Origin of the sequence: Streptomyces sp. NPDC048211 (assembly GCF_043202315.1) — a bacterium.
GTDB lineage: Bacteria > Actinomycetota > Actinomycetes > Streptomycetales > Streptomycetaceae > Streptomyces.
On sequence record NZ_JBIDAD010000013.1, the window covers coordinates 124028 to 233041 of the forward strand.

Consider the following 109014-nt stretch of genomic DNA (forward strand, 5'->3'; position numbering starts at 1 on the left):
GGTGTACAAATCCCCCCAAACGGTCCAAACCGGGGGGGGGGCCCCCCAAACTTGGGGGGGCCCCACCCCGCGTTATGGCACGGTCAGTTCTCATGTCACCAGCGGTACCAGCGGCCTCGCTTGCCGCCGGAGGCTGTCGGACGGATAACGAATCCGAGCAGCCACACCACCAGCACGATGACGGCTATCCACCAGAGAGCCTTCAGGGCGAATCCGGCACCGAAGAGAAGCAGAGCGAGCAGAAGAACAAGAATGATGGGAACCATGGTTATCGACCTCCGAGGCCTCATGTGCCCCGGTATTCGTTCCCTACTCTCCACCGGTCGACCAACGCTGTCCCCAAGCCCTTTCCGCGCCCGGCGGTTCGCGGTATCGGCGTGGCCGGACGTGACGTGCCTCACTCGTCGTCGTACTCTGTGGCGCATGCGGGGAGAGCGGGGAGAACAACCATGAGTGAGCCCCTGAAGACCTTTGTCGGTGGCGCCGAGGTCGAGGTGCCCAACAGCATCCCGACCATTCGCGACGCCCTGCCGGAGGCGAGACGTGAGGAGTTCGACCGCGCCATCAACGGGGCCGGGGTGCACGAGATCCAGGCCGTGATGCGGCACTGGATGCTGGAGGCCGTACCCGATCCGGAGGCCGAGCGGATCCTGGACCGGCTGGCACGGGACGAGGCCGAGAGGCGGAGCGTCGCTTGAGCTTCCGCATCTCCTACGCGCCCCCCGCCGACGACACCCTGGCCAAGATGCGGGACGGCGACACCTTCCGGGACGAGATGGCACGCACGCTGGGGCGTGAGCCCTACGGGCACGGCTCGTCCGCCGTCAAGGACGAGCACGATCGCCGCGAGGCGACGGTCGCCGGGGCGATCGTGCTCTATTACGTCTCCGGATCGGTCCTGACCGTCACCGTGGTGCGGCTCGTCCCCCTTCCCTGACCGGCACTCAGGCCAGCTTGGCGGACTGCGCGTCGATCACGGCGGTCGGCAGCTCGAAGTCGCCGCCCGCGCCGGACGCGCCCAGGTTGAGCGAGGTCAGCGAGGCGAGCGTGGTGCCCTTGCGGATCTGGATGAGCTTCATCGCGCTCTGCTCGCCGTCCGCCTCGACCGTCACCGTCCAGGCGACCGCTTCCTCGCCGCCCTTGACCGGCACCTCCGCGATCTTGGCGATCTTCTGCTTCGAGCCGGCCGCGGTGAGGGTGAAGCCCGATGCGCACTCGGTCGCGGCGGTCCGCAGACCGGCCAGCGCCTCCTCGGCACCCTTGCCGTCGTACGAGGCGAGCGTGGTGAGCGTCGTCGTGATGTCGAAGGCCGCCTTGAACGCCTCCGCCGGGTCGTCGCTCTCCTTGTCGCCGCCCTTCTGCGGCTCGCTGATGACCTTGCGCTGCGTGGACGCGGCGGGCTTGCCGCCCTTGGCGCCCATCAGGGCGTCGCCGAAGACGTCGCAGGCGGCCTTGTCGGCGGTGACGTCCTCGGCGGCGATGTTGTCCGCCGGACCGGCCTTGGTGATCTTGTGGCCCTTGACGTCACCCTGTGCCAGCGAGGCCTTCTCCAGCTCGGCTGCGGTCAGCGCCTTGGCGGCGGAGGTGTCCGCGCCCTTGTCCGCGGGCTTCGCGGAAGCGGAGCTGCCCGCCTTGTCGTTGTCCTTGTCCGCGTCCGAACCGCAGGCCGCGGTGAGCAGGGCCAGGGACATCACGGTGGCGGCAACGGCGGTACGGCGTATGGCAGTGGGTCGCATGGCCCGTCCTTCTGTCTCAAGGTGTTTCGCCCGCACGAGAGCGGCCGGCACCGGGTTCGGCGCGGCGGTGAGAAATCGTGGGGGTTTGCCAACTCTATGAGCAGGCTGTGGTTTGGCAATCCGTCAAAGCGGGCATCGCCCGTGATCGTGACGACGTCGTGATCACCCTGCGAAAGCTCTGAACTGGGCATTTGGCACAGACAGCAGCAACACGGCCCGGGTGACCGCGCGAAGGGAGCTCTCTGATGCCGATGGATTCCGCCCTGTCCGCCCTGCTCGGTTCCGTGGGCGTGACGCCGGAGCTGGTCGCCTCGTGCGAGCCGCTGTCCGGGGGCACGTACAACGCCGTCACCCGCGTCGCTCTCACCGACGGGCGCCGGTGGGTGGTGAAGACCCCACCGCCGGTGGCCACGAGTTGTCTCGCCTACGAGCGCGATCTGCTGGTCAACGAGGTCGCGTTCTACACCGCGGCGGCCCCCCTCGCCGAGGAGACCGCCGTCCCCGCCCTCATACACAGCGGACTCGACCCGGCCGCCCCCACAGGCGCGTACGTGATCATGACGGAGCGCCCCGGGCAGCCCTGGCACGAGGTCGCCGGCGCCCTGGCCGACGGTGAGGCGCAGCGGCTGCGCACGGAACTCGGGCGGATCGTCGGCCGGCTGCACACCGTGCCGGGGCCTGGCGGCTTCGGCTACCCGTCCGCGGCGCTCGGCCCGTTGGCGCCCACGTGGCGGGGCGCGTTCACGGCGATGACCGGTGCGGTGCTGGACGACGCGGAGACGTACGGGGCGCGGCTGCCGCGCACGGTCGCGGACATCCGCCGCCGCCTGGACGCCGCTTCGTCCGTGCTGGACGACGTGAGGCGCCCCGCCCTGGTCCACTTCGACCTCTGGCAGGGCAACGTCCTGGTCGCCGGGGCGCCGGGGGTGCGGCGGATCGGGGGGATCATCGACGGTGAGCGGATGTTCTGGGGCGACCCGGCCGCCGACTTCGTGTCGCTCGCCCTGTTCGGGGACATGGAGGAGGACAAGGAATTCCTCGCCGGTTACGGGGAGTCGGCGCCGGGCGGGCCGGTGGAGTTCGACGGCTCGTTGCGACTGCGGCTCGCGCTGTACCGCGCGTACCTCTACCTGATCATGCTGGTGGAGACGGTGCCCCGGAAGGCGGACTCCCAGCAGCTCGCGTGGACGTGGCGCGAGGTGGCTCCGCGGCTCGAAGCGGCTCTCGACGACGTGGAGTCGGCGCCGCGGTCCTGAAGTCGACCGCGGCGCCGGCTCCCGTGTCCTTCAGCGCCCCAGCGTCCGCTGGGCGTCGTGCAGGTTGGCCGGGCGGACGGCCTCCGGGGTTCCGTACGCCTCCAGGCGGGTGTGCAGGTCGCCGGTGAAGTCGGGGACGTCGATCTGGTCGAACTCCGTCACCTCGCTCACGCCGACGGTCGCGCTGTACGGGGCGAGGCCGTCGATCCGCATGAGCCCGGCCCGGCCGTTGGTGACGCGGATGTTCCAGTGGGTGAAGCGGGCACCGAACAGCGGTCCGGCGCTCGCGTCGCCGCCGTGGCGCCCGTTGTTGTTCACGGTGATGTCGGTGCGAACGTTGGCGAACGGCATTCCGCGGTGCGAGTCGAAGGTGCCCATCTCCATCACGCCCCGCGACCAGACGTTGTGGCTGGACAGGCCCTCGACGTTGATGCCGTGCAGCTGGGTCCCGGCGGGTGCCGGGACGGTGCGCTGCTCGATGGTGAAGTCCTCGATCAGGTTGTCGTGGCTGCCCTCGCGGCAGTAGTACGGGTGGTGCGAGCCGCGCCCGGCGACCTTCGTGCGGCGCAGGGTGCAGGCGGAGGCGCCGATGAGGCCGAAGCCGTTGTCGACGTGGCGGACGGTGATGTCGTCGGCCCAGCAGTCGTACGCGCACTGGAACGCGACGCCGTTGTACCCCTTGTCCAGCAGGTGCGGCGACTGCGGGGTCTCGACCGCTTCGAGGGTGAGGCCTTCGACGCCGGAGCCGGTGAGCGGGGTGGCGAGGGTGGTCAGGCGCGGGTCCCACTCGGGGCGGACGTCGAGCGGGAGGGGGCGCTCCAGGGTGACCTCGCGGCCGTGCACGGCGGTGATGCGGACCGGCCACTCATAGGGGACGTACGAGGTGAGCTTCGTCTTGTCGTCCCAGTAGTACGCCTCGGGGCCGGCGCCGCCGCCCGCCATGTGCTCCAGGAGGGTGTGGGCGGAGTCGTCGGCGAGGCGGAGCAGGACGAGTGCGCCGCGCTTCAGTGTGCGGGCGTCGGCGACGGTGATCGTGCGGTCGCCGAGGCGGGCGGGGGCGACGGTGGTCAGGGTCTGCCACGCGTCGCGCTTGTTGCCGGTCCATCCCTCGAAGGGCCAGTCCTTCGCCTTGATGGCGTCGGTGAGTGAGGTCCAACGGGCTTCGGGGCAGAGCCAGATGAGGCCGCCGGCCCAGGACCAGCTGGACTTGTCGCCGCCGTAGCGGCTGCCGTACGCGCCGATGAGCTCGGTGAGGTTCTTCGTCGCGTGCAGCACGGTGCGGCCGCTGCCCGCGCCGCGCAGCACGACGTCGCTGTGGCCGATGCGGATGATGTCGTCGATGCGGTACGTGCCCTCGGGGACGATCACCGTGCCGCCGCCGCGCTCCCCGGCGGCGGCGAGGGCGCGGTTGATCGCGGGGGCGGCGTCGGCGGAGCCGTCCGGCTCGGCGCCGTGGTCCAGGACGTTGACGGTGAAGCCGTGGCCGGTGCGGTGGCGGGGCAGGTCCGAGCCGCCTCGGTAGCCGGCCCGACCGATGAACGGGATCTGCGGGTGCGTGAAGGGCGCCGCGGCGAACTCCCGCCAGAGCGGGGTGGGCTGCGGCCGGCTGCCGCTGGCGGCGCTTCTGCCCGCGGCGCGAGCCGTCCCGCCGCCCAGTGTTCCCGTCGCCGCGGCCGCGGCGACGGCCACCGCGCTGCCGAGCAGTCCACGCCTGCTGAGGTTCCTCTGCGTCGCCTTGGTCGCCATGAGCTCGATCCGCCTTCCATGATTTTCACGGATGTGAACGATGTTCATATGTGAGTCGGCGGTGAGCATGCCACGAGCCCCGGGCACGACGAAAGAGTCGCGCACCGGGGAATCTCACCAGCAGTGTTCGAACGGGGAACCGTCGGGACCGGAAACGTTCAGGCAGGAAACCGTCGGACGGCAGCGGTCAGTTGGCGGGTCGCTGGGTCAGGTGCGTGAACGCTTCCAGATTGCGCGTGGACTCACCCCGCGACACCCGCCACGCGTACTCCTTGCGGATCGCGCTCGCGAATCCGAGTTCGAGCAGGGGGTTGAAGGCGCCGTCGGCGGCCTCCAGGACCGCGCCGAGCAGCCGGTCCAGCTCCCCGGGGGTCACCACGGAGAGCGGCAGCTTGCCGACGAGGTAGATGTCCCCGAGCGAGTCGATCGCGTAACTCACGCCGAAGAGACGGAGGTTGTGCTCCAGCAGCCAGCGGTGCACCGCCGCGTCGTTCTCGTCGGGGTGCCGGATGACGAAGGCGTTGAGGGACAGCGCGTGCGCGCCGACGATGAGCGAGCAGGTGGTGGCCAGCTTGCGGGTGCCGGGCAGCTGGACGACGTAACTGCCGGGCGCGGGGCTCTCCCAGTCGAGTCCGGCATCCTTCAGCGTCGCCTCGATGACGCGCGCGACCTGTGTGACCTGCGGCGTCGCCGCTTCCTCGGGTACGTCAGCCATGAAGCGAGCGTACGCCCGCCGGATGGCGGCACACGTACCGCACTACGCCCGTCCGGCAGCGTCACGGGTACGGCGGCGCGCCCGTCGGACAGCGTCAGAGGTGTCGCAGCGCGCCCGTCGGGTGGCGGCGCCCGTCGGTGGCAGCCTGCCCGCGTGCTGGCCCCACCCGTGGTGCGGCGGCGCGCTGGCCCCACCCGTGGTGCGGCCCGCGTGCTGCGGCCTCACCCGTGGTGTGCGCGCACCCGGCGTCGGTGGTCCTGCATCGCCTCGGTGTACACGTCCGCGGTCGCCGCCGCCGCCGTGTCCCAGCCGAAGCGCTGCGCGTGCGCGGCCGCCGCGCCGCCCATCCGCTCGACGAGATCCGGCGCGAGGGCGAAGCGGTGGAGCGCGCGGGCGTACGCCTCCGGGTCGTGGCCGGGGATCAGGAAGCCGCTGACCTCGTCCCGGACCGCCACCGGCAGACCGCCCACGGCCGCCGCGACGACCGGGGTGCCGGCCGCCTGGGCCTCTATGGCGACCAGACCGAAGGACTCGCTGTACGAGGGCATGACCAGCACGGACGCGGCCCGGAACCAGTCGGCGAGCTGGTCCTGCCCGACCGGCGGGTGGAACCGTACGACGTCCGCGATACCGAGCCGGGCGGCCAGCTTCTGGAGCCCCTCCGGCTTGGCCAGCCCGCTGCCGCTGGGGCCACCGACGATCGGCACGACGATCCGGGAGCGCAGCGACGGGTCCCGGTCCAGCAGGGCGGCGACGGCGCGCAGCAGCACGTCAGGGGCCTTCAGCGGCTGGATGCGGCCCGCGAAGAGCGGGATCAGGGCGTCCTGCGGCAGTCCGAGGCGCGCGCGGGCCGCGGCGCGTCCGTCGGCGGGGCGGAAGCGGTCGAGGTTGACGCCGGGGTGGACGACGGCGACGCCGCCCGGATCGGCGTCGTAGAAGCGGACGAGCTCGTCCGCCTCCTCGGCGGTGTTGGCGATCAGCCGGTCGGAGGCGCGCACGATCTGGGTCTCACCGATGACGCGGGCGGCGGGCTCGGGGGTGTCGCCCTCGGCGAGCGCCGCGTTCTTGACCTTCGCCATGGTGTGCATGGCGTGGACGAGCGGGACGCCCCAGCGCTGCGCGGCGAGCCAGCCGACCTGGCCGGAGAGCCAGTAGTGGGAGTGGACCAGGTCGTAGTAGCCGGGGCGCTGGCCGGCCCACGCCTGCATCACGCCGTGCGTGAAGGCGCAGAGCTGGGCGGGCAGCTCCTCCTTGGCCAGGCCCTCGTACGGCCCCGCGTCGACGTGCCGGACCAGGACGCCGGGCGACATCTCGACCACCGGCGGCAGCGCCCCGGTGGTGGCGCGGGTGAAGATCTCGACTTCGATGTTGATCGCGGCCAGGCGCTTGGCGAGCTCCACGATGTACACGTTCATACCGCCCGCGTCGCCCGTCCCGGGCTGGTGCAGCGGAGAGGTGTGCACGGAGAGCATCGCGATCCGGCGCGGCTTGCGATGCCCGCCGGGGAAGGAGCCGGTGAAGCCTGCGGGGAACCTGAGACGCGGTGCGACACGGCTGCTGCCGAGCCGGGAGACGTACTGGCTCACGTCGTCCGGTCCTCCTCACTCAGGGCACTGGTACCGACTCGCTCACGGGCATGGCACCGAAGGGGCACAGGGCCCCTTCGAAGGTCTGGAACAGTGGAACCCCCTCCTTTCATTTCCGCTTTGCCAAATCATTACGCTACGGCTCCGGCGCGTCGCCGGGGCCGCGCGCACACGGGTGGGGTCGTTACGCTCTGTGTCATGCGCCCGATCGGCACCGCGACCCGCGGGACCACCAATCCGAACCGGCTGCGCCGCATGGACCGCTGGATCGCCGCCACGCACGGCCCCGCCCTGCGCCGCGCCGACGCCCCCGTGGCGGTCGACCTCGGGTACGGCGCCGCGCCCTGGACCGCCGTCGAGCTGCTGGAGCGTCTGCGCACCGCCGAGCCGCGCACCCGCGTGGTCGGCATCGAGATCTCCCCGGAGCGCGTCGAGGCGGCGCGGCCGTACGAGCGCGAGGGCCTCACCTTCCGGCACGGCGGCTTCGAGATCCCGCTGCCGGAGCGGCCCGCGCTGATCCGGGCGGCGAACGTGCTGCGCCAGTACGACGAGGGCGAGGTGGCCGCCGTCTGGCAGCGGCTGTGCGGCCGGCTCGCCCCGGGCGGCCTACTGGTGGAGGGCACCTGCGACGAGATCGGGCGCCGCCATGTGTGGGTGGCGCTGGGTCCGGAGGGGCCTCGCACGGTGACCTTCGCGACCCGGCTCGGCTCCCTGGACCGGCCGTCCGACCTCGCGGAGCGGCTGCCCAAGGCGCTGATCCACCGCAATGTGCCGGGTGAACCCGTCCACGCGTTCCTGCGCGACTTCGACCGGGCCTGGGCCGCCGCCGCGCCGTACGCCTCGCTGGGCGCCCGGCAACGCTGGATCACGGCCGTGCGCGCACTGTCGGGCACATGGCCGCTGACGGACGGCGTACGGCGCTGGCGCCAGGGCGAAGTGACGGTGAAATGGTCGGCACTCCGGCCCGAGCGGTAGCCCAACACGCGGCAAACGAGGTGAATTACCCCGGCGCCGGGAACGTCGGCACGGCATCGTTCGTCCCAGAAGAGGGGGCAGGACCAGGGAAGCCGGTCCTGGAGTGACGCGGGGGTCCCACGATCCTGCACAGATGTGTCTGCCTCTGTTGCTTTTCGGTAGGGCATGGCACGATCTCGTCGGCATCATAAGTTACTGACGGTAAATCAGATCCGTGGGGATCCACTCGGAGGGGGAGCTTCGTGTACCGACGCCACTGTGCCGCTGCCGCGATCACTCTGGTCTGCGCGATGGCCGTACTGGCCTCGCCGGTCCAGGCCTTCGCGGCACCCGCTCCCCCCTCGCCCGCCCCGGCCCCTTCGGGGAAGAAGAGCCTCGAAGAGGTGCGCCAGGAGATCGACGGCCTCTACCGGGCCGCCGGGTCGGCCACGGACGCGTACAACCTCGCCGAGGAGAAGGCCGAGAAGCAGTCGGGCGAGATCGTCAAGCTGGCCCAGGCCATAGTCGAGGGCCAGGCGAAGATCGCCGAGCTCAAGGACAGGGCGGGCGCCCAGGCCCGCGACGAGTACCGCAACGCCGGACTGCCGCCGGGCGCCCGCCTCATGCTCAGCGGCGACCCGCAGCTCTTCCTGGACGGGGTCAGCCGGACCCGCCAGGGCCAGAAGGCCACCAAGGGCCTCCTCGGGGAACTGAACAGGACCCAGGAGGACTTGGAGACGTACACGCAGGACGCGAGCACCAACTGGACGAAGCTCGAAGCCAATCGCGTCAAGCAGGCCAAGGCCAAGAAGAAGATCAACGCGCAGATCGCGGCGGCGAAGAAGCTGGAGTCCCAGCTGGAGAAGGAGGAGCGCGCCCGGCTCCTCCAGCTGGAGGAGGAGGCGGAGTACAAGTCGCAGACCGCCTGGCTGAGCTCCGGCGCGCTGAAGGAGATCAACCGCGAGGCGAGCGCCGGCGGCAAGAAGGCCGTGGCCTTCGCGACCGCCAAGATCGGCCTGCCGTACGTGTGGGGGGCCGAGGGCCCCAAGTCGTACGACTGCTCCGGGCTGACCTCCCAGGCCTGGGCGGCCGCCGGACGGCCGATCCCGCGCACCTCGCAGGAGCAGTGGCGGCAGCTGCCGCACATCGCGATCAAGGACATGCGCCCCGGCGACCTGATCATCTACCACGCTGACGCCAGCCATGTCGGGATGTACATCGGCGACGGCGCGATCGTGCACGCCCCGCGCCCCGGCCGCAACGTCACACTCGCCGGGGCGGGCTCGATGGAGATCCTCGGAGTGGTCCGCCCGGACAAGTAGCCAGGGGCCTCTCCCCCGCCCCGCGCACCCCCGCCACGCACCCCGGACACGCCTCGCGGGAAGCTGCGTGAGCGGCGCCACTTCACCCGGGGAGGCGGGCGTGACCTTTGTCATGCCGCCCCGGGCGCCCCGGGGCGGGCACATCGCGCCTGATCCGTGACCTGACGCGGCTTATGGCGGTGCATATGCCGGAGGCCGAGTGCCGTGCACCATTCCGTTCCCGCATCCCGTACCGCTATCGTCCCCGTCTGGCGGGTCGTCGATCGTCGTCCCGCCGCGCCCTCGGGGGGAGGGAAGGAAACCCGAACCGATGCCCGTACCCGTACCGCAGCAGCGTGCCGTTCCCGCTGCGGAGGCCAGCAGTGGCACCGACCTCACCCTTCTGGTGATCGAGGACGACCCGGCGGGCACCTTCAGCGTCCCGGAACTCTCCGCCGCGACCGGCGCCCGGGTCCGGATCCGCTCCGCCCGCAATCTGACCGAGGCGGGCCGGCTCCTCACCGACGACGTGGACTGCATCCTGCTGGACCTGGCCCTGCCGTCCGGCACCGAGACGCGCGGCGACCGGGACGCGGAGGCCGACGGGCTCGCCACGCTCAAGCACGTCCTGCAGATCGCGCCCCGGCACGCCGTGCTCGCCCTCACGGCGGAGGACGACGCCGAGCTGGCCGCCGAAGCGGTACGGGTGGGGGCGCAGGACTACCTCTTCCGCGGCGAGCTGGACGGGCGGCTGCTCAGCCGCGCCATCCGCTACGCGGTCGAACGCAAACGCGCCGACGTCACCCAGCACAAGCTCACCGAGTCTCGGCTGCGCGCCCAGGAGAACGCCCGCCTGGAGCGCGGCCTGCTGCCCACCCCGCTGCTCGACGGCTCCGATCTGCACTTCGCGGCCCGCTACCGCCCCGGCCGCAGCCGCGCGCTGCTCGGCGGCGACTTCTACGACACGGTCCGCACGCCCGACGGCACGGTGCACGTGATGATCGGCGACGTCTGCGGCCACGGCCCGGACGAGGCGGCCCTCGGCGTCGAACTGCGCATCGCGTGGCGGGCGTTGACACTGGCCGGACTCTGCGGCGACGAACTGCTCTCCACCCTCCAGCAGGTCCTGGAGCACGAACGGGAGAGCGAGGAGATCTTCGCGACGCTCTGCACCGTCGACATCGCCCCCGACGGCCGCCGCGCGGGCCTGTGCCTGGCCGGCCACCCCGCGCCCCTGATCGCCCGCCAGGGCCGGGCCGCGCACCTGCTTCCGTACGAGGACGGCGGACCGGCGCTCGGTCTGCTGCCGCGCGCACGCTGGCCGCGCCGGCAGGTGGAACTGGGCGGCTCCTGGAGCCTGATGATGTACACGGACGGACTCATCGAGGGCCGCGTCGGCAACGGCACGCAGCGCCTCGGCCAGGACGGCATGGTCGCGATGATCAACCGCCAGCTGTCCGAGGGCCTGACCGGCGAGGACCTCCTGGAGGCGGCGGTCGCGCACGTCCGGGAACTGAACGGCGGCGAACTCACCGACGACGTCGCGGTCCTGCTGCTCGACCGCGACCAGGACACCGCGCGCGACGCCCCCCGCCCCCGGGCCCTGAACGGCGACCGGGGCCGGAGCATCCCACGCCCCCGCCCCGGACAGATCTCACCCGCAGGCGCTCAACGCCCGCCGTTGTAGGGCCCGTACGGCCCGTCGCTGCTGGAGCCGCCGCCACGGCGGCCACCGCCCGAGACCGCCTTGAGCGCGGGCCGTACGTCCACGAAGAACACGATGGACGCGACCAGCCCGGCGAGCTGCACGAACAGCATGGGAACCCAGAGGTTCACCACCACCGCGATGCCGAGGATGATCAGCCAGAAGGACTTCTTCTGCTTGTCCGCGGCACGGTAGGCGTCCTCGCGGGCGATCGCGGCCATGATCAGCGCGACCACGGCGAGGACGAGCATGGCCGTGTAGATCAGCCCGAGGAATGAGTTGAAGCCTTCGAGCAACATGATGTGCACCGCCTAATGAGTGAGTGAGCGCCTCGCGGCCAAGGTACCGGGACAACGAACGGGGATCATCGAATGGTGCCCGCCCGCCGCCCCGGCACACCTGCCGGGCATCGCACAGCTACTTGGCGGAGGGCGGCGTGGTCTTCTTCGCGGCGGGCTTGCGCGCGGGCGCCTTCTTGGCGGGCGCGGGCGACGGCTTGGCCTCGGCCTTGACGGTCCTGGGCGCGGGCTTGGCCGGCGCCGGCTTGGCGGCGGACTTCGGCTCGGCCTTGACCGTCTGAGGCTTCGACTCCTTGCGCGGCTCGACGACGACGGCGATCTCGACGATCTCCTCGGCGGTCTCGCCCCGCCACGTCCGCACGGTCTGCTCGCCGCGCTCGGCGACCTTCTCGTACGTCTCCCGGGCCCGGACGGCGTACTCCGCGGCCACGCCGACGCTGCGCAGCGCCAGGTCCTGCGCACTCTCGCCGAGCTTCTTCAGGTCGGTGTCGAACGCCCCGATCACCTCGGTGACCTTGGCGGAGAGGGTGGCCTGCGCCTCCTTGGCCTGCCCGGCCACCTTCTCCTGCACGGCCTTGGGGTCGGTGTTGCGCACGGCCTCGATACGCTCCGGCGCCTCGGCACGCAGCTGCTCGATCAGGGCCGGAACCTTCCGGGCCTGCTGCACGGCGAGATCGGCCGTGCCGGCGGCGAAGTAGAGGGGGGTCGGGTCGGTGAGGGTCTTACGCAGGTCATCGGTGATGGCCATGACTGTGGTCCTCCCGGATCATCAGACTCAGTGTGAGGGTTTTGAAGGCTTTGAACCTGTATCGGCAGCACTGCCGTCGGCACTGAAGGGCGCATCCGCACCGGACGCACGCCCCTCGTCGTCCGAGGAGTCGCCCACGGGCTCGTCCTCGAACCCGTTCTCCTTGCGGAAGGAGGCGTAGATCTGCAGCAGTACGCTCTTCTGCCGCTCGTTGATCGACGGATCGGCCAGGATCACCGCCCGCGTCTCCAGCTCCTCCCGCTCCCGCTCATCCAGGATCCCGGCCCGTACGTACAGGGTCTCGGCGGAGATCCGCAGCGCCTTGGCCACCTGCTGGAGGACCTCGGCGCTGGGCTTGCGCAGCCCGCGCTCGATCTGGCTGAGATAGGGATTGGACACCCCGGCGGCATCGGCGAGCTGCCGCAGCGACAGCTGCGCCGTACGGCGCTGCTCGCGCAGGTACTCGCCGAGATTGCCGACGTTGAGTGAGGCCATGTCCCGATAGTGGACCCGCCTTGCTAACTTTTGCAAGCAGGCGCTTGCAAAAGTGTTCCGTACCACTCGGACGGGGCACGGTGGCTCACGGGGCGCGGCGCAGACGTGCGGGAGCGGCCGGGTGCGGAGCGGGCCTCAGGGACGTGTCGCCGTCCGGACGAGGTCGGCGACGGCGCGGGACCGGCAGTGCGGAGCCCAGGCGATCACCGTGGTGACGGTCGGCGCGTCCAGCACCGGCACGGCCGCGAGGTCGTCGTGCAGTTGGGCTCGGCACGACTCCGGTGAGACCGCGCAGGCACGGCCGAGCGCGACGAGTTGCAGCAACTGCGCGTGGTCGCGGACCTGTGGGCCGGGGCCGGGCGGATAGGTGCCGTCGGGGCCGGGCCAGCGCGGCAGGGGCAGGCCCGGCAGCTCGGCGATATCGGCCATGCGCACATGGTCCCGGGCGGTGAGCGGATGCCCGGACGGCAGGACCACGACCTGGCCCTCCGTGCCGAGCTCTTCCACGTCGAACCCCGCCGTCGAGTCGAACGGCCGGTGCAGCAGCGCCACGTCGGCCCGGCCCTCGCGCAGGATTCGCTGCTGCTCGGCCGGGCCGCACAGGATCACGTCGACGGGGACCGCGCCCGGTTCGGCGGCGTACGCGTCGAGCAGTCCCGCCAGCAGCTCCCGGGACGCGCTGGCCTTCGTCACCAGGGTCAGGCCGGGGCCGCCGGTCGCGGAGAGGGCGGCGCGGCGGGTCCGGCGCTCGGCGGCGTCGACCGCGTCGAGGGCCGCCCGGCCCTCGGCCAGCAGCACCGCGCCGGCCTCGGTCAGCGTGACCGTGCGACTGGTGCGGTCCAGCAGCACGGTCCCGAGCCTGCGTTCGAGCTGCTGGATCGCCCGCGACAACGGCGGCTGCGCCATCCTGAGCCGCTGCGCGGCGCGCCCGAAGTGCAGCTCCTCTGCGACAGCGACGAAGTAGCGCAGTTCCCGGGTCTCCATACCGCCACGGTAACCCGGATCAATACCCTGGAGGTATCGGTGCCCACCCGGTCGGTCTTGGACCCCCGGCGGACCCCGGGGGCAGCATGGTTCCCATGAGCGAACAGACGATCGCGCTGGTCACGGGCGCGAACAAGGGAATCGGCTACGAGATCGCCGCGGGCCTGGGCGCCCTCGGCTGGAGCGTCGGCGTCGGCGCCCGGGACGCCCGGCGCCGTGAGGCGGCGGTCGAGAAACTGCGTGCGGGCGGCGCCGACGCGTTCGGCGTACCGCTGGACGTGACCGACGAGGCGAGCGTGACCGCCGCCGCGCGGCTGATCGAGGAGCGGGCGGGACGCCTCGACGTACTCGTCAACAACGCCGCCATCACCGGCGGGATGCCGCAGGAGCCCACCCGGGTCGATCCCGCCACCATCCGGACGGTCGTGGAGACCAACGTGATCGGCGTCATCCGTGTCACCAACGCGGTGCTGCCGCTTCTGCGCCGCTCCGCCTCACCACGGATCGTGAACATGTCCAGCAGTGTCGGCTCCCTGACCCGGCAGTCGGGAACCGCCGCCGAGCAGACGACGGGTCCGGTGGCCGTGGCCTACGCCCCGTCGAAGACGTTCCTGAACGCCGTCACCCTGCAGTACGCCCGGGAGTTCAGCGGCACGAACATCCTGATCAACGCCGCCTGCCCCGGCTACGTCGCGACCGATCTCAACGGCTTCCGCGGCGTGCGCACCCCCGAACAGGGCGCGGCGATCGCCATCGAGCTGGCGACCCTGCCCGACGACGGCCCGACCGGCGGGTTCTTCGAGGAAGCCGGCGCACTGCCCTGGTGAAGTGCTCCGCCCCCGGTGGACTGCCCCGCGGCCGTCAGCCGCCGGACCCGGCCGGACGCCCGGCCCGCCCGTCAGACGGCCGCCCCGGGGGCCCGTCCGACCGGGCCCGGCTGCGTGCATGTGCATGACGTACGGGCAGTAGGCTTCCGGCCTCTTCCCGTATCGCCGTCCACCATGGAGCACACCGTGGCCATAGCCCGTTCGTCCGCAGCAATCCGGAGCCTCACGGCCGTAGCGGCCGGGGTGCTGCTGGCCGGCTGTTCGGGCTCCGTCAGCATCGGGAACTCCGAGCCGAAGCTCTCCAAGGAGAAGCTGGGCACCACCGTCGCCAAGAAGCTCGCCGCCATGACGGGCCAGCCGACTCCGGACGTCACCTGCCCCGAGGATCTCGTCGGGAAGGTCGGCACCAAGACCCGGTGCACGCTCACGGCCGCCGACGGCAGCACCCTGGGTGTGTCGGTGACCGTCACCTCCGTCGTCGACAAGCAGATCAACTTCGACATCAAGGCCGACGAGACCGTGACCCCCGCCGCCAAGTGACGGGTCAGCCGTCCATCGCCACCTGGTAGAAGGCCGCGAGCGCACCATCGACGGGGTGCGGCTGCGGCCGGCCGGCGGAGTCGAGCCTGTTCCACCTCTGCGCGTTCACCGCGACGGCCATCTGCCGCCGGCCGTCGGCGCGGGTCATGGCCAGCGCGCCGCCGCCCCAGACCGTGCCGCCGTGCCCCCAGAAGGTTCCCTGCCCGGAGGCGTCCTGCCCCGGGCCCTCCATCGGGTGCAGGCCGAGGCCGTACTCGATCACCCTCCCCTCCTGGGAGACGACCGGGACGGTGCGCCGCATCTCCTCCAGCGACGACGGACCGACGATCTTTCCGGCCAGCAGGGCGTCGTAGAACCGGTTGAGGTCCGCGACGGTCGATATCAGCGAGGCCGCCGGGCCCACCCATGACATGTCGTAGACGCTGTAGTCGCGCGGCGGGTCGATCATGCCGAACCACGACTCGTAGAGCTGCGAGTGCGGCCCGTCGATGTGCGTTCCGGCGGGGAGGGCGGTGTCCCGCAGCCCCGCACGCTCGATGACGTCGCGGGTGATGCAGCGCTCGGCCGTGGTGCCGGTCACCTGTTCCAGGAGCTGGACGAGGAGCAGGTAGTTGGTGTTCGAGTACAGACCGGGCGTGGAGCCCGGGGCTCCGGCGGCGGGGGCGGACACCCCCATCCCGATCAGGTCGACGGGGTCGAACCGCGTGAACCGGTGGTCATCCAGGCTCTGCGGTCCGGTTTCCGCGAGGACGGGAAACGCCTTGAGGGACGGATAGGCGTACGGGAGGTACTCGGCGAGTCCGCTGGTGTGATTGAGCAGCATCCGCACCGTGATCGCGTCACCGCGCTCTCCGGGAACCAGTTCGGGGAGGTACCGGCCGATCGCCGCGTCGAGACCGATCCGGCCGCGCTCGACCTGTTGCAGCACCGCGGCAGCGGTGAAGGTCTTGGTGATGCTGCCGACGCGGTGCCGCATGCCCGCGGTGACGGGACGGCCGGTGGAGACGTCGGCGACCCCGGCCGCGCCGCGCCAGACCTGGTCGCCGTCGCGCACCTCCGCGAACAGGCCCGGCAGCCCGGCGCGGTGGACGTCTTCGATGGCCGCGTCCAGCGCGGCGGAATCCAGTGTGCTCTTCACGTCATGCGTCCTTCCGTCTTCCCCGGGTGAGCGCCGCTTCGGGCACCCGGCCCGGGACAACAGGGCACGAGCGGCATGCCGGACCACCTCTCACCGGCGTCCGGCACGTCCATGTCCTCATTATGCACGCGGTGCGTGCAACACCAAGTGCATGCGTTAGGCTGAGAGCCGGAAAGAGGAACGGGAGGAGCGGAATGGCAGGCCGAAGGCGTTGGTCGACCGAAGAGATCCTGGACGCGGCGGCGGAGCTGCTGCGCACGAGCGACGCGGACTCGTTCAGCGTGCGCAAGCTGGCCTCGGCTCTCGGGACCGATTCCTCCAGCCTCTACCGGCACTTCCGCAGCAAGACCGAACTGCTGCGCGCGGTCGCCGACCGGATCCTCCTGGCCGCGATGGACGGCTACCGCGCCGAGGGCGACTGGAAGCAGCGCATCACGGCACTCGCCCTGCGCCTGCGGGACGCCTTCGGCCGGCAGCCGCAACTCGCCGCGGTCTGGGGACGTTACGCGTCGAGCGGCACCGGCTCCCGGATGGTCATGGAGGAGGTGCTGCAGGCGCTGCGCGCGTCGGGACTGCCCGACGAGGAGATCCCCGTGCGCTATCACCGGATCGCGGTCCTCATCGCGGCGCTGATCGCCTCCGAGGCGGGGGGCAGCACGGTCGGCCCGGAGGAGCACGAGCAGGGCATGGAGCTGTTCCGCGTGGCGGTGCTGGGCGCCGACCCCGAACGCTTCCCGGCCCTGGCCCACTTCGCCCGCGACGTCCGCCCCCTCGGCATGGACCGCCGCGCCGCGTTCGAGGAACTCCTCGGCGCCCAGCTCGACCAGATCGAGGGCGTCGTCCGCGCGGACGGCGCCGCCCGGACGTCGGCCTCCTGAGGGCTGTCCCGAGGGCTGTCCCGCCCGGAACCGCACGCCGCCCGCGCGCACCGCACAGCTCAGACGCCGGTTCGACCGGCGCCCGGACCGGTCAGGCGGGCCGCGCGCTGCGGAAAGCGCGCCGGTAGCTGTCCGGCGGGACGCCGACGATCTTCTTGAACTGGCGGCGGAGCGTCGTGGCGGTCCCCATGCCGACGGCCCGGGCCACCGCCTCGACGCTCTCGTCGGTGGCCTCCAGCAACTCCTGGGCACGGCGCACCCGCTGGATCAGGAGCCACTGGATCGGTGACTGCCCGATCACCGCCCGGAACTGCCGCCCGAGGTGCCGCGGGCTCGTGTTCGCCTCCCGCGCCATGTCGGTCACGGACAACGGCTGGTCCAGCCGCTGCTGGACCCAGGCGAGCAACTGGGCGAGCGCGTGGTCGCCCGAGACCTGCACCGGAGTGGACACGAACTGGGCCTGGCCGCCCGGCCGGTGGGGTTGCATGACGAGGCGGCGCGCGACCGAGTTGGCGACGGCCGCCCCGTGGTCGAGGTGGATCAGGTGCAGGCAGAGGTCCACGGCGGCGGCCTTGCCCGCGGACGTGAGCACGCTGCCGTTGTCGGTGTACAGGACGTCCGGGTCGACCTCGGCCCGCGGATGGCGGGCGCTCAGCTCGGCGGCGTGGGCCCAGTGGGTGGTGGCCCGCCGGCCGTCCAGCAGGCCCGCGGCGCCGAGCACGAACGCCCCGGTGCACAGCGAGGCGACCCGCGCACCCGCCTCGTGCGCCGCGCGCACCGCCTCGACCAGCTCCACCGGCGGTGGTACGTCGACGTCGACGCACGCCGGAACGATCACGGTGTCGGCGGCCACCACCCGGTCCAGCCCGTGCTCGGGCTCGACCTTGAACGGACCGACCCGCACGGGACCCGGCCCGCAGAGCTGTACGTCGTACCAGCCGTCCGTCGCCTCGCGCGGCGGGTTGCCGAAGATCTCGTACGCCACCGCCAGTTCGAAGTGCAGCAGCTCACCGGCGGTCACCAGCGCGACAGTTGGCATGTCCGAAAGTGTACGCATGATGTCGGTCCGGACCCTCACGGCCGGGCACCGCCCGCCCAGAGACTGAACACCTCGGCACAACGGGCCGAGTCACCGGGTCAAGGGGCGGGAAACATGAGTACAGGGGCTGCGGTAGTGGTCTACGGGGCGACCGGGCACACCGGCCGTTTCATCGTCGCCGAGCTGCGCCGGCGCGGCTTCACCCCGGTCGTCTCCGGCCGGAACGCGGCCCGCCTGGAGGCGCTGGCGGCCGAGTGGGGGGACGTGGAGGTGCGACCGGCCGACGTGGACGACGCGGACGCGCTGGACCGGGCCCTCGCCGGGGCGGCTGCCGTCATCAACTGCGCCGGGCCCTTCGCGGTGACCGGCGGCCCGGTCGTCGAGGCGGCCCTGCGGGCGGGGATCCCGTACGTCGACGTCGCGGCGGAGATCGAGGCGAACGTCGCGATGTTCGCCGAGCACACGGAGGCGGCCCTGAGGTCGGGCACCCCGGTGGTGCCGGCGATGGCCTTCTACGGCGGCCTCGGCGACCTGTTGGTCACCGCGGCGATGGGCGGGTGGACGGCCGCCGACTCGGTGGACGTGGCCTATGGACTGAGCAGTTGGCGTCCGACGGCGGGCACCCGGGAGGCCGGGCAGGTCTCCCACGAGCGCCGCGCCGGGCGCCGGGTGCGGTTCACGGACGGCGCGCTGCGCTACCACGACGACACGGTGTCGCGGGAGGAGTGGCTCTTCCCCGAACCCCTGGGGCGGCGCGCGGTGATCGCGGAGTTCACCATGGCCGACGTCGTCACCGTCCCCAGCCATGTGAAGGTGCCCGAGGTCCGCACCCACATGTCCGTGGAGGCGGCGGGCGACCTGGCCGCGAAGGACACCCCGGCGCCGGAGGCGGTCGACGCGCTGGGGCGCTCGGACCAGACGTTCGTCGTCGACGTCCTGGTCCGCGCGGATGGCGTGGAGCGCCGCGCCACGGCGCGCGGCCAGGACATCTACGCGGTCACCGCGCCCCTAGCGGTGGAGGCCGTCGCACGCATCCTGTCCGGCCGCACCCGGAGTACGGGGGTGGCCTCGGCCGGGGCGATGTTCGACGCGGCGGACTTCCTCCGCTCGCTGGCCCCGTACGTGACGGTCGACCTCCCGGCCTGACCCCGCCCCGCGTCGCCCCGCCCCGCCCCGCAGCGGACCCGCGTGGCCCGGCTGGCAGGATCGCCTCCCATGACTGCCGCTGCCTGGAGCACGCACGCCCTCGACCTCGGATCCCGCACGGTGACCAAGAGGTTCCGGCCCGGCTCCCACGAACAGGGCGAGCGCGAATGGCGGGCGCTCACGCTCCTCGACGCCCATGCGCCCGGACTCGCCCCCGCCCCCCGGCACGCCGATCTCGCGGCCGACGGGCCGACCGTGGTGATGTCCCGGCTGCCCGGCGGACCGCTGCGGGGGCAGCGGCTCGGTGACCGGCAGCTCGACGCCCTGGCGGCGGCGGTGAGCCAGGTGTACGGGGCGGTACCCGCGCACGTACTGGACGAGGTGCCCGTCAGGCCGGGACACCGGCAGTACCTGGCCGGCCGGATCCGCGCCTGGGCGCCCCGGGCCCGGCCACGGGTCGGTCCCGAGGTGGGCCGGGCCATGGACGGCGGGCTGGAATGGCTGGCGGGGGCGGAGCCGGAGAGCACCGGACTGCCGGACGTGCGTGCGGTGTTCGGGCCGGGTGACGGCAATCTCGCCAACTACCTCTGGGACGGCTCCCGGGTGCGGATCGTCGACTTCGAGGAATCCGGCCGCAGCGACCGCCCGCTCGAACTGGCGGAGATCACCGAGCACGTGGCCGCCTGGGTCGATGAGCCGCTGGACGCCGAGGCGTTCCTCGGCCGGTTCGACCTGGACGCCACGGAGCGGCGCCTGCTGCCCGACACCCGCCGGCTGCTGGCGCTCGTGTGGTTGTTCCTGCTCTGCTTCGACGATCCGGATCATCCGCACAACCCGCCGGGGACCGCCGAACGGCAGGCGGCCCGGCTGTCCCGGCTGCTGACCTGAGACGACGCGCGGGGGCCGCCCCGGCGCTCACGCCAGGAACGCCGCCACGGCCTTGGTGAACCGGTCCGCGTCGTCGACCCACGGATAGTGCCCCGCCCCCTCCTGCACGACGAGCGCCGCGTCGGGGAACAGCCCGGCGAAGGCGGCCGTGGAGCGGGGCGGGCTGTTCAGGTCGAACTCCCCGGCCAGCAGCAGGACGGGCGCCGCGAACACGGCCAGCGCCGCGCGGGTGGCCGTCGGGTCGAAGGCACCCTCGGCCCCGAAGCGGGCGACGGCCTCCGGGTTGTCCGGCCGGCTCGCCGCGTGATGGGCGCGTGCCGCGTCGTCCCACCGACCGTAGAAGAAGGGGTCGACGGCCGCCCAGTCCGTGCCCGTCCCCCGGGTGATCGCCTCCAGCGCGGCGAACGCCCCCGGGAACCACGGCTCGTCGCTCCGCAGCCGGGCGCGCTCGCGTCGCTCCTCGCCCGTGATGTCGATGCCGACCGCCCGGGCGCCGGGGGTGATGAGGGCGAGCCGGCCGACGCGCGACGGATGGCGGGCCGCGTACTGCACCGCGATGTCCGCACCCGCCGAATGACCGAGCAGGTCCGTACGGGCGAGGCCGAGATGGCGGCGGAGTGCCTCGACGTCGTCGACGAGGCGGTCGCAGCGGTAGGTGGAGGCGTCCTCGGGGACCGCCGACCGGCCGGTGCCGCGCAGATCCGGAACGATCAGCCGACGGTGGGCGGACAGGCCGCCGAGATCGCCCAGGTAGCGGGAGTCCGCGGGGCCTCCCGGGATGCAGAGGACAGGTTCGCCCTCTCCGTACGTGCGATAGGCGAGCCGGGTGCCGTCGGATGCGCTGAGGGTGGCCATACGGGCGATCCTGCCACTCCATAACCAGGTTATACAACTCGGTTATGGACTGCGTCGGCCGCGGTATATAACTGAGGTGTGGCAGCCGGAGAGAACGCCGAGAAGAGCCAGCGCGACGCGGGGACACCGCCCCTCGCGGCACTGACCGAGGAGCAGGCCGGGCGGATGCTCGCCGGGATGAACGACGTCATCCGGGCCGGCGAGGAGATGCGCCGGCTCCGCGCCGAGATGATCAAGGTTTTCATCGGTTTCGGCTGGACCCAGGACCGCATCGCCCGGCTCACCGGGATGAGCCAGCCGGCCGTGTCCAAGCAGGTCACGAAGTACCGGGAGGCCGATCCCGCTCCCCCGATGGACCTCTCCCTCGACCAGCACGACGCGCCCTGGCTCGAAGGCCGCCTGTGGGGCCTGGCCGAAGACCTCTCGGAGACGTACGCCGGCACCGCCCGCTGCACCCGCTGCGTCGGCGCCCTCGCCCGGGGGAAGAAGCGCTTCACGCCCGGGAACGTCGACGAGCTGCGCCGGCTCGTCGAGGAGGACCTGCGCCTGCACGCCGCCGAACTGCCCGACGGCCACCGGAGGGCGTACGACGAGATCAGCCGCGGTCTCGACGTACGGTCCGGGACGACCGCCGCCCCGGCAGGCCCGGCCTCCGTGCGACGCACCCTCGCCCACCGGATCCAGCGCGACCGGCTGAGGGACGGGGCCCCCTGAGCCTCAGGTGCTGCGGGCGCGCACGGCGAGGCTCGCCGCCAGGACGCTGGGCACGAGCAGCAGGCCGAAGGCGGCGGCGTACCCCGGCAGATCGGCGGAGCCGAAGCCCAGGAAGAGGTTGAACACGGCGGAGGCCACGCCCATCACCGCCATCTGACCCAGGTTCTGACTGGTCTGCATCGCGCTGCTGGCGTAGCCCTGCCGGCCCGGCGGGCTGTGCGTGAGCGAGAGCAGGGTGAGCGAAGGGGCGGCCATGCCCATACCGACGGCCGCGAGGACCATGGCCCCGGCGGCGGTCAGTGCGGGCAGCGCGGGCAGCGTCCCCACCGCGGCGACCGCCACCGCCACCCCCATCACCAGGGCACCCGCCGTGACCAGCCCATGGCGGGAGACCCGCCCCTGGAGGCGGCCCTGCAGCCAGGAGGAACCCGCCCAGGCGATGGCGGCTCCCGTGAAGGCCAGCCCGGTCTGTACGGGCGGCACCCGCCGGGCGGTGGTCAGCAGCAGAGGCACGAAGGCCTCCAGGGTGAAGTACGCCCCCGAGGTCAGACCGCGCAGCAGCACGGCGGCCGGCAGTCCGTGCGCGGCACGCCAGGTACCCGGCGGCAGCAGCCTCGGTACGAACACCACCAGCAGGGCGAGACCCGCCGCCCCGCACAGCAGATGGCGCAGGTCCCGGCCCGAGACGGCGTACTGCCCCAGCGCCGCGCCGACGCTCACCGCCGCCGCGACGGTCAACGCGGGCCGCGGCGTCCTCTCCGCCGCCGTACCGGGCTCGCGCAGGCTCGCAGCCGACGCAGACGTACCGGGTTCGAGCGCACTCGCCGCCGACGCAGACGTACCGGGTTCGAGCGCACTCGCCGCCACCCCGGGTTCGGGCACGTCCTCCGCCGGCCGGCCGGGCCCCGGCCTCTTCGGGGGAGCCTGCCAGGAGGGGCTGCGCAGCATGACGACCACGACCAGCGACGGGATCACGGTCAGGGCGGCCAGGCCGAAGAACACGACGCGCCAGGACCACCAGTCCGCCACGAGCCCCGCCAGCGGCGGGCCGGTCAGCGACGGGATGATCCAGCAGGTGCTCATCAACGCCAGGGCCTTCGCCCGCAGCCGGTCCGGATAGGCGTGCGCGATGGCCGTGTTGATCGCCACCGCGATCATCCCGGCCGCCACCCCGTCCAGGAAGCGGCCGACCGCCAGTTGCCAGATGGAGGTGCTGGTGGCCGACACGACCAGGGTGACCACGGCGAGCACCACACCCGCCGCCAGCGGGCGTCCGGCCCCGGCGCGGTCCGCCCAGTCACCGCCCAGCACACCGCCGAACAGGCTCGCGGCCACGAAGCAGCCCGCCACCAGCGGGTAGAGCGGCACCCCGTCCAGATCGCGGGCGGCCACCGGCAGCATGGGCACGACGGCGAGCGCGGCGAAGCCGGTCAGGAACATCACCGCGGCGAAGCTGAACGTGGCGGCGGCGTACTGCCGCGAGAACAGCCGCTCCTCGACGGCCGCCGGCCGGGCCGGTGCCTGGCCGGTCATCGCCGCCCACCCGCTGCCGGCCCGTCATCTCCCCGGCCGCTGCGCGCACATGGGGCGGTCGCGGTGTCATGGCGGGCAGGGGCGTACCCGTGGACGAGCGCTTTCGGATCATGGGTCACGGGCGCCCAAACTAGGCGGCCCGCAGAACTGTCCGCCACTGGATTTCGTGCCGCCCCGCCTCCGCGGCCGTACCCTCGGCCGCATGGATGAGCTGCTGTCGTTCCTGGTGTTCGCCGGCGCCCTCGCGGCGGTCCTGGGCTCCTTCGCCTGGCTGGCCGCACGGGTCCGCAGGCGTGGTCTGGCCGGTTCGGCGATGCGGGCGGCGATGGCGTCGTACGACGAGGCGTTCCGGGTGACGGCCCACGACTCGTACTACGAGATCCAGGCGCAGGTAGAACGGCAGGCCCCGATGGCCTCCCCCGACGATCCGTGGCGGCCGGCGCGCGACCGTCCGGCCGGTGGGCCGGGGGCGGGAAGCTCGCGGACGCGCGGGCCCCGGCGCCCCCTGCGCGGCCTTCGCCGGTGGTGGGGGCGCGGGCGCTGACCCGCCGCCGGGCTGCCCCTTCCCGTGGCCACGGGAAGGGGTACGTCTACTTACGGACGATCCGCCAGAGATCTAATTGTTACGCTGGCAGACATGACCGCCATGGCACCCACCCGCACCGCACCGGACCTCTCCTACCTCCTGGACCACACCAGCCACGTACTGCGGACCCAGATGTCGGCAGCGCTCGCCGAGATCGGGCTGACCGCCCGCATGCACTGCGTACTGGTCCACGCCCTGGAGGAGGAGCGCACCCAGATCCAGCTCGCCGAGATCGGCGACATGGACAAGACCACGATGGTGGTGACGGTGGACGCCCTGGAGAGCGCGGGCCTCGCCGAGCGCCGGCCCTCCAGCCGGGACCGGCGGGCGCGGATCATCGCGGTCACCGAGAAGGGCGCCGCACTCGCCGCGCAGAGCCAGGAGATCGTCGACCGGGTGCACAAGGAGGCCCTGAGCAGCCTCCCCCGTACCGACCGGGAGACCCTCCTGCGCGCCCTGAACCAGCTGGTCGGCGAGCACTTGGCCACCCCGGCCGAGAACCCGCGCCCGGTGCGGCGGGCCCGGCAGAGCCACAAATAGGCACCACAGCGCCCACCCCGGGACCACGACGCCCGGCACCCGGCACCCGGCACCCGGCACCCGGCACCCGACCATCTAGGCCACGACACCCACCACCGGACCGCATCCCGCCACGCCCACCACCACCCCCACCGGACTGCGGGATCCACGAAAAATAGAACCGAAAGAAATAGTCCGCAACAAAACCATCTGCTACGTTCTCTCTTGTCGAATCCACCGACAGGAGAGACCGATGTCTGCCACCGCACCCACCGCCCCGGCCCGCACCCCGGCCCCCGCCCTCACCCGCTCGCGCCACCTCGCCCTCGGCGTGATCGCCACCGGTCTGCTGATGACCGTGCTCGACGGCTCGATCGTGACGGTGGCGATGCCCACCATCCAGAACGACCTCGGGTTCACACCCGCCGGCCTCAGCTGGGTCGTCAACGCCTACCTGATCGCCTTCGGCGGTCTGCTGCTGCTCTCGGGCCGCCTCGGCGACCTCATCGGCCGCAAGCGGATGTTCCTGGCCGGCACCACGGTCTTCACCGCCGCGTCCGTGCTCGCCGGGACGGCCGGCTCCCCCGCCCTCCTCGTCGCCGCCCGCTTCCTCCAGGGAGCCGGCAGCGCCATGGCCTCCGCGGTCGGCCTCGGCATCCTCGTCACCCTCTTCACCGAGAGCCGCGAACGGGCGCGGGCCATCGCCGTGTTCAGCTTCACCGGCGCAGCAGGGGCCTCGATCGGCCAGGTGCTCGGCGGTGTCCTCACCGACGCGCTCGGCTGGCACTGGATCTTCTTCATCAACCTGCCGATCGGCGTCGCGGTACTCCTCGTCGCGCTGCGCGTCCTGCCCGCCGACCGCGGGCCCGGTCTCGCGGCCGGGGCCGACGCGATCGGGGCGCTCCTGGTCACCGGAGGCGTGATGCTGGGCATCTACTCCGTCGTCGAGGTCGAGTCGTACGGCTGGCTCTCGGCGCACACGATCGGGCTCGGCGCCCTCGCACTGACCCTGCTCGCCCTGTTCGTCGTACGCCAGGCCACGGCCACGGCACCGCTCCTTCCCCTGCGGATCCTCGCGTCCCGGAGCGTCGCGGGCGCCAACCTGGTCCAGATCCTCATGGTGGCCGCGCTGTTCTCGTTCCAGATCCTGGTCGCGCTGTATCTGCAGCGGGTACTCGGTTACGGCGCCACCGCCACCGGGCTCGCCATGCTGCCCGCGGCCGCGGTCATCGGTGCGGTGTCGCTCGGGATCTCGGCCCGGCTGAGCGCACGGTTCGGCGACCGCAAGGTCCTGCTCCTGGGGCTGCTCCTGCTGATCGGCGTCCTCGGCCTCCTGACCCGGCTCCCCGTCCACGCGCACTACGCCACCGATCTGCTCCCGGTGATGTTCCTCGCCGCCGGATTCGGCCTCGCGCTGCCGGCCCTGACCGCGCTCGGCATGTCGGGAGCGGGCGAGGAGGACGCCGGACTCGCCTCCGGCCTGTTCAACACCACCCAGCAGATCGGCATGGCCATGGGCGTCGCCGTCCTCTCCACGCTGGCGGCCTCCCGTACGGACACCCTGCTCGCCGGAGGCGGCAGCCGGGCCGAGGCACTGACCGGCGGCTACCACCTGGCCTTCGCCGTCGGCGCCGGCCTGCTCGCCACCGCCTTCCTCGTCGCGCTCACGGTGCTCAGGCGGCCGGACCGCGCGACCGCCGCCGCGCACTCCGCCTGACACACCCCGCCACCAGCCGAAGGAAGCCGCCATGCCCACACGCCCCGCCGCCCCTGCCGAGAGCGAACCGCAACACGGCACGGGCCGCCCCCGCCCCCACACCGAAACCCCAACCGGGACCCGCCCCGAGCCCGAGCCCGGGAGCGGCCCCGGCGCCGGCCCCGCCCCGCGCACGCTCACCGAAGCGGAACTGTCCCGGCTGCTCGGCGCGCAGCAGTTCGGCGTCCTCGCGAGCGTGCGGAGCACCGGGCACCCCCACCTGACGACGGTGCTCTACTCCTGGGACGCGAAGGAGCGCACGGTGCGCGTGTCCAGCACCGCCGACCGCCTCAAGCCGCGTCAGCTGCACACCGATCCACATGCGGCACTGCACGTCAACGGCCCGGACGTGTTCTCGTTCGCGGTCGCCGAGGGTGTGGCGGAGGTGTCCGATCCGGCCGCCGTGCCCGGTGACGCGGTCAGCCGCGAACTCCTTTCCCTGACGCCCGGATTCGAGGACCCGGCCGAAGAGGCGGCCTTCCTGTCCCAGGTGGTCGCGGACCGGCGCGTGGTGATCCGGATCCGGGTCTCCCGGCTGTACGGAACGGCGCTGGACGTCCCGGCCGCGGACTGAACGCGGGCGGCGGGGTGACACCGGGGTCATGTGCGCGCCATGCGGAAGCTCTAGGATCCGGCCCATGGCTATCGACCCCGGCTACACCTGCTCCCGCTGCGGCGAACACCACACGGAACTCCCGATGGGGTACTCGACCATGGCGCCCGACGTCTGGGACGCGAGCCTGGAGAGCGACCCCGACAGCATGCTCTCGACGGACCAGTGCATCGTCAGGCACGAGCACTACTTCATCAAGGGCCTGATCGAGATACCCGTGGCCGGCAGCCGGGAGCCGTTCTCCTGGGGTGTCTGGGTGTCCTTGAGCCGGGAGAACTTCGGCCGCGCCCTCGATGTGTGGGAGACCCCGGGCCGGGAGTCCGAGAAGCCGTACTTCGGCTGGCTCAGCACCGAGTTGGGGCTCTACTCCCCCCGCACGACCAACCTCAAGACCAATGCGCACACCCGCCCGATCGGCCGGCGCCCGCTCATCGAGCTGGAGCCCAACGATCACCCGCTGGCCGTGGAGCAGCGCACGGGCATCACGCTCGACCGGGTCCGGGAGATCGCCGCGGCGGTGCAGCACGCGGACGAGGTCCGGTAGGGGCCCGTACCGGAGGCCCTCAGCCCTCCAGCCCCGACCGCAGTTGTACGAAACCCTGCTCGGCCGCCTCGACCGCTTCCGCGTACACCTGGTCCGCGCTCCGGCCCTCGCTGATCCGCCGCCAGTTCTCCAGGGACAGGATGCGCAGGACCGCGATGATCTGGCCCGCGGCCAGCCGGTCCGTCACCCCGTCTCCCAGGACGCGGGCGAGAGCCGCCTCGGAGCGGCCCTGGTAGGCGTAGAGCCGGGCCACCAGGGACGGCGTCCCGTACAGCAGCCGGTGGAACGCCAGCACCTGCGGCACGTCGCAGAGGCCCGTGACCGGGTCGCGCCGCTCCAGACCGTCGAGGTAGTGGCGCCGCAGCGCGTCCAGCGGGGACTCGTCGTCCGCACGGCCGGCCACCACCCGCGCGGACTCGTCCTCGTGATCGGCGAACCGGTGGAGGGCCAGGTCCTCCTTGGCGGGGAAGTAGCGGAACAGCGTCGGCTTGGAGATGTCCGCGGCGGCCGCGATCTCCGCCACCGAGACCTTGTCGAAGCCGCGCTCCAGGAACAGCGAGATCGCAGCGTCGGAGACCGCCTGATACGTCAGCTGCTTCTTCCGCTCCCGCAGACTCATGGGCGTACCGGGGGAGGCCGGCGCGGCCGCGTCCCCACCCGCCGCCGCGTCCGCCGCGTCGGCTGCCGTACGGGGGCCGGGCTTCTCTCCGCTCATGACCATGAAGCGTACGCCCTTGACCTCAACCGAACTTGACGTCAGCCGCCGTTCGGCCCCGCCCCGGAAGCCTCCGCTCCGCTCCCCTGCGTCCGGGTGCGGATCAGCACGTCGACCCCGTCCAGCACCCGTGCGAGACCGAACCTGAACTCGTGGTCGAACTCGTCCGGCACCCGCATCGCACCGGCCGCCATCAAGCGGCTGAGCGCGGGATGCCGCACCGGGTCCACCAGCCGGTTCACCGTGCGGGCGTACCCCTCCACGACCTCCTCGACCGGCACGCCGCGGGACGCGACCGCGGCACGGAGATCGCCCATCAACAGCGCCTCGTTCCGCACGAAACCACTGACCAGAAGGATGACGGACATCTCCTCGCCCGCGTTCAGCCCGGCGCCCGCGAGCGCTTGGAGGCCCTGCTCCCACCAGGCGACCGAGTGCGGACTGGCGGGCGGACCCGCGACGGGTATGCGGAGCATCCACAGGTTGGCGTGGAAGACGCGGCGCTGCGCCCAGGCCCAGCGCGAGAGCGCCTCCCGCCAGTCGGCGTTGCCCTCCGCGGGCAGCGGGGGCGGCGGGCCCATGGCCGCCTCCTGCATGAGGACGTAGAGCTCGTCCTTGGCGGCCACGTACCGGTAGAGCGACATCGTGGAGGCGCCTAGGTCCTTCGCGACCCGGCCCATCGACACCGCACCGAGCCCCTCGGACGCCGCCACCGCCACCGCGGCGCCCACGATCCGCTCCAGACTCAGCCCGGGGCGGGGCCCCTTGACGGGCCGCGCCCGCAACCCCCACGCGGCCTCGATACTGGCCGGCAGGCCCGTACCGCCCGGCAAACCGTTCCCCTGCGTCACCAGCACCCCGCCCTTCCTCGGCGGTCATTCTAGTTATGCGTACCTCTTACGCACTCACGCGTATGGCCCGCACGGAGGGGAGCGTCACGCCGTCGGCGCCACGACCGGGGCCCACGCCGCTCAGGCCGCAGCCGCGGCGGCGGTGACGGTACGACGGCGGACGCCGAGCCAACACATGTAGGCGGCGCTCACCTCACGCACGCTCGGCAGGACCGTCAGCCCCAGGGGCGCTTGCGCCGCGCCGAGCACCTCCGCGATCCGCCGGGCCACCCGAGGCAACTGCCGCAGGTCGGCACGGCCGTCCGACCGCCGCAGGTCGAGCGCGGCCCGGATCACATCCGTGTACACGGACTGCGCCCGCTTGTAGGCGAGCAGCACCGGAAGATCCGCTTCCCAGCCCGCGACGCCCTCGGGACACCGCTCCCCTACCGCCCGCCGCCAGAGCCGGCAGATCCGGCCCTCCTCCTGGGCCGAGTACCGCATCAGATGGAGATGCGTGGCCAGGTCGTAGAGCGGGTCACCGATCATGGCCAGTTCCCAGTCGATGGTCCAGAGATCCCCGGCGGCATCGACGATGAAGTTACGCCGGTGCAGATCACCGTGCAGGAGCGAGAAGGGGCGTGCGGTGAGCGTCTCGGCCTGGCGCGCGAGACCGTCCAGGGCCCCTTCCCTCACCCCCAGATCGTCGAACAGCGCGCGATAGGGCGCTCCCTGCTCCCGATACACCCGCTCCTCGGTGAAGCGCAGCAGCTGATGGAGGAATCCCGAGGAATCCCCGTCGACGAGGCGTTCCGCGCCGTCACAGAGCCACTGCGTGCCGAATTCGTCGAAGTCGTCGAAGTCGTCGATGCGCAACGCCGCCAGTTCGGCGAACAGAGCACCGAGTTGCGCCCGGTGCCGCACGGAAAGGGCCTTACTCGTCAGGACACCGTGCCCAAGCGTGCGCCCCTCGATGAAGCGCTGCACCAGCAGCCCTCGGTCGACCTCGATGATCTCTGGTATGCGGGTCACTCGTCCGTGCAGCTGACGGAGCAGGTCGTCCTCCGACGCGAAGCAGCGCCGGTCGAACCAGAGCAGCCCCCTGCGGGGCTCCCGTAGTTTGACGCGGACGCCGCTGTCGGGCAGCGGCACGACATACGTCTCGTGGTGGTACCCCTTCAGCGGTCCTTCGACCGACTCCGGGCCATTCGCAGCCTCGTGTGCCACCGACGTCGCTCCCCGATGTCCGGCTCCAGGGCCGCGGCGAAGTCGCGCGATCCGTCATTCAGCAGGCCCGTACTGCTGCCAGTACGAGTCGAACCAGATCTGCGACGACGAGACGAACATCGAGCCCTGCGCCTGCTCGTCCTCGGACTTCTCGTAGTGGAAGAGCGTCGACTGCAGCCCCAGCACGTCCAGGGCATCGACCTCGTCACCGTCCGCCAGCGTCATGGTGCGACGCTCCAGAACGTACAGACCGTGCAGCGCGGACGTCCGGTTGAAGAGGTAGAGCTTATGGGTGGGGGTGATCGGCACCCGCCCCACGAGCACCTTGGCCGCCGGTACGTACCCGTCGCGTCGCAGCCCGTCGAGCCGGTCCCGCAGTTGGCCCAGATGGGCATCCACCATGGCGGACCAGCGTTCGTAGGGACGCAGATCATCAGGAGCCCCGGCGGCCGAGGGGAACGCCGGGCGGGGTGTCCGGCTCGGCAGCAACAACCGCACCGTAACGCTCTGCGGGCTCACCTCTCCGCTCATCACGCGGATCGCCTGGGCCTTGATTCCCTCGGCCAGCGATTCGGTGGTCAGGCAGTAGGCGTCGAGCGTCACATGCTCGCTCTCGAACGCCTCGGCCAGCAGCAGTCCGAAACCGACCGGCCCCGGGGCACCTGCCGCTCGGGGCGCACTCGTATGGAGCCGACGGGTCCGGATGACGCGCGAGCCTCCGCCCTGACGCGTCTCGACCCAGTTCTCGTTCCTCAGAACGATCATGGCCCGCTGGACGGTGTCGCGGGAGACCCCGAACTCCGCCTTGAGTTCTTGCTGCGTAGGCAGCAGTTGCCCCACGCCGTAGACGCCCCTGTCGATCCGGGACCGTAGTTCGTCCGCGATGTGCCGAGCCGTGTGGGTGGCCCCTCTCGAAGGGCCACCCGCCTGGGTGTCTGATCGGTCGGTAGCCATGCAGCAACCCTACAACTTGACCGGCCAACGAGCATCAAAATCAGCCAAGTTGACAAATTTGACTGCCGATCAAGCAGTCATTTCTGGCTTACTGTCAAACACGCACTCAGCCAGTCAAGTTGGACTGCCAAAGGGGCGGGCAGGGCATCTCATCACGGAACTCCGAGGTGATCATGGACGGCCGGACATCACTTCGTCGCCAGCGCATCGGTGACGACATCGAGCGACTCCACGACGAGGTGCGCACCGGACTCCCGCAGAGCCCTGAGCTTCCGGTCGTTGCGCGCATACCCGAGAAACGGAACACCGGCGGCCCGGGCGGCGTGCACATCGGCCGGGGAGTCCCCGAGGAACAGCGCATCGCGTGGGGCCACCCCCAGGGAGACGAGCGCACGTCGCACGGAATCGGGATGCGGCTTGAGGAGATCCGGATCCCGGGTACGCCCGTGGACAGCCGCGAAGCTGCCCCGGAGGCCATGCACGGCAAGGTACCTCTCCACGCAGAGAGCCGAGTTGTTGGTCACCACGGCGAGCTCGTACCTCTCACGACGCAGCACCCCGATCAGCTCGCCGGCCCCTCGCGTCGGTGGCGCGACCTCCACGGCACGCGTCTCCAGCCGCGTGAGATATCGGTGCATCGCCTCCAGGAGGTGCTCACCGAGGCCGGCGGCGGAACAGGACCTCAACACGGCCAGCGGATCGTTCCGCGAGCCGCCCAGCAGGCTGTCGGGTACGCCGACCATGCGGGCGAACCGGCGCAGCTCGTGGGTCACGCCCGCAGCCGGCCGGCCGCCGTACACCGCGCAGACCGGCCCGTCGAAGTCGAAGAGCACACAGCTGACCGCGCCCAGAACAGGCCTGACGTCGGACGCGGAACCGGAACCGAAGGCAACAGCCACCCGGGCACACTATCCCGCCCCCGCACCGATACCGGAGGCCACTCATGAGCCGCTTCGCCCATGCCCTCACCCTTCTCGGACTCGGACTCACGCAGCTCACGCCGTGGCAGCTCGGCCTCCCGGGATTCCTCGGCCCGGCTCTGATCGCCATCGGCATCAGGTGCCGGAACCACAGCTGCGTCTGCGCCGGAGCACTCGTCCTCGTCGCCCTCCTGATCCCGCCCGGCACGTGAGCCGGCGCAGGTCCGCCCGCCCCTCCTGACTTACCGAGAAAGGACTGTCATGCCACTCCTCACGTCACTCCTCACCATCGGTGCCGAGACTCTGACAGAGAACGCCCTCGGCACCCTGGGGACCATCGGGCTCGTTCTGCTCACCGCGGGGCTGAAGGCCCGCAACACCGCACTCGGAGTCGTCGGCGCGGCGATTCTCGCGCTGCTGCTCGCCTGACGGCTCAGGCCTCCGGGACCAGCGGAGTCGCGACGGTGTCCCACAGGGCCTGGAACCACCGTGCGGACTGCTCCACGAACTGCTGGTCCCGCACACCGGCGGAACTCTCGAAGCTGAAGAGTGCCGAGTGAAGGCCCAGAGCATCGAAGATCTCCACGGGCCGGTCCTCGATCAGTTCCTCGCGCACCTGCACGGTGTAGTAGGCGAACAACGCCTCGCGGCCGTTCAGCATGTACAGCTTCACCGGAGGCGTGAAGGGCAGCTCCCGCAGGGCCACGTCGACGCTGATCCCATGAGTGCGCAGCGATTGGAGGTTCGCCCTCAGCACCTGGGCGAAAGCGTCGCGCATCTGCAGCCAGCGGTCGTGCACCACGTCGTCCTCGCCCTGCGGCTGCGTACGGCGCGGGAAGGCCAACTCGATGTCGTTCCCGGGAAGCAGCACCCGCACCTGCACCGAACTCGGCCGGAGGTCCCCCTGCCAGATCCGTCTCAGCGATTCGCCCAGTGCGATGAGCAGCGACTCCGTCGTCAGACAGAGAGCGTCGATGCGTACGTCCTCGTGCTCGAAGGCGCTCAGCAACCTCGGCCCGAGTGCCGCCGGCCGGGATGCCGGCTCCTCCTCCGGCAGGCTCGCCACCCTCGGCGGAGCGCCCCGGGTGACAGCTGTCAGCAGGCCGTCCCCCTGAAGGCGCTGCAACGCCTGCCGGACGACGCTCCGCGCGACCCCGAACTCTCCGGCCAGTACCGCCTGGGTGGGCAGGGAGGCGCCCGGTCGCAGCTCCCCGGTCCGGATTCGCCTCCGCAGCTCCTCCGCCACGTCCTCCGGCGAGGACATACGACCGCCGTTCATCGGCGTGTGCTCAGAAGTCACAACTGAAGGCTACAACTGTCCTTCTTCCCAAGGGGGTTGTTGGAGTGAGGCCGAGCGGACCGCACCGGGATCCGGGAAGAGCGACGGCCCGCACGCCTTCCGGAGGTGAGTCATCTCCGGTGCGGCGACGGCCCGGCGTCTCTCAGCCTTCGACGCGCGTCCTAGAACACATCCGGGCACCAAGCCCGCCGCCCCGCCCGCAGCACCACGTCCGCCCGGACCGCCGCGTCCGGGGTCAGTTCCTCGACGCGGCCCAGCGCCGCGAGCCGCAGGGGCGACTCGTCGCCGAGGTACAGGGCGCCCAACTCCCGTACGTCCATGGCCAGGTCGGCCGAACGTGTCGTCGGGGTGCAGGTGGCGCCGTCCGGCGTGGCGTCCAGGTGGAAGCGGCCGGCGGTGAGGCCCGTCGTGTCGTGGATGTCCAGGACGAGGGAGCCGGGGACCGCATAGGTGCGGGCCTCCAGGGCGCGGACGACGTCGAGGATCCGGACCCACATGAAGTCCGCGTGCGTCACCACCCGGGCCGCGCGCGGGTCCGGGAGGTGGAGGGGGAGCAGGTCGTCGGGCGCGCGGTAGCCGGTACGGACCGTGGCGATCCAGTCGACCGAGCAGAGGAAATGCCACAGCGCCCGCTCCGCCGCCGGGGTCGCCGCGATCAGGCTGCGCACCGTCGCCCGGTTCAGCGGCTGCTTGGCGTCGCCCCAGTGGTCGTCGGCGCGGTAGACGAGCAGGCCGTCGACGCTGCCGTCGGGGCCGCGGTAGACGGCGTAGAACGGCTCGGTCCAGGGGTCGTTGGGGAAGAGCGCCTGACCGGTCATGAGGTCCCACCAGCGCTCGCCGCGGCTCACCACCCCGTGCCGGCTCGCCCGCAGCCGGTCGTGCAGGGCCGGGCCCAGCTTGCGTACGTCCGCGCCGTCCACCAGATCGATCCGGCCGCCGTCCTCGGCGGAGGGGACCCGGCGGTGCGGGTCGAGGCCCGTGCGGGCGACGTCGACCTCCCACTCCGTGGTCCAGGTCGCCGGGCCGAAGCCGTACCGCCCGTAGATCGGGTACTCGGCGGCGATCAGCGTGGCGGCCACATCGCCGCGCTCCTTCGCCGCCACCAGGTCCGTGGCCATCATCCGCGTCAGCAGCCCGCGGCGCCGGTGGGTGGGCGACACCGTGACGTTCGTGACCGCGTCCGTCGGCACCGTCGCACCGCCGACCACCGTCAGCTCCTGCGCGAACGAGCGGAACGTCGCCACGCACCGCCCCTCGTCGAACACCCCCTGCGTGCGCGCCAGATCCAGGAACGGCAACCGCCCCGCCACCTCCTCGTCCGAGGGTGTCGGCGCCCGCAGGAAGCCGGTGTTCAGGGCGCGCAGCCAGTCGTGGAGCTCGGAATCGGTGATGGGGCGGGCGTCGAGGGTGCTCATCCGCCTCACGCTAGGCGGGGGAACCACGGATGTCACCGGCTTTTCCGGCGCCCGGCGGCCCGCCCCGCCCCGCCGGAGCCCCACCCGCCCGGAGCCGCCGGCCCCCGCGCCGCACCCCGGATCAGAACGCCGCCCGGATCTCCCCGACCTCCGCGCTGCCGCCGAGCAGCGGCGCCCGGCCGATCCGCGACACCACCGGGGCGTCGACGCCCAGCAGGCCCAGCGCGCGGGCCAGCACCGGACCGAGCGCCCGGCCCGAGCCGTCGTCGATCTTGAAGGCCAGCGCCCGGCCGTCCGCCAGCGCCACCGCCTGCACCGCCTCCGCGCCCATCTTGGACAACGTGCCCGGCACCTCCCGCATCAGCCAGGTGTCGGGCCGCCGGGTGCCGGCCACGTACTCGGGATGGGCGCGCATCGCGTCCGCCACCCGCCGCTCGGCCGTGCCCTGCTCCGCCGTGACGAACGTACGGAACGCCCGCGCGAGGCCCACCAGCGAGAGCGCCATCAGCGGCGCCCCGCAGCCGTCCGTGCCGACCGCGGCGACCGGCTCGCCCGCCGCCTCCTCGACGACCCGGTGGACCAGCTGCTGGAGCGGGTGCGCCGGGTCGAGGTAGGTGGCCGTGTCCCAGCCGTTGTGCAGGCACACCGCGAGCATCGCCGCGTGCTTGCCGGAGCAGTTCATCGTGATCCGCTCCCGGACATGGCCGGCGGCGAGATACGTCTCCGCCTCCACCGGGTCCAGCGGGAGATCGGGCGGCGTCTGCAGATCGTCGGGCGACAGCCCGTGCTCGGTGAGCATCTTGCGTACGAGATCGAGGTGGAAGCCCTCGCCCGAATGGCTGGCCGCCGCCAGCGCCAGCCGCTCGCCGGACAGCTCCAGACCGGCCCGCAGCACCGCCGCGGCCTGCATCGGCTTGTTGGAGGAACGCGGGAAGACCGGCGCCGTCGGATCGCCCAGGGACAGCTCCACGCTGCCGTCCGCGGCCAGGACGACCAGGGAGCCCCGGTGGTGGCCCTCGACGAAACCGGACCGGACGACCTCGGCCAGTACGGGGAGGACGGGGACCGGGCCGGATATGCCGGACGGGGACGACTGGGCTGCGCTGGAGGTCATGGTGGCCTTCCGGGGACGGGCGGGACCCGCCCCCGGAAGGGTCGCTTCAGGCGAGCAGGTCGTCTACTTGTGCTTCCCCGTCACGGTACCTGCGGGCGATCTCCGCACTGCAATCGTCAGCGGTGCGCTGGAGGCGGTACCGGCGCCGGGAGACCTGCTGCTCGTAGCGGACCAGGCGTCCCATGGCGGTGTGCAGCTCTTCGTCCGTCCGGGCGTCGAGATCGGAGAGTTCGACCTCGGCGAGCGTCTCCGCCGCCAGCTGCCGGTACTCGTCGCTGCGCGGCGTGCTCAGCGTGACGTGCCGTGCGGAGGAGCGGTGCAGCGACGGGGCGTCCGTGAGGATCTCCGGGAGCCGGTCCACGACCGGCGACTCGGGGTCACGCCGCCGGGCCAGCTCGGCGCGCAGGATGTCGATCCGCCCCTGGACGAGCCGCCGCACATAGCTGAGATCGGCCTCGTCGCGCTGCGAGTCCCGCCGCAGGCCGCGCAGTTCCGGCAGTCGCAGAGCGCCCAGATCGGCCGGTGCGGATCCGGCGGTTCCGTCCTCGGAGCCGTGTCCGGTCCGCTGCACGGGTGGGCGCATCGTGCTCGTACTCGTACCGGGCTTGCTGTCGACACCGGGGCGCGCGACCGGCACTGCGCCCGGGGACTGCCCGGTTCCATGCATGCTCATGCTTGTGTCCATCCCCTCGACCGGTGCGTCGGCACACCGCCTCCGTGCATGGTGCCACTCCGAGGGGCCCCGTGGAGTTGCTCTGTACCCGTTCAGCCCAAGATAGGTTGGTCTGTATGCGTGCAGTGGTACAGAGGGTGGATGGTGCGAGCGTCACGGTGGCCGGCCCCGGGGGCGAGGGCGGCGGTCCGGCGGTCGTCGGCGAAATCGTGGGCGAGGGGCTGTGTGTGCTGGTGGGAGTCACCCACGGCGACACCGCGGAGAAGGCGGCCCAGCTCGCCCGCAAGCTCTGGTCGGTTCGTATCCTGGAGGGCGAGAAGTCCTGCTCCGATGTGAATGCACCGCTTCTGGTGATTTCGCAGTTCACTCTCTACGGGGACGCCCGGAAGGGCCGCCGCCCCACGTGGAACGCCGCGGCCCCCGGCGAGATCGCCGAGCCGCTGGTCGACGAGGTCGTGGCACAGCTGCGGGCACTGGGCGCGCAGGTGGAGACGGGCCGGTTCGGAGCGGACATGCGGGTCTCGCTCACGAATCACGGCCCGTTCACCGTCATCGTCGAGGTCTGAGCCGACGGGCCGGGATCCGAGCCGACCCGCCGGGCGGAAGCGGGCCCTACGGCTCGACGACCGTCTCCTGAGATGCGGCCGTGTCCCCGGCCAGCAGCTCCGCGTCGACCGCCACGTTCCGCTTCACCAGGGCCAGGGCGATCGGCCCCAGCTCGTGGTGTCGGGCGGAACTGGTGATGAAGCCGAGCTGGCGGCCCTCGGCCCCGTCCGAGGCGAGCCGCACCGGAGTGCCGTGCCCGGGCAGCAGGACCTCGCTGCCGTCCAGGTGCAGGAAGACCAGCCGCCGCGGCGGCTTGCCGAGGTTCTGCACCCGGGCCACGGTCTCCTGGCCCCGGTAGCAGCCCTTCTGGAGGTGGACGGCGGTGCCGATCCAGCCCAGCTCGTGCGGGATCGTGCGGTGGTCGGTCTCGAACCCGAGCCGCGGGCGGTGGCCCTCGACGCGCAGCGCCTCGTAGGCCAGCACCCCGGCGGCCGGGCCGTGCGCCGCCGCGTACGCCTCCAGGCCCGCGCGGGGCAGGAACAGGTCGCGGCCGTACGGCGTCTCCCGTACGGCGGCACCCTCCGGCACCTCGGCGATCGAACCGGCCGGCAGGTACACGACCGCGAAGTCCTCGGTGCGGTCGGCGACCTCGACCCGGTAGAAGAACTTCATCGACTCCAGATAGGCGATCAGCTCACCCTGGGTACCGGGCTCGACGTGCATCCACACGGTCTCGCCGTCGTCGACGAGATACAGCGCGTGCTCGATGTGCCCGTTCGCCGTGAGGACGAGGGCCTCGGTGGCCTGGTTCGGGGCGAGTTCGCTGACGTGCTGGGTGATCAGGAGGTGCAGCCACGCCAGCCGGTCGCTCCCGGTGACGGTCACGACCCCGCGGTGCGAGAGGTCGACCAGACCGGACCCGTCGGCGAGGGCGCGCTGCTCGCGGAACAGGTCGCCGTAGTGCGCGGCGACGCCTTCGTCGCGACCCTCGGCGGGGACTGCGCCGGGCAGGGACAGCAGGGGGCTCTTCATGCGACCAGCGTACGACCCGGCCGGGGCCGGGGACGCCCGGCCGATCCCGCGAAACCGGGGGGGCCTGCACCAGGTCGGTACAGGACGCGGACCGGGGCCTGCACCACGTCGTCACGGACCGGTGGCTGCACCAGGTCGTTACGGACCGGCCGCCGGCTCCGGAGCCGTACCGGCCGCATCCGCCGCACCTGCCGTCCCGGCCGCCTTCGCCGCGCAGTCCCCGCAGCGGCCGAAGATCGCGAAGTGCTTCATGTCCGTCTCGAAGCCGAACGTGCCGCGCAGTTTCTCGGTGAACTCGGCGACGACGTCGACATCGGCCTCGATGACGTTCGTACAGTCCCGGCAGACCAGATGGATGTGGTGGTGGCGGTCCGCCAGGTGGTACGTCGGAGCGCCGTGGCCCAGGTGGGCGTGGCTGACCAGATCCAGCTCCTCCAGGAGCTCCAGGGTCCGGTACACGGTGGAGATGTTCACGCCGGACGCGGTCCGGCGCACCTCGGACAGGATGTCGTCGGGCGTCGCGTGTTCCAGCGTGTCGACGGCTTCCAGGACAAGCTGCCGCTGCGGCGTCAGCCGGTACCCACGCTGCCGGAGATCGGTCTTCCAGTCGGTGCTCACCACAGGCTCCAGTGTAGGTCCGGGTGCACGCATGGCCATGGGTATCCGCCGGAACCTGCCGTGCGGAAGACCGGCGACAGGCCCTGCGACGGACCTCGTGGCTACTTGAAGAAGGCGATTCCGTCGTCCGGGAGGTCACCGAGGCTCTTCGCCATCGCCGCGACGTCCTCCGGTGTGACGACCTTCTTCAGGTGCGCCGACATGTACGGCCGCAGCTCGACCTCCGGCGTGGACTTCTCGCCCACCCACATGAGGTCGCTCTTCACATAGCCGTAGAGCCGCTTGCCACCGTTGTACGGGCCGGAGGCCGCGGTCCGGGCCACCGCGTCGGTGACCAGGTCGATCTGCGGCTTCTGGTGGCCCAGCTCGCCGTACCAGATCTCGATGACGCCCTGGTCGCGGACCATGACGACCTCGACCTTGCGGTCCTTGTCGATGCGCCAGTACCCGGACTCCGACTCCAGCGGCTTGACCTTGTTGCCCTCGCCGTCCAGCACCCAGGAGTGCGAGGTGTACTCCAGGAAGTCCCGGCCGTCATGGCTGAAGGAGACCTCCTGGCCGAAGTTGCACTTCTCGGCACCGGGGAAGTCGGACACGCCCGCGCCCGCCCAGTTGCCCAGGAGGAAGGCCAGCGGGACGAGGTCCGGGTGAAGGTCGGACGGGATCTCGATCATGAGCGGCTCAGACGATCTGTGAGGCGGGAGGCGGGGACGCCGGGAACGGGAAAGGGATTAGCGCTGACCCTGGTACAGCTTCTTCACGGTCACGCCGGCGAAGGCGAGAACGCCGACGCAGACCAGGACCAGCAGGGCGGAGAAGAATGCCTCAAGCACGGGAGCTCCTTGAACGAGCGGTATGGCGGCAGTACAGGGCCGGGCCCCAGCCTAATGGGTGGGGTCCCGGCCCGCCGGTTCGGGGCGTGCCGCGGGGCGGCTCAGCCCAGCAGCTGGTTCTGCAGGATCAGGGTCTGGTGGAAGGGGATGCGCGGCGTTCCCCCGCCGCCCCTGCGGGACTGGACGACCAGGGCGACCGTGTCACCCGAGACCAGATACCCCTGCCGGACCTGGGCCGCGCCGAAGGGCTTCTGCTCACCGAACACGTACGACGACGTGAGTGTCTTTCGGGTTCAAAATGGGGTCCCCCCACGAGACCTGAGGCGCAGGTTCCGTTACCTGTGCACACCACTGACCCGCCGGTCCCCCACGAGGTTGTGCGGCTGAGGATTACAGTTCGGCATATGCCGAAGAAGCTCGTGATCAAGGTGACCGCAGGTGCCGACTCCGCCGAGCGCTGTTCGCAGGCGTTCACCGTGGCGGCCGTCGCCGTCGCCAGTGGTGTGGAGGTCTCGCTCTGGCTGACCGGGGAGTCCGCCTGGTTCGCGCTGCCGGGGCGCGCCGCCGAGTTCGAACTCCCGCACGCCGCGCCGCTGCCGGATCTGATCGAGTCGATCCAGGTGGGCGGGCAGATCACTCTCTGCACGCAGTGCGCGGCCCGCCGCGACATCACCGAGCAGGACGTCCTGGAGGGCGTGCGGATCGCCGGTGCTCAGGTCTTCGTCAGCGAGATCATGGCCGACGGCGTCCAGGCGCTCGTCTACTGACCGGGCCGGCCCGGTCCCTCACCGACGGCGCTTCTTCCTGCCGTCGAGCTCGTCCCACCACGCGTCGGACTCCGGATCGCCGGTGGGCCCCGTCGGGCCTGTCGGGGCTGTCGGGCCCGTGGACCCCGTGCGTCCCGCGGAGCCGTCCCTGCCGGGCGGCCGGGGCGGGGTCCGGGGTTCAGGGCCCGGGGCGGGCTCGTCCCACCAGCGGTCCTCGGGACCCTTCCGGTTGGCGACCATCGCCGCGACGGGCGGGATGACCATCGCGACCACGCACATCGCGATGGCGGCGGGCATCGACCAGAGCCTCACGAAGGCCCAGGCCGAGACGAAGAGGACGAGGCATCCGCCCATCATCAGGAAGTAGGCGCGCCGGCGACGGCGGTACATGAGTCCAGCGTAGGCCCGATCCGCCCGACCGGCCGGTCCTGGACCGTGCCGGGTTTCCGCCCGGACGGCACGAAGGGCCGTACCCCGTTCACAGGAAGCGTCCAACCCCCTGGGGTACGGCCCTTCGGCCGGTCATCGGCAGAGCCGTGACAGCAGCAGCTAGACGGCGATGGCCACCTCGGAGAGGCCGCCCGTCTGCGCCACGACCGTGCGGTCGGCACTGCCGCCCGGAACCAGGGCGCGCAGCGTCCAGGTGCCCTCGGCCGCGTAGAAGCGGAACTGTCCGGTCGCCGAGGTCGGGACCTCGGCGGTGAACTCGCCGGTCGAGTCCAGCAGGCGGACGTAGCCGGTGACGGGCTCGCCGTCGCGGGTCACGCTGCCCTGGATGGTGGTCTCACCGGGCTTGATGGTCGAAGCGTCGGGGCCGCCGGCCTTTGCTCCACACATGGCGTTCTGTCCTTCTGGTCGGGGGTCGTGCTGGTCCGGGTGGTGCGGAGTTACTTGTTGGCGCCGAGCTCGATCGGCACGCCCACGAGGGAGCCGTACTCGGTCCACGAGCCGTCGTAGTTCTTGACGTTCTCCTGGCCGAGCAGCTGGTGCAGCACGAACCAGGTGAGCGCGGAGCGCTCACCGATGCGGCAGTACGCGATGGTGTCCTTCGACAGGTCGACCTGCTCGTCCTCGTAGAGGGCCTTGAGCTCGTCGTCCGACTTGAAGGTGCCGTCGTCGTTGGCGTTCTTCGACCACGGGATGTTGCGGGCGCTCGGCACGTGGCCGGGGCGCTGCGACTGCTCCTGCGGGAGGTGGGCCGGGGCGAGCAGCTTGCCGCTGAACTCGTCGGGCGAGCGCACGTCGACCAGGTTCTGGGTGCCGATGGCCTTCACGACGTCGTCGCGGTAGGCGCGGATCGACTCGTCCTGCGCCTGGGCCTTGTACTGCGTGGCCGGGCGGGACGGGATCTGGTCGCCGTCGACCAGGTCGCGGGAGTCGAGCTCCCACTTCTTGCGGCCGCCGTCGAGCAGGCGGACGTCCTGGTGGCCGTAGAGCTTGAAGTACCAGAACGCGTAGGACGCGAACCAGTTGTTGTTGCCGCCGTAGAGGACGACCGTGGTGTCGTTGCCGATGCCCTTGCCGGACAGCAGCTCCTCGAAACCGGCCTGGTCGATGAAGTCGCGGCGGACCGGGTCCTGGAGGTCCTTGGTCCAGTCGATCCGGATCGCGTTCTTGATGTGGTTCTTCTCGTACGCGGAGGTGTCCTCGTCGACCTCGACGATGGCGACCTTCGGGTCGTCGATGTGGGCCTCGACCCAGTCAGCGTCTACCAGGACGTCACTGCGGCTCATTGTGTTCTCCTCCGGGGCAGTCTGCGGCGAGATGATGCGAGATGGTGCGTGATGCGGATGTGCCGGGCACGGAGTTCGGCGCGTGCACAGGGGGCATCGGGATGGCCCCGACGAACGATCGGAGGGCCGGGAATGCGGGACGTCGACGTTTCCCGCTCAGACAGTGCGACAGAGCATGGCGGCGACGCGGCACAGGTCCACTGCCCGCCGCTTCGTGAGATCCGCCTGTCCCCGCTGTCGGAGACCGCTAATAGAGCACTGCATGGGACCGATCGTAGGGACGTACGGGCGGACATGTCACCGCTGTGTCGCATATTGAGACACGATCGTCCGCAGTGTGAGACGCGAGCGGAAGGACGAGGCTTTCGGGGCCGCCGCCGGGGGTGCGGGGCCGGTCGGGCATCTGCGGAACGGACTCCGCCGTCTCAATATGTGGGTGACGGACCGGGGTACGGCGACCGAGGGCCCTGTCCCCGAGTCCCCGGCCTCTCAGCCCCTGATTCCCCGGGGCTCTGATTCCCCGGGTCTCCGGCAAAGGGGGACACCGCGCTGCCTACCCCGTCGCGGCGGGTGTTATCCGGCGAGGCGTACGTCGGTGCCCGTCACGGAGATCTCCAGACCCGCGGCGGTCGGCTCGATCCTCTCCAGCTTCAGGCCGTTCGGCAGCTTGCCCACCTCGCGCTCGAAGTCGGTCTTCTCGCGTACGAGCCCTTCGAGGCCGGGGATTCCCTCGCCCGGCACCTTGTCCGCGTGCACCCGGACGGTGTGGCCGTCGACCAGGGTCACGGTGGACAGGACGCTGCGCGAGACCGTCCGGCCGACGACGGGGATGGTGACCGTGCCGGTCACCTTCACCTTGCCGTTGCCGCCGTACTCGACGGCGACGTCCTGCGAGGCCGCCCTGGTCAGGTCCTCGTACGAGATGACGGCCGTGCCGCCGGCACGGGCCGCCGTGGCGCCGGAGAAGCCGTCGGTCAGGCGCACCTGGTGCAGTTCCGCGTCCATCCTGCTGATCCGCAGGGCGCGGCCGCCGGCGGTCGCCTCGATCCCGGTGATCTTCACGTCGACCTCGTCGAGTTCCGATCCGGCGACCTGGGTCAGGAACGGGAACCCCTTGATGGAGACGTCCGTGGACCCGGTCCGCGCCCCGGACACCACCACCCGGTCCGCCGCCTCCGACTCGGCGAAATACACCGCCGCACGGTCCACGGCGATGAACACACCGGCCAGAACCACCACGACGATCAGCAGTATTCGCAGTGCACGCATGCCTGTCCTCCCCCGCGCCCCGTCCATCCGGACCTCCGGCGCCCGTGAGCCTACTGCGGCCGCACGTCACGCCCCGGGTGATCGACGAGCGGAAGCCCCCCATCGGTTCCCCGTGGAGGGCTTCGGCATGCCGGGGGACGCGGTCCGGGTTACGCGAGCGCGCGCCCGATCAGATACACGGCCGGGGCGGCCGCGGTGAGCGGCAGGGCGACTCCCGCGGTCATGTGCACGAAGCGTGACGGGTAGTCATAGCTCGCCACCCGCAGCCCGATCAGCGCGCAGACACCGGCCGCGAGGCCGAGCAGCGCGCCCTTGGCCCCCAGGTCGGTGACGGTGCCCGCCACCGCTCCGGCACCCGCGGCGACGACGAGCGCGGCCACGACCGAGGCCGGTCCGGGCAGCGGCAGCGCCCGGACGAGCACGGCGGCGGCGACGGCCACACCGCCGACCGTCACGGCGTCCGGGACGGCCGCGAGGTGCCCGGCGGCGAGGACTGTCAGGGCGGCCGAGGCGACCGTGGCCATCAGCCCCTGCATCCGCTCGTCGGCACCGGCCCGGCTGCGCAGCTGGAGCACGACGGTGAGCAGCACCCAGACGCCGAGGGTGCCGAGGATCGCGGCCGGCCCGTTCTCCCGGCCGGCCGCGAGCAGCGCCACATCGGCGACGAGACCGCCGGCGAAGGCGAGCGCGATGCCCTGACGGGCGGGCCACATGCCGTTGAGCCGGAACCATCCGGCCGCGGTCACCGCCTGGAGCAGCACCAGCGGGACGACCAGGGCGTACGGCCCGACGGCCGCGCCGAGCGCGAGCAGCAGCCCGAGCCCCGCGGTGATCGCGGCCGGCTGCATGCCGGGCGCGATGATCGGCGAGCGTCCCTCGGCGCGGGCGCGCTGGGCGTCGGTGATGCGGCTGTTGCCCAGCGTGGTCGGCGCGCTGTAGCCGTCCTCGCCCTGCGCGGGGGCGGCGACGGGGGCGACCGGGCCGGGAGCACCCGGGGCCTCGGCCCGGACCTCGGGGGGCAGCGGGTACGAGCCGGACGCGCCCAGCGGCGCCAGGTACGCGGTGTCGTCGGCGGCGGCCTGCGCATCAGGCGCGGGCTGGACGGGCCGATCGTGCTGCTGGGCGGGCCGGATCGTCGGCTGGTACTGGGTGTCCCAGGTCTGGCCCTCCCAGGTCTGGGTGACCCCCTGGTCGCCGGCGGGCCAGTCCGCCGCGGGCTGCGGAGCCTGCGGGGCGGGCGAGCCCTGCTGCGGGTACCGGGCGGCCTGCTGGGGCGGGTGCGGGTCGTACCCGCCCTGCTGCGGAGTCCCGTACGGTGCCGCGTCGCCCCCATGGGGCGCCTGCTGCCCGTAGGAGGGGTCCGCGTACCCCTGGTCCGCGTATCCCTGCCCGGCGTACGCCTGACCGCCGTACGACGGCTCTCCGTACGACGGGTCCCCGTACGCCTGCTGCTCCCCGTACGCCTGCGGCTGCCCGTACGCCTGCTGCTGCGCCTGGGGCTGCGGCTCCTGCCCGTACGGATACTGCGGATGCTGTGGCTGCTGCTGCGGGTACGGCTGCTGCTGATCGCTGCTGCTCATGTTCTGCGGTTCACCCTCCTGCGAACGGCGGGAGCACCTCGACCGTGCCGCCCTCGGCAAGGCGTACGGTCTCATGGCTCCGGGTCCCGACGGGGTCACCGTCGATGAGGAACGAACACCTTTGCAGTACGCGGCTCAGTTCACCGGGGTGTCGTTCGCGCGCCCCGTCGAGCGCCTCTTTGAGCGTCGCAGCGGTGTACGACTCCTCCGCGGTTCCGGCCGCGGCCTTGGCGGCTGCCCAGTAGCGGATCGTTCCCGCAGGCATGGCGGCGCTCCTCTCGTCTCGCGTCAGCTCACGCATCGGCTGTCCATCATGGTTCACCGCGTCATCGCCCAGTCGGCGATGCGGGTGAGCAAGGTCTCGTCCGCCGCGTTCTCCGCGTGGCCCATCCCGGACTCCAGCCACAGGTCGGCGGCGGCGCCCGCCGCGTCGGCGAGCATCCGCGGGTGGTCGAGCGGGAAGTACGGGTCCTGGTCGCCGTGCACGATCAGCAGGGGGGCCGGGGCGATCAGCCGGGCGGCCTCGACCGGGGAGAGCGGGACCGGGTCCCAGTCCTTGCGGTGGATCCGGGTGCGGAAGCCGTACCGCCCGACCAGCCGCCCGGTGGGGCGGGTGACCATCCAGTGCAGCCGCCGCATCGGGGCGGTCCCCCGGTAGTACCAGCGCGCCGGAGCGCTCACGGACACCACCGCATCCGCGTGCGCCTCCCCGTGCGCTTCTGTGCGCCCCCCGGCCTCCCCCTCCGCCGACGGGGCCGTATACAGAGCCCCGTGCCGGAGGACCACGGAACCGCCCATCGAGAAGCCGGCCGTAACAACGCGCGTGTGCCCGAGCGACCGCGCCCAGGCCACCGCGGCGGCCAGATCCAGCACCTCGCGGTCGCCCACCGTGGACCGTCCGCCGGAGCGCCCGTGGCCCCGGAACGAGAAGGTGACCACCGCCGCACGCTGCGAGAACACCTCCACGGCGCGCCGCACCGCGGGGCGGTCCGCCGAACCGGTGAATCCGTGCGCGACGACGATCGCCGTCCCGGCGCCCCGCGCCTCCGCGCCGGCGCCGTCATCTCCCGTACACGGGTCGTACACCGCCTCGATCAGGACCCCGTCATCGGCACGCAACGCGGTCCGCAGCGGACCGCGCGTGATCAAGGGAACAGAGGAACTCCGAAATCGCCCCTCGGACACAGAACTCATGTGGGCTATTCTGCTGGGAAGAGGATCCGGGCAAAGCAGCCCCCGGGTCCTTTTGTGCTTTCCGCGCGTTGTTACGACGACGTTTCGACAAGCTCAGCGGTCCTGGGCGCGGGACGCACGCGTAAAGCCCGTATGACGAAACGTCGTGCGGGTACGCACAGACAAGCGTACGAAGCAGTGCCGCATACTCCCCCGGGTCCGACCCGGGAGTGCCCCTCTCGCAGGGAACGAGGAGGACCGACGTAATGGGCGAGCCAACCGTGCACGATCATCGACCGACGACCCAGGCAGGTGGGCGGCGATGAGTTCACTGCTGCTCCTGACGAATGCCCTCCAGCCGTCGACGGAGGTGCTTCCCGCCCTCGGCCTCCTGCTGCACAGCGTGCGGGTGGCTCCCGCCGAAGGCCCCGCTCTCGTCGACACCCCCGGTGCCGACGTCATCCTCATCGACGGACGGCGCGACCTGCCGCAGGTCCGCTCCCTCTGTCAGCTGCTGCGGTCCACCGGACCCGGCTGTCCGCTGATCCTCGTCGTCACCGAGGGCGGCCTCGCGGCCGTCACCGCGGACTGGGGCATCGACGACGTGCTGCTGGACACGGCGGGCCCCGCCGAGGTCGAGGCACGCCTGCGGCTGGCCACCGGCCGGCAGCAGATCACCGCCGACGACTCCCCGATGGAGATCCGCAACGGCGACCTCTCGGTGGACGAGGCGACGTACAGCGCGAAGCTCAAGGGCCGGGTCCTGGACCTGACCTTCAAGGAATTCGAACTGCTCAAGTACCTGGCACAGCACCCGGGCCGGGTCTTCACCCGCGCCCAGCTGCTCCAGGAGGTCTGGGGCTACGACTACTTCGGCGGTACGCGGACGGTCGACGTCCACGTACGGCGGCTGCGCGCCAAGCTCGGCCCCGAGCACGAGTCACTCATCGGCACCGTGCGCAACGTGGGCTACCGCTTCGTCGCGCCGGAGAAGGTGGAGCGGGCCGCCGCCGAGGAGGCGAAGACCGCCGCCGCGAAGGCGGCTGCCGAAACCCTCACCCGTTCGGAGCAGCCGGAGGTAGCGGAGGTCACGGAAGAAGCCCCGGTCCAGCCTGCCAAGAGGTAGGTCAATCCGCGTAGACTGCCGCGCGTGGCCAAGGTGACGCGGGACGATGTGGCGAGACTGGCGGGGACGTCGACCGCAGTGGTCAGTTACGTCATCAACAACGGACCCCGGCCGGTCGCCCCGGCCACGCGCGAGCGGGTACTCGCCGCGATCAAGGAGCTGGGCTACCGGCCCGACCGGGTCGCCCAGGCGATGGCCTCGCGGCGGACCGACCTCATAGGGATGATCGTGCCGGACGCGCGGCAGCCGTTCTTCGCGGAGATGGCGCACGCGGTCGAACAGGCCGCCGCCGAGCGCGGGAAAATGGTGCTCGTCGGCAACTCCGACTACCGCGACGAGCGCGAGGTCCACTATCTGCGCGCCTTCCTCGGCATGCGGGTCTCCGGCCTGATCCTGGTCAGCCAGGGCCCCAGCGAGCGCGCGGCCGCGGAGATAGAGGCGTGGGACGCCCGGGTCGTGCTGCTGCACGAACGGCCCGAGGCGATCGACGACGTCGCGGTCGTCACGGACGACGTCGGCGGCGCCCAGCTCGCCACCCGCCACCTGCTGGAGCACGGCAACGAGTACGTCGCGTGCCTCGGCGGCATGGAGTCGACCCCGGCGGTCGGCGACCCGGTCGCCGACCACGTCGAGGGCTGGCGCCGGGCGATGCACGAGTCGGGCCGCTCGACGGAGGGCCGGCTCTTCCAGGCCCCGTACAACCGTTACGACGCCTACCGGGTGGCGCTGGGGATCCTCTCGGGCCCCGACCGCCCGCCGGCCATCTTCTGCACGACCGACGACCAGGCCATCGGGGTGCTGCGGGCCGCGCGCGAGCTGCGGATCGACGTGCCCGGTGAGCTCGCGGTGGCGGGCTTCGACGACGTGAAGGAAGCGGGCCTGACCGATCCGCCGCTGACCACGGTCTTCTCGGACCGGCCGGCGATGGCGCGGGCGGCCGTGGACCTGGTGCTCGACGACTCGCTGCGGGTGTCGGGTTCGCGACGGGAGCGGCTGAAGCAGTTCCCCTCGGCGCTGGTGGTCCGGCGCTCGTGCGGCTGCGGGGAACCGCCTGCCGCGCAGGTGCTCGCCTGAGGCTGTCCCGTCGTCCATGGTGGATCGGCGCACGGCGTCGGATGCGGTGCGAGGCGGAGAGACGTCCGCGTGCCGGATGCGTCCGGGCGTTCCGGCAACGCGGCGAGGCGGCGTAGCCGTCACGCGCCCGCCGGGCGGACGGGACAGCCCTCGGGCGGACGCGGGGCGGGCGGGCCCGTCCCGTCGCTCCTGTCCCGACCCCTCGGAACGCGTCCTTATATCGGGCATACGAGGTTCTGCCGGGCTTCTCAGGGCGTACTCAGGGTCCTCTCATGTTCGCTGGACACTCTCGTAGACATGACAGAGAGCCAGCGCCCGAGCGGCGAGTACCCGATGTACCCCTCGTACGGCAACGGCGACGCGGCCTACCCGCCGCCGCCGTCATACCAGCCCGTCCAGCCGGTCGCCATGGACCCCGGGACCACCGTGTGGCCCGCACCCGGCACGGCGGACGCGTACACCGGCGGTGCGGGCCACGGCGGCGGGGGCCTCCACGGGCTGCCGCAGCAGGCGCCCGAACCGTCCTCCCCCCGTCGCCGGGTCCGCCGGCCGGTCGCGCTCCTCGCGGCGGTGGCCATCGCGGCAGCGGTCGTCGGAGGCGGCACCGCCACCGTGATCGCACAGCTCACCGACAACGGCAGCACCGGCACGGCCGCCAGTGTCGTTCCCGGCACCACCGTCTCGCAGAGCAGCAAGGGCACCGTCTCCGGCGTGGCCGCGGCCCTCTCGCCGACGATCGTCGAGATCGGCGCGACCTCGAACGCGGGCCAGTCCACCGGATCAGGCGTGGTCATCACGTCGGACGGCGAGATCGTCACCAACAACCACGTCATCGCGGGCGCCACGTCCATCAAGGTCACGCTGAGCACGGGCAAGACGTACACCGCCGAGGTCGTCGGCACCGACGCCGACAAGGACCTCGCGCTGATCAAGCTCCAGGGCGCGAGCGGTCTGAAGACGGCCACGCTCGGCGACTCCTCCCAGGTCGCCGTCGGCGACCAGGTCGTCGCGATCGGCTCGCCGGAGGGACTGACCGGCACGGTCACCAGCGGCATCGTGTCCGCGCTCGACCGTGACGTCACGGTCGCCAAGGACAGCGACAGCGGCAGCCAGGATCAGGGCCAGGGCCAGGGCGGGCAGGGCGGCGGACAGGAGTGGCCGTTCGAGTTCGGCGGACAGCAGTTCAACGGCGACACCGGCGACTCCACCACCACCTACAAGGCCATCCAGACCGACGCCTCCCTCAACCCGGGGAACTCCGGTGGCGCCCTGATCAACATGAACGGCGAGATCATCGGCATCAACTCCGCGATGTACTCCGCCAGTTCGTCCAACGGTTCCAGCAGCTCCGGCGCGGGCAGCGTCGGCCTCGGCTTCGCCATCCCGGTGAACACCCTCAAGGCCGACCTCGACACGCTGCGGTCCGGCGACAGCTCCTGAGGAGAAGGCCATGCACCACCCGACCGACACCCCCACCGGCCCCGCCGACCTGGCCCTGCCGCTCGCTCTCCTCACCGTGCTCGCCGAGCCGGCACCCGCCGACGGGTCCGGCACGGACCGGCCACGCGCCACGGAGCTCCGCACCACCGGCAACCGCGGACGCCGTGCCGCGCGACGCCGCGCCACGGCCGTGCGAGGCTGAGGAGCCGGGGACCGAGAAGGCCCACCACGGCTCCCGCCCCGTACGGAACGAGAAGAGGACGAAGCAGCGATGAGCCCCGCCGAAGACGATCCGCAGCGCATCCTGATCGTCGACGACGAGCCCGCCGTGCGCGAGGCCCTGCAGCGCAGTCTCGCGTTCGAGGGGTACGGCACCGAGGTCGCCGTCGACGGTCTCGACGCCCTCACGAAGGCGGAGTCGTACGACCCCGACCTCATCGTCCTCGACATCCAGATGCCGCGGATGGACGGGCTGACCGCCGCCCGCCGCATCCGTGCCACGGGCACCACCACCCCCATCCTGATGCTCACCGCCCGCGACACCGTCGGCGACCGCGTCACCGGGCTCGACGCGGGCGCCGACGACTACCTGGTCAAACCCTTCGAGCTGGACGAACTCTTCGCCCGCATCCGGGCCCTGCTCCGCCGCAGCTCGTACGCGGTCGCGGCGGGCGGCCCCCTCCCCGACGACAACGTGCTGGCCTTCGCCGACCTGCGCATGGACCTCGCGACCCGCGAGGTCATGCGCGGCACCCGGCACGTGGAGCTGACCCGTACCGAGTTCACCCTGCTGGAGATGTTCCTGGCGCACCCGCGCCAGGTGCTGACCCGCGAGCAGATCCTCAAGGCGGTGTGGGGCTTCGACTTCGAGCCGAGCTCCAACTCCCTGGACGTGTACGTGATGTACCTGCGCCGCAAGACCGAGGCGGGCGGCGAGCCGCGCCTGGTCCACACGGTGCGGGGCGTGGGGTACGCGCTGCGCTCCGGCGGGGGCGAGGGATGACCGGCCCGCTCCGGCGGATCCGCTCCCTGCCGCTCCGCTCCCGGCTGGCGCTGCTGGTCGCCACCGCGGTGGCGGTGGCGGTCGCGGCGGTGGCGGTGGCCTGCTGGTTCGTGACGAAGGCGCAGTTGGAGCACCAACGGGACGAGACCTTGCGCAACACCACGGTCGAAGGGGACTACCTGAACAGGCTGTACGCGTACTGCCAGCGGGCCACCTCACTTCCGCCGCGCAGCGATTCCGGCCTCACCGTCCAGCTCATCGACGCCCAGGGCGGCATCTGCATCAATCCGGACTCGGCAGAAATCCCGGTGAGCCCGACGGACCTCGCGGTGGTCAACCACGAGGCGCGCAGCGTGCTGCATTCCGCGGTCGACAAGGACGGCGTGAAGATGCGCGTCTTCACGTATCCGGTGAAGGCGACCCAGCCGGGGACCGCGCCCACGGACCTGGCCGTCTCCGTCGCCCGCCCCGCGAGCGAGGTGGACAAGCCCCTCTCCACCCTCGCCTGGGTCCTCCTCCTCGTCTCCGGCATCGGCGTCATCGGCGCCGGCGCCGCCGGACTCTGGGTGGCCCGCTCCGGCCTGCGCCCCGTCGACGAGCTCACCGAGGCGGTCGAGCACGTCGCCCGTACCGAGGACCTGACGGTCCGCATCCCGGTCGAGGGCGAGGACGAGATCGCGCGGCTGTCCCGCTCGTTCAACTCGATGACGGCGTCCCTGGCCACGTCCCGCGACCGCCAGGCCCAGCTCATCGCCGACGCCGGCCACGAGCTCCGCACCCCTCTGACTTCTCTCCGCACCAACGTCGAACTCCTCGCCCGCAGCGACGAGACGGGCCGGGCCATCCCGCCGGACGACCGCAAGGCGCTGATGGCCTCGGTGAAGGCCCAGATGACGGAGCTGGCCTCCCTCATCGGCGACCTCCAGGAACTCGCCCGCCCCGACGCGGCGGACCCCGGCCCGCTCCAGGTGATCGCGCTCCACGAAATCGCCCGCACCGCCCTGCAACGCGCCCGTCTGCGCGGCCCCGAGCTGACCCTCACGGCCGAGCTGGCCCCTTGGTACGTCCGGGCCGAACCGGCCGCCCTGGAGCGCGCGGTCGTCAACGTCCTGGACAACGCGGTGAAGTTCAGCCCGCCCGGCGGCACGGTCGACGTGGTCCTGCACCGGGGCGAGCTGACGGTCCGCGACCACGGCCCCGGCATCCCCTCCGAAGAACTCCCCCACGTCTTCGAACGCTTCTGGCGCTCCCCGTCCGCCCGCCAGCTCCCCGGCTCGGGCCTCGGCCTGTCGATCGTGGCCCGTACGGTCCAGCAGGCCGGCGGCGAGATCGACCTGCGCCCCGCACCGGGCGGCGGCACGGAAGCGGTGATCCGCCTCCCGGGGGCGCCCCAGCCGCCGCCGGAGCCCCCGCTGGGGTGAGCGCGCGGGGACGACGGCCCCCACCGAGGCGATCTCCCGCGCCCTCCTGACCGCGTGCTGCTCCGCGGAGGGCGGCCGCCACCCCGGCGAAGCCGCGTCCGCGCACCTCACTCGTCACGCCGGAGACGGATCACCGACCGGCACGCCCGCGCTCACGGCCGGGTGCCGTCCACACGTTCGAGCAGCGTTCGGGCCTCGGCGGTGCGGCGGTGGTCCGGGCCGAAGGAGGCCAGGCAGGCATCGTGAGCGGCCACAGCCTGGCGCCGGGCGTCGAGTGCGCGACCCGATCCCCACAGCGCGGTCGCCACGACCAGTTCGACAGCGCCCACGTCCGGGTGGCGCTGGGATTCGGGCAGCGCGCGGTACAGCCTGTCGGCGTCCTGCGCCTCGGTGAGGGCGTCTTCGTAGCGGTCCTGGCCGTTGAGGCTGCGCGCCAGGCCGAGCCGCAGGACGAGGCCCGCCCGGTCACGTTCGCGATGGGCGGCCAGGGCCTCGCGGGCGAGTGCCTCGGCCTCTTGATGACGTCCCTGACCGTTGAGGGCGAAGACCAGCCCATTGCGGGCAGCCGATGCCAGCAGTGACATTTCCGGGCCGGTGCCGCGGTCCGCGGCCTCGGCGACCGCCGCACATTCCGCCTCGCACTCGGCGTACTGTCCGAGCGAGGTCAGCTGCTGGGCGCGGTCCGAGCGCACCTTCAGGGTGAACCAGTGACCGGCCCCGAATATCCTGTTGAAGGCAGCCAGCGCTTCGTCATAGGTGCCGACCGCCTCGGCGTGGCGGCCTTGGGCGCCCGTCGCCAGCGCGGCGATGCTCAGCGCCACCGCCGCGTACTCGTCGTTGCGTGGCCGCGATCGGGCCACGGCACGGGCTTCGGCCTCCGCCTCGGCGTACCGCCCGCCTTCGTAAAGGGCCTTGGCCTCATCGATGGGCGTTCCCGCCATTTCCTGGGCACCGCTTCGCCCGCGCGACCGGAAGAATCTCATGGTCCGGAGCATACGGACGCCGCGCGGACGGCTCGGCGAAGGGCAGGACAGGGTTGGCCGACAGCCCTTGCGACGCCGCCCACGCCGCCGTCCGGGCCGCGCCGCCGGAGGCCGACTGCGATCCGTAACGCCTGCGTCAGGACGCCGGGTTGTGCCGGATCAGCGACTCCACCAGCCCGGACCTGGTCGCCGGGAAGTCCAGCGGGACGATACCGAGCCCGGTCCATCCGGCCGTCCCCGAGGAGTCGAGGAACGACTGGACCTGCGGGTTCAGCCGGTCCGCGTTCCATCGGGGCGGCAGCAGCGCCGCCGTACTCACGTAGTTCATGAACAGCTTGCCCGGCTGCGCGGCCGCCTTGCGGAACTGGTTCTCGATCTTCGGGTACTTGGCGAACGGCTCCGCCATGTAGTCGTCCTGGATGTCGAAGAGTCCCGGATCTGCGTAGCGGACCCCGGGCAACCCGCCGTTGTCGGCGAGGAGCACCACCTTGCCGCGGGCTCCTCCCAGTGTCGGCAGTGCGCTGTCGATGTGGAACAACGGGCGCCAGCCCTTGGTGTCGAGGTACAGGTCGAAGATCCGGCGGAAAGCGGCGTCGCTCTCCTCCGAGTACTCCTGCTTGACCCGCATCAGCACGGTCTCGCCGGGCCGCTGGGCCAGGAAGTCCCAGCAGGCGCCCAGGACGTCGCCGAACATCAGGTTCTGGTACGAGGCCCCGTGATGGATGGCGAACGAGTCACCGGTGATCCGGCACCGCACGTCGAGAAAGCGCAGACCGCTGTTCAGCTGCTCGGCGATCGTGGTGTTCTGGCACTCGGTCCAGGGGCCGCCGTAGCGGGCGCCGGAGTCGTGCGAGCCGGGGATCGTCAGGCGCTGGAGCGCGGTGGCGTCCGCGATGCCGCTCATCCAGTCCTGCACGGTGAGGGCCCGCCGGGCCTCGGCGCGCGCGGGCGCCGCGCCGACGAGAGCGGTCGCGGAGACGGCCAGCGCCCCGGCCAGGAAGTGTCTGCGGTTCGCGGTGTACGGGCTCATGCGGAACGCCTCCGGGTGCCGTGTGGGGGGGATCAGCAGCCCCCGGATTATGACCCGTACACATCACGTAGGGAACGGGGCGGCCGGACCGCGGCGTGAAAACGACGGATGCGCGGGCCGGGGCCTTCGCCCCCGCCCGCGCATCCCCGCCTGCCGTACGCCCTACTGGACGACCGTGATCCGGTCCGTCGCCGGCGGGGCCAGCGGCGCCGCGGCCGTGGAGTGCGCGGCCAGGTAGGCGTTGAACAGGTCCAGGTCGGAGGCGCCGACCAGCTTGTTGGTGCCCGCGCCGAGGGCCGCGAAGCCGTCGCCGCCGCCGGCCAGGAACTCGTTCATCGCGACCCGGTAGGTCTTGGCCGGATCGATCGCCTCACCGTTCAGACGGATCGTTCCGGTGACCACGCGGTCCGCGCCGGCCTTCGTCAGGTCCAGGGTGTAGGTGAGGCCCTTGGAGATCTGGAGGATCTTGGGGCTCGCCTCGTTGGAACCGCTGACCTGCTGCTGAAGCGCGGACACCAGCTGCGCACCGGTCAGGTCGACGACGTTCATCATGTTCGTGAACGGCTGCACGGTGAACGACTCCCCGTACGTCACCACGCCGTCGCCCTCGCTGCCCGTCGCCTTGTACACCAGGTCGGCACGGATGCCGCCCGGGTTCATGAAGGCGACGACCGCCCCGCCCTTGTCCGCCGGGGCCAGGCCCTCCAGCTGGGCGTCCGCGATCAGGTTGCCCAGCGGCTTCTCGGGAGCCGTGGAGCCACGGCCGTTGATGTCGGCGGAGATGAAGCCCTGCGGCCGGTTGGCGATCGGCGCCGCCAGGGTGTTCCAGCGGGCGATCAGGTCCGTCATGTCGGTGGCCTTGGCCTGGTCCCGGGTGACGACGTGGTTCGCCGAGACCGGGTTCGCGGGCGCCTGGTGCTTCGAGGACGTCTTCACCGCGGTGCGCACGATGTCCTTGGTGCGACGGTCGTACGTCAGCGTCGTGTCCGTGTACAGCTTGCCGAACGACGAGGCCGACGTGACCAGGCGCGGGTTGCCCGCCGGGTCCGGGATCGTGCAGACGTACGCCTGGTGGGTGTGGCCCGTGACCAGGGCGTCGACCTTCGGCGAGATGCCCTTGGCGATGTCGGTGATCGGACCGGAGATCCCGTCACCGGCCGCCGGACTGTCGCAGTCGTAGTTGTACGAGGACGAGGCCGGGGCGCCGCCCTCGTGGATCAGCGCGACGATGGACTTCACGCCCTGCCGGTCCAGCTCCTTGGCGTACTTGTTGACCGTCTCGATCTCGTCGTGGAACTTCAGGCCCTTGACGCCGTTGGCCGTCACGATGTTCGGCGTGCCCTCCAGGGTCACCCCGATGAAGCCGATCTTGACACCGTTCTTCTTCCACACCGTGTACGGCTTGAGGATCGGCTTGCCGGTCTTCTCGTCCGTCACGTTCGCCGCGAGGTAGGGGAAGTCGGCGCCCTTGAACTTCTTGCCCTGCTCGTAGCACCCCTCGACCGGGTGGCAGCCGCCGTTCTGGAGGCGGGCCAGCTCGGTGGCGCCCTCGTCGAACTCGTGGTTGCCGACAGTCGTCACATCGAGGTCGATCTTGTTGAGCGCCTCGATGGTCGGCTCGTCGTGGAACAGACCCGACAGCAGCGGGCTCGCCCCGACCATGTCGCCGCCGGCCGCGGTGATGGAGTACGGGTGCCCCTTGCGCGCGGCGCGCAGCGACGAGGCGAGGTACTCCACGCCGCCGGCCGGAACGGCCTTCGTCGTGCCGTCGGCCTGCTTCTCGGTGACCGTACCGGCCGAGCCGGCCGGCGGCTCCAGGTTGCCGTGCAGGTCGTTGAAGGACAGCAGTTGCACATCGACGGTCCGGGCGGGCGTGTGGTGGCCGTGCCCCTTGCCGTGCCCGTGCGCGCCGGCCGGCATGGCGGCGACCAGCGCGCCGACGGTGGCCAGACCTGCTGCGGCGGCGAGCACCCGCCGGGACGCGCGGTTCTTCTGCGGTGTCGCTGACATCGATCCCCTTGTGAGCTCAGCGGGAGGTGTGAGGGTGGTGACGAGTCTGAAGACTGCGTGCCGCAGCCTAGAGTCAACGCGCGTAGCGCGACAGATGTTTGGGGTTACGAATAGGTTGCCGAACGACCGGAACGGGGCCATTCGCCCATCCGGGCGGGGGCCCCTGCGGGGCCGGGTCCTGTTCTTGCCGCGCCCGGTCCCGTGGTGCGGGGTTCCGTCCTCAATCGCCGGACGGGCTTGGTGCGGGTGCTCCCGTGGGGTGCGGGTGCTCCGCGGTGCGGGGTGCGCCTCTGCCGGGTGGGTGGGGGGCCGGGGCCCCTCCGGGGCGTCTCCTCAAACGACGAACGTTCCGCGGGTACGCGAGGGACCCGGGTCGATGTTCGTCGTCCTGCGGGGACTCCCCTGCACGGCCCCGGCCCCGGCCGCCCTGCGTCTGCGACAGACGCCGGGCCGGTGTGCAGACGCGGGCGATGCCGGGTGGGGGCGTGCAGGGGAGTCCCCGCAGGAAATGGCGTACGACCCGGGTCCTGCGCGTTCCCGGGTGAACACGCCATTTCTGAGGAGACGCCCCGGAGGGACCCCACCCCCACCCACCCGGCGGTGGCACCCCGCACCCCGCGGAGCGACCCGCACCTCTCAAGCCCGTCCGGCGATTGAGGACGGAACCCTCCGCCAGAGGACCGGCCAAGACACAAGACCCGGCCCCGAAAGGGGCCCCCGCCCGTCCGGCGATTGAGGACGGAACCCCGCACCCAAGGAACCGGCAGCAAACACCAGGGCCCCCACCCCAGGAACCCCGCAGCCGCCCGCCCAAGGGCACCGTACGCTCGTACACATGACGACTGACGTACCCCTCCCCGCCCCCGGACGCGAGATCCAGACGCTCGACACCCTCTCCCCCGACCAGGCGACCGCCGTCTCCGAGCTGCTCGCCGAGGCCGCGCGGTCCGACGGCCGGCAAGCCGTGTCCGAGCAGGGGCGGCTGCAGCTGCGGGGCGGGCACCGGGAAGGCGTGCGGCATTTCCTGCTGACCGCCGGGGGCGTGCTGGTCGGGTACGCGCAGCTGGAGGACACCGACCCCGTAGAGGCACCGGCCGCCGAACTGGTCGTGCACCCCTCGCACCGCGGGCACGGCCACGGCCGGGCGCTCGGGGCGGCGCTGCTCGCCGCGACCGGCAAGCGGCTGCGCGTCTGGGCGCACGGCGGGAAGTCCGCGGCGCGCCACCTCGCGCAGGTGCTCGGCCTCTCGCTCTTCCGCGAACTGCGGCAGTTGCGCCGCCCGTTGTCCCCGCTGAACATCGCGGAGCCGGTGCTGCCCACGGGCGTCACCGTCCGCACGTTCGTGCCGGGCGAGGACGACGCCGCCTGGCTCGCCGTGAACAGCGCCGCGTTCGCCCACCACCCCGAGCAGGGGGCGCTGACCCAGCGCGACCTCGACGACCGCAAGGCCGAGGCGTGGTTCGACCCGAAGGGGTTCTTCCTCGCCGAGCGTGCGACCGACGACGGCGGCGCCGAGCTCGTCGGCTTCCACTGGACGAAGGTGCACGCCGAGGAGCAGCTCGGCGAGGTGTACGTGGTCGGCATCCGCCCCGACGCGCAGGGCGGCGGCCTGGGCAAGGCGCTCACCGCGATCGGGCTGCGCCACCTGGCCGGCGAGGGGCTGCCCACCGCGATGCTCTACGTCGACGCGGACAACACCGCGGCCGTTTCCGTGTACGAGCGGATGGGTTTCACCACCCACGAGGTCGACCTGATGTACCGCACGGAGTCCTGAGCACTCACCACTCAGTCAGGGGCGGCGCCTCTTGACGCCGCCCCTTCCTTACGCCACCCTTTCACTACTCAATTAGTGAAAGGGGTGAACATGGCAGAGTCCGCAGCGGTCGAGTTCCGCATCGACCGGCGCAGCGGCGTCGCCACGTACCTCCAGATCGTCCAGCAGACCAAACAGGCCCTGAGACTCGGGCTGCTGGAGCCGGGTGACCGCCTGCCCACCGCCCGCGAGGTGGTGGAGGCGACCGCCATCAACCCGAACACCGTCCTGAAGGCCTACCGCGAGCTGGAGCGCGAAGGGCTCGTCGAGGCTCGGCGGGGTCTCGGCACCTTCGTCACCCGGACGCTCGGCGGCGCGGCCGGGGCCGACGACGCGCCGCTGCGTGCCGAGCTCGCCGACTGGGCGGGCCGGGCCCGCGCGGCCGGTCTGGACAAGGACGACGTGAGCGCACTCTTCACCGCCGTACTCGACCGCACATTCCCAGGGGAGCAGAACTGATGACAGGTGCAGTGATCGAGGCCACCGGCCTCGGCATGAAGTACCGGCGAAGAGACATCGGGTGGGCGCTGCGCGACTGCTCGTTCCGACTGCCCGCCGGACGTGTCTGCGCCCTGGTCGGCCCCAACGGCGCCGGGAAGTCCACCCTGCTCGCCCTCGCGGCCGGATTCCTGCGCCCCACGCAGGGCACGCTCACCGTCCTCGGCGCGGCCCCGGGCACGACCCGTTCCCGGATGGCCTTCGTGGCCCAGGACAAGCCGCTCTATCCGCAGTTGACGGTGGCCGAGACGCTCTGGGCGGGTGCCGAACTGAACCCGGCCACCTGGGACCGGGAGACGGCCGAGCGCATCACCGGCACGCTGCCCAGGGACGCCAAGGTCCGCACCCTGTCCGGCGGACAGCGCACCCGGCTCGCCCTGGCCCTCGGCCTCGGCAAGCGGCCCGAACTGCTCCTGCTGGACGAGCCGATGGCCGACCTCGATCCGCTGGCCCGTCATCAGCTGATGGGCGCCCTGATGGCCGAGGCCGCCGAGCACGCCACCACCATCGTGATGTCCTCGCACGTGCTCACCGAACTGGAGGGCGCCTGCGACTACCTCCTGCTCGTCGACGGCGGCCGCGTCCGGCTCGGCGGCGAGACCGACGACCTGCTCGCCGCGCACACCGTGCTCACCGGTCCCGTACGCGACCTCGCGCCGCACACCGTGGTCGAGTCCCGCACCTCGGGACGGCAGCTGACCGCGCTCGTCCGCAACGAGGGCCCGGTGGACGCCGACGGCTGGGAGACGGCCGAGCCGTCGCTGGAGGAGCTGCTGCTGGCGCACCTGCGTTCGCCCGGAGCCCCGGACCTGCTGACCCCGAGCGCCGCGGCCGGCAGCAAGGCGGCGGCCGCATGAGCCCCACCGGCCTGCTCACCCGTGCCACCCCCGCCGCACTGCGGGGCACCGTCCGCGTCCTCCTGCGCCAGCACCGGCGCCCGGTGCGGGCGGCCTGCGCGATCCTGGCCCTGGGCATCGCCTTCGTGGTGGGGCTCCGGATATGGATGGCCTCCTCGCCCGAACACTGCGCCGACGGCGACACCACCCGCTGCGGCGACGGCAGCTACCTGCCCACCTACGCCCGCACCTCCACCGAGACCTATCTGGCGGACGGCGGCACCGCTCTCCTGGTGCTCGCCGGGCTCATCGGCCTGTTCGTCGCAGGCCCGCTGATCGCCCGCGAGCTGGAGAACGGCACGTTCCGCTTCATCCGGGCCCAGTCCGTGTCGCCCGCCCAGTGGCTGGCGGCCCGGATCGCCCTGCCGGCGGTCCTCGTGACCGCCGGGACGACCGTCCTGGTCCTCGTCTACCGGTGGGGCTGGTCGGGCGTCCAGGACAACGAGTACGCCAGCGGGCTCGGCTGGTCCGAGAGCGGCGTCTTCCCCGCCCTCGGACCGGCCGCCGTGGCCTATGCCCTGCTGGCCGTGGCCGTCGGCGCCCTGTGTGCCGTACTCGTACGCCGCACCCTGCCGGCCATGGGCCTCACGGCCCTCGTCCTGGGCGCGGTCGCGCTGGGGTTCGGCAAGCGCCGCTACGAGCTCTGGCCGACCGCCCGCCGCCTCGGCAAGGGGGCCTGGCCGGAGAACGCCTGGAACATCGAATCGGGCATGCTCACCCCCTCCGGCAAGGAGATCTACTGGCAGGACTGCTGGGACGCGGGCCTCGTCGGCCCCGAGGACCCCTCGCGCTGCCTGCGTGACCGGGGCGGGGTCACCGACTTCGCCGACTACCACCCCGGCTCGCACTTCTGGCCCCTCCAGTTCGTCGAGACCGGCATCCTGCTGGTCCTCGCCGCCGCCGCGGTCGCCGTCGCCTTCCGCGTCCTGCGCCGCCGCTACGCCTGACCGGACACCTGTACGACAAGGCCGTACCCGGGGCTCCGCCGTCCCCCGGGTACGGCCACACCGCTTCCTGCATGTCATGTCGCCGTTACCGGGCATTCAGACGCCCTTGGGACCCTCTCAGGATGCAGCCAGCTGTGCCGACCCCCCGCAACGGGAGAAATCCCGGCAGAGAGCGCGCCGACCACGCAATCTCCGCGATCTCATTTCCCTCCGACGCGCCCCCTGAGCACTCCGCGCGGAAGAATGGGCCCATGAGCCAGCAGCCCAGCTCCGAGGTCCCGGTCCAGCCGGCCGCCCAGCCGTCCGTCGGCTCCCTCGCCGCACACCGGCCGCACGCCGTCGCCACCCCGTCGTCCGCCCCGGCCGCCCTGTCCACCGCGGCCGACCTGGATCCCGACATCGATGCCGACGTCGATGCGTACGAACCCGATGTCGACGGGGACGAACTGCCGCAGGGCCGGTTCCTCGACCGGGAACGCAGTTGGCTCGCGTTCAACGAACGGGTGCTGGAACTGGCCGAGGACCCGGCGACACCCCTCCTCGAACGGGCTAATTTCCTCGCCATCTTCGCCTCGAACCTGGACGAGTTCTTCATGGTCCGGGTGGCGGGGCTGAAGCGCCGCATCGCGACCGGTGTGGCCACCCGGTCCGCCTCCGGTCTCCAGCCGCGCGAGGTCCTCGACCTGATCTGGACCCGCTCGCGCGAGCTCATGGCCCGGCACGCCGCCTGCTACCAGCAGGACGTCGCCCCGGCCCTGTCCGACGAGGGCATCCAGCTGATCCGCTGGCCGGAGCTGACCGAGAAGGAGCAGGCCCGCCTGTTCACCTTCTTCCGCCAGCGCGTCTTCCCCGTACTGACCCCCCTCGCGGTCGACCCGGCGCACCCCTTCCCGTACATCTCCGGCCTCTCGCTCAACCTCGCCGTCGTCGTACGCAACCCGGTCAGCGGCCACCGCCACTTCGCGCGGGTCAAGGTGCCGCCGCTGCTGACGCGCTTCCTGGAGGCGTCGCCGCAGCGCTACGTCCCCATCGAGGACGTCATCGCGGCCCACCTGGAGGAGCTCTTCCCGGGCATGGAGGTGCTCGCGCACCACATGTTCCGGGTGACCAGGAACGAGGACCTGGAGGTCGAGGAGGACGACGCGGAGAATCTCCTCCAGGCCCTGGAGAAGGAGCTCATGCGGCGCCGCTTCGGCCCGCCGGTCCGCCTGGAGGTCGAGGAGTCCATCGACCCGTACGTGCTGGACCTGCTGGTCCGCGAGCTGAAGGTGTCCGACGCGGAGGTCTACCCGCTGCCCGGGCCGCTCGATCTCACCGGACTGTTCGGCATAGCGTCGCTGGACCGGCCCGAGCTGAAGTTCCCCAAGTTCATCGCCGGCACCCACCGCGACCTCGCCGAGGTCGAGTCCGCCTCCGCGCCCGACATCTTCGCCGCCCTGCGCGAGCGTGACGTGCTGCTGCACCACCCGTACGACTCCTTCTCCACCTCCGTCCAGGCCTTCCTGGAACAGGCGGCCGGCGACCCGGACGTCCTCGCGATCAAGCAGACGCTGTACCGGACCTCGGGCGACTCCCCGATAGTGGACGCCCTGATCGACGCCGCCGAGTCCGGCAAGCAGGTCCTCGTCCTCGTCGAGATCAAGGCCCGCTTCGACGAGCAGGCCAACATCAAGTGGGCGCGCAAGCTGGAGGAGGCGGGCTGCCACGTCGTCTACGGGCTCGTCGGCCTGAAGACTCACTGCAAGCTCTCGCTCGTCGTCCGCCAGGAGGGCGACACCCTGCGCCGCTACTCGCACGTCGGCACCGGCAACTACCACCCCAAGACGGCCCGGCTCTACGAGGACCTCGGCCTGCTCACCGCCGACCCGCAGGTCGGCGCGGACCTCTCCGACCTCTTCAACCGGCTGTCCGGCTACTCCCGCCGCGAGACCTACCGCCGGCTGCTCGTCGCCCCGAAGTCCCTGCGGGACGGGCTGATCGTCCGGATCAACAAGGAGATCGCGCACAGGCGGGCCGGCCGGCCCGCCTACGTACGCATCAAGGTCAACTCGATGGTCGACGAAGCGATCATCGACGCCTGCTACCGGGCCGCGCAGGCCGGCGTCCCGGTCGACATCTGGGTCCGCGGCATCTGCGCGATCCGCCCCGGCGTCACCGGCCTCTCCGAGAACATCCGGGTCCGCTCCGTCCTGGGCCGCTTCCTCGAACACTCCCGGGTCTTCTCGTTCGGCAACGGCGGCGAGCCCGAAGTCTGGTTCGGCAGCGCCGACATGATGCACCGCAATCTCGACCGCCGCATCGAGGCCCTGGTCCGGGTCACCGACCCCGCGCACCGGGCCGCACTCAGCCGACTCCTGGAGACCGGCATGGCCGACACCACCTCCTCCTGGCACCTGGGCCCCGACGGGAACTGGACCCGGCACGCCACGGACGCGGAGGGCCGCCCGCTGCGGCACGTACAGGAAATGCTCATTGACGCCCGGAGGCGCCGGCGTGCGACGCCCTGACCATCAGACACAGGCGGACGTGACCGCGGGGGCGGTGCTCGCACCGTATCTGCGGACACAGGCCGCGGACTTCCTGCGCAGCCTGCGTCTGCACCGCGAGAACAGTGCCCCCAGCGACGCCGGACCCCAGGCGGCCGAACAGGCCGCCTGGGCGCTGCGCCGCTCGTCCCGCCGTATCAGCGGCACCCTGCACACCTTCCGGGCGGCGCTCGACCCGCTCTGGGCCGAGACGCTCCGCACCGAGCTGGCCTGGCTGTCCGGCACGCTCGCCCGCGAGCACGCGTACGCGGACCGCCTGACCCGGCTCCTCGAAGCGCTGCACGGCCTGTCGGGAGCGCCCCTGCCTGCGGCCCGGACCGAGGCCGGCGGCACGGTGGCCGACAAGGAACGCGCCGTCCTCGGCGTCGGAGCGGCGCGCGCCGGCGCACTTCTGGAGCGGCAGCTGACCCTCGCCCGGACCCGCGCCCACTCGGCGGCGCTCCAGGCGCTCGGCTCCTCGCGCTTCCACGCGGTGGCCGACGCGGTCGCGCTGCTCGCCTCCGAGGTCCCGCTGTCCGCCGAGGCCGCCGAACCCGCCGGTGAGCTGCTGCGCGAGCCCGCCGACCGGGCCGAGCAACGGCTGCTCGGCGCCGTCGCGGCGCTCCCGTCGGACGAGACGGCCGAGCCGTACAACGAGGCGCACGACGCGCCCTGGCACCAGACCCGGCTGCTGCTGCGCCTGCACCGGTACGCCCACGAGGTGGTACGGGGCACACCCGATCCGGTCCTGGCCGGCCCGGGACACGCGCTCGACCTGCACCGGGACGCGGCGGAGGCGGCCGCGGCGGCCTCCGCCGCGGCCCGTACACCCCGCATCGCGCCGGCGACGGCGTACGCCCTGGGGGTGCTCCACGCCGACCAGCGCCACGAGGTGGAGGCGGCGCGGTCGGTCTTCCGGGAGAGCTGGCCGTACGCGACGGCGGCGACCCGGGCATGACCCGGACGGCGAGCGGCACGGTGCGGGCGGCGGGCTGCGTGCTGTGGCGCCGCCGGCCCGCGTCCGCCGGCGGGGGCGTGGAGCTCTGTCTCGTACACCGTCCGCGTTATGACGACTGGTCGTTCCCGAAGGGCAAGCTGAAACGCGGGGAGTCCCCTCGGGACGCGGCCCTGCGCGAGGTCCTGGAGGAGACGGGGCACCACTGCGTGCCGGGCGCCGTGCTGCCCATGGTCCGGTACGCCGCGAACGGCCGGCCGAAAGAGGTCACGTACTGGTCCGCCGAGGCCACGGCGGGCACCTTCGTGCCGAACAGCGAGGTGGACGGCGTGCTGTGGCTCCCGCCGGAGGCCGCCCGCGCCCGTCTGACCCAGCCCCGCGACCGCGACCTGCTGGACGCGGCCCTTCGGACCCTGCCGCGCGCTTAGCCGCCCGACACTGACTCGCGGGCCGCTCCCTGCCGGGGGCGGCCCCGTTCCGCCCTGCCCGGGGCCGGGGGCCCCGGTCCAACCCGCCCGGGCCGGAGCGGCCCTTCCGCCCGGCCCCCGGGCCCACTCCGCGCGGGCTCGCCGGCCCGGAACCAGGCCGCCCGACACGGTTCACCTTCCGTTCACTCACCCCCGCAGACCGCTTCACCTGTTCTGCCTAATTTCGGCAGTGCACGGTGCGAGGCACACACCGCACCGGACACGACTTCCGCTCCACCCACCACCTCGCACGCCGTCGTAGACCGAAACCACCACGGCGGCTTCTGGAAGGAACACCCGAAAGTGAAGCTTCAGCGCAAGAACCGGCTTCGTGCCACCGCGCTCGGTGCCCTCGCCGTCTCCGGCGCCCTGGTCCTCACGGCGTGCGGTTCGGACAACAACAGCGGCGGCGACACCGGCGGTACCGGTAGCCAGACGAAGGCCGCCTCGAACGTCAAGTGCGACGGTGCCAAGGGCCAGCTGCGGGCCTCCGGCTCCAGCGCGCAGAAGAACGCCATGGACCTCTGGGTCAAGGAGTACATGGCCGCCTGTTCCGGCGTGGAGATCAACTACAACTCCTCCTCGTCCGGCGAGGGCATCGTCGCCTTCAACCAGGGCACCGTCGGCTTCGCCGGTTCCGACTCGGCGCTGAAGCCCGAAGAGGTCGCGGACTCGAAGAAGATCTGCAAGACCGGCCAGGGCATCAACCTCCCGATGGTCGGCGGCCCGATCGCGGTCGGCTTCCACCTGGAGGGTGTCGACAGCCTGGTCCTGGACGCCCCCACCCTCGCCAAGATCTTCGACACGAAGATCAAGAAGTGGAACGACGAGGCGATCGCCAAGCTCAACCCGGGTGCCAAGCTGCCGGACAAGGCGATCCAGCCCTTCCACCGCTCCGAGGACTCCGGCACCACCCAGAACCTCGGCAAGTACCTCAACGCCGCGGCCCCGAGCGACTGGAAGTACGAGGCCGAGAAGAAGTGGCCGGCCCCCGGTGGCCAGGGCGCGACCGGCTCGTCCGGCGTCGCCACCCAGGTCAAGCAGGTCGACGGCTCGATCGGCTACTTCGAGCTCTCGTACGCCACCTCGCAGCAGATCCCCACGGTCGACATCAACACCGGCGGCGCCGCCCCGGTGAAGGCCTCCTCGGAGAACGCCTCCACGGCCATCGCCGCCGCCAAGGTCAAGGGCACCGGCAAGGACCTGGCGCTCGACCTCGACTACACCACCAAGGCCGAGGGCGCCTACCCGCTGGTCCTGGTGACGTACGAGGTCGTCTGCGACACCGGCAACAAGGCCGACACCCTCGGCACCGTCAAGTCCTTCCTGACCTACACCGCCTCCGCGGACGGCCAGAAGCTCCTGACCGAGGCCGGCTACGCCCCGATCCCCGAGGCGATCAACGCCAAGGTCCGCGAGACGGTCGCCGGCCTCTCGTAACCCGCACGACGCGAACAGCGAAAAGAACACAGCGCACAACGTACGACGTACGACGCGACACAGGCGGCCCGGTCCGGTGCACCCCTCCGGACCGGCCCGCCACCCCATCCGGTGCACCGCCGCCAGGGGAGCTCCCGCTCCCCCACACAGACCGGAAAGACCATGGCTTCCACCACACACACAGAAGTTCCACCGGCCCCGCCGGGCAGGCGCGCCCGCGCCAAGTCCACCGGCCGCGCCGGTGACAGGATCTTCCTGGGCCTCTCCCGCGGCTCGGGCATCCTGCTGCTCGTGATCATGGCGTCGATCGCCGTGTTCCTCAGCTACCGCGCCGCGATCGCCATCTCGGGGGACGAGGGCAACTTCCTCACCACCTTCGACTGGAACCCGGCCGGTGACCCGCCCGTCTTCGGCATCGCCGTCCTGCTCTTCGGGACCGTCGTCAGCTCGATCATCGCGATGGCCATCGCGGTTCCGATCGCTGTCGGCATCGCCCTGTTCATCTCGCACTACGCACCGCGCAAGCTGGCCGGCCCGATCGCGTACGTCATCGATCTGCTCGCCGCGGTGCCCAGCATCGTCTACGGCATCTGGGGCGCGCTCGTCCTCGTGCCGTACCTCGAAGGCCTGAACCTCTGGCTCGACCAGTTCTTCGGCTGGACGTACATCTTCGAGAAGACCGAGATCGGCGTCGCCCGCTCGCTCTTCACCGTCGGCATCCTGCTCGCGATCATGATCCTGCCGATCGTGACCAGTGTCAGCCGCGAGGTCTTCCTCCAGGTCCCGAAGATGAACGAGGAGGCCGCGCTCGCGCTCGGCGCCACCCGCTGGGAGGTCATCCGCCTCTCGGTGCTGCCGTTCGGCCGCTCCGGCATCATCTCCGCCTCGATGCTGGGCCTCGGCCGCGCGCTCGGCGAGACGATGGCCGTCGCCACGGTCCTGTCGCCGAGCTTCCTCATCTCGCTGCACGTGCTCAACCCGGGCGGCGGGACGTTCGCCCAGAACATCGCCGCGAAGTTCGGCGAGGCCGACGCGTTCGGGCGCGACGCCCTGATCGCCTCGGGCCTGGTCCTCTTCGTCCTCACCCTGCTGGTCAACGGCGCCGCGCGGCTCATCATCGCCCGCCGCAAGGAGTACTCGGGGGCCAACGCATGAGCCACGCATCCACGAGCGTCCAGGACCGGCCGGTTCCGGCCCCGCCCGCTCCGGCCAACAGTCTCAGCAGCCGGACCCTGCCCCGCGCGGCCCCGCTCGGCTTCGCCGCCCTCGCGATCGTCCTGGGCGTCGGCATCAGCCTGGCGGCAGGCTGGCAGAGCCGCGTCCAGTGGGGCCTGATCTCCGCGCTGTTCTTCCTGGTCATCTCGTACGTCGCGACGAGCGTCGTGGAGAACCGGCGCCAGGCCAAGGACCGCCTCGCCACCAGCCTCGTCTGGGTCTGCTTCCTGATCGCCGTCGTCCCGCTGGCCTCGCTGCTCTGGACGACCATCAGCCGCGGCTCGGAGCGCCTGGACCTCTACTTCCTGACCCACTCGATGGCCGGTGTCCTCGGGCCCGAGGCCAGCGGCGGCGTCTACCACGCCCTGATCGGGACGCTGGAGCAGGTCGGCATCGCCACGGTGATCTCCGCCCCGCTCGGCCTGCTCACCGCGGTCTACCTGGTGGAGTACGGCAAGGGCGCGCTCGCCAAGGCCGTCACCTTCTTCGTCGACGTGATGACCGGCATCCCGTCCATCGTCGCCGGTCTGTTCATCCTCTCGATCATGCTGATCGCGGGTCTTGAGCCCTCCGGCCTGATGGGCGCCCTGGCCCTGACGATCCTGATGATCCCGGTCGTGGTCCGCTCCACCGAGGAGATGCTGAAGCTCGTCCCCAACGAGCTCCGCGAGGCCTCCCTCGCCCTCGGCATCCCGAAGTGGCGCACCATCCTGAAGGTGGTCCTGCCGACCGCGATCGGCGGCATCGCCACCGGCGTCATGCTCGCCATCGCGCGCATCGCCGGCGAGACCGCGCCGATCATCCTGCTGGTCTTCGGCAGCCAGCTGATCAACCCGAACCCCTTCGAAGGCGCCCAGTCGTCACTGCCGTTCTACATCTACGAGCAGTACAAGATCGGCGAGGCCGCGTCCTACGACCGCGCCTGGGCCGCCGCCCTGGTCCTGATCGCCTTCGTCATGATCCTCAATCTGGTGGCCCGCGGCATCGCCCGCTGGAAGGCCCCGAAGACCGGCCGATAGGGCCAGCAGAAAGCAGTGATTCAGATGGCCAAGCGCATCGACATCAGTGGCCTGTCGGCCTACTACGGCAACCACAAGGCGATCGACGACATCTCCATGACCGTGGAGCCCCGCTCCGTGACCGCCTTCATCGGCCCGTCCGGCTGCGGCAAGTCCACCTTCCTGCGCACCCTGAACCGGATGCACGAGGTCACCCCCGGTGGCCGCGTCGAGGGCAAGGTGCTGCTGGACGACGAGAACCTGTACGGATCGAACGTCGACCCGGTCACCGTGCGCCGCACGGTCGGCATGGTCTTCCAGCGCCCGAACCCGTTCCCGACCATGTCGATCTTCGACAACGTCGCGGCGGGCCTGCGGCTGAACGGCAAGTACCGCAAGAGCGCGCTGAACGACATCGTGGAGAAGTCGCTGCGCGGCGCGAACCTCTGGAACGAGGTCAAGGACCGGCTGAACAAGCCCGGCTCCGGTCTCTCCGGCGGCCAGCAGCAGCGCCTGTGCATCGCCCGCGCCATCGCGGTCGAGCCGGACGTCCTGCTGATGGACGAGCCGTGCTCCGCCCTGGACCCGATCTCCACCCTCGCCATCGAGGACCTGATCGGTGAGCTGAAGGAGCGCTTCACGATCGTCATCGTGACGCACAACATGCAGCAGGCGGCCCGCGTCTCGGACCGCACGGCGTTCTTCAACCTCGCGGCGGTCGGCATGCCCGGCAAGCTCATCGAGATAGACGAGACCGAGCGCATCTTCTCCAACCCTTCGGTCCAGGCCACGGAGGACTACGTCTCCGGCCGCTTCGGCTGACCGATCCCTCCCCAGACGGCCTTGCGGTGCTGCATGGCGGTGCCACCACAAGGCGAAGGGTCCGCCCCGCTCTCCGTGAGGAGGGCGGGGCGGACCCGTTCGTACGGTGTTGAGGCCGGCGCTCAGCCGAACAGCAGCAGGACGATCCCGTAGCTCGCCGCGGCGACCAGCGCCGCGGCGGGCATCGTGATGAACCAGCCCAGGATGATGTTCTTCGCGACACCCCAGCGGACCGCGTTCACCCGCTTCGTGGCGCCGACACCCATGATGGCCGAGGTGATGACGTGCGTCGTCGAGATCGGCGCGTGGAACAGGAACGCCGAACCGAACATGATCGACGCCCCCGTCGTCTCCGCGGCGAAGCCCTGCGGCGGGTCCAGCTCGATGATCTTCCGGCCGAGCGTCCGCATGATGCGCCAGCCACCGGCGTACGTACCCAGCGACAGCATCAGTGCGCAGACGAGCTTCACCCAGACCGGGATCGGGTCGCTGTACGTCTCGTGGCCGGAGATGACCAGGGCCATCACCACGATGCCCATCGTCTTCTGCGCGTCCTGCAGACCGTGACCGAGCGCCATGCCCGCGGCCGAGACCGTCTGCGCGATCCGGAAACCGCGCTTGGCCTTGTGCGGGTTGGACCTGCGGAACATCCACATGATGGCGACCATCACCAGATAGCCGACCACCAGGCCGATCACCGGCGAGATGAACATCGGGATGACGACCTTGTCGAGCACCCCGTCCCAGTGGACCAGCGTCCCGCCCGCGAGCGCGGCGCCGACCATTCCGCCGAACAGGGCATGGGAGGACGACGACGGCAGGCCGAAGTACCAGGTGATCAGGTTCCAGATGATCGCGCCGACCAGGGCGGCGAAGAGGATGCCCATCCCCTTGTCGCCCTCGGGCGTCGCGATCAGGCCCTCACTGACGGTCTTGGCGACCCCGCTGCCCAGGAAGGCACCGGCGAGGTTCATCACCGCCGCCATGGCCAGGGCCGCACGGGGGGTGAGTGCCCGGGTGGAGACCGACGTGGCGATGGCGTTCGCCGAGTCGTGGAAGCCGTTCGTGTACGTGAAGCCGAGCGCGACGCCGATGGTCACGACCAGTACAAAGGTGTCCACGTGGTTCAGGACTCCTTGACCGCGATGGTCTCCACCGTGTTCGCGACGTGCTCGAACGCGTCGGCAGCCTCTTCCAGCACGTCCACGATCTGCTTGAGCTTCAGCACCTCTATGGCGTCGTACTTGCCGTTGAAGAGCTGGGCGAGCAGCTTGCGGTGGATCTGGTCGGCCTGGTTCTCCAGGCGGTTGACCTCGATCCAGTACTCGGTGAGGTTGTCCATGGTCCGCAGGTTCGGCATGGCCGCGGCGGTCAGTTCCGCCGCCCGTGCCAGCACCTCGACCTGCTGCTCGACACCCTTCGGGAGCTCGTCGACCTGGTACAGAACGACCAGGTCGACGGCCTCCTCCATGAAGTCCATGATGTCGTCGAGCGACGAGGCGAGATTGTAAATGTCCTCGCGGTCGAACGGCGTAATGAAGGAGGAGTTCAGCTGGTGGAAGATCGCGTGGGTGGCATCGTCCCCCGCGTGCTCCGCTGCCCGCATGCGCTCCGCGATCTCGACTCGGGAGGCAGAATCCGCCCCGAGCAGTTCCATCAGGAGTTTCGAGCCCGTGACGATGTTGTCCGCGGATGCGGAGAACATGTCGTAGAAGCTCGTCTCCCTGGGGGTCAGACGAAAGCGCACGTGGGGTCCTCGGGGTGCTTTGGATTCGGTCAGGCTGATGCTAGGCGCATCATCCGGCCACGGCTAACCGGCATTCTTCAGTGTCGCGCATCAGGCACAGTGATCAGCACGGGGCCCCGGTCACGTTTCAGCTGAATTCGTTAGGATATACCCACCAGGGGTATATAAACGGCAGGGTAAAGGGAAAACGGGAGGCAGCAATGACCACCACCGAGGCCGATCGGGCGCCGGACGCGGCGGACGGCACGGGCACGGCCGACGCCACGGCTCCCACCGAAGCGCTCGTGACCGACCACGACCGGGGTATCCACGGCTACCACCACCAGAAGGCCGAGCACCTCAAGCGCCTGCGCCGCATCGAGGGCCAGATCCGCGGCCTGCAGCGCATGGTCGACGAGGACGTCTACTGCATCGACATACTCACGCAGGTCTCGGCGTCCACCAAGGCGCTCCAGTCCTTCGCGCTCCAGCTGCTGGAGGAGCACCTGCGCCACTGCGTCGCCGATGCCGCGGTCAAGGGCGGCGAGGAGATCGACGCGAAGGTCGAGGAGGCCACCAAGGCCATCGCCCGCCTGCTGCGCACCTGACCGGGGATCCGGCTCCGCCCGCCGCCGCCCGCCCCGTCACCCCCGGTGATCCGCCTGCCGGGGGACGGTGGTGCGCTCGGTGATCGCCTTGACGTCGAGCACCTCGTCGATACGGTCCGCGCTCAGCCGCTCCTCGATCGACGCCGACGCCGCGATCATCAGCTCCCCGCACAGTTCGATCTCGGCGAGAGCCACATAATCCGATGCGGTCCGCGGGCTGAGCGTCACCACGTCACTCACCTCTCACTGCCGTCGCCGACTTCCCAGGGTAGGGATCGCGGCACACGCCGCGCATGGCACGGACGGACCATTTCGCTGCCGCCAGATGCCTAGAAGGGGCCGGGCACGACGGCCCGGGTCCGCCCGTCACTCCGGCCGTCCCTGTTCGATCTCACCGGTATAGATGTCGTTCGCGTCCGGCAGAGGCACGGAGACCGCCACCCCGAACCCGTACAGCAGCGTCGTCGACACCACCTCCCGCACCTGCCCCTCGTTGGCGAAACTGAACCGGTGCCGCACCTTGCGCAGCCGGCCCTCCGCGTCCAGATACGCGTCGAACGGCACCGTGTCCGTGCGGAAACCGTTCGCCGCTGCCGTCAGCGCGCCCCGCGAGGCGGCCGAGGCCCGGCGCGCGGCCCGTGCGATGTCGCTGGTGCCCCGGTAGTGCCGCACCGTCACTCCGGCCAGGTCGGTCTCACCCACGTACGTCACCGTGCTCGCCCCGCCCAGCAGTTCGGCCGCGGCCATCGGGTCGGTGACGCCACCGGTCACCAGGTTGCCGTCCGCCAGCGCCGTCGTGTCGATCCTGACCCATTTGTCCGCGGGCACCCCGGCACCGCGATTCATCATGTAGAGCGCGCCCGGGGCCAGCAGCTCCGTGATGGGGCGGTGCTCGTCCTCGCCCGCCGGGTCCTGCGGCAGCACGACCTTGAGCCGGCCGGACTGGGTACGGAAGTCGTACGTCCCCTTGCCCCGGATCGTCACCCGGGTGCCGCCGGCCGCCGTCTCCATCGACGTGACCACCTCGGCGCTTCCGGTCGCGGACCCGTCCCCCGGCCCCACGAGCACCGCCGCGGCCCGTTGCACGGCCTCGACCGCGGCGGGACCGGAACGGTCGCCGTCCGCGGCACCGTCCCCGCCGTCCACCGCACACCCGGCGGCCGCCACCATCACGCCCACCACGGCGAGGGCGCACCCAGCGCGCGTCCCGCCTCCGGACCTGTGCTGCTGCACCACCATCGCCTGCCAACCCCCAACGCCGACCGACCGCTCGTGCCCCCACCCGTTCCGCATAACGACGGCCCCTGCGCCCCGTAACGACCGCACACCCCTCACCACCGGACGGCCCCGCCCAGTACCGTGGACGCGTGTACGACCAACACACCACCGAGGTCCCGCCGGCCGTTCCGCCACCCCGGCCCGCCCACGAAGCCACCACCGTCGAACGCGGCTCGTTCTGCACCGCCCGCTGCACGTGCGGCTGGTCGGGACCGGCCCGCAGGTCCCGCGACCTGGCCCGCACGGACGCCGAGGGACACCGCACGTCAGCGGCCTGACCCGCCCCCTCCCCCGTCCTCGCCCTCTCCCCCGCCCCGGAGGCCCGATGACCCTGCCGAACCGGCGCACCGTCCTGACCGCCGGCGCCGCGGCCGTGCTCACGGGCGCCACCGCGTGCGACCACACCGGCTCCGGTACACCCGCCGGCGGCTCCACCCCGGGCACGTCGGCGGCCCCGGCCACCTCATCCGCCACACCGTCAACGGCCTCGCCCGCCGTGCCGGCGGACTGGCCGGCCCTGGGCAGGAGCCTCGCCGGTTCCCTCGTACGTCCCGACGACGCCGCCTACCCGACCGCCCGTCAGCTCTACAACACCCGCTACGACGGCCAGAAACCGGCCGCGGTCGCCTACGTCCGGCACGAGGCCGACATCCGCGAGTGCCTGAACTTCGCCCGCCGCAGCTCCGTGCCCGTCGCCATCCGCAGCGGCGGGCACTCCTACGGCGGCTGGTCCAGCGGCACCGGGCGGCTGGTCATTGACGTCTCGTCACTGAAGCGCGTCGACCGGGACGGCACGATCGGCGCGGGGGCCCGGCTCCTCGACGTCTACCAGGGCCTCGCGGCCCACGGCCTGACGATCCCCGGCGGCTCCTGCCCCACCGTCGGCATCTCCGGCCTGACCCTGGGCGGCGGCCACGGCGTCGCCTCGCGCGCGTACGGCCTGACGTGCGACAGCCTCACGGCCGCGACGATCGTCACCGCCGACGGCAGAACGCTGACCGCCGACGCCACCCACCACCCGGACCTGTTCTGGGCGCTGCGCGGCGCGGGCAACGGCAACTTCGGCGTCGTCACCGAACTCCGCTTCCGTACCCGCCCCGCCCCGCAGACCGTCTCCGCGTACATGTCCTGGCCGTGGTCGCGCGCCCGCGCCGTGGTGACGGCCTGGCAGGAGTGGGGCCCGGACCAGCCGGACGAGATCTGGTCCGCCGCACACGTCGCGGCCGGGCCGGGCGGCGGCAGTCCGACGGTGTCGGTCTCGGCCTTCAGCCTCGGTACGTACGGCGATCTGCAGAACGCCGTCGACCGCCTGGCCGACCGGATCGGCGCCTCCGCGTCCTCGGTCTCGCTGCGCCGCCGCAGTTACCAGGAGGCGATGCTCGTGTACGCGGGCTGCTCGGGCATCACCGACGCCCAGTGCCACCTGCCCGGCACCACACCGGGCCGCGATCCGCAGGGCTCCCTCCAGCGCGAGACGTACGCGGCGGCGTCCGACTTCTACGACCGCTCACTGCCCCCGGCGGGCGTCCAGGCCCTGCTCGACCGGACCGAGGCCTTCACCCGGATCGGCGCGGACCAGGGCGGCGGCGGTTCGGTCGCGCTCACCGCGCTGGGCGGAGCGGTCAACCGCGTCGACCCGCAGGCCACCGCCTTCGTCCACCGCGGTTCGCGGATGCTCGCCCAGTACATCGGCGCCTGGCGCACCGGCACGGCCGGCACCGCTCAGCAGAAGTGGCTGAAAGACACCCATGCGGCGATGCGCCGTTACGCGTCGGGGGCGGCCTACCAGAACTACACGGACCCGGAACTGACGGACTGGCGCAAGGCCTACTACGGCCCGGCGGCCGCCCGCCTCGGCGAGGTGAAGAAGAGTTACGACCCCGAGGGGGTGTTCACGTACCCGCAGTCGCTGTGACCGGACCGGGTCACCGCACCGGGCCGGTTCGCGCGGCCGGCACGGTCCGAGCACCGGACGGGGCCCGGACATCGCGTCGGGCGGGGACATCGCGCAGGATCGGTACACCGCGCCGAGCAGGACACCGTCCGGGGCCGGGACACCGGACGGGGCATCGCGTCGGGCCGGTGCGGCCTCCGTCAGGCGGCGAGGCCCTTCTCGCCCTCGGAGCCGCCGCCCGAACCGGGTCGCGGCTCGGGAATCCCTCGTGCCTCGCCGCTTTCCCCGGCCGTCGCCGCGAGCGGGCTGCGCGACCTGACCAGCCTGCCCAGCCGGCCGGACCGCGAGACGGCACCGACCAGCGGCGTCAGCAGCATCATCGCGAGCGGCGCGAGCAGCAGCGCGGCGGCCGTGCCGAGCGCGAAGCCGCCGATGACGTCCGTCGGGTAGTGGACGCCCATGTAGATCCGGCAGAAGCCCTCCAGCAGGGCGAGCGCGATCGCCGCGATGCCGAACTTCCGGTTGGCCACGAAGAGGCCGACGCCGAGGGCCATCGCCATGGTGGCGTGATCGCTGACGAAGGAGAAGTCGTTCTTCCCGTCCACCAGGACGTCCAGCCCCTGGTGGTCCTTGAACGGTCTCGGCCGCTCCACGAATCCACGGATCGGGATGTTGATCAGCAGGGCGATCCCGGCCGCGAGCGGCGCCCAGACGAGCCCGGCGACACCGGTCACCGAATCCTCGGCCGTGCCGCGTCGGCGGACACTCCACCAGCACCACAGGACCACCAGGACCATGCCGAGCATGATCCCGTACTCACCGACGAACTCCATGACCCGGTCGAACCAGGTGGGAGCGGACTTCGCGAGACCATTGATGTCGTAGAGCAGGCTGACATCGGGGTTCGACCCATCCAGTGCGAGTCCAGCCATCTGCCGCGGCCCCTTGCCTTGTCTGCTGCTGCGGCACACGCCCATGTGCGCCGCTATGACGAACCCCCGTGTTCGGTTCGATCACTTACGTGCGTCGGGGCGACGCTATGTCAGTGGCTGCGGCCCCGGTCCCACCAGAGAACGACGCGTCCCGTGCGTACGTTCCACTCTCTACCGAATGATCACCATGACGTTATCGAAGAGTGACTCATCGTCGCAGCTCAGGGCCCAGGCTTCACGGAGAGTTCCGGCCACCGGCCCCCGACGGTCATACCGCGGGCCGGGCGGTCGGAAGAGCCGCGGCCCCGTCCTTCGTGACGCGCGTCGCACCGAAGTAGTCGGGCGTGTCGATCTTGTCGAACCGGATGACGGCCCCGGTGTACGGCGCGTTGATCATGTACCCGCCCCCGACGTACAGGCCGACGTGGTGAATGGCCCGCGAGTTGGCCAGGTCGTCGGAGAAGAACACCAGGTCCCCCGGGAGCAGCTCGTCGCGCGAGGGATGCGGACCGGCGTTGTACTGATCGTTCGCCACCCGGGGAAGCTCGATGTCGACCGTCCGGTACGCGGCCTGGGTCAGCCCCGAACAGTCGAACCGCCCGCCCTGCTCGGCCGTGCCGTTGCCGCCCCACAGGTACTTCGTACCGAGCTTTTTCTGGGCGAAGTAGATGGCGCCCGCGGCCTGCTGGGACGGCTGCACCCGCCCGACGGGCCGGGCGAAGCTCTTCTCCAGGGAGCGGATGATCCTGACGTAGTTCCGGGTCTCCGAGATGGCGGGAACCCCACCGGCCCTGATCACCCGGTACGCACCGGCGTTGTAGGCGGCCAGCATGTTGTCCGTCGGGTCCCCGGGCACCTTCTTCACATACCCGGCCAGCTCGCAGTCGTACGAGGCCGCGGACGGAATCGCGTCGGCGGGATCCCAGACGTCCCGGTCGCCGTCCTTGTCCCCGTCCACCCCGTGCGAGGCCCAGGTCCCCGGGATGAACTGCGCGATGCCCTGAGCGGCGGCCGGACTCTGCGCACGCGGGTTCCAGCCGCTCTCCTGGTAGAGCTGCGCGGCAAGAAGGGCGGGGTTGATCGCAGGGCAGAGGTTGCCCCACCGCTGCACAAGAGGCTGGTACTTGGCCGGCACGGCCCCCTTGGCCAACGCCACGGCCCCGCCCCCACCCCCGCCCACGAGCCCGGCGGCGGCAGAGTACGTACCGACGACGAGCAGCGCCACGAAACACATGGCGACGCCTACGCCGATCCCACCTGCCATCCAGTATTTCCGCACCCCTCAACCATCCCTCATCGGCTCGGGGTTCATGGGTGTTTTCGACGGTGTGTGCGAGTCATGCGAGGCATTGGGGTCACGGACAGGCCAATCCGGCGCACCGGGCACCCGGCCCGGCGCGCCGGGTGCGCCGGGCCGGGCAGTCCATGCGCCCCGCGGTCCTGAGCAGTCCTGAGCAGTCCTGAGCAGTCCTCAGGATGCTTCGGCCGACCAGTAGTCGGACCGGACGTTGGGGCCGGGCAGCGGGTAGACGCCGTCGTAGTCCGGCCCGTTCGGCTCGGACGCGGAGTCGGCGACCTTCGACTCCTTCACGCACGGGGTGTCCGCCTCGAAGAAGGCCTGTCCCCTGGCTCGGACGCTCACGCTGATGCCGAATCCGTCCTTCGTGACCGCGTAGACCGCCGGGAACACCGCGTCGTCGTTCTTCGCCTTGATGCGGTAGTCGCTCGTGCGCCAGAACTGCTCGACCTGGTCCAGGAAACGCTGCCGCCGGTCCGCGGACACGATGGTCATGACGGTCCGTCTGCGGGTCACGTCACAACTGCCCTTGGTCGTCGGCCCGTGGGCCCACTGAACCTCGGGGTCGATCTTCTTCAGTACGGCGTCGAGCATGCCGTCGGCCCGTTCGGCGGCCTCTTGCATGTTCATGCTCTTCCCCTTGGTGCCCTTGGTTTCCTTGGGGCTCTCGGTGACTGCGGTGCCCGCGTTCGCAGCCGCGGGTTCCTTCTCGCTTCCGCAGGCGGACAGCGTGAAGCCGACAGCCAGAGCCACCGCAACGATCTGGAACCTTCGGCTCATCGCTGTTCCTCCATCTTGAGCCGGTCGGCGTGTCCCGACACGATAAGAGCAATGGCGTCGGCGGACATGGCGTCCCGTGCCGGGTTGAAGTAGTTCGAGTGCGCGTCGAAACTCAGACCGTCACCGCTCACGAGTGGCTGACCGGGGGCCACGGGGAACCGTACGGCCCCGAAGGCCTTGCTCGCCGGGTCCTTGCCGAACCAGAGGTCGTCGTCGCCCGGATCGGCCAGGTCCCCCGCCAGGTACGCACCGGCCGGCCCGCCCAGGATCATCCCGAGCGAACCCACGACCGTCTGCGTCTTGGACGGGAGCTTGGTCACCGGGTCGTTGGCGGCCGCTCCGACATAGACGTGTGCGGCACCGACCCCGAGGTCCACGGCCTGGTCCACACCCACCCCGGGGCTGCCGACGAGGATGATGTCGTCCACCCCCGGGATCCCGCCGAGGCGCTGGGTCGCGGCACCGACGGTGCGGGAGCCGTAGGAGTGCCCGATGGCCGTGAGGTGCGGGTCCTTGTTCTGGTTGGTGGCCGCGATGCCGCCCATGAAGTCGTCGTAGGCCGCGCCGCCCTTCTCCGCCCGGCCGGTACCCGCGACGGCCAGGCTCTTCCACCCGTCCGGCGCCTGCGGAGCGTCGTACCCGAGCCAGACGATCGCCGCGCTCGACGGGTCGTAGCCCTGGGCGCCGATCGCCGTGTCACGGGCGCGCTTGAGGTCGTTCTTCGCGAACTCCTCGTCGAGGGAGGTGTTCAGCCCCGGCACGTACGCCGAGACGTTCTGCGAGGTGTCGGGGTTCCCGAAGGCGACGATCGCCCGCCCGTTGCCCTCGTCGCCGATACCGATCAGGTACATCGGGGGCTGGCTGCCCTCCTTCAGCTGCCGGTCGATCTCCCGCAGCCCGGCCAGCTTCTCCTTCGACGCCTCGTCGCTCCGGCCCTCCAGCTCCGATATGAGCCCCGGAAGGTTCCGCCGGTTGGCCGCGTCGCGGTCTGCCACCGGAATGCCGTCCAGCGAGCCGATCCGGTCCGGGGACAGCTCCAGGTACCGATCGCGCTCCTGCTGCGTCAGCCCGTCCCACCAAGCCTTCCGGCCGGCCGCGCTGGAACCGGTCGGAATGCGCCCGTTGAGGTAATCCCGCTCCTTGTCCCGTACGGCCGACTCGACGCGCGTACCCGACCCGGGCAGACCGGTGAGCGCGCCGCCGACCCCACCGGGCCCCTTGGCCACGTCCCACGCGGCGGCCCCGTACTGGCCCTTGTCCCACTTGCCGCCCGCCTGGTTCGCGGCCTGGGCGTACTGGTCGACGACGCCCCTGGCGGTGTCGACGGGGTGCGCGATCGTGTCGACGGCCCCGGTGACATCGCCGAGCAGACCGTCGTCGCCCACGAGGCCTGTGAAGAAGTTGCCCTCCGAGCCACCGGTGGAGGAACCCGTGGTCGAGGGTTGTCTACCCGCGTCGACCGCTGAAGAAGAACCACCGGTCGCGCCCGAACCACCGACTGCGCCGGCGGTTGCAGCCTCGGACTCGGTCTCGGTCCCGGATGCGGACCCGGATGCGGACCCGGGTGCGCCGGAAGTACCGGTGGTGCTGCCTTGGGTGGCGTTGCCGCCGGTGGTGCTGCCGTCGGTGGTACTGCCTCCTGCGGCGTTGCCCGCGGTCCCGCTTCCACCGGAGTCGGGTCCGGCCGAGTCGGATCCTCCGGAATCGGGTCCGGCCGAGTCAGTTCCTCCGGCCACGGTGGCACCTTCGAACCCGGACCCGGAACTGGCTCCGCTGCCGCCGCTGCCCTTCCCATCACTCCGGCCGTCGGCGACGGTCGCGGACGACGAGCAGGAACCTCCGGTCACCTGACAGATGGCAGTGCCGAATCGGCCGGCGATCCGCCCACCCATTCCTGTGGCCACGAGCCCGCCGACGAGGGCCGCCACGACGAGAATGAGGCCTACGTACTCCAGCGCGGACTGCCCGGTGTCCACCCGCCACCTGATCATCCGGGGGACGCTGAACGGCCGGTGCTCTGCGCGCTGTTCGGGGGCGAGCCTGAACCATGCACGGGCCTGGGGCCTGCACAGCAGGACGAGGACGACGACGGGAAGAACCAGCGGCGTCACGCCCCGGTTGCTGTCCGCGTCGTTGAGTGTCGCCAGCGCGCCGAGCGTGAGCCAGCCATGCACGGCCAGCAACCCGAGCCAGATACGGGGGCCACCGGCCCGCACGTACAGCGACAGCACGAACCCGGTGATGCCGGGCAGCGCGGTGTACAGCACCATGCCGAGCAGCCGACCGTCCACCGCCTCGGCCGACGAGGCCACGAGCAGCGCGTTGAGCGCGCCCACGACGGTGACGACGAAGAGCAATCGGACGAGGGTCAGCACCACTTGCAGGGAGCTCGACAGCGGCTGTCTGCCCGAACGAGCCTCGGCGGCACCGACCTCAGCGCCTTCCGGTAACGCTACTTCTCCTATGCCAGACACGACAGGTCTCCCCAGCTTTGTGAGCAGGCGCAGCGACAGTTCCCCCGGTATCCGTATGCGACCACAACACTGCGGAGCTCTGCATGGGCCCCAGGGCCCAATGCCGGACTCAACGTCCGACTATCGGGCCCTCACTTACCGCCACCGATCGGGCCGTTACCGGTCATTGGGGGCAGGCACGAGGCCTCAGGAAGCGCTGGCTGACCAGAAGTCGGAGTGGACGTTGGGGCGAGGCAGCGGGTAGACGCCCTCGTAGGAAGGGCCGTTGGGTGCCGATGTCGACTCGGCCACCTCGGACTCCTCGACGCAGGGGCTGTCTACTTCGAAGAAGGCTTGCCCTCCTCCAAAAATCAGACTCACACCGAAGCCGCTACGGGTTTGCGCATAGATGGCGGGAGAATCTCGATCATTGTTAACCCCCTTGATCCGGTAATCACGCTTTCGCCAGACCCGCTCCACCAAACCCAGGAAACTTCCCCTGCGTTCGTCGGACACGACGGTCATGACCGACCGACGTCGCGTCACGTCACAACTTCCCGTAGTAGTGGGGCCATGCGCCCACTGAACGGACGGCTCGATACTCGCAAGTGTGGCATCCATAATGCCGTCCGCGTGGTCCGCAGCTGCCTGCATGTCCATGTCTGCCCTCTTCCCGCTAGTGACACAGCCGGACAGCGCTGCGCCCAGAATCAGCGCCATCACGCACCCCATTACGTGACCCCTCATCGGTACTCCTCGGCCTTGAGCCTTCGAGATTGCCCAGCCGCAACCAGAGCAATACTGTTGGCTGACGAAGCATCTCGATCCGGGTCGAAATACTGAGAGTGCGCATCGATAGAAAGGCCGTGACCGCTAACAAGTCTCGGCCCGCCATCCACAGGAAATCTCTTAGCACCAAATGCTTCGCTAGCAGGGTCCTTACCAAACCAAAGATCGTCGTCCTCCTGATCGGCAACCTCACCGAGCAGATAGGCACCTACAGGGCCTGCCGCAGCCCAGCCGGCGAGTCCGGCCGCGCTCTGCTGCTTCGATGGAAGTTTGGTCACAACGTCGTTCTCTGCCGCACCAACGAAGACATGACCCTTGCCCACGCCAAGTTCATCCGCACGATCAACCCCAACTCCCGGGCTACCCACAAGGACGATGTCGTCAACCCCGGGGATGCCTCCACCATGCTGCGTCGCGGCACCCACTGTTCGCGAACCATAAGAATGCCCGATTGCCGTCAAATGCGGATCCTCCTTCTCGCTCGTGGCAGCAATACCCCCCATGAAACTATGAAAGGCGACTCCACCCCTCTCGGCGCGCGCTTCACCCATCACGTCGAGACTTTCCAAACCATCTGGAGCTTGAGGCGCGTCATAACCAAGCCAGACAATTGACGCACTCGACGGATCATGTTGCTGCATTCCAATGGCGGTGTCACGGGCTCGCTTCAGGTCATTCTTCGCAAAATCCGCATCCAACGACGTATTCAACCCCGGCACATAAGCCGAAACATTCCGCGCCGTATCCGGATTCCCGTAAGAAACGATCGCCCGCCCGTTCCCTTCGTCACCGATGCCGAGCAAGTACATCGGCGGCTGCCGCCCCGCCTGCAACTGCCGGTCGATCTCCCGCAGCCCCGCCAACTGCGTCTCCGCCCGATCGCCCTCCAGCCCCTCCAACTTGCCGATCAGCAGACGCAGGTTGTCCCGGTTCGCCGTGTCGCGGATCAGGGCCGGGATGCCGTCCAGGTTGCCGATCAGGTCCGGGTACACCGCGAGGTACTCCTCGCGCTGTTCGTCCGTCAGGTTCGCCCACCACTCCCGCCGCGCCGCCGGACTCGCTTCGTACGGGATGCCCGATTTCAGGTACCCGCGTGCCGCGTCCCGGACCGCGGCCGCGTCCCCCGCCGCGTCCGTCCACGTCCGGTCCGGGACCGTCAGGCCCTCCTCGGCCTTCAGCTTTCGCAGGATCCCGGCGAACCGCCAGTCGATCTCGGCGGCCGTCCGCACGGCCTTCGCCACCCGGTCCGCGATGTCCTGCGCCTTGGCGGTGTTGGGGTTCGGGGCCACCAGTCCCGACGGCGGCAGCAGACCCGGCGCCGCCCCCACCGACGCGGTCCCGCCCGCCAACGGCTTCCCGTCGACCAGGCCCTCCCCCGCCTCCGGATAGGTCACCGAGCCGTCCGCGTGCACCGTGAACCTCAGCGCCTCCGCGTCGTCCAACGCCTCCCGCAGCGAACGCTGCTGGGCCTTCATCTCGTGCGCAAGGCTGTTCAGCGCCGTACGGACCAGGCCGCACTCCGTGTACACGTACTGAAGGTTCCGGCCCAGCCGCCGCAGCCTGCCCACCGCCGCGTCCGCCGCCGCGCCCTGCTCGGTCTCGCGCAAGCCGTTCAGCAGCTGCTTCTCGATCCGGTCCCGCCCGGCATCGGCCCGGTTGCTCGCCTTGCCCCAGCCGTCGGCCGCACCCTCCAGCTCGGCGCACTTCAGGTCCCGTAACTGCGCCCAGGTCAGCCGGGAGGTCCCCGCCGTCATCGCTCGACCCCACGCGTCCGCCTCGCCACGGGCGCGAAGGACGACTTCACGGTCTCGTTCGTCTCGCCCTGGGCCCGGGCAACGGCCCGCAGATTGCCGGCCAGGGCCCCGCACTCCCTGCGCGCGGTCTCGAAGCGCCGCTCCCAGGACTCGCGTACGGAACCCAGCTCGGCCAGCGCACTCAGGCCGGCGGTCCCCGCGAGCAGCCCTTCGTGCGCGGTGGCCAGCTCCGTCCTCACCGGCCCGAGGTGCGCTCCCATCCCCTCCGCACCCCCGGCCGCCTTCAGCCACGCCCCGTCGCTGTGCCTCAGCTGGTCCCCACCGGCGTGACCGCCCCCGCCACCCGCCAGGTCGCTCAGCCTCTGCTGCACACCACTCACCCCGTTCCTTGATCGTGGAGCGGCACTGTGCCAAACCCGGCAGCCGCGACACGCCGCCCCCGGAGCCCGGGGAGCGGCCCGGTGCCCCGCTCCCCGGGCCTCCCAACGCATCGCCGCCGGGCCGAGATCACCCGAACGGTGGACCGGGCGCTACGCCTCGTACGTCCTCGGGTCCGCCGTACCGAGCCGGCGCAACGCGTCGGCCGCACGGGTCTCGGGCGGGGTGCCGTCCTCCGGGATGTGCCACATGCGGTACTTCGGGTAGCCGTCCTCCCCCTCGTACCGCAGGCACAACGCCGTACGGTCCGGGTCCCGGAAGTCCGTGCCCGCCCAATCCAGCCGCATGTCCCAGCGGCCGAGCAGTTCCGGCCGGTCACGCAGCCCCGCGACCACCAGCCGGGCGACCTTGCGGGCCGGCCACGTCCACGCGTGGTCGTTCTCGGCACGGCTGATCTCGGCGTCGTACGCGCCCGCACCGAAGCGGAGTTCAGGGATGTCACGCAGGTACAGCGGGGAGGGCGGCGGTGTCGGGCAGCGCCAGTCGGACCAGATGACCTGGTCGCCGTCCCGCCGGATCGTGACGTACAGCGCACCGCAGCAGCCCTCGGTGCAGTACGCCTCCGCGAGCTGCACCTCCCGCGCCTCCTCCGTCGCCCGCAGCCGGCCGCTGTCCAGCAGCCACTCCGGGCTGTGCGCGACCCCTCGGCCGAACACCTCCTGCACCAGGGGGCGGCCGTCGATCAGCATGCGGACCTCGACCGTGCAGGGGTCGACCGGGTCGCGCACGACGATCTCCAGCTGCAGAACCCGCCTCACTGGGCCCACGGGGCCCACCGGGCCTACCGGGCCCACCGCTTCCGCACCAGTGCGGAACGGCCGCCCCGCCTGGCGCCGGGCCCACTGGAACCGCCGGCGCTCGGCCCTGTCCGCGCCCTCCCCCGGCTCGGCTTCCGGGGACACCACCGCGGACCACGCGGGCTGCCGCAGTACGGATTCCAGCTCCGCCAGCAACGCCTCGCGCCGGCCCGGGCCCCACTGGAGCAGCCGGCTCGGCCCACTGTGCAGGTCGGACGCGGCCGAGAGCAGCAGCCCGTAGTGGTCGAGGGTGGGCTCCAGCACTCCGGCGTACGACACGAACGCCTCGTACGACCTGACGGCCTCCGAGCAACTGAGGATCTCGGCACGGTCGTCGCACGGGTTCGTCGCGCGGAACAGCAGCCACCCGGTGCACGCGGCCAGTTCCGCCCGCGACGGCAGCACCTCCGCATCCGCCTCCCCTGCTTCCGGTTCCGGTTCCGGTTCCGGCCCGGGCCCCGGGAGCAGGATGTCGGCAGGCCGCACCGCCTCCGTGATCCTCCGCGCGGTCTCGGGCCGCACGATGGCGGGATCTCGCGGCACCACGGCCAGCACCCGGCGCACCGCAGCACCGTCCCCCGCTTCGACGGCAGCGGCCAGCTCCCGCAGCTCCGTCCCCTTCGCACGAAGCCCCAGCCACACCAGCGCCGCGGCCTGCCGGTCGATGGCGTCGAGCGCGTACACGGCCGGGCTGGTCAACTCAGCGAAAACGGACAGGGACTTGATGGAGGGCACGTCCTCCGGCTCTCCGAGCCGCGCCAGCAGGGCCAGACCGACGCAGACGGCCGCGGGGCTGCTCGCCGTACGCGTGAGGCACCGTCCGAGCGCACGCGCACGGGCCCGCGTCTCGTCCTCCAGCACCACGTCACGTACGGCGGAAGCAATCTGGCTGTTTCTCAGCGCGGGGTTCATCGCGGACAGACGCAGTTCGGCGTCCGTCGATGCCCGGGCCGTATCGGGTTCGGCGAGCAGCGTTCTCAGCAGCTCCGCCACCGCGGTCCGGGCCTCGCGCCAACTACGGCAGAACCGGGTTTTCGGCGCGGGAGGACCGGGCAGCGGATGTCCCCCTTCGGGGGGCGGCCCATCGGGCTCCGCGCGAGAAAGGCGCAGGGCGCAGGAGTACAGCGACGGCCGGGTAGTGAGCGCTCCGCGCTCGTCCGGGGCGCTCAACGGGCGGGGTGGTTCTCGATTCGTGTAGTCATGCGGCGGATTCTGACAGGACCCCCACCGTGACACCAGCGGATTCCCTCCCCGCCGCCCGCAAGCGGTGTCCCCAAGGGCGCGGCCGTCTGCCCCCGACCGGAACAGCGGGAAGAATGGGCCCCCATGAGCCATTCACCCCCGTCCCCTTCCTCCCCTTCCTCCCCTCCTTCTCCCGTCTCGTGGCGCCGGCCCATGGTCGCCCGCCTCGCCGACGAGGAGCACCGCACCGCGACCATGCTGGAGCTGTTCTTCGACCTCTGCTTCGTCACGGCCGTGGCCCAGGCGGCGACGGCGTTCGAGCACGAGCTCGCGGAAGGGCGGATCGCCCACGGCGTCCTCGGCTACGCGATGGTGTTCTTCGCGATCTGGTGGGCGTGGATGAACTTCACCTGGTTCGCCTCTGCCTACGACACCGACGACGTGCCCTACCGGCTGCTCACCCTCGTCCAGATCACCGGCGCCCTCGTCCTCGCCGCCGGGGCGTCGGAGGCGCTGCAACAGGAGGACTTCACGGTCATCACCTGGGGTTACGTGATCATGCGGCTCGCCATGGTCACGCAGTGGCTGCGCGCCGCCCGCTCCGACCCCGAGCGGCGCCCCACCTGTCTGCGCTATGCCGTGGGGATCTTCGTCGTACAGATCGGCTGGGTCGTACGCCTGGCACTCCCCGAAGACACCGGACTCGCCACCTTCGCCGTCCTCGTCCTGGCCGAGATCGCCGTCCCCGCCTGGGCGGAGCGCGCGGCCACCACCACCTGGCATCCGCACCACATCGCCGAGCGGTACGGCCTGTTCACCCTGATCGTGCTGGGCGAGTCCATCACCGCCGCCACCGGAGCGGTGCATGCCGCGCTCGACTCCGACGCGGCGCTCGCCGACCTCGCCGCTCTCGTCGTCGGGGGCATCCTGACCGTCTTCGCCCTGTGGTGGCTCTACTTCGCGCGGAGTGCGAGCGTGCACGACCGACTCACGACCCTGCGCATGGCGCTCCTGTGGGGATACGGCCACTACCTGGTCTTCGCCTCCGCGGCGGCCGTCGGCGCGGGTCTCGCCGTCAACGTGGCCCACGCCACCGGCCACGGCCACCTCTCCGACCGCGCGGCAGCGGCGGCCTACACCGTCCCGGTCGCCGTCTTCGTCACCCTCGTATGGGTACTGCACCACCGCGCCGGCGGGCTGCGCCGCGCGGCCGACGCGCTCCATCCGCTCGCGGTCATCGCCGTCCTGGCGGCGACCTTCGCGCCTTCCCCGGTCCTCGTCACGGGCATCATCACCGCACTCCTCATCGCCGCGACGCTGGTCCTCTCCGCACAGGGCGAAACCGCCGGAACCACCGACGCACCGGCGACGCAGGACTCCTGAACCCGGCCGACCCGAGCCGACACCCGACACCTGCCGCGCATGCCCTCGTGTCTACCTGCCCGCATGCCGGTGTGCCTGCATACCTGTGTGCCTGCATACCTGTGTGCCTGCATGCCTGGCCCGAGCGTCCGGCTCAGTGAGTACGACTAGTTCGGTGAGTTCAGCGAGTGGTCCGGGCCGCCGCCTGGCCCGGCAGGACGATGCCCTGTGCCTGGGCGGCCTTCCCCGGGCGCAGGGTCCACGGCACGGGGGAGGTCTCGGTCAGCCAGCCGTCGGCGAGGATCCCGCCCACGACGAGCCCGCGCAGCGAGCGCGAGAGCTTCTTCCAGCCCAGCCCCTTGCACAGCTGTCCGTACGACGGCCCGTGGCCGTGCTCCGCGCGGAAGGCCACGGTGAACGCGGCCGCCTCCCGGCCGCTCTCCGGGTGCGCGTCCCTCCACGTCTCGTGGTCGCCTGCCACCGGACGGGGCGCGGGAACGGGCGACGGCGAGGACATGAACGCCTTCGCGACCCGTCCGAAGGAGAGCCGGCACCACGCGCACTGCTCCACGGCCTCCACATGCCGCAGCAGCGCAGGACTGACGCCGGTCTTCCACTCGGCCCACTGAGCCGGCGTGATCTCCACGAGCTCGGCCGCGGCCGCCGCCTCACGCGCGGCCCTGCGCACCGCCTCCTCGGCCGCGAGTTCCGCGACCTCCTCCGGCGTACGGAACATGCCGGCGAGGTGCCGCACCGCCGTGCCGAGGCGGTACGTCCGCCCGGAGATCTCGGCCAGGAACCCCTTTTCGAGGAGGACGGGCACGGCCGCGTAGCAGGCGACGGGCAGGTCGTCGGGCGCCTCTCCGACGAGCTCGTCCGTGCAGTGGGCCGCCAGGAACAGCGCGGCAAGCCGGGCGGCCGGCGAGGCCTTCTTCACGGGCTTGGCGATCCGCGTGCGCATGGCCCATCCCGAGACCTTCGACCGGGTGCCCTTGCCCAGGGGCAGCACGTGATCGGGCCCCGGCGTCATCTCCGGCACGATGATCCCGGACGGCTTGTCCGGCTCCCCGTCCAGCAGCGAGCCGGGCACCTGCCACCCGGCGGCGCCCAGTTCGGCGACGGCCCGCTCCGGATCGTCCAGCCGGAGCGACCGCAGGTCGGTGCCCGTGAGGTTGCCGACCCCGGCCCGCGCTGCCCGGATCGCCACGACGACGGCGAGGAGCTGCGCATCGACGGAGGTCAGCGGCAGGCCGACCACGTACGAGAGGAGCTCACGCGCCGCCTCCCCCTGGCGCGGCGTCAGCAGAAAGGGCAGGGGCGCGGGGGGCGGAGGCTGCGCGGCAGCGGTCTCGGCCGACATGGCAGGCTTGGGCACATCACATCTAACGGTGATCAGACCGCAGAAGTCACGCGTGACGTGAACCACAGTCGCACCCGGTCGCGACGCCCTCCCCTCCCAGCCCCCACCCGGCCCGGCCGGTGAAGAAACACATTGCGCCCCCACCCGCGCTCGCCCATGATCTCCCGCGATGACAAACGAACTTGCGGGAGCGGCTGAGCTCCTGAACGCCGGGGACGTGCCCGGAACCGTACGGGCCCTGCGCCCCCTCGCCGACACGGCACCCCTCAAGGACCTGGCGAAGCTCGTGCACCGGCTCGCCACCGCCGTCGGCGTCGAGGACCTCGCCGGTGCGGCCAAGTCCCTGGCAAGGAAGACCGGCCGGCCGCAGGAGCTCTACGACTTCGGCTACGCCTGCGTGGAGCACGACCTCGGCTTCCTCGCCGTTCCCGCCCTGCGCGAGGCCCTGCGCCGGATGCCGGGTTCCCGGCCGGTGCGGGCCGAGCTGGTCTCCGCACTGGAGCGCGAGAACCGCAACGCGGAGGCGGTGACCGTACTCGCCGCGGCCGGCGACGAACTGCCCGCCTGGCCCGAGCGGTACCTGCTCGTCCACCACTCGCTCCTGGCCGGGGACCTCTCCGGGGCCCGGGACGCGTTCGACCTGCTGCCGGCGCCCGACGACGCGAAGTGGGAGTGGGCGCACGGCCGCGTCACCCACATGCTGCGCCGGGCCGAACGCGCCGCGCAGGCGGGCCCGCTCGACCGACGCGACCTGCGCGGCTGGCACCACGCCCTCACCGGCGGATACCTGGCCGTGCTCTCCCCGTACGGCTTCGAGTCCGCGATGACCGGCCGGTACGCGTACCTGGGGGACACCCTCGGCCTGTGCCGGCACGGCCTCGACCGGCTGGCACTCGTCCTGCGCACCACGGGCCGCGCACCCCGGTCCGTCTCCCTGCTGCCCGGCAGGAGCGACCGCATTCTCGGTCTCGCCGCAGCGCGGTTGCTGGGACTGCCCACCGAGCCGTACGACCCGCAGCGGACGGACACCCTCGTCGTCGCGTACGACATCAACGCGGTCGAACCGGACGTGGCCGTCACCCTGCGGCGACGCCCGGCCGGGCAGATCCTCTTCGAGCACGCGACGTGCTGGACGAACCCGCCGGTCGCGACCGCGGACGTGAGCACGTTCCTGGCGCAGACCGTGGTCGAACCCTGGGGCGCGACCATCCGGATGGGCGACAACGGGGCGGAGCAGTCCCCTCCGGACGCGCGCCCGGAGCAGGACATCGCCGCCGAGATCGTACGGGCGGACGGCACACCCGACGCCGGCGACGGCGAGACCCCGCCGGACGGCGACGAGGTGTTCGGCGCGTTCGTCTCCGCCACCTCGGCGGAGTGGGCCACAGCCCCGCGGGACCGCGTGGACGCCCCGGGACCGGTCCCGAGCTCCCGGTTCGCTTAGCGGGAGAACAGGACGGGGGCGTGACGGGGGCGGCGGGGCGTGACGGGCCGTAGCCGAGCACTTGGTGCACCTGACGGCGGACCGAGGCAGGGCAGGCCAGGGCAGGACGGGGCCGGTCGGGCGGGGGTCGCAGGCCGATCCGGGCGCGTCAGCGGGACGACAAGCGGGCGTTAGCAGAACATGAGCGGCGGGCGGGAAGCTTAAGAAGTCAGCAGGTCAGGAGGGGGAGCGGTTCGCCGCTGGTTCCGGGCCTCGGCAGCACCGCAGCACTCGACCGCCACACTCGCCGCCACACACTCGGGGAATTCACATGCGTACGATCCGCACCCGCAAGCGCACCGCCACCATCGGCGCCGCAGTCACCGCCGTACTCGCCCTGGCCCTCACCGCCTGTGGTGGAGACGGCAGCGGCACGAAGTCCGCCGGCCCGGCGGACAACTCCGCGAAGACCGCCGCATCGGCGGACGCCTCGCAGCCCGCAGGCTCCGCGGGGAACACGGACACCGCGACGACCGGCGGCTCGACGAAGACGGTCACGTCCCACAAGGGCACGGACACGGGCGCTTCCACGGGTGGTTCCGCCACGACCGGCTCGACCGGCTCGACCGCCGGCGGAAACACCAGCGACAGCTACGCCTACAAGCACCCGTGCCAGAGCGAGGACCTGTCGGTGCGGGTGTACGCCCGCGAGGGCTCGGCCACCCAGCAGGTGATCGAGGTCAACAACACGGGCGCGAACGCCTGTGGCCTGAGCTACTTCCCGCGGGTCAGCCTGGGCAGCGCGAGCGCCAAGGACCACAGCGGCGACATCCTGCCGCTGGTCCCCGGCGGTCTCGGCGGCGCCCCCGCCTACCCGGTCAAGCCGAAGAACGCCGCCATCGCGGTGATCGACCTCAACCCGAGCGGTGCGAGTGGCGCCCTGACCTGGATCAACGAGCTGAACGTGCTGGCCGACGGCGACCACATGCCCAACGCGGAGCAGCTCAACTTCCCGCTCGGCCCCGACGTGAAGGTCCTCGACCCGAAGCTGGGCCTGTACCGCAGCACGATCGCCGACGCGGTGAGCTCCATGGAGCAGGCGGACTCGAAGTCCTGAGTCCGGACCGGCAGACGGCCCGGCGAGCAACTCGGGATCCGGCGCGCGAACGGCACATCAGCCCGGCAGGCGACCACAACGGCGCGCCTGCCGGGCTGATGTGCCGTTCCGTCAGCCGATCTGCTTCGGCTGCGTGAACCGGAGACGGTTGCCGAACGGGTCGCGGAGCCCGCAGTCCGTACCGTACGGACGCTCGGTGGGCGCCTCGGTGAACTCGACGCCCCGGGCGAGCAGCGTCTCGTACGTCTTGCGGCAGTCCTCCGTGGTGAGGATGAGCCAGCCGCCCATCGCCCCCTTTGTCACCAGGTCGCGGACCTGCGCCGCCGTCTCCTCGGACATCGCCGGGGAGCCCGGCTTCTCCAGGAGGATCTGGCGTTCCGGATGCCCGGGGACGCTGACGGCCAGCCAGCGCATGAACCCGAGGTCGGTGTCGGCGGCCACCTCCAGCCCGAGCTTGCCGACGTAGAAGTCGAGGGCCTCGTCCTGGTCGAGGACGTACATCTGCGAGTGCGTGATTGCGTTGAACATGACGTTCACGCTACGGCGCCGCCCGCGCGAAAACTTATCCAGAACTGCTCAGTCGGAGCCGGGCGGCCCGCAATGCCGCACGGGGCGCACGGGGCGCACGGGGGCCGATGCTCAGCCGCTCGGCCGCGTCCACGCCATGGTGAAGCAGGTCGGAATCCCGGTGGCCACCGCTTCCCTGCGGTACGTCCTCGGGGACCGGCCGACGATCTCGCGGAACGTCCGGCTGAACGTGCCCGTGCTGCCGAAGCCGACCTCGAACGTGATGTCCGTGACGCTGCGGTCGGTCTCCCGCAGCAGGAACATCGCGCGCTCGACCCGGCGCCGCTGCAGATAGCGGTGGGGCGTCTCGCCGAACGTGGCCCGGAACGTACGCGAGAAGTGCGCCTCGGACACATGGGCGAGCCGGGCAAGGGCCGCCACGTCGAGGGGCTGGGCGTACGCGCGGTCCATCGCGTCCCTGGCCCGCAGCATGCGGCGGTTGGACTCCTCCGAGGCGCGACTCACCCGTTCCTCTCGTCCTGCGTGCGTGTCCGGTCGTCCTGCGTGTGACTCCGGCCCAAGGTTCCTGCGTCCGACGCCGCTCTCACGTCCACGGCAGGTCGGACCACCGACAGTACGGCTTGGCGACGCCCTCCACCCGGAACACCTCGGGGGCGGGGGCGGGAGCGGGGATCTCCGGCGCGGTGTCCCGCCGGCCCCGAGCCTTGAGCACCCGCCGCACCCGTCACCTCCGCCGCACCCGCTGTACCCAGCCGCACCCGTCGCCTCCGCCGCACCCGTCACTCGTACGCGGCGGAGCCCGGCGGTACCGTCCGTCCATGTCCCTGAGCCACCTCACCCTCTCGCCGCGCCGCGGCATCGCCCTCGCCGAATTACGGCTCCGCTCGACGTACGCCGGTCTCATCGCCGGCGCCCCGACGAAGCAGGTCAACGAGCGGATCATCGCCCATCTCCTGCGCACCGCCGAAAAGGCCTACCCCGGCTGGCCCGTGCATCTGATACCTCCCGAAGTCACCGCGCGGGGCGGGACCACCCGCCGCGACGAACCGATCGAGGATCTGCCCGCCGTGGCCTGCATCGGTGCGTTCGACTCGTCCGAGATCGACCCCGCTCACGACTCGGGCTGGTACTTCTCCGCGCTCGTCGTCGTCTGGTTCCAGGCCACGGCGGACCCTCCGACGAACGACAACGCCCCCGCGGCCCTGCGCAGCCTGCCGTGGGAGGAACTGGCCCGGGACTTCGAGGACTGAGAACCGTCACGCGGCCGCCCGGGGCGAAAGCGGGAGCAGTTGCTCACCCGGCCGTCGGCCACGAGGGCCGGAAAGGTGAGCGGAACGTTCCGCCAGGACGCCCTCGTTAGGCCTGCGGTCGTCCACCTCACCCCTTGACCGCCGGAGGAGCACCCGCGCCATGCCCGAACCCACTCCCGTCACCACCGCCGCCCTCCCCGCACTTCCGTCCCTGAGCGCGCAGGCCGAGACTCTGATCGGGCTCGGGCTGCCCGAGATCGCCGGCCTGTCGGCCACCCAGATCCGCGACTTCGCCGAAGCAGCCGAGAACGACACTGCCCGCGGTGACGGCGGCGACGGCGGTCTGCTCGCCATCCACCCGGACCGGGCCCCCGCATCCGTCCTCGCCCCGCTGCTCCGCCGGGCGGAGAAGCCGGGATTCGTCGTCGTCGACATGCCCGACGTCGACCTCTTCACCCCGCTGGACACGATCGCGGTGCCCGAGGGGCCGCTGTACGTCCTCAGCAGCGTCGATCGCGGCGACCACATGGCCAACTGGAGCCCGGACGAGGCGCTGCCCGCGCTCACCGCGCAGGACCGCACCCCGCTACTGCTCACGGAGGGCATGCACTGGGTGCTGCAGCAGCCCGCCGCCCTGGAGCGCTCCCACTGCTTCATGACCATCGGTTCCCGGCTGCGCAAGGCCAACGGCGCCCTGGACGCCCGCACGCCGGCGTTGTGGATCAGCAACGGCACGGGACGCGACGGCCGGGAGCGGCGCAACGCCCCGAAGGCCGGCTGGTGCTGGGCGGGCAACCGGCACACCTGGCTGGGCTTCGGCTCCACGACAGGCCGCCGCCCCATGGGCGCGTAGAGGGCGGCGCCCACTCCGTCCCGCTGTCACACCCTCTCGCCGTCCCGCTGTCACACCCTCTCGCTACGCTTCTCGCATGGCTGCGTTCCGGGACTTCAATCTCAAGCTGCTCGTCATCGAAAAGCTCATGTACGAGGACGAGACCCTCACTCCGGTATTCCGCATCGCGGACTGCCTCAAGGCGAAGGGGATCGACGACCCGCAGGACTACGCCTACGCGAACGACCTCGCCCACACCGTTCTCGCCGAGGCCCGCGCCCACTTCGAAGCTCTGGACATCAGCCCGGAGCTGCTCGCGACGGTCGAGACTCTCGACCTCGACGGCGGGCTCCAGGTGTACCAGGAGTGCTCCCCGGTCTGGGACGGCGAGGACGACCTCTACGACGTGGAGTCGCTCGACGACCTCGACCTCCTGCCGAACCTGCGACTGATCACCGGTGTCGAAGACTGCGGAATCGGCGCTTCGTTCGACACCGAGGTCCTTGCCGCCCGGGGCATCGCCATCGCCTGATCCGGCTGACCGCCGCGATCGGGCACTCAGCTGCGTACACCTGCTGATGCCACGCGCGGCTCGACACCGGACACTCATGTCATGTCCCTCTCCACACAGCTCAGTCGTGCAGCCGCGGCAGCCGCCCTCCTCGCGCTCACCGCGACCGCGTGCGGCACCGAACACGCCGGTCAGCCGCAAGCCCGTTCGGCCTTTCCGACTCCCTCGTTCACCCCCCGGCCGAAGTGCGCCCAGCCCACCGGGACACCGCCGGCTCCGCCGTCCTCCTCCTCGCCCACGTCGAGCACGCCCGAACCTCCGCAGCAGGGGAACAGCGGGGACCGGCCGCCCAACTACGCCGACAACCACGCCTACCGCATGTCGGCCGAGCTCAGCCCGGCCAAGCGCGCCAAGGGCGAGGCCTCGGCCGCGCTCATCGAGTCCGAGCTGGAGAGGGCCCGGAGGGAGGGCGACGTCAGCGAGAAGCGGATCACGAAGGCGCTCGGGAACCTCGGCTGCGGAAAGCAGCACGGCGTCTACCTCTGGAACGGCTTCTACAGCGTCCACACGGGGGACGTCTGCGTCTCCGGATACGTGACGGAGAAGGAGCTGACCATGCGGGTGCACGGCGCCTACGCCGAACCCCAGCCGGGAACGGGGCCGTGCGTGGAGAACCGGGGAGGCCACTGAGCCCGGCCGGACAGACGGACACGTGTCCCGAGGCCCTACCGCGGGCATGATCAATCGCATGAAAGTGGGCAAGCGGGACGACGCGAACAACGGCACCACAGGAGCCGATCCGAGCATCGGCACGAGCACCGGCGGGAGCCCGGAGCCGGGCCGGATCCTGCGCTGGAACTTCTTCATAGGCGGCCATCTGAGCGCCTCCGTACCCGTACGGCTCGTCGAAAGCACGCCCGAGGGCCAGCTCGTCTGGATGGAGACGGGTACTCCGATGTGGCGCACCGCCCTGCCACGCGGCGCCACCCACCTGCGCGACATCGCCCCGCAGGAGCGCCCGGCGGCCGGTTACCCCGTGGTCGCCGGCCGGTGGCCGATGGGCAACGCACTCTTCTACCAGCCGACCGGCGCCGCACACTCCGTCCTGTGGCTCTTCGGCCGCAGACAGAAGTTCCGCGGCTGGTACGTCAATCTGGAGCGCCGCGTCCACCACGGCGACGACATCGACATCGCGGACCACGAGCTCGACATCAACGTGGCGCCGGACCGGACCTGGCAGTGGAAGGACGAGGAGTCCTTCGCCGAGAAGACCGGCCATCCCGCGTACTGGACCGCCGAGGAGGCCGCGGCCATCAGGACCGAGGGCGACAGGGTGGCCCGGCTCGCCGAGGCCGGAACCTTTCCCTTTGACGGGTCCTGGTGCGATTTCCGGCCGCCCCCGGCCTGGCGGACCCCGCCCCGGCCACCGGTCCCCCGCCACCCGCTCCTCTGACCGACGGCCGCTCCGACCTCCTCACACCGCCCCCGATGGGTGCGGATCGGCGCCTGTCTCAGCTCTCGGCCAGGGTGGCGCGATGGCGATCATTGCCCGGCGTCACCCTCCGTGATACACAGAGTAATCAGACGCAAATCGCCCACACATCGATTCGATCCGCAGGTCAGGGCGGTCAGACCGGTCATATGTGCGAGATCCGGGTAAAGAGAGCCGTCAAGTCGTCGTACGAGAGCAGTTTCATCAGCGAAGATAGAGGGTGACCCGTGCCATGCGGCACGGGCTCCGAACTACCCAACAGGGGCGGTGACTTACATGATCCTGGCAGCTGAGAAGGGCGACATCACCACCATCATCGGCGGAATCGCCCCGAACTGGGGGCCGTTCGGGACCTTGGGCAACGAGGCCCGCGTAATGATCGAGGTCGTGATGGCGATCGCCATCCTGCTCTGCCTCGGCATCGCGGTCTGGGGCGCGGCGAAACAGCGCATCGGCGCGACCGCGCTGCGCGACACGTTCAGCGCCGAGCAGGGCAAGGGACTGATCGTCGCAGGCCTGACCGGTGTGTTCATCATCGGATCGCTGGGAACCGTGTTCACCATCGTCTACGGGATGGCCGTCTAACCAGCCGTCAGCCCGCACCGAAGGGGCAGTCCCGCCCCAGCCCTCACCATCCGTCCGTCGTGCCCACCGGCAGAGGTTGCGTCTCCCTGATGTCGACTCACCACACCGCGTCCACGCGGAAACCAGCACGACTACCGTCGTACCACGACACGGTTCAGGCAACGGTTGAGGGGGCGTACGCGGCATGAGTCACGACGACGGCTACGGCAACGACTCGGGGCGTACGGGCGACGGCTACAGCACCCTCGGCGGCACCCGCCAGACCCGCACCCGCCTCCCCGACGGCGAGGGCGGCGACGGCTACGGCCCCCGCCGCCCGGCCCGCAACTCACGCTCACTGGTCACGGTCGTCGGCGTCATCGTCCTGCTGCTCGCAGCCATCGCGTTCGCCAACATGGGCGGGGGCGGCGGGAACGGCGGGGACGGCGCGTCGGGGAGCGAGGGCAAGAAGGCGGGCGCGGAACCGACGGCGGCTACGGGGACGAAGCCCGTGACGGGGAAGAACGGTGAGATTCCGTCAGGGTTCGCTCATGACGCGCAGGGGGCACAGAGCGCGGCGTCCAACTTCGCAGTAGCGCTCGGCTCTGCCGGCATGTTCAACCAAGCGTCCCGCCAGACGATCGTGCAGACCACGCACGACCCGTCAGTCGTCGACAAGCTGGTCGCTGATCTGAACACGGCCTACTCCCCGGGATTCCTCAAGAACGTCGGCCTGAATGAGGACGGCAGCGCACCAGCCGGGCTGACTTTCGTCTCCCGCACAGTTCCGGTGGGCACCAAAGTGGTCGACTCCAACGGGGACACAGCAACCGTTGAGGTCTGGTGCACCGGCCTCGTCGGCATGGCCGGGCAAGGGTCCACCAAGCCCGTGACCGAGACCTGGTTCACGATCTCGGAGAAGCTGAAGTGGAGTGGCAACGACTGGAAGATCGAGTCGTCCAGCCAGACAGAAGGACCTACCCCTGTCAGCGGTGACAATCGGGCTTCGTCCGCCGATGAGATCGCCGGCGCGGTCGAGGGATATGGAGGCTTCGTCTATGCCCGCTAACCGTCGCCCCGGCGCACGCATCCTGACTACCCTGGGCAGCCTGCCCGCCCTGGTGATCCTGCTGGCCTCGCAAGCCGCGGCTGCCCCGTCGCCCTCGCCGTCTCCCTCGCCCACCAAGGCTGACGAGGCATGCGATCTGATCGTGGGCCTCGCCAAGGACTACTGCGAAGGCGACTTCTCTCCGAGCTCCAACACCCCCGACGGCGCCGACTCCGCCCTGGACCCCCTCACCTCCCTCGGTCGCGGCTGTGCCGACGCCGCGGCGTGGATCGTGGGCAAGCTCAGCGAGGCCGTCAAAAGCACCGCCAACGTCGACTTCACCAACACCCGCTTCCTCCAGCAGTACGCGATCGTCTTCGCCGCCTCCACCGTGCTGACGCTCGTCCTGTGGCTGCTCGCCGTGGCCAAGCGGGCGATCCGCGGCGTGCCGCTGACCACCGCAATCTCCGAGGCCATCGGGTTCCTCTGGCTCACCGTGCTCGCATCGGCCTTCACACCGCTGATCCTCTACACGATCGTCTCCGCCACCGACGGCGTCACCGAAGTCATCTCCTCGTCCTCCGGCGGGCAGACGGACGTCTTCTTCGGGTCGTTCGCCGAGGCTCTGAAGAAGGACTCCGACATCGGCGGCGGACCGATCATGCTGATCGTCGTCTCGCTCGTGTCCATCCTCGCCGCGGGCATCCTCTGGCTGGAGCTCGTGATCCGCGCCGCCCTGCTCTACGTCGGCGCCCTCCTCGGAACCGCCGTGTACGCGGGGCTCGTCGACAAGAACATGTGGGGGCACGTCCGCCGCTGGGCGGGCATCATGATCGCCGTGATCATGGTGAAGCCGGTCATCGTCATCGTGCTCGGGCTGGCCGGCGCCCTGTCGTCGGACGACGGGCCCGACGCGTTCTCGGCGGTGGTCTCCGGGCTCGCCATCATCCTCCTGGCGATCTTCGCGTCCGGCATGATCTACCGCTTCGTCCCCGGCTTCGGCGACGAGATCCAGGGTGCCCGTACCAACCGCAAGCAGGCCACCGACGGCTCCCAGGCGGCCGCGATGATCAGCTCGCCCGCCGCACTCGTCTCGCAGGGCATCAAGACTCACAGCAGCCGCGGCGGCGGCCAGGACGGCGGCGGCAACAGCGGCGGCGGACGGCCCGCCAATCCGGTCAGCGGCGGAGTCGCCGCACACAGCTCCCGCAACTCCGGGAGCGGGGTCGGCGGCGGATCTGTCCCCTCCGCCGCACCTCCGCCCCGCAGCGGTTCGGGCCCCACGTCCGGCACCCCGCACGGCAGCCGGAGCTCACGCGGTGGATCGGGCCGATCCGGCGGATCAGGCAGTTCAGGTAACAAGAGCACAGGAGGTGGCGGGCGTTGAGCACGCAGTCCCATCCGATCGCGCCCCGCCGTACGTATCTCATCGGCCGCGCCCGGCCGAACGCGATCGTCGGCAAGAACCGCGAGACGGGCGAGATCGCCCTGATCATCGGCGGCGCGTTCCTCGGCATGATGAGCGGGCTGCTCGTCCCGGTCCTCTCCCTGCGGATCGTGCTGCTCACCGGCTTTCCCCTGCTCGCCCTGGCGATCGTCTACGTCCCGTACAAGCACCGGACCTTCTACAAATGGTTCGAGATCAACCGCAGCTTCAAGCGCTCCCTGCGCCGCGGCACGTCCTACCGCTCCGCCGCCATGGAGGCGGGCGTCAGCGCCGACGGGCGTGAGGTCGAGATCGGGCCGCCCCCCGGCATCGGCCGGATCAACTGGCTGGCCGCCCCCTTCGGGCCGGACGAGATCGCCGTACTGCTGCACGCCGACCGCCGCACCGTCACCGCCGCCATCGAGATCGAGGGTCCCGGGGTCGGGCTGCGCGACAGCGAGGACCAGGAAGCACTCGTCGACCGCTTCGGCACCCTGCTCAAGCACGTCGCCAACGGCGACGGCTTCGTGACCCGTATCCAGATGCTGGCCCGCACCCTTCCCGCCGACCCCGACGCCCACGCCAAGGATGTCGCCCAGCGCGGCGACAAGGGCTCCCCCGGCTGGCTGCAGGAGTCGTACGAGCAGCTCCAGTCCATGGTCTCCACCTCCAGCGAGCAGCACCGGGCCTACCTCGTCGCCTGCATGCACTTCACCCGCGAGCTCGCCGCCGAGGCTCACGCCATGGCCCGCGCCGCCCGCCCGCACGCCGGACGCAAGATCGACCGGGACGCCGGTCTCGCCGTCGTCATGGCCCGCGAGCTCACCGACATCTGCGCCCGCCTCGCCGAGGCCGACATCCGGGTCCGCCAGCCGCTCGGCCAGAGCCGGCTCGCCTCCCTCGTGCACTCGATGTACGACCCCGACCACCCCATCGACCACATCCAGGCCATGACGAAGCGCAACGCATGGCCGGCCGAACTGGACGCGGTCGAGCCGACGTTCCTCCAGGCCAAGACGCGTGAGTCGTCGACCCGCGCACCCTGGTGCCACTCCACTGCCTGGGTGAAGGAGTGGCCGATGACGCCCGTCGGCGTCAACTTCCTCGCCCCGCTCCTCGTCCACACGCCCGATGTGATCCGTACGGTCGCGGTCACCATGGACCTCGAACCCACCGAGATCGCCATCGAGCGGATGCTCACCGAGAAGACCAACGACGAGGCCGAGGCCAGCCGCCAGGCCAAGATGAACCGCACCGTCGACCCGCGCGACATCGCCGCCCACGGCCGGCTCGACCAGCGGGGTGAAGATCTCGCGAGCGGCGCGGCCGGGGTGAACCTCGTGGGGTACATCACCGTGTCATCGCGCTCGCCCGAGTCCCTGGCCCGCGACAAGCGGACGATCCGGGCCTCCGCGGGCAAGTCGTATCTGAAGCTGGAGTGGTGCGACCGCGAGCACCACCGTGCCTTCGTCAACACCTTGCCGTTCGCCACCGGTATCCGCCGCTAGCCCACCGGCCCACCAGCCCGCGACACCGCGAAACCGAAACACCGAAACACCGAGACCGACACCGACACCGAGACACCGAGACCGCGACACCGAGAGGGAGGTCAGTCACGCCATGCGAGATCCGCTGTCCGCGTTGTCGGACGCCTTTACCGCCTTCCTCTTCGGGAAGGTGGAGACGACCCGGCTGCCCGTCCGCACCTCGACCGGCCAGGCCCAGGCGGTCTATCTGCCCACCGCCGCCCCCGGCCTCGGTGACTCCGGCGTGATCATCGGCCGCGAGGTGTACTCCGGCAAGGGCTACATCTACGACCCCTTCCAGCTGTACGGCCAGCAGCTCCCCGCCCCGCACTGGCTGGTGCTCGGCGAGTCCGGCAACGGCAAGTCCGCGCTGGAGAAGACGTACGTGCTGCGCCAGCTCCGTTTCCGCGACCGCCAGGTCGTCGTCCTGGACGCCCAGGGCGAGGACGGCGTCGGCGAATGGAACCTCATCGCCCAGGAACTGGGCCTGACCCCCATCCGCCTCGACCCCACCTCCGCGCTCAACGGCGGCATCCGCCTCAACCCGCTCGACCCCGCGATCACCACCACCGGCCAGCTCGCCCTGCTGCGCACCATCATCGAAGTCGCCATGGGCCACGGCCTCGACGAGCGTTCCGGCTTCGCGCTCAAGGTCGCGCACGCCTACGTGAACGAGACGACGACCGACCGCCAGCCCGTGCTGATGGACATCGTCGACCAGCTCCGCCACCCGGAGCCGGAATCCGCCGAGGCGATGAACGTCGACATAGACGACGTGCGGGCCTGGGGCCTGGACGTCGCCCTCGTCCTGGACCGGCTCGTCGACGGCGACCTGCGCGGCATGTTCGACGGACCGACGTCCGCGGGCATCGACCTCGACGCCCCGCTGATCGTCTTCGACCTCTCGCACATCGACCGCAACTCGATCGCCATGCCGATCCTGATGGCCATCGTCGGCGTCTGGCTGGAACACACCTGGATCAGGCCCGACCGGAAGAAGCGCATCTTCCTGGTGGAGGAGGCCTGGCACATCATCAACTCCCCCTTCGTCGCCCAGCTCTTCCAGCGCCTGCTGAAGTTCGGCCGCCGGCTCGGGCTCTCGTTCGTCGCCGTCGTCCACCACCTCAGCGACGTGGTCGACGGAGCCGCGGCACGGGAAGCGGCGGCCATCCTGAAGATGGCCTCGACGCGCACCATCTACGCCCAGAAGGCCGACGAGGCGAGAGCGACCGGCCGGGTCCTCGGGCTGCCCCGGTGGGCGGTCGAGATCATCCCCACGCTCACTCCCGGCATCGCCGTCTGGGACGTCAACGGCAACGTACAGGTCGTCAAACACCTGATCACCGAGGCCGAACGCCCCCTCGTCTTCACCGACCGCGCGATGACCGAGTCCTCCGCCGTCGACCTGCTCCCGGAAGACGTACGCGCCGCCGAGCTGGAGGCGGAGCAACGCGCGGCACGCATCGAGAACCAGCAACGGCTGAACGAGTCGTCCGAGTCAACGGTGGCATGACATGGCGGGTGCGGGGCGCGGTGACGTGCGCGGCGGCAACGACCGGCACGGCGGGAGCAGGAACGGAAGCGGGAACGGGAGCGGCGGAGGAATCCCCGACGGGCTGCTGATCGGGCTGTTGCTCTTCCTGCTCGGCCTGACCCTGCTGGCCTGGACGGCCACCGGGCTGGCCGGTCTCCTCGCCCACGGTGGCTGGCCGGAGGGCGTCACCCTCGCCGAGACCCCGTTGGCCATGCGCCGACTCGTGGAGGCCCCGCACGACCTGCCCGCCGCCTGGCCGACCACTCCGGCCGGGGAGCTCTCGGGATACGGGCTGTTCTGGGGCCTGTTCATCGGCGAACTGATGGTGCTGGTGGTGCTGACGGTATTCGTGATGGGCGTGATCGCCCGCTGGAGAGGCGTACGGGCACGCCAACGCGGCGAACGGCTGGAACCACACAGCAGTCCCCCGCAGGAGTACGCGTACGAGGAACGGGCCACCCGCACCAGCCCTGCGCCGACGCCATCCCCCCACCGGAAGCCCACCGCCGAACCGGTCACCAGTCCAGCCACGGAACCGGTCTCCGAACCATTCACCGAAGTACTCACCGAAGCGGCGGCCCCGGCCGACGCCCCCCAGCCCCTGACGCCGCTCCCGCCCGTCGTCCCCTCCCCTCGGACGCCCCTCGTCGTCTACGGCCCCGCCGCCACCCGCCGGCCCACCACCGTCCAGGCCATCCGCGAGGCGGACGGCCCCGTGCTCGTCGTCACCTCCGACCCCAGTGTCTGGGCCGAGACCAAGGACGCCCGGGCCAAGCTGGGCCCGGTCCTCGTCTACGACCCCGGCCACCTCTGCGACACCCCGGCCCGGCTCCACTGGTCCCCCACCAGCGGCTGCGAACAGCCCGACCGCGCCGCCGCGCGCTCCGCCGCGCTCCTGGCCCCCGTACGTCCGCAGTCCCGCATCGACGCGGCCACGGCCGACACCGCGGAAACCCTCCTGCAGTGCTGGCTCCACGCCGCCGCAATCGACGGCCGCCCCTTCCGCCAGGTCCATCGCTGGGCCATCGGCGGCAGCGCACACGAACCGGTGCGCCTGCTCCGTACGCACCCCAAGGCGGCTTCCGGACTCGCCGGTCTGCTGGAATCCGCGCTCACCGGCCATCCCGAACGACGCGAGATGGCACAGGAACTGACAGTACGGGCCTTCGGCGCCCTGTCCTCGGTCCACATCCGGGACGCCTGCACACCGAACCGCACCGATTCGCTCGCGCTGGAATCTTTTGCGGACGAGGGGGGCAGCCTCTATGTGGTCGGTGAACCCATCGAGAATCCGCGCTCGGGCCCCGGGGCGATGCCCCTGCTCACGGCGCTCGCCTCAGACGTGGTCGAGCACGGCCGCCGCATGGCCGCACGGTCATCCGACGGCCGGCTCGACCCACCAATGACGCTCGTCCTCGACGACGTCGCGGCCGTCGCGCCGCTGCCCCGTCTGCCGGAACTGCTGGCGACCGGCGAGGAACAGGGCCTGCCCACCGTCGCCCTGCTCCGCTCCCGCGAACAGGCCCGCGCCCGCTGGACCCAGCACCTGCAGACTCCGACCACGCTCTGAACCAGGCTCCGGCCCCGCTTCTCTCACCGATGTGCCCGGAGTCGGGCCCCGACCCGGACAGGGCCCGAGATCTCACGCTCGGATCAAGCCGGGTACACGCACAGCCAGGCCCGACGCCCCGCCCCTTAGACCGGTCGGCGCTGCACAGCGGCGACGGCCGCCGTGACGAACCTTTCGACGGCCTCCGTGGTCGGGCGGCCGGGGTCGTCGCGGTCCGTGAACAGCAGATGCCCGCCACCGACCAGCGACAGCGTGAGTGAGTCGATGTCCGCGTCGGCCGCGACACGGCCCCGTTCACGCTCGGCGGCCAGATAGGCGGAGATCGCGGTCGTGGCCTCGGCGAGGATCGCGATGCCGCCTCCGGGCCTGGCGTGCCGCAACCGCGTGCGCAGCTCGTCCCTGAAGGTGATGAGCGGAATGATCGCCACCGGAATCGGCCCGAACAGGGTGGACAGCGCGGCGGTGAGGTTGCCGGTCACCGTGCCTGCGCCGGCCGACTCGCGCAGCTCATCCGCCTGCGCCTCCAGCTGCGCGGCCCGGTCGAGCACGAGATCGGTGAGGAAAGCGTCGAAGTCGGCGAAGTGCCGGTGCAGGACACCCTTGGCGCAGCCCGCCTCGTCGGTCACGGCCCGGCTGGTCAGCCCGTTCGGACCGTCCCGCAGAAGCACGCGTTCAGCGGCGTCGAACAGTTGCTGCCGCGCGTCGCGAAGGTGCACACCAGTCGGCACTCGCAGATCCTCTCGTGCTGTCCCCCGCCCGCATCATTGTCTAGTGGGCATGCGCCCACTAGAGTGGGCACATGCCCATCGTACCGAGCGAGCACCTCGGACCAACCGCCGCGAACCCGCACGAGGCCAGACGGATGGCCGAGTCGTTCGGCGTGGACGCACAGCGCTACGACCGGGCACGGCCCGGGTACCCCGACGCGCTGGTGACCCGGATCGTCGCCGGGAGCCCCGGGCCCGACCTGCTCGACATCGGCTGCGGCACCGGCATCGCGGCCCGCCGGTTCCAGGCCGCCGGCTGCACCGTACTCGGCATCGAGCCCGATGCGCGGATGGCCGACTTCGCACGAGCCCGCGGCCTGAACGTCGAGGTGGCGGCCTTCGAAGCCTGGCAGCCAGCCGGCCGGACCTTCGACACGATCGTCGCCGCGCAGTCGTGGCACTGGGTGGACCCGTCCACCGGCGCCGCAAAGGCGGCCCAGGTCCTGCGCCCGGGGGGACGCCTCGCCATCTTCGGTCACGCCTACGAACCGCCCCCCGAAGTAGCCGAACCATTCGCCGCCGCATACCGGCAGGCGGCGCCCGACTCCCCGCTCAGCAGCCAGCCGGCCCGGCGCCCGCTCGCCCTCTACCAGGCGGCCTACGCGAAGTTCGCCGACAGGATCCGGGAGACCGGACGGTTCGACGACACGGAACAGTGGCGATTCGACTGGGAGCAGTCCTACACGCGCGACCAGTGGCTGAACCTGCTGCCCACCACCGGCGGCCTGACCCAGCTGCGTCCTGACCGACTGGCCGGCGTACTGGCCGCGGTCGGGGACGCCATCGACTCCCTGGGCGGCCGCTTCACGATGAGCTACACCACCCTGGCCACGAGCGCGGTACGGACCGGCACCTCCTGAGCCATCCCGCCGCGTCGCTCACTGAATGCCCCATGCCCAGGGATGCCCGCGGACGGTGGTGGGTGTGGGTCGGGGTGGGGTGGACGGTGGGTGTGGGGTGGGCGGTGGCCGAAACACGCGAGACGGTCAGCCGGCGGACCGCCGGCCCCGGCCCTGGTTGCCGAGGCGTGAGCGCGGCCAGTCACGCTCACGCGTCAGGGGCGACGTCGACTTCGGGGTGCGTGAACCGCACAGGCTTGCCCAGCGACCGGGCGTAGGCGATTTCGGCTCGGGTGCTGTCTCCGATGTAGTCGCCGACGACGAGCACCTCATCAGCGAGCCTGATCTTCGCCCGGTGCAGATCGTCGAGTCGAACCTTCAGCGCCTCCGCCTCGACAGGATCGGACCAGAGCTCGTGGGGCGACTTCAGGTCACAGCCCGGCTTGACGACGATCTTTCCGGCTCCGGTCTCCCGCAGATCGGCCTCGTTCATCTCGGTCATGAAACGAGTGGATCCGCAGATCACGACGACAAGCGGGAGGTTCAACAGCTTCTTCGCGTCGATGAGCTTCTCCGCGTGCGCGAGCTGCTTCGCGTCGATGAGCTTCTCCGCGTGCGCGAGCTGCTCCGCGGCGGTGAACTTCTCCGCGGGGGTGGGCGGATGCGGGTAGGACACCGGTTCCTCCTGGTGGTGTGGTCCAAGGGATGCCTGCGGAGACGATGCCGAAGGGCTCCGCCCTGCCCATACCCGCCTGCGCTGCATCCTCCCCTCCCCTGCCCTGCCCCGGCATCATCCCGGAATCAGATCATCCGGGGCCGCGCCACCGCGTACTCCAGCTCCTTGGCCGTCGGGTCACCCGGCATCGGCACGGTCTCCCCGGTCGGCACGAACCCGATCCGCCGGTACAGGGCAGCCGCTCGCGGATTGCCCTCGTGCACGTACAGCCGTACCCGCTCGATCAGCGGCTCGCCCAGCGACCACGCCCAATCCGTACCGGCCCGGAACAACTCCTCGGCCAGCCCCCTGCCGCGCGCCTCGGGCCGTACGAACACCCCGACCACATGCGCCTGGTGGACGTCCGCCGCCTCACCGAACCGCACCTCGTCGTCCGGCCTCTCGATCAGCACGGTCACCGTGCCCGCCCAGCTGCCGTCAGGTGCCTCGGCGATGAACTGCCTCGCTGCGCCCGCGCCCTCCTCCGAAGCGCCGAGCGACCGCTCCCGCCAAAAGTCATCGCTGCGCTCCAGGCCCTGCTCATACGTCTCCAGAAACGCCACCGGAGCCACCGGATCCCGTAGTGCAGCAAGCCTGAGTTCCTTCGCCGACTGCCACTCGTCGGCACGCACGGCCCGTATCACGTAGTCCATGGACCGATCCTGACCTGCTGCGGGTGGCCGTGCAAACACATTCGGCCCGCACCGAATCGGCGAAACCCCCGAACCGTCCTACCCCGGTACTACGCCCACCGCCACGACCCGCCCCCGGTCCGACGCCCGGCGGTCGCCCGCTCCGTAGCGTCGAACGCATGATCAGGGCCTACGAACTCACCAAGAAATACGGCGACACCACGGTCGTCCAGAACCTCGACTTCACGGTCCGGCCCGGCACCGTCACCGGCTTCCTCGGCCCGAACGGCGCCGGCAAGTCCACGACCATGCGCATGCTCCTCGGCCTGGACGCACCCACCCGCGGCCGCTCCACGGTCGGCGGCCGCGCGTACGCCACCCACAGCGCGCCCCTCACCGAAGTCGGCGCCCTGCTGGAGGCCCGCTCCGTCCACCCCGGCCGGACCGCCTTCCACCACCTGATGGCGCTCGCCCACACCCACGGCATCCCGCGCAGCCGTGTCGAGCACGTCCTCGACCTGGCCGGGCTGACCGCGGTTGCCGGGAAACGGGTCAAGGGGTTCTCGCTCGGCATGGGCCAGCGGCTCGGCATCGCCGCGGCCCTGCTCGGAGACCCGGACACCCTGATCCTCGACGAGCCGGTCAACGGCCTCGACCCGGAAGGCGTGCTCTGGATCCGCAACCTTCTCAAATCCCTCGCGCTGCAGGGCCGTACGGTTCTCGTCTCCTCGCACCTGATGAGCGAGATGGCCCTCACCGCCGACCATCTGGTCATCATCGGACGCGGCCGCCTGCTCGCCGACACCACGGTCGCCGACTTCGTCGCCGCGGCGGGCGGCGGCGCCGTCAAGGTCGTCACCCCCCGGCCCACAGCCCTGCGCGCTCTCCTGCACGCCCCCGGCATCGACATCACCGCGACCACCAGCACCACGGACGCCACCGACGCCACCGACGCCACCGACGCGGAACCCGGCCTGCTGGAGATCCGCGGCGTCGACGCCGCCCGCATCGGACGCATCGCCGCCGCCCACGCCATCCCGCTGTACGAGCTCACTCCGCTCGCCGCCTCACTGGAGCAGGCCTTCATGGACCTCACCCAGGAGTCGGTCGAGTACCGGATCACCGCCCCCGAACCGACCGGAGCCCCCGCATGACCACGGCGACACCCAGCCAGACTCCCGGCCGGACACCCCCCGCGACACCCACCCCGGCGTCCGCCCCGCATCCCTACCGCGTCACTCCGGTCCGGGTGCTGCGCTCCGAATGGCACAAGCTCCACACCCTGCGCTCCAGTTGGATCACCCTGGGCTCCGCAGACGCGCTGGTCCTCGCCGTCGGCATCGTCATGGGCACGACCTACACCTCCGACGGCGGCGACTCGGACGTCGACACCGTCATCCTGGTCCTCTACGGCACCACGCTCGGCACACTCTGCACGGTCGTGCTGGGCATCCTCGTCACCGCGGGCGAGTACTCGTCCGGCATGATCCGTGCCTCCCTCACCGCGGTCCCGCGCCGCCTCCCGGTCCTGTGGGCCAAGGCGGCCGTCTTCACCGCCACCGTCCTCGCCACCATGCTGGCCACTTCACTGCTCACGTTCGTCGTCGCGCAGCTCTTCCTCCACGACACGGACCAGGCAGCCTCCCTCGCCGACCCCGGTGTGCTCCGGGCCGTCGCGGGCAACGCCGTCGGGGCCACGCTCCTCAGCCTCATCGCTCTGGGCCTCGGCGCCCTGCTCCGCTCGGTACCGGGCGCGATCGGCGCCTTCATCGGAGGCGTGATGGTCCTGCCGGAGGTGCTCACCATGCTCCCGTACGACGCCGTCGCAACCGCCGTCCGCTACTTCCCCACCCAGGCCGCCGGCGTGCTGGGTTCCGTCACACCGCTCCCCGACGCCGCCTCCACCGGCGGGGCCCTGCTTGCCCTCGTCCTGTGGGCTGCGGTCACACTGATCGCAGCGGCCCTGCTCCTGCGACGCCGCGACGCATGACACGGACGCGACCGGACACACCCGGACGCGAGGACGGGCGAGTGACGGACGAACCAGTGACGGACGACGCAGGCGACGGCCGCGGCCCCGGCCCCGGCCCCGGCACGCACCGGCCGGCGGGCCCCTTCCCCCTCACCGGTCTCCTCCAGCGCCTGCTGCAGCGGATCCGCGCGTCCGACCGTCGTCGGCCACTCGTCTGGGACGCCCTGCTCACCACGTTCTGGATACTGTTCGCCGTCCTCGACGTCTCGTCCGGTGGCTGGCGCACGGTCGCCGTCGACCCGCACGTTCCGGAGTCGTTGGTGCTCGCGATGAGCGTGGCGTTCTCCGCCCCGCTGCTGTGGCGGCGCAGTCACCCCCTGGCCGTGTTGCTGCTCACGGCCCCGTTCGCCCTGGTCAACGTGTGGACGGGGGCGGTCATCCAGGCCGCCTTCCTCCAGGAGATCGTCGTCTTCAACATCGCGCTGCGTCGGCCGTTGCGCACCCTGGCCTGCTCCGGCGGCATCGTCCTCGCCCCGCTCGTGATCGGCTCGGCGCACTTCCCGGACGACTGGAACCGGCTGTTCATCCCCCACCTCTACGCCTTCGCGTTCGCGTCCCTGACCGGCATCGTGGTGCGTACGCGCAAGGAGTACACGGAGGCCCTCGTCGACCGGGCCAACCGGCTCGAACGCGAACGCGACCAGCAGGCCCAACTGGCGGCGGCGGCCGAACGGACCCGCATCGCCCGGGAGATGCACGACATCATCGGGCACAACCTCTCCGTCATCACGGGCCTCGCGGACGGCGGGGCCTACGCCGCGGCCAAGAACCCCGAGCGGGCCACCCAGGCTCTGGACGCCATCGGCACCACCAGCCGCCAGGCCCTCGCCGAGCTCCGCCGTCTGCTGGGCGTTCTGCGCGACCACCCGGACCGGGCCGACCGCACCCCGCAGCCCACGCTCGACGACATCGACGCCCTGATCGCAGGCGTACGCAGCGCCGGCCTCCCCGTACGCCTTCATCGTCGCGGCACGCCCCCAGCCGTCCCGCCCGCGCCCGGACGTCAACTGACGGTGTACCGGGTAGTGCAGGAAGCGCTGACGAACACGCTGAAGCACGCCGTCGCCGGCCCGTCCCTGGCGGCGGAGGTCACGCTGACGTACCGTCCGGCGGAGCTGGAGGTCCTGATCACCGACAACGGCTCCCCGCACCCCACGACCGCCCTGCCCGACGGCACCGGTCAGGGCATCACGGGAATGCGCGAACGCGCCTCCCTCTACGACGCCACACTCAAAGCGGGCCGCCCCGCCGGCACGACAACGGACTCATGCACAGACACCGGCTGGCAGGTACGGCTCCGACTCCCCCTGGAGGACTCCCCCTCGTGACGACCGTGCTCATCGCGGACGACCAGCCGATGCAACGCTTCGGATTCCGCATGCTCCTGGAGAGCCAGGACGACATGACAGTCGTCGGCGAGGCCGCCAACGGCCACGAAGCCCTCCAACTCGTCGCCCGGCACCAGCCGGACGTCGCCCTGATGGACATCCGCATGCCCCTGCTCGACGGCATCGAGGCCACCCGACGCATCATCAGGGCCGGCTCCCGCACGCGCGTCCTCATCGTCACCACGTTCGACCTGGACCGCTATGCGTACGACGGCCTGCGCGCCGGCGCCAGCGGCTTCCTGATCAAGGACGCGCTGCCGGAGGAGCTGCTCTCCGGGATCCGTGCGGTGGCCGGCGGCGACGCGGTGGTCGCCCCGAGCCTGACCCGCCGTCTCCTGGACGCATACGTACAGCACTTGCCGTCGACTCCCGGCGGACCTGCGACACCGGACGCACGAATCGCGAAGCTGACCGACCGGGAACGGGAGATCCTCACCGTCATCGGTCAGGGCTGGAGCAACACGGAGATCGCCGAACGCTTCCACCTGGCCGAATCGACCGTGAAGACCCATGTCTCGCGCATCCTCGCGAAGACCGGAGCCAGAGACCGTGTACAGGCGGTCATCCTGGCGTACGACACCCATCTGGTCACCGCAGGCTGAAGACCCTGTAAACGCAGAAAAGCCCCGTGCCACAAGGGCACGGGGCTTTTCATAAAAGGAGTTCGGCGGCGTCCTACTCTCCCACAGGGTCCCCCCTGCAGTACC

General features: G+C 71.3%; 115 protein-coding genes. 60 read left to right on the top strand and 55 right to left on the bottom strand.

Features of this window, described 5'->3' with window-relative positions:
* Positions 1–95: 95 nt before the first annotated feature.
* Positions 96–266, bottom strand: a complete 171-nt coding sequence (locus ACGFZA_RS35345) for a hydrophobic protein (RefSeq protein WP_266780819.1) — start codon at positions 264–266, stop codon at positions 96–98.
* Positions 267–449: 183 nt separating this feature from the next.
* Here ACGFZA_RS35345 and ACGFZA_RS35350 point away from each other — a divergent pair, with 183 nt between their 5' ends.
* Entirely contained in the window at positions 450–698 is a 249-nt protein-coding gene (locus ACGFZA_RS35350) for a hypothetical protein (RefSeq protein ID WP_385285774.1), read from the top strand.
* Positions 695–937, top strand: coding sequence for a hypothetical protein (locus ACGFZA_RS35355; RefSeq protein WP_385285775.1), 243 nt, complete (start codon positions 695–697; stop codon positions 935–937). Before ACGFZA_RS35350 ends, ACGFZA_RS35355 begins: the two co-directional genes overlap by 4 nt.
* 7 nt (positions 938–944) lie before the next feature.
* On the opposite strand, the gene ACGFZA_RS35360 is transcribed toward ACGFZA_RS35355, so the two are convergent.
* The gene (locus tag ACGFZA_RS35360) at positions 945–1736 is read right to left on the bottom strand and encodes a hypothetical protein (RefSeq protein ID WP_393684577.1); all 792 of its coding nucleotides are present in this window, start codon (positions 1734–1736) and stop codon (positions 945–947) included.
* A 245-nt stretch (positions 1737–1981) separates the two neighbouring features.
* Here ACGFZA_RS35360 and ACGFZA_RS35365 point away from each other — a divergent pair, with 245 nt between their 5' ends.
* A complete protein-coding gene (locus tag ACGFZA_RS35365) occupies positions 1982–2992 on the top strand; it encodes a phosphotransferase family protein (protein WP_393684579.1) in 1011 nt (336 codons plus the stop codon).
* Positions 2993–3022: 30 nt separating this feature from the next.
* Here the strand turns inward: ACGFZA_RS35365 and ACGFZA_RS35370 are convergent, their stop codons facing one another.
* The 3 genes from ACGFZA_RS35370 to mshA all read right to left on the bottom strand — a co-directional run bounded on the left by ACGFZA_RS35370 (position 3023) and on the right by mshA (position 7039).
* Positions 3023–4738, bottom strand: coding sequence for a glycosyl hydrolase family 28-related protein (locus ACGFZA_RS35370; protein ID WP_393684581.1), 1716 nt, complete (start codon positions 4736–4738; stop codon positions 3023–3025).
* A 187-nt stretch (positions 4739–4925) separates the two neighbouring features.
* A complete protein-coding gene (locus ACGFZA_RS35375; protein WP_393684583.1) occupies positions 4926–5453 on the bottom strand; it encodes a YbjN domain-containing protein in 528 nt (175 codons plus the stop codon).
* A 221-nt stretch (positions 5454–5674) separates the two neighbouring features.
* Complete coding sequence (gene mshA, locus ACGFZA_RS35380; protein WP_385285783.1) at positions 5675–7039, bottom strand: D-inositol-3-phosphate glycosyltransferase; 1365 nt, start codon at positions 7037–7039, stop codon at positions 5675–5677.
* 198 nt (positions 7040–7237) lie between these two features.
* Between mshA and ACGFZA_RS35385 the strand changes: the two genes are divergently transcribed.
* The 3 genes from ACGFZA_RS35385 (at position 7238) to ACGFZA_RS35395 (ending at position 10981) form a co-directional block, all read left to right on the top strand.
* A complete protein-coding gene (locus ACGFZA_RS35385; RefSeq protein WP_393684586.1) occupies positions 7238–8014 on the top strand; it encodes a class I SAM-dependent methyltransferase in 777 nt (258 codons plus the stop codon).
* Positions 8015–8256: 242 nt separating this feature from the next.
* Positions 8257–9315 carry a C40 family peptidase gene (locus ACGFZA_RS35390; RefSeq protein ID WP_385285786.1) on the top strand — a complete coding sequence of 353 codons (1059 nt, stop codon included), beginning with the start codon at positions 8257–8259 and terminating at the stop codon, positions 9313–9315.
* Between the two features lie 310 nt (positions 9316–9625).
* On the top strand, positions 9626–10981 hold the full coding sequence (locus tag ACGFZA_RS35395) for a PP2C family protein-serine/threonine phosphatase (RefSeq protein WP_385285787.1): 1356 nt from the start codon (positions 9626–9628) through the stop codon (positions 10979–10981).
* Here ACGFZA_RS35395 and ACGFZA_RS35400 read toward each other — a convergent pair.
* From ACGFZA_RS35400 to ACGFZA_RS35415, 4 genes are all read right to left on the bottom strand, one after another.
* Positions 10963–11298, bottom strand: coding sequence for a DUF2516 family protein (locus tag ACGFZA_RS35400; protein ID WP_385285788.1), 336 nt, complete (start codon positions 11296–11298; stop codon positions 10963–10965). The two genes, ACGFZA_RS35395 and ACGFZA_RS35400, sit on opposite strands and share 19 nt — an antisense overlap.
* Positions 11299–11416: 118 nt before the next feature.
* Positions 11417–12046: a hypothetical protein gene (locus tag ACGFZA_RS35405; RefSeq protein WP_385285789.1), complete on the bottom strand. Its 630-nt coding sequence runs from the start codon at positions 12044–12046 to the stop codon at positions 11417–11419.
* Between the two features lie 27 nt (positions 12047–12073).
* Positions 12074–12541: a helix-turn-helix domain-containing protein gene (locus tag ACGFZA_RS35410; RefSeq protein WP_385285791.1), complete on the bottom strand. Its 468-nt coding sequence runs from the start codon at positions 12539–12541 to the stop codon at positions 12074–12076.
* Positions 12542–12676: 135 nt separating this feature from the next.
* Positions 12677–13525, bottom strand: coding sequence for a LysR family transcriptional regulator (locus tag ACGFZA_RS35415; RefSeq protein ID WP_393684589.1), 849 nt, complete (start codon positions 13523–13525; stop codon positions 12677–12679).
* 95 nt (positions 13526–13620) lie between these two features.
* On the opposite strand from ACGFZA_RS35415, the gene ACGFZA_RS35420 reads away from it, so the two are divergent.
* Both ACGFZA_RS35420 and ACGFZA_RS35425 read left to right on the top strand, forming a co-directional pair.
* Positions 13621–14352, top strand: coding sequence for an SDR family NAD(P)-dependent oxidoreductase (locus tag ACGFZA_RS35420; protein WP_393684591.1), 732 nt, complete (start codon positions 13621–13623; stop codon positions 14350–14352).
* Positions 14353–14538: 186 nt separating this feature from the next.
* Positions 14539–14892, top strand: coding sequence for a DUF4333 domain-containing protein (locus ACGFZA_RS35425; protein WP_385285795.1), 354 nt, complete (start codon positions 14539–14541; stop codon positions 14890–14892).
* A gap of 4 nt (positions 14893–14896) precedes the next feature.
* Here ACGFZA_RS35425 and ACGFZA_RS35430 read toward each other — a convergent pair whose 3' ends face one another.
* The gene (locus ACGFZA_RS35430) at positions 14897–16030 is read right to left on the bottom strand and encodes a serine hydrolase domain-containing protein (RefSeq protein WP_393684594.1); all 1134 of its coding nucleotides are present in this window, start codon (positions 16028–16030) and stop codon (positions 14897–14899) included.
* A gap of 194 nt (positions 16031–16224) precedes the next feature.
* Here ACGFZA_RS35430 and ACGFZA_RS35435 point away from each other — a divergent pair, with 194 nt between their 5' ends.
* Positions 16225–16908 (top strand): TetR/AcrR family transcriptional regulator, encoded by a 684-nt coding sequence (locus tag ACGFZA_RS35435; RefSeq protein ID WP_385285797.1) that lies wholly within the window; start codon positions 16225–16227, stop codon positions 16906–16908.
* A gap of 91 nt (positions 16909–16999) precedes the next feature.
* On the opposite strand, the gene ACGFZA_RS35440 is transcribed toward ACGFZA_RS35435, so the two are convergent.
* Positions 17000–17947 (bottom strand): GlxA family transcriptional regulator, encoded by a 948-nt coding sequence (locus ACGFZA_RS35440; protein WP_393684596.1) that lies wholly within the window; start codon positions 17945–17947, stop codon positions 17000–17002.
* Between the two features lie 114 nt (positions 17948–18061).
* Here ACGFZA_RS35440 and ACGFZA_RS35445 point away from each other — a divergent pair, with 114 nt between their 5' ends.
* Both ACGFZA_RS35445 and ACGFZA_RS35450 read left to right on the top strand, forming a co-directional pair.
* Positions 18062–19093: a saccharopine dehydrogenase NADP-binding domain-containing protein gene (locus ACGFZA_RS35445; RefSeq protein WP_385285800.1), complete on the top strand. Its 1032-nt coding sequence runs from the start codon at positions 18062–18064 to the stop codon at positions 19091–19093.
* Between the two features lie 69 nt (positions 19094–19162).
* Positions 19163–19981: a phosphotransferase family protein gene (locus ACGFZA_RS35450; RefSeq protein ID WP_393684599.1), complete on the top strand. Its 819-nt coding sequence runs from the start codon at positions 19163–19165 to the stop codon at positions 19979–19981.
* A gap of 27 nt (positions 19982–20008) precedes the next feature.
* Here the strand turns inward: ACGFZA_RS35450 and ACGFZA_RS35455 are convergent, their stop codons facing one another.
* The gene (locus tag ACGFZA_RS35455) at positions 20009–20836 is read right to left on the bottom strand and encodes an alpha/beta fold hydrolase (RefSeq protein WP_393684601.1); all 828 of its coding nucleotides are present in this window, start codon (positions 20834–20836) and stop codon (positions 20009–20011) included.
* 78 nt (positions 20837–20914) lie between these two features.
* On the opposite strand from ACGFZA_RS35455, the gene ACGFZA_RS35460 reads away from it, so the two are divergent.
* Positions 20915–21550 carry a sigma-70 family RNA polymerase sigma factor gene (locus tag ACGFZA_RS35460; protein WP_385285804.1) on the top strand — a complete coding sequence of 212 codons (636 nt, stop codon included), beginning with the start codon at positions 20915–20917 and terminating at the stop codon, positions 21548–21550.
* A 3-nt stretch (positions 21551–21553) separates the two neighbouring features.
* On the opposite strand, the gene ACGFZA_RS35465 is transcribed toward ACGFZA_RS35460, so the two are convergent.
* Positions 21554–23083, bottom strand: a complete 1530-nt coding sequence (locus tag ACGFZA_RS35465) for an MFS transporter (protein WP_393684604.1) — start codon at positions 23081–23083, stop codon at positions 21554–21556.
* A 202-nt stretch (positions 23084–23285) separates the two neighbouring features.
* On the opposite strand from ACGFZA_RS35465, the gene ACGFZA_RS35470 reads away from it, so the two are divergent.
* The 5 genes from ACGFZA_RS35470 to ACGFZA_RS35490 all read left to right on the top strand — a co-directional run bounded on the left by ACGFZA_RS35470 (position 23286) and on the right by ACGFZA_RS35490 (position 27101).
* Positions 23286–23627, top strand: coding sequence for a hypothetical protein (locus ACGFZA_RS35470; RefSeq protein ID WP_393684606.1), 342 nt, complete (start codon positions 23286–23288; stop codon positions 23625–23627).
* Between the two features lie 93 nt (positions 23628–23720).
* A complete protein-coding gene (locus ACGFZA_RS35475) occupies positions 23721–24209 on the top strand; it encodes a MarR family winged helix-turn-helix transcriptional regulator (RefSeq protein ID WP_393684608.1) in 489 nt (162 codons plus the stop codon).
* A 232-nt stretch (positions 24210–24441) separates the two neighbouring features.
* Positions 24442–25905: a DHA2 family efflux MFS transporter permease subunit gene (locus ACGFZA_RS35480; protein ID WP_393684610.1), complete on the top strand. Its 1464-nt coding sequence runs from the start codon at positions 24442–24444 to the stop codon at positions 25903–25905.
* A 31-nt stretch (positions 25906–25936) separates the two neighbouring features.
* Positions 25937–26518, top strand: a complete 582-nt coding sequence (locus ACGFZA_RS35485; RefSeq protein ID WP_393684612.1) for a pyridoxamine 5'-phosphate oxidase family protein — start codon at positions 25937–25939, stop codon at positions 26516–26518.
* 64 nt (positions 26519–26582) lie between these two features.
* A complete protein-coding gene (locus tag ACGFZA_RS35490; protein ID WP_385285812.1) occupies positions 26583–27101 on the top strand; it encodes a DUF2199 domain-containing protein in 519 nt (172 codons plus the stop codon).
* A 19-nt stretch (positions 27102–27120) separates the two neighbouring features.
* Here ACGFZA_RS35490 and ACGFZA_RS35495 read toward each other — a convergent pair whose 3' ends face one another.
* The 5 genes from ACGFZA_RS35495 to ACGFZA_RS35515 all read right to left on the bottom strand — a co-directional run bounded on the left by ACGFZA_RS35495 (position 27121) and on the right by ACGFZA_RS35515 (position 31726).
* On the bottom strand, positions 27121–27822 hold the full coding sequence (locus ACGFZA_RS35495; RefSeq protein WP_385285813.1) for a TetR family transcriptional regulator: 702 nt from the start codon (positions 27820–27822) through the stop codon (positions 27121–27123).
* A gap of 35 nt (positions 27823–27857) precedes the next feature.
* Entirely contained in the window at positions 27858–28673 is an 816-nt protein-coding gene (locus ACGFZA_RS35500; protein WP_393684615.1) for a TetR/AcrR family transcriptional regulator, read from the bottom strand.
* Positions 28674–28787: 114 nt separating this feature from the next.
* Positions 28788–29873 (bottom strand): phosphotransferase, encoded by a 1086-nt coding sequence (locus ACGFZA_RS35505; protein WP_393684617.1) that lies wholly within the window; start codon positions 29871–29873, stop codon positions 28788–28790.
* A 54-nt stretch (positions 29874–29927) separates the two neighbouring features.
* The gene (locus ACGFZA_RS35510) at positions 29928–30827 is read right to left on the bottom strand and encodes a winged helix-turn-helix domain-containing protein (protein ID WP_385285819.1); all 900 of its coding nucleotides are present in this window, start codon (positions 30825–30827) and stop codon (positions 29928–29930) included.
* Positions 30828–31015: 188 nt separating this feature from the next.
* Positions 31016–31726 carry an HAD family hydrolase gene (locus ACGFZA_RS35515; RefSeq protein WP_393684619.1) on the bottom strand — a complete coding sequence of 237 codons (711 nt, stop codon included), beginning with the start codon at positions 31724–31726 and terminating at the stop codon, positions 31016–31018.
* Between the two features lie 44 nt (positions 31727–31770).
* Between ACGFZA_RS35515 and ACGFZA_RS35520 the strand changes: the two genes are divergently transcribed.
* Both ACGFZA_RS35520 and ACGFZA_RS35525 read left to right on the top strand, forming a co-directional pair.
* Entirely contained in the window at positions 31771–31959 is a 189-nt protein-coding gene (locus tag ACGFZA_RS35520) for a hypothetical protein (RefSeq protein WP_393684621.1), read from the top strand.
* Positions 31960–32008: 49 nt separating this feature from the next.
* Entirely contained in the window at positions 32009–32176 is a 168-nt protein-coding gene (locus ACGFZA_RS35525; protein WP_385285824.1) for a hypothetical protein, read from the top strand.
* 4 nt (positions 32177–32180) lie between these two features.
* On the opposite strand, the gene ACGFZA_RS35530 is transcribed toward ACGFZA_RS35525, so the two are convergent.
* From ACGFZA_RS35530 to ACGFZA_RS35545, 4 genes are all read right to left on the bottom strand, one after another.
* The gene (locus ACGFZA_RS35530) at positions 32181–33047 is read right to left on the bottom strand and encodes a FadR/GntR family transcriptional regulator (RefSeq protein ID WP_393684624.1); all 867 of its coding nucleotides are present in this window, start codon (positions 33045–33047) and stop codon (positions 32181–32183) included.
* 161 nt (positions 33048–33208) lie between these two features.
* Positions 33209–34462, bottom strand: coding sequence for a GNAT family N-acetyltransferase (locus ACGFZA_RS35535; RefSeq protein WP_393684626.1), 1254 nt, complete (start codon positions 34460–34462; stop codon positions 33209–33211).
* A gap of 121 nt (positions 34463–34583) precedes the next feature.
* Positions 34584–35576, bottom strand: a complete 993-nt coding sequence (locus ACGFZA_RS35540) for an asparaginase (protein ID WP_393684628.1) — start codon at positions 35574–35576, stop codon at positions 34584–34586.
* A 46-nt stretch (positions 35577–35622) separates the two neighbouring features.
* On the bottom strand, positions 35623–36249 hold the full coding sequence (locus ACGFZA_RS35545) for an ABC transporter substrate-binding protein (protein WP_385285829.1): 627 nt from the start codon (positions 36247–36249) through the stop codon (positions 35623–35625).
* A 116-nt stretch (positions 36250–36365) separates the two neighbouring features.
* Here ACGFZA_RS35545 and dtd point away from each other — a divergent pair, with 116 nt between their 5' ends.
* The gene (gene dtd, locus ACGFZA_RS35550; RefSeq protein WP_393684630.1) at positions 36366–36815 is read left to right on the top strand and encodes a D-aminoacyl-tRNA deacylase; all 450 of its coding nucleotides are present in this window, start codon (positions 36366–36368) and stop codon (positions 36813–36815) included.
* A gap of 46 nt (positions 36816–36861) precedes the next feature.
* Here dtd and ACGFZA_RS35555 read toward each other — a convergent pair whose 3' ends face one another.
* From ACGFZA_RS35555 to ACGFZA_RS35570, 4 genes are all read right to left on the bottom strand, one after another.
* Entirely contained in the window at positions 36862–37827 is a 966-nt protein-coding gene (locus tag ACGFZA_RS35555) for a YgfZ/GcvT domain-containing protein (protein WP_385285832.1), read from the bottom strand.
* Positions 37828–37965: 138 nt separating this feature from the next.
* Positions 37966–38448, bottom strand: coding sequence for a Fur family transcriptional regulator (locus ACGFZA_RS35560; RefSeq protein WP_385285834.1), 483 nt, complete (start codon positions 38446–38448; stop codon positions 37966–37968).
* Positions 38449–38546: 98 nt separating this feature from the next.
* Positions 38547–39119, bottom strand: coding sequence for an FABP family protein (locus ACGFZA_RS35565; protein ID WP_385285836.1), 573 nt, complete (start codon positions 39117–39119; stop codon positions 38547–38549).
* Positions 39120–39379: 260 nt separating this feature from the next.
* A complete protein-coding gene (locus ACGFZA_RS35570) occupies positions 39380–39544 on the bottom strand; it encodes a hypothetical protein (RefSeq protein WP_393684633.1) in 165 nt (54 codons plus the stop codon).
* A 138-nt stretch (positions 39545–39682) separates the two neighbouring features.
* Here ACGFZA_RS35570 and ACGFZA_RS35575 point away from each other — a divergent pair, with 138 nt between their 5' ends.
* Positions 39683–40045 carry a DsrE family protein gene (locus ACGFZA_RS35575; RefSeq protein WP_385285839.1) on the top strand — a complete coding sequence of 121 codons (363 nt, stop codon included), beginning with the start codon at positions 39683–39685 and terminating at the stop codon, positions 40043–40045.
* Positions 40046–40063: 18 nt separating this feature from the next.
* Here the strand turns inward: ACGFZA_RS35575 and ACGFZA_RS35580 are convergent, their stop codons facing one another.
* From ACGFZA_RS35580 to ACGFZA_RS35615, 8 genes are all read right to left on the bottom strand, one after another.
* Positions 40064–40435, bottom strand: coding sequence for a DUF3099 domain-containing protein (locus ACGFZA_RS35580; protein WP_393684635.1), 372 nt, complete (start codon positions 40433–40435; stop codon positions 40064–40066).
* Positions 40436–40594: 159 nt separating this feature from the next.
* Positions 40595–40882 (bottom strand): DUF1416 domain-containing protein, encoded by a 288-nt coding sequence (locus tag ACGFZA_RS35585; RefSeq protein ID WP_018490348.1) that lies wholly within the window; start codon positions 40880–40882, stop codon positions 40595–40597.
* A 50-nt stretch (positions 40883–40932) separates the two neighbouring features.
* A complete protein-coding gene (locus tag ACGFZA_RS35590) occupies positions 40933–41778 on the bottom strand; it encodes a sulfurtransferase (RefSeq protein ID WP_385285843.1) in 846 nt (281 codons plus the stop codon).
* A 156-nt stretch (positions 41779–41934) separates the two neighbouring features.
* On the bottom strand, positions 41935–42042 hold the full coding sequence (locus tag ACGFZA_RS35595; protein ID WP_351392369.1) for a putative leader peptide: 108 nt from the start codon (positions 42040–42042) through the stop codon (positions 41935–41937).
* A 309-nt stretch (positions 42043–42351) separates the two neighbouring features.
* Entirely contained in the window at positions 42352–43047 is a 696-nt protein-coding gene (locus tag ACGFZA_RS35600) for a DUF2993 domain-containing protein (RefSeq protein ID WP_385285845.1), read from the bottom strand.
* Between the two features lie 149 nt (positions 43048–43196).
* Positions 43197–44627 (bottom strand): hypothetical protein, encoded by a 1431-nt coding sequence (locus tag ACGFZA_RS35605; RefSeq protein ID WP_393684639.1) that lies wholly within the window; start codon positions 44625–44627, stop codon positions 43197–43199.
* 10 nt (positions 44628–44637) lie between these two features.
* Positions 44638–44892: a MoaD/ThiS family protein gene (locus tag ACGFZA_RS35610; RefSeq protein ID WP_385285849.1), complete on the bottom strand. Its 255-nt coding sequence runs from the start codon at positions 44890–44892 to the stop codon at positions 44638–44640.
* A gap of 53 nt (positions 44893–44945) precedes the next feature.
* Entirely contained in the window at positions 44946–45821 is an 876-nt protein-coding gene (locus tag ACGFZA_RS35615; RefSeq protein WP_393684641.1) for an alpha/beta hydrolase family protein, read from the bottom strand.
* Positions 45822–46122: 301 nt separating this feature from the next.
* On the opposite strand from ACGFZA_RS35615, the gene ACGFZA_RS35620 reads away from it, so the two are divergent.
* The 6 genes from ACGFZA_RS35620 (at position 46123) to ACGFZA_RS35645 (ending at position 51864) form a co-directional block, all read left to right on the top strand.
* A complete protein-coding gene (locus ACGFZA_RS35620; RefSeq protein ID WP_326737656.1) occupies positions 46123–46926 on the top strand; it encodes a response regulator transcription factor in 804 nt (267 codons plus the stop codon).
* Between the two features lie 24 nt (positions 46927–46950).
* Entirely contained in the window at positions 46951–48000 is a 1050-nt protein-coding gene (locus ACGFZA_RS35625; protein WP_385285854.1) for a LacI family DNA-binding transcriptional regulator, read from the top strand.
* A 297-nt stretch (positions 48001–48297) separates the two neighbouring features.
* Positions 48298–49440: a S1C family serine protease gene (locus ACGFZA_RS35630; RefSeq protein ID WP_393684644.1), complete on the top strand. Its 1143-nt coding sequence runs from the start codon at positions 48298–48300 to the stop codon at positions 49438–49440.
* Positions 49441–49450: 10 nt separating this feature from the next.
* Positions 49451–49642, top strand: coding sequence for a hypothetical protein (locus ACGFZA_RS35635; RefSeq protein WP_393684646.1), 192 nt, complete (start codon positions 49451–49453; stop codon positions 49640–49642).
* A 69-nt stretch (positions 49643–49711) separates the two neighbouring features.
* Positions 49712–50443, top strand: a complete 732-nt coding sequence (locus tag ACGFZA_RS35640; RefSeq protein ID WP_385285861.1) for a response regulator transcription factor — start codon at positions 49712–49714, stop codon at positions 50441–50443.
* On the top strand, positions 50440–51864 hold the full coding sequence (locus ACGFZA_RS35645) for a sensor histidine kinase (RefSeq protein ID WP_393684649.1): 1425 nt from the start codon (positions 50440–50442) through the stop codon (positions 51862–51864). Before ACGFZA_RS35640 ends, ACGFZA_RS35645 begins: the two co-directional genes overlap by 4 nt.
* Before the next feature lie 152 nt (positions 51865–52016).
* On the opposite strand, the gene ACGFZA_RS35650 is transcribed toward ACGFZA_RS35645, so the two are convergent.
* From ACGFZA_RS35650 to ACGFZA_RS35660, 3 genes are all read right to left on the bottom strand, one after another.
* On the bottom strand, positions 52017–52847 hold the full coding sequence (locus ACGFZA_RS35650) for a tetratricopeptide repeat protein (RefSeq protein ID WP_385285864.1): 831 nt from the start codon (positions 52845–52847) through the stop codon (positions 52017–52019).
* Positions 52848–52983: 136 nt separating this feature from the next.
* Complete coding sequence (locus ACGFZA_RS35655) at positions 52984–53877, bottom strand: phosphatidylinositol-specific phospholipase C (RefSeq protein ID WP_393684652.1); 894 nt, start codon at positions 53875–53877, stop codon at positions 52984–52986.
* Between the two features lie 162 nt (positions 53878–54039).
* Entirely contained in the window at positions 54040–55887 is a 1848-nt protein-coding gene (locus tag ACGFZA_RS35660) for a bifunctional metallophosphatase/5'-nucleotidase (RefSeq protein ID WP_385285868.1), read from the bottom strand.
* Between the two features lie 835 nt (positions 55888–56722).
* Here ACGFZA_RS35660 and mshD point away from each other — a divergent pair.
* The 11 genes from mshD (at position 56723) to pstB (ending at position 68463) form a co-directional block, all read left to right on the top strand.
* On the top strand, positions 56723–57661 hold the full coding sequence (gene mshD, locus ACGFZA_RS35665) for a mycothiol synthase (protein ID WP_385286181.1): 939 nt from the start codon (positions 56723–56725) through the stop codon (positions 57659–57661).
* A 90-nt stretch (positions 57662–57751) separates the two neighbouring features.
* Positions 57752–58159, top strand: a complete 408-nt coding sequence (locus ACGFZA_RS35670) for a GntR family transcriptional regulator (RefSeq protein WP_385286180.1) — start codon at positions 57752–57754, stop codon at positions 58157–58159.
* Complete coding sequence (locus tag ACGFZA_RS35675; protein ID WP_393684655.1) at positions 58159–59055, top strand: ABC transporter ATP-binding protein; 897 nt, start codon at positions 58159–58161, stop codon at positions 59053–59055. The genes ACGFZA_RS35670 and ACGFZA_RS35675 overlap by 1 nt, the downstream gene beginning before the upstream one ends.
* Positions 59052–60041, top strand: a complete 990-nt coding sequence (locus ACGFZA_RS35680) for an ABC transporter permease (protein ID WP_393684658.1) — start codon at positions 59052–59054, stop codon at positions 60039–60041. The genes ACGFZA_RS35675 and ACGFZA_RS35680 overlap by 4 nt, the downstream gene beginning before the upstream one ends.
* Before the next feature lie 251 nt (positions 60042–60292).
* The gene (locus ACGFZA_RS35685; protein WP_393684660.1) at positions 60293–62548 is read left to right on the top strand and encodes an RNA degradosome polyphosphate kinase; all 2256 of its coding nucleotides are present in this window, start codon (positions 60293–60295) and stop codon (positions 62546–62548) included.
* Entirely contained in the window at positions 62535–63524 is a 990-nt protein-coding gene (locus tag ACGFZA_RS35690; protein ID WP_393684662.1) for a CHAD domain-containing protein, read from the top strand. The genes ACGFZA_RS35685 and ACGFZA_RS35690 overlap by 14 nt, the downstream gene beginning before the upstream one ends.
* Positions 63521–63949 carry an NUDIX hydrolase gene (locus ACGFZA_RS35695; RefSeq protein WP_393684664.1) on the top strand — a complete coding sequence of 143 codons (429 nt, stop codon included), beginning with the start codon at positions 63521–63523 and terminating at the stop codon, positions 63947–63949. The genes ACGFZA_RS35690 and ACGFZA_RS35695 overlap by 4 nt, the downstream gene beginning before the upstream one ends.
* Before the next feature lie 342 nt (positions 63950–64291).
* Entirely contained in the window at positions 64292–65428 is a 1137-nt protein-coding gene (gene pstS / locus ACGFZA_RS35700) for a phosphate ABC transporter substrate-binding protein PstS (RefSeq protein WP_385286171.1), read from the top strand.
* 162 nt (positions 65429–65590) lie between these two features.
* Positions 65591–66583 (top strand): phosphate ABC transporter permease subunit PstC, encoded by a 993-nt coding sequence (pstC, locus tag ACGFZA_RS35705; protein WP_385286170.1) that lies wholly within the window; start codon positions 65591–65593, stop codon positions 66581–66583.
* The gene (gene pstA, locus ACGFZA_RS35710) at positions 66580–67662 is read left to right on the top strand and encodes a phosphate ABC transporter permease PstA (RefSeq protein ID WP_385286169.1); all 1083 of its coding nucleotides are present in this window, start codon (positions 66580–66582) and stop codon (positions 67660–67662) included. Before pstC ends, pstA begins: the two co-directional genes overlap by 4 nt.
* A gap of 24 nt (positions 67663–67686) precedes the next feature.
* The gene (gene pstB / locus ACGFZA_RS35715; RefSeq protein ID WP_393684667.1) at positions 67687–68463 is read left to right on the top strand and encodes a phosphate ABC transporter ATP-binding protein PstB; all 777 of its coding nucleotides are present in this window, start codon (positions 67687–67689) and stop codon (positions 68461–68463) included.
* A gap of 122 nt (positions 68464–68585) precedes the next feature.
* On the opposite strand, the gene ACGFZA_RS35720 is transcribed toward pstB, so the two are convergent.
* Together ACGFZA_RS35720 and ACGFZA_RS35725 are read right to left on the bottom strand one after the other, a co-directional pair.
* Positions 68586–69584, bottom strand: a complete 999-nt coding sequence (locus tag ACGFZA_RS35720) for an inorganic phosphate transporter (protein ID WP_266780675.1) — start codon at positions 69582–69584, stop codon at positions 68586–68588.
* A 5-nt stretch (positions 69585–69589) separates the two neighbouring features.
* Positions 69590–70210 (bottom strand): DUF47 domain-containing protein, encoded by a 621-nt coding sequence (locus tag ACGFZA_RS35725; RefSeq protein WP_148019498.1) that lies wholly within the window; start codon positions 70208–70210, stop codon positions 69590–69592.
* A gap of 200 nt (positions 70211–70410) precedes the next feature.
* On the opposite strand from ACGFZA_RS35725, the gene ACGFZA_RS35730 reads away from it, so the two are divergent.
* Positions 70411–70797 carry a metal-sensitive transcriptional regulator gene (locus ACGFZA_RS35730; protein ID WP_385286165.1) on the top strand — a complete coding sequence of 129 codons (387 nt, stop codon included), beginning with the start codon at positions 70411–70413 and terminating at the stop codon, positions 70795–70797.
* Between the two features lie 36 nt (positions 70798–70833).
* On the opposite strand, the gene ACGFZA_RS35735 is transcribed toward ACGFZA_RS35730, so the two are convergent.
* Positions 70834–71028: a hypothetical protein gene (locus ACGFZA_RS35735; protein ID WP_385286164.1), complete on the bottom strand. Its 195-nt coding sequence runs from the start codon at positions 71026–71028 to the stop codon at positions 70834–70836.
* Between the two features lie 135 nt (positions 71029–71163).
* Positions 71164–72036: a hypothetical protein gene (locus tag ACGFZA_RS35740; RefSeq protein WP_393684669.1), complete on the bottom strand. Its 873-nt coding sequence runs from the start codon at positions 72034–72036 to the stop codon at positions 71164–71166.
* Positions 72037–72164: 128 nt separating this feature from the next.
* Between ACGFZA_RS35740 and ACGFZA_RS35745 the strand changes: the two genes are divergently transcribed.
* Positions 72165–72353 carry a hypothetical protein gene (locus ACGFZA_RS35745; RefSeq protein ID WP_385286160.1) on the top strand — a complete coding sequence of 63 codons (189 nt, stop codon included), beginning with the start codon at positions 72165–72167 and terminating at the stop codon, positions 72351–72353.
* A 47-nt stretch (positions 72354–72400) separates the two neighbouring features.
* A complete protein-coding gene (locus ACGFZA_RS35750) occupies positions 72401–73990 on the top strand; it encodes an FAD-binding oxidoreductase (protein ID WP_393684671.1) in 1590 nt (529 codons plus the stop codon).
* 179 nt (positions 73991–74169) lie between these two features.
* On the opposite strand, the gene ACGFZA_RS35755 is transcribed toward ACGFZA_RS35750, so the two are convergent.
* The 8 genes from ACGFZA_RS35755 to ACGFZA_RS35790 all read right to left on the bottom strand — a co-directional run bounded on the left by ACGFZA_RS35755 (position 74170) and on the right by ACGFZA_RS35790 (position 84202).
* The gene (locus ACGFZA_RS35755) at positions 74170–74901 is read right to left on the bottom strand and encodes a phosphatase PAP2 family protein (protein WP_385286157.1); all 732 of its coding nucleotides are present in this window, start codon (positions 74899–74901) and stop codon (positions 74170–74172) included.
* Between the two features lie 268 nt (positions 74902–75169).
* Complete coding sequence (locus tag ACGFZA_RS35760) at positions 75170–76165, bottom strand: NlpC/P60 family protein (protein ID WP_385286155.1); 996 nt, start codon at positions 76163–76165, stop codon at positions 75170–75172.
* Positions 76166–76372: 207 nt separating this feature from the next.
* Positions 76373–76978 (bottom strand): hypothetical protein, encoded by a 606-nt coding sequence (locus ACGFZA_RS35765; protein ID WP_393684674.1) that lies wholly within the window; start codon positions 76976–76978, stop codon positions 76373–76375.
* Positions 76975–79353 carry an alpha/beta hydrolase gene (locus ACGFZA_RS35770; RefSeq protein ID WP_393684676.1) on the bottom strand — a complete coding sequence of 793 codons (2379 nt, stop codon included), beginning with the start codon at positions 79351–79353 and terminating at the stop codon, positions 76975–76977. The genes ACGFZA_RS35765 and ACGFZA_RS35770 overlap by 4 nt, the downstream gene beginning before the upstream one ends.
* A 285-nt stretch (positions 79354–79638) precedes the next feature.
* Positions 79639–80151, bottom strand: a complete 513-nt coding sequence (locus ACGFZA_RS35775) for a hypothetical protein (protein ID WP_393684678.1) — start codon at positions 80149–80151, stop codon at positions 79639–79641.
* A 23-nt stretch (positions 80152–80174) separates the two neighbouring features.
* On the bottom strand, positions 80175–81974 hold the full coding sequence (locus tag ACGFZA_RS35780) for an alpha/beta hydrolase (RefSeq protein ID WP_393684680.1): 1800 nt from the start codon (positions 81972–81974) through the stop codon (positions 80175–80177).
* Positions 81971–82345: a hypothetical protein gene (locus tag ACGFZA_RS35785; RefSeq protein WP_393684682.1), complete on the bottom strand. Its 375-nt coding sequence runs from the start codon at positions 82343–82345 to the stop codon at positions 81971–81973. Before ACGFZA_RS35785 ends, ACGFZA_RS35780 begins: the two co-directional genes overlap by 4 nt.
* A 159-nt stretch (positions 82346–82504) precedes the next feature.
* Positions 82505–84202, bottom strand: a complete 1698-nt coding sequence (locus tag ACGFZA_RS35790; protein WP_385286148.1) for a hypothetical protein — start codon at positions 84200–84202, stop codon at positions 82505–82507.
* Positions 84203–84604: 402 nt separating this feature from the next.
* Here ACGFZA_RS35790 and ACGFZA_RS35795 point away from each other — a divergent pair, with 402 nt between their 5' ends.
* Positions 84605–85774 (top strand): low temperature requirement protein A, encoded by a 1170-nt coding sequence (locus ACGFZA_RS35795; RefSeq protein WP_393684684.1) that lies wholly within the window; start codon positions 84605–84607, stop codon positions 85772–85774.
* A gap of 160 nt (positions 85775–85934) precedes the next feature.
* Here the strand turns inward: ACGFZA_RS35795 and ACGFZA_RS35800 are convergent, their stop codons facing one another.
* A complete protein-coding gene (locus ACGFZA_RS35800; protein ID WP_393684732.1) occupies positions 85935–87113 on the bottom strand; it encodes a hypothetical protein in 1179 nt (392 codons plus the stop codon).
* A 169-nt stretch (positions 87114–87282) separates the two neighbouring features.
* Here ACGFZA_RS35800 and ACGFZA_RS35805 point away from each other — a divergent pair, with 169 nt between their 5' ends.
* Both ACGFZA_RS35805 and ACGFZA_RS35810 read left to right on the top strand, forming a co-directional pair.
* Entirely contained in the window at positions 87283–88557 is a 1275-nt protein-coding gene (locus ACGFZA_RS35805; protein WP_393684686.1) for a hypothetical protein, read from the top strand.
* Between the two features lie 310 nt (positions 88558–88867).
* Positions 88868–89653, top strand: coding sequence for a DUF4232 domain-containing protein (locus ACGFZA_RS35810; RefSeq protein WP_393684688.1), 786 nt, complete (start codon positions 88868–88870; stop codon positions 89651–89653).
* A 111-nt stretch (positions 89654–89764) separates the two neighbouring features.
* Here the strand turns inward: ACGFZA_RS35810 and ACGFZA_RS35815 are convergent, their stop codons facing one another.
* Together ACGFZA_RS35815 and ACGFZA_RS35820 are read right to left on the bottom strand one after the other, a co-directional pair.
* Positions 89765–90181: a VOC family protein gene (locus tag ACGFZA_RS35815; RefSeq protein ID WP_385286140.1), complete on the bottom strand. Its 417-nt coding sequence runs from the start codon at positions 90179–90181 to the stop codon at positions 89765–89767.
* Between the two features lie 111 nt (positions 90182–90292).
* A complete protein-coding gene (locus ACGFZA_RS35820) occupies positions 90293–90685 on the bottom strand; it encodes a helix-turn-helix domain-containing protein (RefSeq protein ID WP_385286138.1) in 393 nt (130 codons plus the stop codon).
* Between the two features lie 314 nt (positions 90686–90999).
* Here ACGFZA_RS35820 and ACGFZA_RS35825 point away from each other — a divergent pair, with 314 nt between their 5' ends.
* The 11 genes from ACGFZA_RS35825 to ACGFZA_RS35875 all read left to right on the top strand — a co-directional run bounded on the left by ACGFZA_RS35825 (position 91000) and on the right by ACGFZA_RS35875 (position 101934).
* Positions 91000–91431: a hypothetical protein gene (locus ACGFZA_RS35825; RefSeq protein WP_393684691.1), complete on the top strand. Its 432-nt coding sequence runs from the start codon at positions 91000–91002 to the stop codon at positions 91429–91431.
* A 160-nt stretch (positions 91432–91591) separates the two neighbouring features.
* A complete protein-coding gene (locus tag ACGFZA_RS35830) occupies positions 91592–92284 on the top strand; it encodes a DUF5701 family protein (RefSeq protein WP_393684693.1) in 693 nt (230 codons plus the stop codon).
* A 76-nt stretch (positions 92285–92360) separates the two neighbouring features.
* Positions 92361–92795: a DUF6892 domain-containing protein gene (locus ACGFZA_RS35835; protein WP_393684695.1), complete on the top strand. Its 435-nt coding sequence runs from the start codon at positions 92361–92363 to the stop codon at positions 92793–92795.
* Between the two features lie 81 nt (positions 92796–92876).
* Entirely contained in the window at positions 92877–93464 is a 588-nt protein-coding gene (locus ACGFZA_RS35840; protein ID WP_393684697.1) for a hypothetical protein, read from the top strand.
* Positions 93465–93522: 58 nt separating this feature from the next.
* Positions 93523–94227, top strand: coding sequence for a DUF402 domain-containing protein (locus tag ACGFZA_RS35845; protein WP_393684699.1), 705 nt, complete (start codon positions 93523–93525; stop codon positions 94225–94227).
* A gap of 315 nt (positions 94228–94542) precedes the next feature.
* Positions 94543–94851, top strand: coding sequence for a hypothetical protein (locus tag ACGFZA_RS35850; protein ID WP_072489575.1), 309 nt, complete (start codon positions 94543–94545; stop codon positions 94849–94851).
* A gap of 184 nt (positions 94852–95035) precedes the next feature.
* Positions 95036–95899, top strand: a complete 864-nt coding sequence (locus ACGFZA_RS35855) for a hypothetical protein (protein ID WP_393684701.1) — start codon at positions 95036–95038, stop codon at positions 95897–95899.
* Complete coding sequence (locus ACGFZA_RS35860) at positions 95889–97265, top strand: hypothetical protein (protein ID WP_393684703.1); 1377 nt, start codon at positions 95889–95891, stop codon at positions 97263–97265. The genes ACGFZA_RS35855 and ACGFZA_RS35860 overlap by 11 nt, the downstream gene beginning before the upstream one ends.
* Positions 97262–98812, top strand: a complete 1551-nt coding sequence (locus ACGFZA_RS35865) for an SCO6880 family protein (RefSeq protein ID WP_393684705.1) — start codon at positions 97262–97264, stop codon at positions 98810–98812. Before ACGFZA_RS35860 ends, ACGFZA_RS35865 begins: the two co-directional genes overlap by 4 nt.
* Positions 98813–98924: 112 nt before the next feature.
* A complete protein-coding gene (locus ACGFZA_RS35870) occupies positions 98925–100343 on the top strand; it encodes an ATP-binding protein (protein WP_385286120.1) in 1419 nt (472 codons plus the stop codon).
* A 1-nt stretch (position 100344) separates the two neighbouring features.
* A complete protein-coding gene (locus tag ACGFZA_RS35875; protein WP_393684708.1) occupies positions 100345–101934 on the top strand; it encodes a type VI secretion protein in 1590 nt (529 codons plus the stop codon).
* A gap of 125 nt (positions 101935–102059) precedes the next feature.
* Here the strand turns inward: ACGFZA_RS35875 and ACGFZA_RS35880 are convergent, their stop codons facing one another.
* Positions 102060–102662 carry a TetR/AcrR family transcriptional regulator gene (locus ACGFZA_RS35880; protein ID WP_393684710.1) on the bottom strand — a complete coding sequence of 201 codons (603 nt, stop codon included), beginning with the start codon at positions 102660–102662 and terminating at the stop codon, positions 102060–102062.
* Between the two features lie 71 nt (positions 102663–102733).
* Here ACGFZA_RS35880 and ACGFZA_RS35885 point away from each other — a divergent pair, with 71 nt between their 5' ends.
* Positions 102734–103561: a class I SAM-dependent methyltransferase gene (locus ACGFZA_RS35885; RefSeq protein WP_393684712.1), complete on the top strand. Its 828-nt coding sequence runs from the start codon at positions 102734–102736 to the stop codon at positions 103559–103561.
* 187 nt (positions 103562–103748) lie between these two features.
* On the opposite strand, the gene ACGFZA_RS35890 is transcribed toward ACGFZA_RS35885, so the two are convergent.
* Positions 103749–104141: a hypothetical protein gene (locus ACGFZA_RS35890; RefSeq protein ID WP_393684734.1), complete on the bottom strand. Its 393-nt coding sequence runs from the start codon at positions 104139–104141 to the stop codon at positions 103749–103751.
* Between the two features lie 200 nt (positions 104142–104341).
* Positions 104342–104908 (bottom strand): GNAT family N-acetyltransferase, encoded by a 567-nt coding sequence (locus ACGFZA_RS35895; RefSeq protein WP_385286112.1) that lies wholly within the window; start codon positions 104906–104908, stop codon positions 104342–104344.
* 158 nt (positions 104909–105066) lie between these two features.
* Between ACGFZA_RS35895 and ACGFZA_RS35900 the strand changes: the two genes are divergently transcribed.
* The 4 genes from ACGFZA_RS35900 to ACGFZA_RS35915 are packed head-to-tail and all read left to right on the top strand — an operon-like array spanning position 105067 to position 108909.
* Complete coding sequence (locus ACGFZA_RS35900; RefSeq protein WP_393684714.1) at positions 105067–106041, top strand: ATP-binding cassette domain-containing protein; 975 nt, start codon at positions 105067–105069, stop codon at positions 106039–106041.
* Entirely contained in the window at positions 106038–106877 is an 840-nt protein-coding gene (locus tag ACGFZA_RS35905; RefSeq protein ID WP_393684716.1) for an ABC transporter permease, read from the top strand. The genes ACGFZA_RS35900 and ACGFZA_RS35905 overlap by 4 nt, the downstream gene beginning before the upstream one ends.
* Before the next feature lie 41 nt (positions 106878–106918).
* Complete coding sequence (locus ACGFZA_RS35910) at positions 106919–108247, top strand: sensor histidine kinase (RefSeq protein WP_393684718.1); 1329 nt, start codon at positions 106919–106921, stop codon at positions 108245–108247.
* A complete protein-coding gene (locus ACGFZA_RS35915; RefSeq protein ID WP_385286105.1) occupies positions 108244–108909 on the top strand; it encodes a response regulator in 666 nt (221 codons plus the stop codon). Before ACGFZA_RS35910 ends, ACGFZA_RS35915 begins: the two co-directional genes overlap by 4 nt.
* Positions 108910–109014 lie beyond the last annotated feature (105 nt).

Coding starts and splice junctions, on each gene's coding strand:
- ACGFZA_RS35345 (WP_266780819.1), bottom strand. CDS start 266: ATGGTTCCCATCATTCTTGTTCTTCTGCTCGCTCTGCTTCTCTTCGGT.
- ACGFZA_RS35350 (WP_385285774.1), top strand. CDS start 450: ATGAGTGAGCCCCTGAAGACCTTTGTCGGTGGCGCCGAGGTCGAGGTG.
- ACGFZA_RS35360 (WP_393684577.1), bottom strand. CDS start 1,736: ATGCGACCCACTGCCATACGCCGTACCGCCGTTGCCGCCACCGTGATG.
- ACGFZA_RS35365 (WP_393684579.1), top strand. CDS start 1,982: ATGCCGATGGATTCCGCCCTGTCCGCCCTGCTCGGTTCCGTGGGCGTG.
- ACGFZA_RS35370 (WP_393684581.1), bottom strand. CDS start 4,738: ATGGCGACCAAGGCGACGCAGAGGAACCTCAGCAGGCGTGGACTGCTC.
- ACGFZA_RS35375 (WP_393684583.1), bottom strand. CDS start 5,453: ATGGCTGACGTACCCGAGGAAGCGGCGACGCCGCAGGTCACACAGGTC.
- ACGFZA_RS35385 (WP_393684586.1), top strand. CDS start 7,238: ATGCGCCCGATCGGCACCGCGACCCGCGGGACCACCAATCCGAACCGG.
- ACGFZA_RS35395 (WP_385285787.1), top strand. CDS start 9,626: ATGCCCGTACCCGTACCGCAGCAGCGTGCCGTTCCCGCTGCGGAGGCC.
- ACGFZA_RS35400 (WP_385285788.1), bottom strand. CDS start 11,298: ATGTTGCTCGAAGGCTTCAACTCATTCCTCGGGCTGATCTACACGGCC.
- ACGFZA_RS35405 (WP_385285789.1), bottom strand. CDS start 12,046: ATGGCCATCACCGATGACCTGCGTAAGACCCTCACCGACCCGACCCCC.
- ACGFZA_RS35410 (WP_385285791.1), bottom strand. CDS start 12,541: ATGGCCTCACTCAACGTCGGCAATCTCGGCGAGTACCTGCGCGAGCAG.
- ACGFZA_RS35415 (WP_393684589.1), bottom strand. CDS start 13,525: ATGGAGACCCGGGAACTGCGCTACTTCGTCGCTGTCGCAGAGGAGCTG.
- ACGFZA_RS35420 (WP_393684591.1), top strand. CDS start 13,621: ATGAGCGAACAGACGATCGCGCTGGTCACGGGCGCGAACAAGGGAATC.
- ACGFZA_RS35435 (WP_385285797.1), top strand. CDS start 16,225: ATGGCAGGCCGAAGGCGTTGGTCGACCGAAGAGATCCTGGACGCGGCG.
- ACGFZA_RS35440 (WP_393684596.1), bottom strand. CDS start 17,947: ATGCCAACTGTCGCGCTGGTGACCGCCGGTGAGCTGCTGCACTTCGAA.
- ACGFZA_RS35445 (WP_385285800.1), top strand. CDS start 18,062: ATGAGTACAGGGGCTGCGGTAGTGGTCTACGGGGCGACCGGGCACACC.
- ACGFZA_RS35450 (WP_393684599.1), top strand. CDS start 19,163: ATGACTGCCGCTGCCTGGAGCACGCACGCCCTCGACCTCGGATCCCGC.
- ACGFZA_RS35455 (WP_393684601.1), bottom strand. CDS start 20,836: ATGGCCACCCTCAGCGCATCCGACGGCACCCGGCTCGCCTATCGCACG.
- ACGFZA_RS35465 (WP_393684604.1), bottom strand. CDS start 23,083: ATGACCGGCCAGGCACCGGCCCGGCCGGCGGCCGTCGAGGAGCGGCTG.
- ACGFZA_RS35470 (WP_393684606.1), top strand. CDS start 23,286: ATGGATGAGCTGCTGTCGTTCCTGGTGTTCGCCGGCGCCCTCGCGGCG.
- ACGFZA_RS35475 (WP_393684608.1), top strand. CDS start 23,721: ATGACCGCCATGGCACCCACCCGCACCGCACCGGACCTCTCCTACCTC.
- ACGFZA_RS35480 (WP_393684610.1), top strand. CDS start 24,442: ATGTCTGCCACCGCACCCACCGCCCCGGCCCGCACCCCGGCCCCCGCC.
- ACGFZA_RS35485 (WP_393684612.1), top strand. CDS start 25,937: ATGCCCACACGCCCCGCCGCCCCTGCCGAGAGCGAACCGCAACACGGC.
- ACGFZA_RS35490 (WP_385285812.1), top strand. CDS start 26,583: ATGGCTATCGACCCCGGCTACACCTGCTCCCGCTGCGGCGAACACCAC.
- ACGFZA_RS35495 (WP_385285813.1), bottom strand. CDS start 27,822: ATGGTCATGAGCGGAGAGAAGCCCGGCCCCCGTACGGCAGCCGACGCG.
- ACGFZA_RS35510 (WP_385285819.1), bottom strand. CDS start 30,827: ATGGCTACCGACCGATCAGACACCCAGGCGGGTGGCCCTTCGAGAGGG.
- ACGFZA_RS35520 (WP_393684621.1), top strand. CDS start 31,771: ATGAGCCGCTTCGCCCATGCCCTCACCCTTCTCGGACTCGGACTCACG.
- ACGFZA_RS35525 (WP_385285824.1), top strand. CDS start 32,009: ATGCCACTCCTCACGTCACTCCTCACCATCGGTGCCGAGACTCTGACA.
- ACGFZA_RS35535 (WP_393684626.1), bottom strand. CDS start 34,462: ATGAGCACCCTCGACGCCCGCCCCATCACCGATTCCGAGCTCCACGAC.
- ACGFZA_RS35540 (WP_393684628.1), bottom strand. CDS start 35,576: ATGACCTCCAGCGCAGCCCAGTCGTCCCCGTCCGGCATATCCGGCCCG.
- ACGFZA_RS35545 (WP_385285829.1), bottom strand. CDS start 36,249: ATGAGCATGCATGGAACCGGGCAGTCCCCGGGCGCAGTGCCGGTCGCG.
- dtd (WP_393684630.1), top strand. CDS start 36,366: ATGCGTGCAGTGGTACAGAGGGTGGATGGTGCGAGCGTCACGGTGGCC.
- ACGFZA_RS35555 (WP_385285832.1), bottom strand. CDS start 37,827: ATGAAGAGCCCCCTGCTGTCCCTGCCCGGCGCAGTCCCCGCCGAGGGT.
- ACGFZA_RS35565 (WP_385285836.1), bottom strand. CDS start 39,119: ATGATCGAGATCCCGTCCGACCTTCACCCGGACCTCGTCCCGCTGGCC.
- ACGFZA_RS35575 (WP_385285839.1), top strand. CDS start 39,683: ATGCCGAAGAAGCTCGTGATCAAGGTGACCGCAGGTGCCGACTCCGCC.
- ACGFZA_RS35580 (WP_393684635.1), bottom strand. CDS start 40,435: ATGTACCGCCGTCGCCGGCGCGCCTACTTCCTGATGATGGGCGGATGC.
- ACGFZA_RS35585 (WP_018490348.1), bottom strand. CDS start 40,882: ATGTGTGGAGCAAAGGCCGGCGGCCCCGACGCTTCGACCATCAAGCCC.
- ACGFZA_RS35590 (WP_385285843.1), bottom strand. CDS start 41,778: ATGAGCCGCAGTGACGTCCTGGTAGACGCTGACTGGGTCGAGGCCCAC.
- ACGFZA_RS35595 (WP_351392369.1), bottom strand. CDS start 42,042: ATGCAGTGCTCTATTAGCGGTCTCCGACAGCGGGGACAGGCGGATCTC.
- ACGFZA_RS35600 (WP_385285845.1), bottom strand. CDS start 43,047: ATGCGTGCACTGCGAATACTGCTGATCGTCGTGGTGGTTCTGGCCGGT.
- ACGFZA_RS35605 (WP_393684639.1), bottom strand. CDS start 44,627: ATGAGCAGCAGCGATCAGCAGCAGCCGTACCCGCAGCAGCAGCCACAG.
- ACGFZA_RS35610 (WP_385285849.1), bottom strand. CDS start 44,892: ATGCCTGCGGGAACGATCCGCTACTGGGCAGCCGCCAAGGCCGCGGCC.
- ACGFZA_RS35615 (WP_393684641.1), bottom strand. CDS start 45,821: ATGAGTTCTGTGTCCGAGGGGCGATTTCGGAGTTCCTCTGTTCCCTTG.
- ACGFZA_RS35620 (WP_326737656.1), top strand. CDS start 46,123: ATGAGTTCACTGCTGCTCCTGACGAATGCCCTCCAGCCGTCGACGGAG.
- ACGFZA_RS35630 (WP_393684644.1), top strand. CDS start 48,298: ATGACAGAGAGCCAGCGCCCGAGCGGCGAGTACCCGATGTACCCCTCG.
- ACGFZA_RS35635 (WP_393684646.1), top strand. CDS start 49,451: ATGCACCACCCGACCGACACCCCCACCGGCCCCGCCGACCTGGCCCTG.
- ACGFZA_RS35640 (WP_385285861.1), top strand. CDS start 49,712: ATGAGCCCCGCCGAAGACGATCCGCAGCGCATCCTGATCGTCGACGAC.
- ACGFZA_RS35645 (WP_393684649.1), top strand. CDS start 50,440: ATGACCGGCCCGCTCCGGCGGATCCGCTCCCTGCCGCTCCGCTCCCGG.
- ACGFZA_RS35650 (WP_385285864.1), bottom strand. CDS start 52,847: ATGAGATTCTTCCGGTCGCGCGGGCGAAGCGGTGCCCAGGAAATGGCG.
- ACGFZA_RS35655 (WP_393684652.1), bottom strand. CDS start 53,877: ATGAGCCCGTACACCGCGAACCGCAGACACTTCCTGGCCGGGGCGCTG.
- ACGFZA_RS35660 (WP_385285868.1), bottom strand. CDS start 55,887: ATGTCAGCGACACCGCAGAAGAACCGCGCGTCCCGGCGGGTGCTCGCC.
- mshD (WP_385286181.1), top strand. CDS start 56,723: ATGACGACTGACGTACCCCTCCCCGCCCCCGGACGCGAGATCCAGACG.
- ACGFZA_RS35670 (WP_385286180.1), top strand. CDS start 57,752: ATGGCAGAGTCCGCAGCGGTCGAGTTCCGCATCGACCGGCGCAGCGGC.
- ACGFZA_RS35675 (WP_393684655.1), top strand. CDS start 58,159: ATGACAGGTGCAGTGATCGAGGCCACCGGCCTCGGCATGAAGTACCGG.
- ACGFZA_RS35680 (WP_393684658.1), top strand. CDS start 59,052: ATGAGCCCCACCGGCCTGCTCACCCGTGCCACCCCCGCCGCACTGCGG.
- ACGFZA_RS35685 (WP_393684660.1), top strand. CDS start 60,293: ATGAGCCAGCAGCCCAGCTCCGAGGTCCCGGTCCAGCCGGCCGCCCAG.
- ACGFZA_RS35695 (WP_393684664.1), top strand. CDS start 63,521: ATGACCCGGACGGCGAGCGGCACGGTGCGGGCGGCGGGCTGCGTGCTG.
- pstC (WP_385286170.1), top strand. CDS start 65,591: ATGGCTTCCACCACACACACAGAAGTTCCACCGGCCCCGCCGGGCAGG.
- pstA (WP_385286169.1), top strand. CDS start 66,580: ATGAGCCACGCATCCACGAGCGTCCAGGACCGGCCGGTTCCGGCCCCG.
- pstB (WP_393684667.1), top strand. CDS start 67,687: ATGGCCAAGCGCATCGACATCAGTGGCCTGTCGGCCTACTACGGCAAC.
- ACGFZA_RS35730 (WP_385286165.1), top strand. CDS start 70,411: ATGACCACCACCGAGGCCGATCGGGCGCCGGACGCGGCGGACGGCACG.
- ACGFZA_RS35740 (WP_393684669.1), bottom strand. CDS start 72,036: ATGGTGGTGCAGCAGCACAGGTCCGGAGGCGGGACGCGCGCTGGGTGC.
- ACGFZA_RS35750 (WP_393684671.1), top strand. CDS start 72,401: ATGACCCTGCCGAACCGGCGCACCGTCCTGACCGCCGGCGCCGCGGCC.
- ACGFZA_RS35755 (WP_385286157.1), bottom strand. CDS start 74,901: ATGGCTGGACTCGCACTGGATGGGTCGAACCCCGATGTCAGCCTGCTC.
- ACGFZA_RS35760 (WP_385286155.1), bottom strand. CDS start 76,165: ATGGCAGGTGGGATCGGCGTAGGCGTCGCCATGTGTTTCGTGGCGCTG.
- ACGFZA_RS35765 (WP_393684674.1), bottom strand. CDS start 76,978: ATGAGCCGAAGGTTCCAGATCGTTGCGGTGGCTCTGGCTGTCGGCTTC.
- ACGFZA_RS35775 (WP_393684678.1), bottom strand. CDS start 80,151: ATGGCGCTGATTCTGGGCGCAGCGCTGTCCGGCTGTGTCACTAGCGGG.
- ACGFZA_RS35780 (WP_393684680.1), bottom strand. CDS start 81,974: ATGACGGCGGGGACCTCCCGGCTGACCTGGGCGCAGTTACGGGACCTG.
- ACGFZA_RS35795 (WP_393684684.1), top strand. CDS start 84,605: ATGGTCGCCCGCCTCGCCGACGAGGAGCACCGCACCGCGACCATGCTG.
- ACGFZA_RS35800 (WP_393684732.1), bottom strand. CDS start 87,113: ATGTCGGCCGAGACCGCTGCCGCGCAGCCTCCGCCCCCCGCGCCCCTG.
- ACGFZA_RS35805 (WP_393684686.1), top strand. CDS start 87,283: ATGACAAACGAACTTGCGGGAGCGGCTGAGCTCCTGAACGCCGGGGAC.
- ACGFZA_RS35810 (WP_393684688.1), top strand. CDS start 88,868: ATGCGTACGATCCGCACCCGCAAGCGCACCGCCACCATCGGCGCCGCA.
- ACGFZA_RS35815 (WP_385286140.1), bottom strand. CDS start 90,181: ATGTTCAACGCAATCACGCACTCGCAGATGTACGTCCTCGACCAGGAC.
- ACGFZA_RS35825 (WP_393684691.1), top strand. CDS start 91,000: ATGTCCCTGAGCCACCTCACCCTCTCGCCGCGCCGCGGCATCGCCCTC.
- ACGFZA_RS35830 (WP_393684693.1), top strand. CDS start 91,592: ATGCCCGAACCCACTCCCGTCACCACCGCCGCCCTCCCCGCACTTCCG.
- ACGFZA_RS35835 (WP_393684695.1), top strand. CDS start 92,361: ATGGCTGCGTTCCGGGACTTCAATCTCAAGCTGCTCGTCATCGAAAAG.
- ACGFZA_RS35840 (WP_393684697.1), top strand. CDS start 92,877: ATGTCCCTCTCCACACAGCTCAGTCGTGCAGCCGCGGCAGCCGCCCTC.
- ACGFZA_RS35845 (WP_393684699.1), top strand. CDS start 93,523: ATGAAAGTGGGCAAGCGGGACGACGCGAACAACGGCACCACAGGAGCC.
- ACGFZA_RS35850 (WP_072489575.1), top strand. CDS start 94,543: ATGATCCTGGCAGCTGAGAAGGGCGACATCACCACCATCATCGGCGGA.
- ACGFZA_RS35855 (WP_393684701.1), top strand. CDS start 95,036: ATGAGTCACGACGACGGCTACGGCAACGACTCGGGGCGTACGGGCGAC.
- ACGFZA_RS35860 (WP_393684703.1), top strand. CDS start 95,889: ATGCCCGCTAACCGTCGCCCCGGCGCACGCATCCTGACTACCCTGGGC.
- ACGFZA_RS35870 (WP_385286120.1), top strand. CDS start 98,925: ATGCGAGATCCGCTGTCCGCGTTGTCGGACGCCTTTACCGCCTTCCTC.
- ACGFZA_RS35875 (WP_393684708.1), top strand. CDS start 100,345: ATGGCGGGTGCGGGGCGCGGTGACGTGCGCGGCGGCAACGACCGGCAC.
- ACGFZA_RS35885 (WP_393684712.1), top strand. CDS start 102,734: ATGCCCATCGTACCGAGCGAGCACCTCGGACCAACCGCCGCGAACCCG.
- ACGFZA_RS35895 (WP_385286112.1), bottom strand. CDS start 104,908: ATGGACTACGTGATACGGGCCGTGCGTGCCGACGAGTGGCAGTCGGCG.
- ACGFZA_RS35900 (WP_393684714.1), top strand. CDS start 105,067: ATGATCAGGGCCTACGAACTCACCAAGAAATACGGCGACACCACGGTC.
- ACGFZA_RS35905 (WP_393684716.1), top strand. CDS start 106,038: ATGACCACGGCGACACCCAGCCAGACTCCCGGCCGGACACCCCCCGCG.